At 53.5% G+C, this 115,343-nt stretch carries 97 protein-coding genes and 2 pseudogenes (1 of these 99 running past the window's edge); 73 read left to right on the top strand and 26 right to left on the bottom strand.

Going from position 1 to position 115,343, the window contains the following annotated elements; translation table 11 throughout:
- From ACLRGG_RS12660 to ACLRGG_RS12650, 3 genes are all read left to right on the top strand, one after another.
- Window positions 1-1,292: the 3' portion of a sugar ABC transporter ATP-binding protein gene (locus tag ACLRGG_RS12660; RefSeq protein WP_416250098.1), read on the top strand. The gene continues 214 nt to the left of window position 1, outside the view; the window shows 1,292 of its 1,506 coding nt (coding positions 215-1,506); its start codon lies off the left edge, out of view; the stop codon is at window positions 1,290-1,292.
- The gene (locus tag ACLRGG_RS12655; RefSeq protein WP_416250097.1) at window positions 1,289-2,284 is read left to right on the top strand and encodes an ABC transporter permease; all 996 of its coding nucleotides are present in this window, start codon (window positions 1,289-1,291) and stop codon (window positions 2,282-2,284) included. The genes ACLRGG_RS12660 and ACLRGG_RS12655 overlap by 4 nt, the downstream gene beginning before the upstream one ends.
- 96 nt (window positions 2,285-2,380) lie before the next feature.
- Window positions 2,381-3,451, top strand: a complete 1,071-nt coding sequence (locus tag ACLRGG_RS12650) for a sugar ABC transporter substrate-binding protein (protein WP_416250096.1) — start codon at window positions 2,381-2,383, stop codon at window positions 3,449-3,451.
- Window positions 3,452-3,517: 66 nt separating this feature from the next.
- On the opposite strand, the gene ACLRGG_RS12645 is transcribed toward ACLRGG_RS12650, so the two are convergent.
- The 6 genes from ACLRGG_RS12645 to ACLRGG_RS12620 all read right to left on the bottom strand — a co-directional run bounded on the left by ACLRGG_RS12645 (window position 3,518) and on the right by ACLRGG_RS12620 (window position 9,807).
- Window positions 3,518-4,207: a hypothetical protein gene (locus tag ACLRGG_RS12645; RefSeq protein ID WP_416250095.1), complete on the bottom strand. Its 690-nt coding sequence runs from the start codon at window positions 4,205-4,207 to the stop codon at window positions 3,518-3,520.
- Window positions 4,208-4,412: 205 nt separating this feature from the next.
- Complete coding sequence (locus tag ACLRGG_RS12640) at window positions 4,413-4,775, bottom strand: YibL family ribosome-associated protein (protein WP_416250094.1); 363 nt, start codon at window positions 4,773-4,775, stop codon at window positions 4,413-4,415.
- Window positions 4,776-4,847: 72 nt separating this feature from the next.
- Complete coding sequence (locus tag ACLRGG_RS12635) at window positions 4,848-5,372, bottom strand: MltR family transcriptional regulator (protein WP_416250093.1); 525 nt, start codon at window positions 5,370-5,372, stop codon at window positions 4,848-4,850.
- A gap of 103 nt (window positions 5,373-5,475) precedes the next feature.
- On the bottom strand, window positions 5,476-6,624 hold the full coding sequence (gene mtlD, locus ACLRGG_RS12630; RefSeq protein WP_416250092.1) for a mannitol-1-phosphate 5-dehydrogenase: 1,149 nt from the start codon (window positions 6,622-6,624) through the stop codon (window positions 5,476-5,478).
- A 101-nt stretch (window positions 6,625-6,725) separates the two neighbouring features.
- Window positions 6,726-8,660 (bottom strand): PTS mannitol transporter subunit IICBA, encoded by a 1,935-nt coding sequence (locus tag ACLRGG_RS12625; RefSeq protein WP_416250091.1) that lies wholly within the window; start codon window positions 8,658-8,660, stop codon window positions 6,726-6,728.
- Window positions 8,661-9,090: 430 nt separating this feature from the next.
- Entirely contained in the window at window positions 9,091-9,807 is a 717-nt protein-coding gene (locus ACLRGG_RS12620) for a DUF3053 domain-containing protein (RefSeq protein ID WP_416250090.1), read from the bottom strand.
- A gap of 391 nt (window positions 9,808-10,198) precedes the next feature.
- On the opposite strand from ACLRGG_RS12620, the gene ACLRGG_RS12615 reads away from it, so the two are divergent.
- Window positions 10,199-10,492 carry an HTH-type transcriptional regulator gene (locus ACLRGG_RS12615; protein WP_067700420.1) on the top strand — a complete coding sequence of 98 codons (294 nt, stop codon included), beginning with the start codon at window positions 10,199-10,201 and terminating at the stop codon, window positions 10,490-10,492.
- 32 nt (window positions 10,493-10,524) lie between these two features.
- Here the strand turns inward: ACLRGG_RS12615 and ACLRGG_RS12610 are convergent, their stop codons facing one another.
- From ACLRGG_RS12610 to glyQ, 3 genes are all read right to left on the bottom strand, one after another.
- Complete coding sequence (locus ACLRGG_RS12610; RefSeq protein WP_416250089.1) at window positions 10,525-11,574, bottom strand: NAD(P)-dependent alcohol dehydrogenase; 1,050 nt, start codon at window positions 11,572-11,574, stop codon at window positions 10,525-10,527.
- A 269-nt stretch (window positions 11,575-11,843) separates the two neighbouring features.
- Window positions 11,844-13,913: a glycine--tRNA ligase subunit beta gene (glyS, locus tag ACLRGG_RS12605; protein WP_416250088.1), complete on the bottom strand. Its 2,070-nt coding sequence runs from the start codon at window positions 13,911-13,913 to the stop codon at window positions 11,844-11,846.
- Between the two features lie 9 nt (window positions 13,914-13,922).
- Window positions 13,923-14,834 (bottom strand): glycine--tRNA ligase subunit alpha, encoded by a 912-nt coding sequence (glyQ, locus tag ACLRGG_RS12600; protein WP_416250087.1) that lies wholly within the window; start codon window positions 14,832-14,834, stop codon window positions 13,923-13,925.
- Window positions 14,835-15,086: 252 nt separating this feature from the next.
- Between glyQ and ACLRGG_RS12595 the strand changes: the two genes are divergently transcribed.
- Window positions 15,087-16,082: an acyltransferase gene (locus ACLRGG_RS12595; RefSeq protein ID WP_345829497.1), complete on the top strand. Its 996-nt coding sequence runs from the start codon at window positions 15,087-15,089 to the stop codon at window positions 16,080-16,082.
- On the opposite strand, the gene ACLRGG_RS12590 is transcribed toward ACLRGG_RS12595, so the two are convergent.
- Both ACLRGG_RS12590 and dalD read right to left on the bottom strand, forming a co-directional pair.
- Entirely contained in the window at window positions 16,006-16,536 is a 531-nt protein-coding gene (locus ACLRGG_RS12590; protein WP_082804050.1) for a SemiSWEET family sugar transporter, read from the bottom strand. The genes ACLRGG_RS12595 and ACLRGG_RS12590 overlap by 77 nt on opposite strands.
- Window positions 16,533-17,939, bottom strand: a complete 1,407-nt coding sequence (gene dalD, locus ACLRGG_RS12585; RefSeq protein WP_416250086.1) for a D-arabinitol 4-dehydrogenase — start codon at window positions 17,937-17,939, stop codon at window positions 16,533-16,535. Before dalD ends, ACLRGG_RS12590 begins: the two co-directional genes overlap by 4 nt.
- Window positions 17,940-18,207: 268 nt before the next feature.
- Here dalD and ACLRGG_RS12580 point away from each other — a divergent pair, with 268 nt between their 5' ends.
- From ACLRGG_RS12580 to ACLRGG_RS12570, 3 genes are read left to right on the top strand one after another with little or no spacing between them, the layout of a single operon-like run.
- Window positions 18,208-19,707 carry a basic amino acid/polyamine antiporter gene (locus ACLRGG_RS12580; protein WP_416250085.1) on the top strand — a complete coding sequence of 500 codons (1,500 nt, stop codon included), beginning with the start codon at window positions 18,208-18,210 and terminating at the stop codon, window positions 19,705-19,707.
- A 40-nt stretch (window positions 19,708-19,747) separates the two neighbouring features.
- Window positions 19,748-21,019, top strand: a complete 1,272-nt coding sequence (locus ACLRGG_RS12575; RefSeq protein ID WP_416250084.1) for a phosphatidylserine decarboxylase family protein — start codon at window positions 19,748-19,750, stop codon at window positions 21,017-21,019.
- Window positions 21,020-21,077: 58 nt separating this feature from the next.
- A complete protein-coding gene (locus tag ACLRGG_RS12570; protein ID WP_416250083.1) occupies window positions 21,078-21,665 on the top strand; it encodes a Slp family lipoprotein in 588 nt (195 codons plus the stop codon).
- A gap of 88 nt (window positions 21,666-21,753) precedes the next feature.
- Here ACLRGG_RS12570 and ACLRGG_RS12565 read toward each other — a convergent pair whose 3' ends face one another.
- From ACLRGG_RS12565 to ACLRGG_RS12555, 3 genes are all read right to left on the bottom strand, one after another.
- Window positions 21,754-21,996, bottom strand: a complete 243-nt coding sequence (locus ACLRGG_RS12565; RefSeq protein WP_416250081.1) for a hypothetical protein — start codon at window positions 21,994-21,996, stop codon at window positions 21,754-21,756.
- A 131-nt stretch (window positions 21,997-22,127) separates the two neighbouring features.
- Window positions 22,128-22,427, bottom strand: coding sequence for an HdeA/HdeB family chaperone (locus tag ACLRGG_RS12560; protein WP_416250080.1), 300 nt, complete (start codon window positions 22,425-22,427; stop codon window positions 22,128-22,130).
- A gap of 27 nt (window positions 22,428-22,454) precedes the next feature.
- Window positions 22,455-23,027 (bottom strand): DUF308 domain-containing protein, encoded by a 573-nt coding sequence (locus ACLRGG_RS12555; RefSeq protein ID WP_416250079.1) that lies wholly within the window; start codon window positions 23,025-23,027, stop codon window positions 22,455-22,457.
- A 236-nt stretch (window positions 23,028-23,263) separates the two neighbouring features.
- Here ACLRGG_RS12555 and ACLRGG_RS12550 point away from each other — a divergent pair, with 236 nt between their 5' ends.
- Window positions 23,264-23,893: a YfdX family protein gene (locus ACLRGG_RS12550; RefSeq protein WP_416250078.1), complete on the top strand. Its 630-nt coding sequence runs from the start codon at window positions 23,264-23,266 to the stop codon at window positions 23,891-23,893.
- Window positions 23,894-23,991: 98 nt separating this feature from the next.
- On the opposite strand, the gene ACLRGG_RS12545 is transcribed toward ACLRGG_RS12550, so the two are convergent.
- Together ACLRGG_RS12545 and evgA are read right to left on the bottom strand one after the other, a co-directional pair.
- Window positions 23,992-27,249, bottom strand: coding sequence for a response regulator (locus tag ACLRGG_RS12545; protein WP_416250077.1), 3,258 nt, complete (start codon window positions 27,247-27,249; stop codon window positions 23,992-23,994).
- Between the two features lie 3 nt (window positions 27,250-27,252).
- Window positions 27,253-27,867, bottom strand: coding sequence for an acid-sensing system DNA-binding response regulator EvgA (evgA, locus tag ACLRGG_RS12540; protein WP_416250076.1), 615 nt, complete (start codon window positions 27,865-27,867; stop codon window positions 27,253-27,255).
- Between the two features lie 468 nt (window positions 27,868-28,335).
- On the opposite strand from evgA, the gene ACLRGG_RS12535 reads away from it, so the two are divergent.
- The 3 genes from ACLRGG_RS12535 (at window position 28,336) to ACLRGG_RS12525 (ending at window position 32,265) form a co-directional block, all read left to right on the top strand.
- Window positions 28,336-29,484 (top strand): EmrA/EmrK family multidrug efflux transporter periplasmic adaptor subunit, encoded by a 1,149-nt coding sequence (locus tag ACLRGG_RS12535; protein ID WP_416250118.1) that lies wholly within the window; start codon window positions 28,336-28,338, stop codon window positions 29,482-29,484.
- Window positions 29,484-31,019, top strand: a complete 1,536-nt coding sequence (locus ACLRGG_RS12530; RefSeq protein ID WP_416250075.1) for a DHA2 family efflux MFS transporter permease subunit — start codon at window positions 29,484-29,486, stop codon at window positions 31,017-31,019. Before ACLRGG_RS12535 ends, ACLRGG_RS12530 begins: the two co-directional genes overlap by 1 nt.
- A 598-nt stretch (window positions 31,020-31,617) precedes the next feature.
- A complete protein-coding gene (locus tag ACLRGG_RS12525; RefSeq protein ID WP_416250074.1) occupies window positions 31,618-32,265 on the top strand; it encodes an acyl-homoserine-lactone synthase in 648 nt (215 codons plus the stop codon).
- Here ACLRGG_RS12525 and ACLRGG_RS12520 read toward each other — a convergent pair.
- On the bottom strand, window positions 32,246-32,986 hold the full coding sequence (locus ACLRGG_RS12520) for a helix-turn-helix transcriptional regulator (protein ID WP_416250073.1): 741 nt from the start codon (window positions 32,984-32,986) through the stop codon (window positions 32,246-32,248). The genes ACLRGG_RS12525 and ACLRGG_RS12520 overlap by 20 nt on opposite strands.
- A 592-nt stretch (window positions 32,987-33,578) precedes the next feature.
- On the opposite strand from ACLRGG_RS12520, the gene ACLRGG_RS12515 reads away from it, so the two are divergent.
- The gene (locus tag ACLRGG_RS12515; RefSeq protein ID WP_416250072.1) at window positions 33,579-34,049 is read left to right on the top strand and encodes an RcnB family protein; all 471 of its coding nucleotides are present in this window, start codon (window positions 33,579-33,581) and stop codon (window positions 34,047-34,049) included.
- Window positions 34,050-34,130: 81 nt separating this feature from the next.
- Here ACLRGG_RS12515 and ACLRGG_RS12510 read toward each other — a convergent pair whose 3' ends face one another.
- Window positions 34,131-34,748, bottom strand: coding sequence for an HD domain-containing protein (locus ACLRGG_RS12510; RefSeq protein WP_416250071.1), 618 nt, complete (start codon window positions 34,746-34,748; stop codon window positions 34,131-34,133).
- A gap of 61 nt (window positions 34,749-34,809) precedes the next feature.
- On the opposite strand from ACLRGG_RS12510, the gene ACLRGG_RS12505 reads away from it, so the two are divergent.
- The 21 genes from ACLRGG_RS12505 (at window position 34,810) to ACLRGG_RS12405 (ending at window position 63,710) form a co-directional block, all read left to right on the top strand.
- Window positions 34,810-35,268, top strand: a complete 459-nt coding sequence (locus tag ACLRGG_RS12505; RefSeq protein WP_416250070.1) for a MarR family winged helix-turn-helix transcriptional regulator — start codon at window positions 34,810-34,812, stop codon at window positions 35,266-35,268.
- Window positions 35,269-35,460: 192 nt separating this feature from the next.
- Window positions 35,461-35,892: an organic hydroperoxide resistance protein gene (locus ACLRGG_RS12500; protein ID WP_416250069.1), complete on the top strand. Its 432-nt coding sequence runs from the start codon at window positions 35,461-35,463 to the stop codon at window positions 35,890-35,892.
- 152 nt (window positions 35,893-36,044) lie between these two features.
- A complete protein-coding gene (locus ACLRGG_RS12495; protein ID WP_067700355.1) occupies window positions 36,045-36,656 on the top strand; it encodes a hypothetical protein in 612 nt (203 codons plus the stop codon).
- Window positions 36,657-36,668: 12 nt separating this feature from the next.
- Window positions 36,669-37,289, top strand: a complete 621-nt coding sequence (locus ACLRGG_RS12490) for a cytochrome b/b6 domain-containing protein (protein WP_416250068.1) — start codon at window positions 36,669-36,671, stop codon at window positions 37,287-37,289.
- Entirely contained in the window at window positions 37,282-38,037 is a 756-nt protein-coding gene (locus tag ACLRGG_RS12485; protein ID WP_416250067.1) for a molybdopterin-dependent oxidoreductase, read from the top strand. The genes ACLRGG_RS12490 and ACLRGG_RS12485 overlap by 8 nt, the downstream gene beginning before the upstream one ends.
- Window positions 38,038-38,318: 281 nt before the next feature.
- On the top strand, window positions 38,319-40,037 hold the full coding sequence (eptB, locus tag ACLRGG_RS12480) for a kdo(2)-lipid A phosphoethanolamine 7''-transferase (protein WP_416250066.1): 1,719 nt from the start codon (window positions 38,319-38,321) through the stop codon (window positions 40,035-40,037).
- 609 nt (window positions 40,038-40,646) lie between these two features.
- A complete protein-coding gene (gene dppA, locus ACLRGG_RS12475; RefSeq protein ID WP_416250117.1) occupies window positions 40,647-42,257 on the top strand; it encodes a dipeptide ABC transporter periplasmic-binding protein DppA in 1,611 nt (536 codons plus the stop codon).
- Window positions 42,258-42,455: 198 nt separating this feature from the next.
- Window positions 42,456-43,475 carry a dipeptide ABC transporter permease DppB gene (gene dppB, locus ACLRGG_RS12470; protein WP_416250065.1) on the top strand — a complete coding sequence of 340 codons (1,020 nt, stop codon included), beginning with the start codon at window positions 42,456-42,458 and terminating at the stop codon, window positions 43,473-43,475.
- A 9-nt stretch (window positions 43,476-43,484) separates the two neighbouring features.
- Window positions 43,485-44,387, top strand: a complete 903-nt coding sequence (dppC, locus tag ACLRGG_RS12465) for a dipeptide ABC transporter permease DppC (protein ID WP_416250064.1) — start codon at window positions 43,485-43,487, stop codon at window positions 44,385-44,387.
- A gap of 9 nt (window positions 44,388-44,396) precedes the next feature.
- Complete coding sequence (gene dppD / locus ACLRGG_RS12460) at window positions 44,397-45,383, top strand: dipeptide ABC transporter ATP-binding protein (RefSeq protein WP_416250063.1); 987 nt, start codon at window positions 44,397-44,399, stop codon at window positions 45,381-45,383.
- The gene (gene dppF / locus ACLRGG_RS12455; RefSeq protein WP_416250062.1) at window positions 45,373-46,377 is read left to right on the top strand and encodes a dipeptide ABC transporter ATP-binding subunit DppF; all 1,005 of its coding nucleotides are present in this window, start codon (window positions 45,373-45,375) and stop codon (window positions 46,375-46,377) included. The genes dppD and dppF overlap by 11 nt, the downstream gene beginning before the upstream one ends.
- Window positions 46,378-46,701: 324 nt before the next feature.
- Window positions 46,702-47,418 (top strand): cellulose biosynthesis protein BcsO, encoded by a 717-nt coding sequence (gene bcsO / locus ACLRGG_RS12450; RefSeq protein WP_416250061.1) that lies wholly within the window; start codon window positions 46,702-46,704, stop codon window positions 47,416-47,418.
- Window positions 47,409-48,200 carry a cellulose biosynthesis protein BcsQ gene (gene bcsQ / locus ACLRGG_RS12445; protein WP_416250060.1) on the top strand — a complete coding sequence of 264 codons (792 nt, stop codon included), beginning with the start codon at window positions 47,409-47,411 and terminating at the stop codon, window positions 48,198-48,200. The genes bcsO and bcsQ overlap by 10 nt, the downstream gene beginning before the upstream one ends.
- Window positions 48,201-48,296: 96 nt before the next feature.
- Complete coding sequence (gene bcsA, locus ACLRGG_RS12440; protein WP_416250059.1) at window positions 48,297-50,399, top strand: UDP-forming cellulose synthase catalytic subunit; 2,103 nt, start codon at window positions 48,297-48,299, stop codon at window positions 50,397-50,399.
- Window positions 50,396-52,957 carry a cellulose biosynthesis cyclic di-GMP-binding regulatory protein BcsB gene (bcsB, locus tag ACLRGG_RS12435; protein ID WP_416250058.1) on the top strand — a complete coding sequence of 854 codons (2,562 nt, stop codon included), beginning with the start codon at window positions 50,396-50,398 and terminating at the stop codon, window positions 52,955-52,957. The genes bcsA and bcsB overlap by 4 nt, the downstream gene beginning before the upstream one ends.
- 8 nt (window positions 52,958-52,965) lie before the next feature.
- Complete coding sequence (locus tag ACLRGG_RS12430; RefSeq protein ID WP_416250116.1) at window positions 52,966-56,769, top strand: cellulose biosynthesis protein BcsC; 3,804 nt, start codon at window positions 52,966-52,968, stop codon at window positions 56,767-56,769.
- 2 nt (window positions 56,770-56,771) lie between these two features.
- Window positions 56,772-57,239 carry a cellulose biosynthesis protein BcsD gene (bcsD, locus tag ACLRGG_RS12425; protein ID WP_416250057.1) on the top strand — a complete coding sequence of 156 codons (468 nt, stop codon included), beginning with the start codon at window positions 56,772-56,774 and terminating at the stop codon, window positions 57,237-57,239.
- Window positions 57,240-57,250: 11 nt separating this feature from the next.
- Window positions 57,251-58,249, top strand: a complete 999-nt coding sequence (locus ACLRGG_RS12420; RefSeq protein WP_416250056.1) for a family 8 glycosyl hydrolase — start codon at window positions 57,251-57,253, stop codon at window positions 58,247-58,249.
- A gap of 140 nt (window positions 58,250-58,389) precedes the next feature.
- Window positions 58,390-60,384, top strand: coding sequence for a biofilm formation regulator HmsP (gene hmsP / locus ACLRGG_RS12415; protein WP_416250055.1), 1,995 nt, complete (start codon window positions 58,390-58,392; stop codon window positions 60,382-60,384).
- A 297-nt stretch (window positions 60,385-60,681) separates the two neighbouring features.
- Window positions 60,682-61,968: a dicarboxylate/amino acid:cation symporter gene (locus ACLRGG_RS12410; RefSeq protein ID WP_416250054.1), complete on the top strand. Its 1,287-nt coding sequence runs from the start codon at window positions 60,682-60,684 to the stop codon at window positions 61,966-61,968.
- Window positions 61,969-62,213: 245 nt separating this feature from the next.
- A complete protein-coding gene (locus tag ACLRGG_RS12405) occupies window positions 62,214-63,710 on the top strand; it encodes a M16 family metallopeptidase (protein WP_416250053.1) in 1,497 nt (498 codons plus the stop codon).
- 56 nt (window positions 63,711-63,766) lie between these two features.
- Here the strand turns inward: ACLRGG_RS12405 and ACLRGG_RS12400 are convergent.
- Window positions 63,767-64,297: pseudogene (locus ACLRGG_RS12400) on the bottom strand (alpha/beta hydrolase); the annotation flags it as partial.
- Between the two features lie 674 nt (window positions 64,298-64,971).
- On the opposite strand from ACLRGG_RS12400, the pseudogene ACLRGG_RS12395 reads away from it, so the two are divergent.
- The 3 genes and pseudogenes from ACLRGG_RS12395 to ACLRGG_RS12385 form a co-directional block, all read left to right on the top strand.
- Window positions 64,972-65,154 (top strand): annotated as a pseudogene (locus ACLRGG_RS12395) (alginate lyase family protein); the annotation flags it as partial.
- A complete protein-coding gene (locus ACLRGG_RS12390; protein ID WP_416250052.1) occupies window positions 65,144-65,290 on the top strand; it encodes a hypothetical protein in 147 nt (48 codons plus the stop codon). The pseudogene ACLRGG_RS12395 and the gene ACLRGG_RS12390, both read left to right, overlap by 11 nt.
- Before the next feature lie 237 nt (window positions 65,291-65,527).
- Window positions 65,528-67,594 (top strand): AsmA family protein, encoded by a 2,067-nt coding sequence (locus tag ACLRGG_RS12385; protein WP_416250051.1) that lies wholly within the window; start codon window positions 65,528-65,530, stop codon window positions 67,592-67,594.
- 95 nt (window positions 67,595-67,689) lie between these two features.
- On the opposite strand, the gene ACLRGG_RS12380 is transcribed toward ACLRGG_RS12385, so the two are convergent.
- The gene (locus ACLRGG_RS12380; RefSeq protein WP_067700292.1) at window positions 67,690-69,018 is read right to left on the bottom strand and encodes an MFS transporter; all 1,329 of its coding nucleotides are present in this window, start codon (window positions 69,016-69,018) and stop codon (window positions 67,690-67,692) included.
- A gap of 991 nt (window positions 69,019-70,009) precedes the next feature.
- Here ACLRGG_RS12380 and mgtA point away from each other — a divergent pair.
- Window positions 70,010-72,694 (top strand): magnesium-translocating P-type ATPase, encoded by a 2,685-nt coding sequence (gene mgtA, locus ACLRGG_RS12375; protein ID WP_416250050.1) that lies wholly within the window; start codon window positions 70,010-70,012, stop codon window positions 72,692-72,694.
- Between the two features lie 245 nt (window positions 72,695-72,939).
- Here mgtA and ACLRGG_RS12370 read toward each other — a convergent pair whose 3' ends face one another.
- A complete protein-coding gene (locus ACLRGG_RS12370; protein ID WP_416250049.1) occupies window positions 72,940-73,182 on the bottom strand; it encodes a DUF1158 family protein in 243 nt (80 codons plus the stop codon).
- Here ACLRGG_RS12370 and ACLRGG_RS12365 point away from each other — a divergent pair.
- The 5 genes from ACLRGG_RS12365 (at window position 73,148) to ACLRGG_RS12345 (ending at window position 76,007) form a co-directional block, all read left to right on the top strand.
- The gene (locus ACLRGG_RS12365) at window positions 73,148-73,387 is read left to right on the top strand and encodes a hypothetical protein (protein WP_416250048.1); all 240 of its coding nucleotides are present in this window, start codon (window positions 73,148-73,150) and stop codon (window positions 73,385-73,387) included. The two genes, ACLRGG_RS12370 and ACLRGG_RS12365, sit on opposite strands and share 35 nt — an antisense overlap.
- A gap of 190 nt (window positions 73,388-73,577) precedes the next feature.
- The gene (gene mntP / locus ACLRGG_RS12360; protein ID WP_416250047.1) at window positions 73,578-74,150 is read left to right on the top strand and encodes a manganese efflux pump MntP; all 573 of its coding nucleotides are present in this window, start codon (window positions 73,578-73,580) and stop codon (window positions 74,148-74,150) included.
- 201 nt (window positions 74,151-74,351) lie between these two features.
- Complete coding sequence (gene azuC / locus ACLRGG_RS12355; RefSeq protein WP_416250115.1) at window positions 74,352-74,429, top strand: stress response protein AzuC; 78 nt, start codon at window positions 74,352-74,354, stop codon at window positions 74,427-74,429.
- A 337-nt stretch (window positions 74,430-74,766) separates the two neighbouring features.
- A complete protein-coding gene (gene cbpA, locus ACLRGG_RS12350) occupies window positions 74,767-75,711 on the top strand; it encodes a curved DNA-binding protein (RefSeq protein ID WP_416250046.1) in 945 nt (314 codons plus the stop codon).
- On the top strand, window positions 75,711-76,007 hold the full coding sequence (locus tag ACLRGG_RS12345) for a chaperone modulator CbpM (protein ID WP_416250045.1): 297 nt from the start codon (window positions 75,711-75,713) through the stop codon (window positions 76,005-76,007). Before cbpA ends, ACLRGG_RS12345 begins: the two co-directional genes overlap by 1 nt.
- Before the next feature lie 16 nt (window positions 76,008-76,023).
- Here the strand turns inward: ACLRGG_RS12345 and ACLRGG_RS12340 are convergent, their stop codons facing one another.
- Window positions 76,024-76,368, bottom strand: coding sequence for a hypothetical protein (locus tag ACLRGG_RS12340; RefSeq protein ID WP_416250044.1), 345 nt, complete (start codon window positions 76,366-76,368; stop codon window positions 76,024-76,026).
- A gap of 218 nt (window positions 76,369-76,586) precedes the next feature.
- On the opposite strand from ACLRGG_RS12340, the gene adhP reads away from it, so the two are divergent.
- Together adhP and ACLRGG_RS12330 are read left to right on the top strand one after the other, a co-directional pair.
- The gene (adhP, locus tag ACLRGG_RS12335) at window positions 76,587-77,600 is read left to right on the top strand and encodes an alcohol dehydrogenase AdhP (protein ID WP_416250043.1); all 1,014 of its coding nucleotides are present in this window, start codon (window positions 76,587-76,589) and stop codon (window positions 77,598-77,600) included.
- A gap of 575 nt (window positions 77,601-78,175) precedes the next feature.
- Window positions 78,176-79,156: an alpha/beta fold hydrolase gene (locus ACLRGG_RS12330; RefSeq protein ID WP_416250114.1), complete on the top strand. Its 981-nt coding sequence runs from the start codon at window positions 78,176-78,178 to the stop codon at window positions 79,154-79,156.
- 5 nt (window positions 79,157-79,161) lie between these two features.
- Here ACLRGG_RS12330 and ACLRGG_RS12325 read toward each other — a convergent pair whose 3' ends face one another.
- The 3 genes from ACLRGG_RS12325 to ACLRGG_RS12315 form a co-directional block, all read right to left on the bottom strand.
- Window positions 79,162-79,416: a hypothetical protein gene (locus tag ACLRGG_RS12325; protein ID WP_416250042.1), complete on the bottom strand. Its 255-nt coding sequence runs from the start codon at window positions 79,414-79,416 to the stop codon at window positions 79,162-79,164.
- A 74-nt stretch (window positions 79,417-79,490) separates the two neighbouring features.
- Window positions 79,491-80,513 (bottom strand): ABC transporter substrate-binding protein, encoded by a 1,023-nt coding sequence (locus tag ACLRGG_RS12320; RefSeq protein ID WP_416250113.1) that lies wholly within the window; start codon window positions 80,511-80,513, stop codon window positions 79,491-79,493.
- 10 nt (window positions 80,514-80,523) lie between these two features.
- Window positions 80,524-82,644: a TonB-dependent receptor gene (locus ACLRGG_RS12315; RefSeq protein ID WP_416250041.1), complete on the bottom strand. Its 2,121-nt coding sequence runs from the start codon at window positions 82,642-82,644 to the stop codon at window positions 80,524-80,526.
- Window positions 82,645-82,840: 196 nt separating this feature from the next.
- Here ACLRGG_RS12315 and ACLRGG_RS12310 point away from each other — a divergent pair, with 196 nt between their 5' ends.
- The 8 genes from ACLRGG_RS12310 (at window position 82,841) to ACLRGG_RS12275 (ending at window position 93,168) form a co-directional block, all read left to right on the top strand.
- On the top strand, window positions 82,841-83,236 hold the full coding sequence (locus tag ACLRGG_RS12310; RefSeq protein ID WP_067700263.1) for a polyketide cyclase: 396 nt from the start codon (window positions 82,841-82,843) through the stop codon (window positions 83,234-83,236).
- Window positions 83,237-83,328: 92 nt separating this feature from the next.
- Window positions 83,329-83,457, top strand: a complete 129-nt coding sequence (locus ACLRGG_RS12305; RefSeq protein WP_416250112.1) for a zinc-binding dehydrogenase — start codon at window positions 83,329-83,331, stop codon at window positions 83,455-83,457.
- A gap of 249 nt (window positions 83,458-83,706) precedes the next feature.
- A complete protein-coding gene (gene kdpF / locus ACLRGG_RS12300; RefSeq protein ID WP_082804047.1) occupies window positions 83,707-83,790 on the top strand; it encodes a K(+)-transporting ATPase subunit F in 84 nt (27 codons plus the stop codon).
- On the top strand, window positions 83,790-85,475 hold the full coding sequence (gene kdpA, locus ACLRGG_RS12295; protein ID WP_416250040.1) for a potassium-transporting ATPase subunit KdpA: 1,686 nt from the start codon (window positions 83,790-83,792) through the stop codon (window positions 85,473-85,475). Before kdpF ends, kdpA begins: the two co-directional genes overlap by 1 nt.
- Before the next feature lie 17 nt (window positions 85,476-85,492).
- The gene (kdpB, locus tag ACLRGG_RS12290) at window positions 85,493-87,538 is read left to right on the top strand and encodes a potassium-transporting ATPase subunit KdpB (RefSeq protein ID WP_416250039.1); all 2,046 of its coding nucleotides are present in this window, start codon (window positions 85,493-85,495) and stop codon (window positions 87,536-87,538) included.
- 12 nt (window positions 87,539-87,550) lie between these two features.
- A complete protein-coding gene (gene kdpC, locus ACLRGG_RS12285) occupies window positions 87,551-88,126 on the top strand; it encodes a potassium-transporting ATPase subunit KdpC (protein ID WP_416250038.1) in 576 nt (191 codons plus the stop codon).
- A 172-nt stretch (window positions 88,127-88,298) separates the two neighbouring features.
- The gene (gene kdpD, locus ACLRGG_RS12280) at window positions 88,299-91,088 is read left to right on the top strand and encodes a two-component system sensor histidine kinase KdpD (RefSeq protein ID WP_416250037.1); all 2,790 of its coding nucleotides are present in this window, start codon (window positions 88,299-88,301) and stop codon (window positions 91,086-91,088) included.
- Window positions 91,089-91,338: 250 nt separating this feature from the next.
- Window positions 91,339-93,168, top strand: a complete 1,830-nt coding sequence (locus ACLRGG_RS12275; protein ID WP_416250036.1) for an ABC transporter ATP-binding protein — start codon at window positions 91,339-91,341, stop codon at window positions 93,166-93,168.
- Between the two features lie 604 nt (window positions 93,169-93,772).
- On the opposite strand, the gene ACLRGG_RS12270 is transcribed toward ACLRGG_RS12275, so the two are convergent.
- Window positions 93,773-93,952 (bottom strand): transposase, encoded by a 180-nt coding sequence (locus tag ACLRGG_RS12270; RefSeq protein WP_416250035.1) that lies wholly within the window; start codon window positions 93,950-93,952, stop codon window positions 93,773-93,775.
- Between the two features lie 681 nt (window positions 93,953-94,633).
- Here ACLRGG_RS12270 and ACLRGG_RS12265 point away from each other — a divergent pair.
- From ACLRGG_RS12265 to ACLRGG_RS12170, 20 genes are all read left to right on the top strand, one after another.
- Window positions 94,634-95,446 carry a winged helix-turn-helix domain-containing protein gene (locus ACLRGG_RS12265; protein WP_416250034.1) on the top strand — a complete coding sequence of 271 codons (813 nt, stop codon included), beginning with the start codon at window positions 94,634-94,636 and terminating at the stop codon, window positions 95,444-95,446.
- A gap of 82 nt (window positions 95,447-95,528) precedes the next feature.
- Entirely contained in the window at window positions 95,529-96,098 is a 570-nt protein-coding gene (locus ACLRGG_RS12260; protein WP_416250033.1) for a winged helix-turn-helix domain-containing protein, read from the top strand.
- Between the two features lie 320 nt (window positions 96,099-96,418).
- Window positions 96,419-97,174 (top strand): helix-turn-helix domain-containing protein, encoded by a 756-nt coding sequence (locus tag ACLRGG_RS12255; RefSeq protein ID WP_416250032.1) that lies wholly within the window; start codon window positions 96,419-96,421, stop codon window positions 97,172-97,174.
- 3 nt (window positions 97,175-97,177) lie between these two features.
- The gene (gene sctC / locus ACLRGG_RS12250) at window positions 97,178-98,848 is read left to right on the top strand and encodes a type III secretion system outer membrane ring subunit SctC (protein ID WP_416250031.1); all 1,671 of its coding nucleotides are present in this window, start codon (window positions 97,178-97,180) and stop codon (window positions 98,846-98,848) included.
- Window positions 98,839-99,978, top strand: coding sequence for a type III secretion system gatekeeper subunit SctW (gene sctW, locus ACLRGG_RS12245; RefSeq protein ID WP_416250030.1), 1,140 nt, complete (start codon window positions 98,839-98,841; stop codon window positions 99,976-99,978). The genes sctC and sctW overlap by 10 nt, the downstream gene beginning before the upstream one ends.
- A 23-nt stretch (window positions 99,979-100,001) precedes the next feature.
- A complete protein-coding gene (locus tag ACLRGG_RS12240; protein ID WP_416250029.1) occupies window positions 100,002-102,050 on the top strand; it encodes an EscV/YscV/HrcV family type III secretion system export apparatus protein in 2,049 nt (682 codons plus the stop codon).
- A 12-nt stretch (window positions 102,051-102,062) separates the two neighbouring features.
- Entirely contained in the window at window positions 102,063-102,464 is a 402-nt protein-coding gene (locus ACLRGG_RS12235; protein ID WP_416250028.1) for an InvB/SpaK family type III secretion system chaperone, read from the top strand.
- The gene (sctN, locus tag ACLRGG_RS12230; RefSeq protein ID WP_416250027.1) at window positions 102,464-103,756 is read left to right on the top strand and encodes a type III secretion system ATPase SctN; all 1,293 of its coding nucleotides are present in this window, start codon (window positions 102,464-102,466) and stop codon (window positions 103,754-103,756) included. The genes ACLRGG_RS12235 and sctN overlap by 1 nt, the downstream gene beginning before the upstream one ends.
- Window positions 103,746-104,192 (top strand): SpaM family type III secretion system protein, encoded by a 447-nt coding sequence (locus tag ACLRGG_RS12225; RefSeq protein WP_416250026.1) that lies wholly within the window; start codon window positions 103,746-103,748, stop codon window positions 104,190-104,192. The genes sctN and ACLRGG_RS12225 overlap by 11 nt, the downstream gene beginning before the upstream one ends.
- The gene (locus ACLRGG_RS12220; protein WP_416250025.1) at window positions 104,180-105,157 is read left to right on the top strand and encodes a SpaN/EivJ family type III secretion system needle length determinant; all 978 of its coding nucleotides are present in this window, start codon (window positions 104,180-104,182) and stop codon (window positions 105,155-105,157) included. Before ACLRGG_RS12225 ends, ACLRGG_RS12220 begins: the two co-directional genes overlap by 13 nt.
- Window positions 105,154-106,098 carry a FliM/FliN family flagellar motor switch protein gene (locus tag ACLRGG_RS12215; RefSeq protein WP_416250024.1) on the top strand — a complete coding sequence of 315 codons (945 nt, stop codon included), beginning with the start codon at window positions 105,154-105,156 and terminating at the stop codon, window positions 106,096-106,098. The genes ACLRGG_RS12220 and ACLRGG_RS12215 overlap by 4 nt, the downstream gene beginning before the upstream one ends.
- Window positions 106,085-106,750: an EscR/YscR/HrcR family type III secretion system export apparatus protein gene (locus ACLRGG_RS12210; RefSeq protein ID WP_416250023.1), complete on the top strand. Its 666-nt coding sequence runs from the start codon at window positions 106,085-106,087 to the stop codon at window positions 106,748-106,750. The genes ACLRGG_RS12215 and ACLRGG_RS12210 overlap by 14 nt, the downstream gene beginning before the upstream one ends.
- A 16-nt stretch (window positions 106,751-106,766) precedes the next feature.
- Complete coding sequence (locus ACLRGG_RS12205; protein WP_416250022.1) at window positions 106,767-107,024, top strand: EscS/YscS/HrcS family type III secretion system export apparatus protein; 258 nt, start codon at window positions 106,767-106,769, stop codon at window positions 107,022-107,024.
- A 2-nt stretch (window positions 107,025-107,026) separates the two neighbouring features.
- A complete protein-coding gene (gene sctT / locus ACLRGG_RS12200) occupies window positions 107,027-107,800 on the top strand; it encodes a type III secretion system export apparatus subunit SctT (RefSeq protein ID WP_416250021.1) in 774 nt (257 codons plus the stop codon).
- Between the two features lie 34 nt (window positions 107,801-107,834).
- Window positions 107,835-108,905 (top strand): EscU/YscU/HrcU family type III secretion system export apparatus switch protein, encoded by a 1,071-nt coding sequence (locus tag ACLRGG_RS12195; protein ID WP_416250020.1) that lies wholly within the window; start codon window positions 107,835-107,837, stop codon window positions 108,903-108,905.
- A gap of 82 nt (window positions 108,906-108,987) precedes the next feature.
- Window positions 108,988-109,506: a type III secretion system translocator chaperone SicA gene (gene sicA, locus ACLRGG_RS12190; RefSeq protein ID WP_416250019.1), complete on the top strand. Its 519-nt coding sequence runs from the start codon at window positions 108,988-108,990 to the stop codon at window positions 109,504-109,506.
- Window positions 109,507-109,527: 21 nt separating this feature from the next.
- The gene (gene sctE, locus ACLRGG_RS12185; protein WP_416250018.1) at window positions 109,528-111,462 is read left to right on the top strand and encodes a type III secretion system translocon subunit SseC family protein; all 1,935 of its coding nucleotides are present in this window, start codon (window positions 109,528-109,530) and stop codon (window positions 111,460-111,462) included.
- A 23-nt stretch (window positions 111,463-111,485) separates the two neighbouring features.
- Window positions 111,486-112,592, top strand: a complete 1,107-nt coding sequence (locus ACLRGG_RS12180) for an IpaC/SipC family type III secretion system effector (protein ID WP_416250017.1) — start codon at window positions 111,486-111,488, stop codon at window positions 112,590-112,592.
- 67 nt (window positions 112,593-112,659) lie between these two features.
- On the top strand, window positions 112,660-113,772 hold the full coding sequence (locus ACLRGG_RS12175; protein WP_416250016.1) for an IpaD/SipD/SspD family type III secretion system needle tip protein: 1,113 nt from the start codon (window positions 112,660-112,662) through the stop codon (window positions 113,770-113,772).
- 13 nt (window positions 113,773-113,785) lie between these two features.
- A partial coding sequence (locus ACLRGG_RS12170) for a hypothetical protein (protein ID WP_416250015.1) occupies window positions 113,786-115,343 on the top strand: 1,558 nt, incomplete at its 3' end.

The raw sequence follows: 115,343 nt of genomic DNA, 5'->3' as shown, positions 1-115,343 counted from the left end.
TCCGCACACCGCGCGATGCCCGACAGCTGGGGATCCATCTGGTGCAGCAGGAGGTTGATGTTGCCCTGGTGCCGACCCTGAGCGTGGCAGAAAACATCATGCTCGACAGACTGGCCGAAGGTGGACAGGTTTATCACTGGGGCGAGATTCGCCAGCAGGCCAGGGCACTGCTGCAACAGCTGGACGTCTCACTGGACGTGCGTCGCCGCATCGATCAGTGTTCGCTGGCGGAAAAGCAGCAGATTTTGCTGGCCCGCGCGCTCTCACATCACTGTCGCTTTCTGATTCTGGACGAACCCACTGCGCCGCTGGATCAGCATGAGAGCGAGCGGCTGTTCGCCGTGGTACGCCGCCTGCAAAGCAGCGGGATCGGCGTGGTCTTTATCTCTCACCGCATTCATGAGCTGCGGGAAATCTGCGATCGGCTGACGGTGCTGCGCGACGGCCAGCTGGTGGAAACGGGCCCGATGGCGCAGCTTAGCGGCGAGCAGATCGTTGAGAAAATGCTGGGCCATCAGCTGGACGATATCTATCCGCCCCGTCGCCCACCCTTCGGCAGGGAGACGCTGATGGCGGTGCAGGGGCTGCACGATGAGCACCTTTTGCGCGATATTTCGCTGACGCTGCGCAAAGGCGAAATCCTGGGCATTGCCGGGCTGGCCGGCGCGGGGAAAACCGAGCTGTGCAAGGCGCTGTTTGGTGTCAGTCGCAGCCGGATTACGCGGGGCGAACTGCACGGAAGGCCCTGGAAACCCACCTCGCCTCATGCTGCGGTGAAGAACAGGATGGCGCTGATCCCCGAGGAGCGGCGGAAAGAGGGCATTTTTATCGACGAATCGGTCGCGATGAACCTCAGCGTTACGGACGATAACAGCTTTTCCCGCTGGGGCCTGTTCGGGCACCGTCAGGCCTGGCGCTGGGCAGAAGAGGTTATTCAAAAGCTCGGGGTGCGCACCACCGGGCCGCAGCAGACGCTCAGGCGCCTGTCGGGCGGTAATCAGCAGAAGGTCGCGATCGGCAAATGGCTGCGCAATAACGCTGACGTCCTCATTCTTGATGAGCCGACGAAGGGCGTCGATATAAAAGCCAAAACCGACCTGTTTACGCTAATCGACGGGCTGGCTCGGCAGGGGAAAGGGATCATCTACGCGTCGGGTGAATTCGCCGAGCTGGTTGGCCTGTGCGACAGGATCTGCGTGCTCTGGGACGGGCGCATTGTGGCTGAAATGGCTGCCCAGGACGTTGATGAAGAAACACTTTTACTTTATTCCACCGGAGGAACGCCTGCGTGAGCAGCAATGAACTGTCCCTGAAGCGGACGCCCGTGCGTCATCAGCTGTTTGAATTTCTCTATAAATGGGGAATGTTGTTAACCTGCGTGGCGCTCATCGTTGCATTTGGCCTGGCCTCAAACAGTTTTCTGGAGCCGACCAACATCATAAATATTCTGCGCTCGATCGCTATCGTAACGGTGATCGCCGTAGGCGTCTCGGTTTCGCTGACCATCGGCGGCTTCGACCTTTCCGTGGGGTCTACCGCGTCGCTGGCAAACTCGCTGGTTATCTCCCTGTTCGTCTGGTACGGCTACGGCAGCACCGAGGCAATAGCGCTTACGCTGCTGCTCTGCACCCTGGTCGGGCTGTTTAACGCCTTTCTGATCGTTGTGCTGAAAATTCCCGACATGTTAGCCACGCTGGCCAGCCTGTTTATTGTGCAGGGGGTGGCGATGACCTGGAGCTTCGGCGGCTCCATTACGGAAAATATGGTCATGCCGAGTGGTGATATGGCCGAAGGGACCATCCCGGCCAACTTCTCCCTGCTCGGCCAGGTGCCGACCATCGTCATTATTATGCTGGTGGTCACCCTGGTGGCCCAGCTTGGGCTGTCGCTGACCAAACATGGCCGCCGGATGTATGCCATTGGCGGTAATCCGGAGGCGGCGCGCCTGTCAGGTATTCGTACGAATCGTTATCGCGTGCTGGCCTACGTTATTGCCTCGCTGCTGGCGGGGCTGGGCGGCATTCTGCTGGCATCGCGCATCGGCTCATCGCAGGTCAATGCCGGTGGCGGATATCTGATGGACGCGGTCGCCGCCGCCTGGATTGGCTTCTCGCTGGCCGGTTCCGGTAAGCCGAATGCGCTGGGCACGCTGGTGGGGGCGGTGATCCTCGGCGTGCTGCAAAACGGACTGGTGATGCTCTCCGTTCCCTATTACGCCATGGATATCATCAAAGGTCTGGTACTGGCCGTCGCGCTGGCTATCACCTATATCCAGCGGCGTTAGTCACCGTTGCGGCTTCCCGGGTGCCGGAGGGCGCCCGAACCCGTGCTGAATCCGGCGTCTCTGACGTCATGACTGTCTAAGAGGATAGTAATAATAATGAAAAAGCTCCCACTGGCACTGCTTGCTATCAGCCTGCTCCCCACTGCGCCGACCTTTGCAGAGACGGGCGCTGCCGTTCCGGCCGCCATTGCCAACCACGCCGGTCCGGTACGCATTGCGGTTATCCGTAATCTGGGATCGGATGACAACACCACCCAGTTTGTTGCCGGTGCCATTCAGGAAGGCCGCAGCCTGGGCTTTAAGGTCAGCACCTTTTTGAGCAACGGTGACGACGCGCGTTTCCAGGACTTCGTCAATCAGGCGATCAGCCAGAAATATGACGGCATTATCCTCTCGCACGGCAAAGATCCCTATTCAACCGGGCTGGTGAAGCGCATTGCCGATGCGGGTATTAAAGTCTCCGTGTTCGATACGCCGGTTAACCAGCCGGTGGAGGGCGTAACCGTCACCGCGCAGGATGATGCTTCGCTGGCGCAGCTGTCGCTCGATCAGCTGATCAAAGACACTAACGGTAAGGCGAATATCGTTAAGCTGTGGGTCGGGGGCTTCCCGGCAATGGATCGCCGCCAGGTGGTGTATGAGAAAGTGCTTAAGGCCAGTCCAGGCATTCACCAGCTGGAGTCGATCGGCGCGGTATCCTCTGACGTGCAGGGTGATACCGCCAATAAAATCGGGGCGATTCTGGCCAAATACCCGAAAGGGAAGATCGATGCTATCTGGGGATCCTGGGATGCCTTTGCCCAGGGGGCTTATAAGGCCCTGCAGGAGAATGGCCGCACGGAGATCAGGCTCTACAGCATCGACGTATCCAATCAGGATTTGCAGCTGATGCACCAGAACAACAGCCCGTGGAAACAGACCGTGGCGGTAGACAGCAAGCTTATTGGCGCTACCAATATGCGTCTGGTGGCGAATAAAATCGGGGGGGAAAAGACCCCGGCCAGCTGGCAGTTTAAGGCGGCGGCAATTTCCCAGGCGCAGCTGGCCAGCCAGTCCGGTGCAGTTAACGTCGCCAGCCTGAATAAAATCCTGCCGGGCTGGGGGGAGTCATCCGATTTTGTCGCGCCGTGGTTTGCCACGCTGCAGGCGAAGTACGCGAAGAAATAAGCGTTTTTTATGCAATTCGAATAACACTATTTCCCAAAATATCCCTCCTGGGAGAGGACAGCAAATTTATGATGATTTTTCTCTCTGTTTATTAAATGTTTCTTTAAGGGATTCACACCATGATTTTACATCTTCCACATGGGCTTGCAGTGCTTGCCATTCTTTTGGCTTATCCTGCGAGGAGAGCTGGCGGTCACCATAAGAGGTGAAAGAGCGTTCACTGACGATCTCTTTTTTTAGAAGATCGTCTGCAATAGTAGCTATCCCTGGTGTCTTTGTATCTTCAACTTTTGCAAACGTTGCCAGGTTGGTAACAATCTTACGAAAATCGTTAATAAAAGCATAGGGTTCTTTATCTCTGTTTTGTTGATTATCTGCTTTACTCAATAAATTATTACAGTTATTAATGGCCTTTTCGACTATACTAATTAAAAAATTATCGTTATTAACGAAAGCATTTAATTTTTTTTCAGTGTGCTCAGTGGTGACAGAAGGACTTATATTTGAATCACCAGTTTGCTTCGGCATATTTGACACAATCAATGTGTTCGGCAAATTTGACAGTGTTAACAATTTATCTGATGTATTTTCAAGTTTTTTAAGACGATATTTATGATCATCATTAACAATTTTCTTTAGGTTTTTTTCGAGCAATCCCCTGGCGAGCTTGTGGTACTTAACGTCTTCTTGTGCGAGTTTAAAAGCTGCATTATCATCTCTTAATATATAGGCTTTTAAAATATTTGTAACATGCATTTTATTTTCCCTCCTGGATAATTGCCTCAACTTTAATGAATTTTTTTTTAAAATAATATAAAAAAGCAATTATTTATGTTTACACCATTGAAAAAAAGGGGCTGACAACCCTGGAGATAAAACCAGCGAGAGTAATTACGCAGGGTGACATTGTGTTGGCATGCGGGGATAAGGGAACTTTATCCCCGCCGCAGGGAGGTAAGGATTAGAACGCCGCTTTGGCGAAGCCGGTCATTTCTTTCAGGCCCATTTCGCGACCCAGCGCGGTCATCGGGTGTACCACGATAATCCCGCGCACGCTTTTCTTCAGCGCGCCCATATTAGCCTGCTCTTTTTTAGTGATCGCCCGGCTGAACGGGAGCTGCTTCAGCTTCTGCGCTTCCTTGCTGAGTTTCTCTTCGCGCACGCCGCGCAGGCGCTCAATCTCAGCAATCAACTTATCTTTGGTTTCCTGCAGCTCGCCGAGCTTCTCAGTATCGCCGGATTCCAGCAGCATCGGCTCTTTATGCATGAGTGCGTCCAGCTTATCGCTAAGGACTTTTATCTCTTCCTGAACTTGTTCTTTCATTATCATTAACCGTAGTGTGATTCATTGCTGCAAGGATACACGAAAGCGGCAGGAAGTGGGAAAAGCCGCCGGCTACTTTTTGAAGGCCTGCTTGAGGCTGATGCGGGAAATAAGTTCGGTCAGCGACAGGACCAGGGTAGAACGGACGACCTGCTGGTAGCGCTGCCTGAGCATGGCGGCCATCTCCGGATCGGCGGCAGTAAAATCGGGGCGAGTGGGTAAAGCGGTTACGCAGTGTAGTTCGCCAAAGGGCCCCAGTAGCTCATCATCGGTAAAGCGGTAGTCGGTGCCATCGTCGTTAAGCGCCTCGCGCAGCGCCATCAACAGCTCTGCATCTTCATACTCGCTGCGGTTGATTACGCCAAGGCCATAAATCAGCTTCAGCCGCACCGACAGTTCACCCAGCGGCCCGTTGCCCAGCAGCAGGGGCTCGACCGCATATTTCACCGCATAATCATCCTTGCGGAAAACCTGAATCACCAGCAGGTTAACGGCTTCGGCCAGCAGCTCAACGGCTGCAATCAGAAAACTTCTTACCGAACGTCCTGCATTCAGGCGTTCCAGCACCCGATTCTCAAAAGCCTGTGGTTTTTCCATAAGAGCCTGCATATCAATCTCTGACCCTGCGGGATGCCGCCTTAACGGGTACGGCGTTTGCCGTACCCTGTCCGTTCATCCGTTGAATGCGGAAGTGCGCGCATTATGCCATAGCGTTCCAGGCTTTAACTACGGCGGTGACCACTTCGCTATCGGCATCAAGCCCGGAAATCTCCGCCAGGGTAGCCTGCACGCCCAGCGTTGACAGCATCGTCGTCAGCGCCTGTGCCTGAGGGTCCTGGTCGCTGCGATAATGCAGCGCAGCGGCAATGCCCGTCACCAGGTTGTCGTGCGGCAGGCCATATTCCAGCGTACCCAGCGTAGGTTTGATCAGGCGGTCGCCTGCGCTCAGCTTGCGCAGCGGCTGGCGTCCCACGCGTTCGACATCATCCTTAAGCCAGGGGTTTTCAAAACGGCCAAGAATTTTTTGAATGTAGGCCGCATGTTTATCAGCATCAAAGTCATAGCGCCGCACCAGCACTGCGCCGCTCTCCTCCATCGCCCCTTTAACCACCTTACGTACGTGCTCATCCAGAATGGCATCACGGATGGTCTGGTGTCCGGCCAGCTGGCCGAGATAGGCGGTAATCGCGTGTCCGGTATTGAGCGTAAACAGCTTACGCTCGACAAACGCCATCAGATTATCGGTCAGCTCCATGCCGGGGATAGCGGGGAGGGGGCCTTTAAACTGCGTCTTATCGACGATCCACTCGCTGAATGTCTCAACGGTAACTTCAAGGGGGTCAGCCGTACCCGTCTCAGAGGGCGGCACAATGCGGTCCACGGCAGAATCGACAAAGCCAACGTTGGCATCGACCCAGGCGTGATACTGCACCGGTATCGCCTTGAGCACGTGCCCCTTAAGCTGAGTGGTGCCGCGCACCATATTCTCACAGGCAATGATATTTAGCGGACGGCTATTGCCACTGTCGCTACGCGCGATCAGTCCTTTGGCAATCCCGCCTGCGATACGTTCGAGGATCTGCGGGCCGACTGCGGTAGTCACGATATCCACCTCGGCAATCAGGGGGATAATGTCATCGCTGGCGCTGCTGACCGCATTCACACCCTTCACGATCTCCAGCCGGGCTTCTTCGCCGACGACGCGAACCGGGTATTCGTTGCGCGCATTGAGCGCGTCCAGTACGACCTGGTTGACGTCAGCGAACGTCAGCTGAATCCCGGCGTCTGCCAGTAACTTACCAATAAACCCGCGGCCGATGTTACCGGCACCAAAATGTAATGCTTTCATAACTTTTTCCCGTATTAACGATCGAGGGCCGGACAAACCCGACCCGAAAAATGGGCCGGGCATGCCCGGCCCAGGGAGGTCAATTCTGTCAGCCTGATGCGCTACGCTGTTTTTTTACCTGACAGCAGATCCAGCACTTCCTGCACGCTGGATGTGGTGGTCAGCGTAGCAATCACACTCTCATCATCCAGCGCATTCGTCAGGCTGGTGATCACCTGAATGTGTTCATTATTGCGGGCGGCGATACCAATCACCAGCCGGGCTATGTCGTCGTCTTCCTCGCCAAACTGCACGCCGTCAGGATACTGGCAGAATACCACGCCGGTTTTCAGTACGCGGTCTTTGGCTTCAATGGTACCGTGCGGCACGGCGATGGATTCGCCCAGGTAGGTTGGTGTGAGCTTTTCACGATCGAGCATGGCTTCAACATATTCTGGCTCAACGTAGCCCCCCTTAACCAGCTGTTCACCGGCAAAGCGGATGGCCTGCTCTTTGTTGCTGGCGTGGTTGCCGAGGAAAACGTTGCTGGCGCTCAGCCGGAACAGATGCTCCTGGCTGTCGTCGTAACTATCACTCAGGGCGGCACTCACTTTATCACGGTGACCCGCGCTGCGATTCGCCTCCACCAGACGCGACGTCAGGTCGGTATAGAGCCCGCTATCGAGAAAGTTAGTCAGCGAAATGTGCTGCGCATGGGGTGCCTGACGCAGGGCGCGCTCGGTAAGATCGCGGTGGGTAATCACCAGGTCCACATCGCCCGGCAGATTATTGATGGCGGTATTGGTCACGGAAATATTCGTCAGGCCGGCATCATTAACCTTTTTACGCAGTACGCCTGCGCCCATTGCGCTGGAACCCATACCGGCATCGCAGGCCACGATGATTTTACGCACCAGGCTCAGATCGCTATTCAGGCCGTTAGCGCCAGCGGCAGATGCCGTCCCGACCTGGCCTTTAGACTGTGCTTTCATATCGCTAACGCGACGTGCGGCCGCGTCGATATCCTCTTCTTCCTTCACCTTGCTGGTCTTCAGTAAGATAGCGGAAACCACGAAAGAGACGGCAAATGCGGCCACAATCGCCGCGATATTCGCGAAGTAGGCCCCTTTTGGCGTCATCGCCAGTACGGCGAGGATAGAGCCAGGCGAGGCAGGAGAAACCAGGCCGCCATTGAGCAGCGTCAGGGTAAAGACGCCGGTCATGCCGCCGAGGATAACGGCCAGAATCAGCCGCGGGTTCATCAGCACATAGGGAAAGTAAATTTCGTGGATACCCCCCAGGAAATGGATGATCGCCGCACCGCCGGCAGACTGTTTGGCATTGCCCCGGCCAAAGAACATATAGGCCATCAGCACGCCCAGGCCCGGACCGGGGTTAGCTTCGATCAGGAAGAAGATCGACTTACCGGCTTCGCTCGCCTGCTGAATTCCTAAGGGGGAGAAAATACCGTGGTTAATGGCGTTATTGAGGAACAGGATTTTCGCCGGTTCAACAAAAATAGAGGTCAGCGGCAGCAGATTGTTCTGCACCATCAGGTTTACGCCTGCGGCGAGAATATGCGACAGTCCCTCAACCAGCGGGCCGATCGCCAGAAAGGCGAGGATAGCCAGCAGCATGCCGATAATCCCGGCAGAGAAGTTGTTAACCAGCATCTCGAAGCCGCTTTTGATTTTGCCATCGACCAGACGGTCAAATTTCTTAATAGCCCAGCCGCCCAGCGGGCCGGCAATCATCGATCCGAGAAACATTGGCATATCGGCACCGACAATCACGCCCATGGTGGTGATTGCACCGACCACGCCGCCGCGATCGCCGCCTACCAGGCGACCCCCGGTATAACCAATCAGCAACGGCAGCAGATAGGTGATCATTGGCGCGACCAGTTTGGCCATGGTCTCATTCGGCCACCAGCCGGTGGGTATAAAGAGCGCGGTGATAATACCCCAGGCGATAAACGCGCCAATATTCGGCATTACCATGTTGCTCAGAAAGCGACCAAAGTTTTGTACTTTGATCTTGATATCTGATGAGGACATAAAAACACACCCCTTATTGTTCCGCGCTGACAAAAAAGCGCGCGCGAGAGATTTTTTAGTTGAGGAAGTCGCGGTGGCACCGTCGGTATCACTGTATGCAGGCGGACTCTATCACGTGACTTTCTGCCTGCGTAGTGAGCTAAGAAAGTGTGATCAATGTCACCAGGTTTGGGTGGTCAAGAGGGGGTTTTTAGTGACTCTGATCACAATATTCCGCTGTAAATAAAATACGCAGGCAGGATCTTTAACCTTAATTGGGAGTAAATGTGACGGGAATCACATTATATATTTGGCTGTTTGTTTTGAAATTGTGATCTCATTCAAATTTTATTTTCCGCGCGGCAGGGGGAAAGGGCGTAATGACAGGGGAATGTAAATAAGTTACCAACGGGGCAGAGGAAGGAAACGGCATCCATGCCGTATCAGGACGTTACTGGAAGGTGTTTTGTAATGCGCTCTGTGCCTGGGCCAGCGCCTGTGAATTGGCTGCCAGGGTAGTCATCAACTGGTTGTACTGCGTAGCCTGCGGCTGGGTTGGAAACTGAATAGCCGGGCCATTAAAAGTCACCTGTGTTCCCTGCTGTTGCAGGAAATCACCGGTCTGCACTGCATCCTGGCTAAGGGTCTGCAGGGCCGGCAGCAGCGGCATCAGTACGCTAACGGGCTGCGTTACCACTTTGTTGTAGACGTTATCGTAAACCGCTTTCAGATCGGAGGGCTGTTTCAGGCCAGCCTTACCGCTATCCGCCTGCGTTCTGGCCGCCTGAATTTGCTGCGTCAGCACGCCGAGCGAGCCGCTTGCCTGGCGCAGAGAATCACGGCGGGTCAGGTAATCCTGCGGCATACGAATGGCCGACAGCTCATCGACGACGGGCTTGATACCGGAATCGACCGCATGGTTAACCTGCTGCGAGAAACCGTAAATGATCGCGTAATCATTGATGTAAGGACCAAACTTCTGCTTTTGATCCGCGCTCAGCGCCGGTAAATGTTCGCCGCTGCGCTGGACGGTGTTTTGCAGGAAATCAATAAATGCTTTGCGCTGATCGGCTTCTTTATCGCCGCAGCCGGTCAGTTGCAAGACCAGAAACAGTGCCGCGAACGGCACCAGCAGACGCGTCCACGCACGCGAGATTCCTGTCGTCATGGGAAGTAACTCCTGTAAATAATAAGGCTGTTTTAAGCAAGCATGAAGGCGGCAGACGCCGCGCCTAAAGAATAGTCCAACTCGGAGGCCGGGGATAGGGCTTAAACTTACTCTTAAACGTTACGCTTCAACCGCCAGCGGGCCGCGCTACAGGCCTGCTGGGAGGATATGGAAACATTGGCTAAAAGCAAGGTTGAAAAATAGTCTCAAATTACGACGCAAATCGCCAAATCTGATCTAATACTTATGATCCTGGCGTACCCCCGCGCTGTACTCTTTATGTATACGACGAGAGCATCTCCGTGGCAACTGGCCGCCAGCATTATGAACCTGAGGCTCAGGTTCTAACCCTCTGGCCGTTCACTATTGTGATTTTAATGAGGAGTGCTCTATGGAAATCAAAGATCCTATGTCCGAGCTGTTATCCAGCCTTGAGCATATTGTATTGACCCGAGAAGTGATCCAGTCCGCTCCCCCATTAAAGGGTGAAGTGTTGATGCCCGAACCAAAACGTATCAGGGAAATTACCGGTCTGGAAATTGATGAGTTTGCCCTGGCCATGGGCGTTAGCGTTTCATCGGTGAAAAGCTGGGAGGCGAAGCGTACCAGACCTTCGCGCAGTGCGCAGAAGTTAATGCAGTTGATTCAGTCCAATCCGTGCCTCAGCCGCGAGCTGCTGGCATAAAAGAAAAACCCGCCGTCGGCGGGTTTTGTGTTTTACGGGCGTGCAGCTTTCATATCGATCACAAAGCGGTACTTCACCTCACCTTTCAGCATCCGTTCAAACGCGGTTTCCACCTCATCCAGACGAATCACTTCCACATCCGAAACGATATTGTGCTGACCACAAAAATGCAGCATCTCCTGCGTTTCACGGATGCTGCCGATAGAGGTGCCGGAAATGCTCAGGCGGCGAAAGACAATCGGCGCCACGTCCGGTGAGGTATGAGGTGCATCGGGAATGCCCACCAGCACCAGATGACCGTTCGCTTTCAGCGTGTTGAGGTATGGGTCCAGATCGTGCGGAGCCGCGACGCAGTCCAGAATGATATCAAGGCTGCTGACCTCTGCTGCCATTTGCGCGGCGTCTTTAGAGACAACCACTTTACTGGCTCCCAGACGGAGCGCATCGCTGCCTTTTGACGGCGACGTGGTAAACAGCACCACTTCCGCACCCATGGCATGGGCCAGCTTCACCGCCATATGACCCAGTCCACCCAGGCCAATCACGCCGACCTTCTGGCCAGGCTGCACGTTCCAGTGCTTCAGCGGGGACCAGGTGGTCACGCCCGCGCACAGCAGCGGCGCAACTGCGCTCAGCTCAAGGCTTTCCGGAACGGTAACCACAAATTTGCTGTCCACAACGATGCTGTCTGCATAGCCGCCAAAGGTTTTGCCGCCGATAACCTTCTCGTCACCGTTATAGGTGGCCGTGTAGCCCGCTTCGCAGTACTGCTCTTCGCCCTGGTTACACTGTGAGCAGTGACCGCAGGAGTCTACCATCACGCCAACGCCAACCAGATCGCCTGCTTTAAACGCGGTGACGTCGCTGCCGGTGCTGATGACGCGACCAACGATTTCATGTCCCGGCACCAGTGGAAACTGGCTGACGCCCCACTCATTGCGCGCCATATGCAGGTCGGAGTGGCAAACGCCGCAGTAGTGGATATCAATATGTACATCGCCGGACTGAAGTTCGCGACGTTGAAATTCAAAAGGTTCGAGTGGCGTAGTGGCGGATTTTGCTGCCAGACCTGTTACCTGCATGTTAAAGCTCCCGGAAAGGTAAAGCGGCGTAGGGTAAAGAATTGTATCCACGGGGGCAACGAGGAGTTGTAAGCGGAGGTGACGTATTGCAGTGACGGGCTGCCACAGGCACGGTATGTACCCTTACAGGATGAGGCTCCGGCATCGCGGTTGCGCCATTACGCTCTACCCGACCTCTTTCGCTCGGTGAATAATATCACGCTGAAAATAAACGGGCGGATAAAAATCCGCCCGTTTATGTTTACGTCATCACGCTAAGCCTTTTGGGCCTATTGCAGCAGCGAGATATCCGCAACCTGCAGGAACAGCTCGCGCAGCTTCGCCAGCAGCGTCAGGCGGTTGATACGCACGTCACGATCTTCCGCATTCACCATCACTTTCTCGAAGAAGTTATCGACGGCGGTACGCAGCTGCGCCAGCTCGACCAGCGCATCCTGATAGCGACCTTCAGCGAACCATGGCGCCAGCTTGCTGCTCAGGGCAGAAACATAGGTCGCCAGCTTAATCTCTTCGTTCTCTTTCAGCAGCGAGGCCTGCACGCTGTCGTTCAGCGGCTCGGTCGCCTTCGCCAGAATGTTGGACACGCGCTTGTTGGCGGCGGCCAGCGTGGCGGCTTCATCAAGGGTACGGAAGTGTGAGACGGCCTGCATACGGGCGTTGAAATCAGCCGGACGCGTGGGACGTCGCGCCAGTACGGCCTGGATGGTATCCACGCTGTGACCCTCCTCCTGATACCAGGTGCGGAAGCGACCCAGCATAAAGTCGATCACCTCGTCGACCACCTTTGCATTGCTCAGCTTGCTGCCGTAGAGGCGCACCGCTTCTTCGGTCAGCGTTTGCAGATCCAGCGGCAGTTTCTTCTCGACGATAATACGCAGCACGCCGAGCGCGGCGCGGCGCAGGGCGAAGGGGTCTTTATCGCCTTTCGGATGCTGCCCGATGCCGAAGATCCCGGCCAGGGTGTCCATCTTGTCGGCGATAGCCAGCGCACAGGCCACCGGGTTAGACGGCAGCGCATCACCGGCGAAGCGCGGCTGATACTGCTCGTTAAGCGCAACGGCAACGTCTTCTGCTTCGCCGTCGTGGCGCGCATAGTGCATGCCCATCACGCCCTGAGTGTCGGTGAATTCAAACACCATATTGGTCATCAGGTCGCATTTGGACAGCAAACCGGCGCGCGTGGCGTGGCTGACGTCGGCACCTGTTTGCCCGGCTATCCAGCCCGCCAGCGCCTGAATACGGTCGGTTTTATCACGCAGCGTACCCAGCTCTTTCTGGAACAGCACGGTTTCCAGACGCGGCAGATTATCTTCCAGACGCTTTTTGCGGTCAGCATTAAAGAAGAATTCGGCATCGGCCAGGCGCGGTCGCACCACCTTTTCATTGCCAGCGATAATCTGCAGGGGATCCTTCGACTCAATATTGGTCACGAAGATAAAGTGAGGCAGCAGCTCGCCCGCGCTGTTATAGACCGGGAAGTACTTCTGGTCACCCTTCATGGTGTAAACCAGCGCTTCGGCCGGAACCGCCAGGAATTTCTCTTCAAACTTCGCCGTCAGCACCACCGGCCACTCAACCAGCGAGGTGACCTCTTCCAGCAGGCTTTCGCTCAGATCGGCGATGCCGCCAATCTCACGCGCGGCGGCTTCCACACCGGCTTTAATCTGCGCTTTACGCGCCTCGTAGTCGGCCAGAACTTTGCCGCGCTCCAGCAGGATTTGCGGATACTGGTCGGCCCGGTCAAGAGTGAACTCAGGCTCGCCCATAAAGCGATGACCGCGCAGGGTGCGCGCGGCCGTGACGCCCAGAATGGTGGCGGGGACAACCTCATCGTCCAGCAGCAGCGTCACGGTATGCACCGGACGGACGAACTGCACGTCGGAGTCGCCCCAGCGCATCAGCTTAGGGATCGGCAGCTTAGCAAGGGACGTGCTGACCATCGCAGGCAATAGCGACTGGGCGCTTTCGCCCTTCACGTGGGCGCGATAGAGCAGCCATTCACCTTTGTCAGTGCTCAGGCGCTCGGCCTGATCGACAGTGATGCCGCAGCCACGGGCCCAGCCTTCGGCGGCCTTGGTGGCCGCACCCTTAGCATCAAACGCGGCGGCGATAGCCGGGCCACGTTTTTCCACTTCACGATCCGGCTGAGCCGCGCTCAGGTTAGCCACTTTCAGCGCCAGGCGGCGCGGCGCGGCGTACCAGCTCACATCGCCGTGGGTCAGGCCAGCGGCGTCCAGTTCAGCGGTAAAGTTTGCGGCAAAGGATTCGGCAAGGCTGCGCAGGGCCTTTGGTGGGAGTTCTTCAGTGCCGATCTCCACCAGAAAAGTTTTCTCAGTCATGGCGGCCTCTTATTTCTTCTTATTGCACATCGGGAAGCCAAGCGCCTCACGTGACGCATAGTAGGCTTCAGCCACGGCTTTAGTCAGGGTGCGAATGCGCAGGATATAGCGCTGACGCTCGGTTACGGAGATCGCTTTACGCGCGTCCAGCAGGTTAAAGGTGTGACCCGCTTTCAGAATGCGTTCGTAGGCCGGCAGCGGCAGCGGTTTTTCCAGCGCCAGCAGGGTCTGTGCCTCTTTCTCATACTGCTCGAAGCAGGTAAAGAGGAAGTCAACATCGGCATATTCAAAGTTATAGGTGGACTGCTCAACTTCGTTCTGGTGGAACACGTCGCCGTAGGTGGTGATCCCCAGCGGGCCGTCGCTCCAGACCAGATCGTATACGCTGTCCACGCCCTGGATATACATCGCCAGGCGCTCCAGGCCGTAGGTGATTTCACCGGTTACCGGCTTACACTCCATGCCGCCGACCTGCTGGAAGTAGGTAAACTGGGTGACTTCCATCCCGTTCAGCCACACTTCCCAGCCCAGACCCCAGGCACCCAGCGTCGGGTTTTCCCAGTTATCTTCCACAAAGCGAATATCGTGGATGGTGGGATCCATCCCCAGCTCTTTCAGCGAGCCGAGGTACAGCTCCTGAATGTTGTCCGGGGAGGGCTTAATGATCACCTGAAACTGATAATAATGTTGCAGTCGGTTGGGGTTCTCGCCGTAGCGGCCATCGGTAGGACGACGTGAAGGCTGAACGTAGGCCGCCGCAATCGGCTCTGGCCCTAACGCACGCAGGCAGGTCATTGGATGAGAGGTGCCAGCACCCACTTCCATGTCCAGCGGCTGAACGATGGTGCAGCCCTGGCGCGCCCAGTAATCCTGTAAGGTCAGGATCAGTCCCTGAAAGGTCTTGGTATCAAACTTTTGCATTTTGAATTCGCACGCGATACGAGAGGTGATAAAAGTGGGCGTCAGTATACCCTTTGACCGGGCGTTAGTCAGCCCGCAGTCGCGGACAACCTTATTCAGACCGGACTCTGGCGCGGCATCATCCCAGTCTGAATTCTATGATTTGAGGCTTGTTGAACGATCGCCGCCCGGCTACCCTCTTTACGCACTGACGCACTGACGCACTGACGCACTGACGCACTGACGCAACAAGCAGGACAGATGAGAACAGAAATGAAGGATAAGATCGGCTGGATAGATAATTTGCGCGCGGTGGCCTGTCTGATGGTGATAATGATCCACACCACCACCTGGTATGTCACGCATGCTCCGGTGGTCGGCGAGCGAACATGGGACCTCTCCAACCTGCTTAACTCCGCCTCGCGCGTCTGCGTACCGATCTTTTTTATGCTCTCCGGCTATCTGTTTTTCGGCGAGCGTAGCGCGCAGGGGCGACATTTTCTGCGCATTGCCCTCTGTCTGGCGTTCTACAGCGCGGTCGCGCTGGCCTATATCACCTGGCTGACGCCGATTAGCGAAGGGTTATCCCTTAAATATGTGTTTCAAAAGCCGGTGTTTTACCACCTGTGGTTTTTCTTCGCCATTATCGGCATCTATCTGCTGTCGCCGCTGATTCAGGTCAAGCCGGTAACCGCGGGGTATCTGGCGATGGTCACCCTGGTGCTGGCGGTGCTGGCAAATCCAAATACCGTTGACCAGTCGGTTGGGCGGGTGCACTGGCTGCCGCTGAATCTCTATATCAGCGGAGACAGCTTCTATTACGTGCTTTATGCGCTGTTTGGCCGCGCCATTGGCATGATGGACACCCATCGGCGCGGCGTGAACTGGCTCGCCGGGCTGGTGTTTATCGCCAGCGTTGCCGGCATTGCGATGGGAACGAAAAAGCAGATGGCGATTAACGGCGCCTTTGCCGATACCTGGTATCTTTACTGCGGGCCGGTGGTGTTTATTGCCGCCGTCAGCCTGCTGATCCTGTTTAAGAACGGCCTGAATCAGCGCCCTTTACCGATCCTCGCCGCGATTTCGCGCTATTCCCTGCCCATTTATGGCTTCCATGCGCTGTTTATTCACTTTATGCGCACTCACGGCCTGGATAATACCCGCCATCCGCTACTCGACATTCCGCTGGTATTTACGGTCGCCCTGACGGGGAGCCTGCTGCTGGGCGTTTTTCTGCACCGGATTGATAAGCGGCGTCTGGTGAGCTGACGCGCGGCGGCGACGCTTTATTTTTACGGTGATTCGCCGCCGTCCGGGTCTTAAGCGGGCGCAGGCTACTGATGCGTGGCCGCAGGATCACGCCTGGCATGGCAACCAGCCTGCGGCGTATACGGTTTTTCCCCGGCCTTTCGTGATAAAGCTTGAGCAGGATCACCGCCAGCGCCAGCAGCGCCGTCAGCCCATTGGCCGACATCACCGGGATATCGCCCATGCGGAAGCCATACCACGTCCAGCATGAAACGCCGAAGAACAGCGAAGCCCACATGCCGAGCGACAGCCCGCTGGTATCTTTATTCCTGATGATGTGCAGCACCTGGAGGAAAAACGAGCCGGTGGTCACCCATGCGGCCAGCGTGCCAAGGGCAACCGGCCACGGGGAGAGGAAAACGATCGACAGCAGTGCCAGAATCACCGTTGCGGCGACAATCAGGATATTTTTCACGCCTGTTCTCTCCCCATCATTTGCAATTGCGTATCCACCCGCTGCACGGCATCCCGTAAATCGGCCAGCAGTTCAGGCTGTTCACTTAGCGAACCAAACAGTTTTTTTGTTTTTGCAAATGCGGCCAGCGGATCCCCGGCGCGGAATATCGCCGCAAAGTCTACGCTTTCCAGCGCGCGATCCTCATATTCAAAGCCCAGCGTCTCCCGATCCCGCTGCTGCATAAAGCGGAAATAAAGGGCGGGGAGGATCAGCGTCGCGCGGGGTGTCGCTCCCTGCTGATAGCAGGCTTTGAGGGTCGGCACGATAAATTCGTGCAGCTTGGCGATGCTGTCGGAAGAGACGCGCTGGTTAGTATCACGCACCCACGGGTTGCTGAACCTGTGCAGCGTGGTCGCGCAGTACTCCGCTAAATCAATGTTGGTCGGAGGCAGCGCCGCGCTGACGTCCTGCATAACATAGTCAGTTATCCACTGCCTGACCTGTGGCAGCAGGCTCTCATCAATATAGCGTTTACCCAGCAGGGAACCCACCCAGGCCACGCCGCTGTGGCTGGCATTTAACACGCGGATCTTCGCCTCCTCATAGGGAGTAACGTTTTCGGCAAATTCCACGCCCACTTTTTCCAGTGAAGGACGGCCGGCGATAAAGTTATCTTCCATCACCCACTGGGAAAACGATTCACAGGAGAGCGGCGCTTCATCATCGTAAATGCCGTTCTGCGCCAGGCGCGTGTAAATCTCTGCGTCGAATTTAGGCGTAATACGATCAACCATGCTGTTTGGCGCACAGGTGTTTTTCCTGGCCCATGCCAGCAGCGTCGGATCCTGTTTTGCCGTGAGAAACGCCATCAATCCGCGATAAAAACTATCGCCATTATTGCGCAGGTTATCGCAGCTCATCAGGGTGATCGGTCCGCTGTCGCGCGCTATTCTTGCACGCAGTATCTTTACCAGCGCCCCGTACAGCGTGATGGTTTCCGCCTGTTCTTGTAAATCCGAGGCGATAGCGTTGTCGGTCAGATCGAGATGCCCCTCATCATCGAGGAAATAGCCGCCCTCGGTGACGGTAAAGGAGATAATTCTTGTCTCAGCGCGCGCGGCTTCATCAACCAGCGTACGCAGTCCCGCATCCCAGAGAATGACGTTTTCAATGGCGCGCAGCGTCTGATACTGCTTTTGCCCCTCGGGCGAGATGATTTCCAGCGTGTAGCGACCCTGCTGGCGGGCAAGCTGCTGCAGGGTTTTTTGCGTGGCGCTGTTGCGGATATTTGCGAGAGAAAGAGACCAGCGGTTATCGCCTTTTTCTTTGAGCTGGTTAAGATACCAGCTTTGATGCGCGCGGTGAAAAGCGCCTGAACCCAGATGCAACCATATCGATTTTTTTTGAGGATCGATACTCAAACTTTCTCCTTAAACCCCTTGCGGATTGTGCCAATGTTACCAGTAACAATAGCACAAAATGAGCACTGGATGAAAAATAGCCTGAACACGATTGCCTGCAAGTGAGGAAAACAGACAGGTGAACCACCCTCACCGCCGCGCGGGCGTCAGCCCCGTCCTACAGGCCACGGACAAATTCGACAGACCCCTAACTGCGCTCTGATATTTACTTTCCGCGCTTGCGCTCAAGATAGCCGACAACGATTTTCGTCCCTATCAGGAGCAGTTAATGGCGATAAAAAAGCAGGCCAGGGCGACAAAAGCCCAGGCCACAAAGCAGTTTGGCGTTCTTGCCATGACGTTACTTGTCATCAGCGCCATGTTTGGCGGCGGGGTTTTTAATATCCCGCAAAACATGGCGCAGTCGGCGGCGCTGGGCGCCATTCTTATCGCATGGATGATTACCGGGCTGGGGATCTTCTTCCTGGCGAGAACCTTTCAGATCCTTGCCGATGTGCATCCCGAAATGACCTCCGGGATCTACATGTACTCCCGCACGGGCTTCGGCAAGCTGACCGGCTTCCTGATTGCGTGGGGATACTGGATGTCAGCGGCCTTTGGCAACGTCGGCTACGCCGTTCTGTTGATGGATGCGCTGAACTTCTTTTTCCCACCCTACTTCAAAGGCGGTAACAGCTGGCAGGCCATCACCGTGGCGTCGGTCATTATCTGGGCGCTGAGTATTTTTGTGATGCGCGGCGTGAAAGGCACTTCGGTGCTCAATAGCATCGGCACCGTCGCGAAGTTTATTCCCGTCGTGGTGTTTATCGTCGTGCTGGCGTTCTTCGCTTTCAACCACCATCTGATGGGATCGGATTTCTGGGGCCATCTCCGCGATAACGCGCTACAGGACAAACCGCTGGGCGATATTTTTGATCAGGTCAAAAGCACCATGCTGGTAACGCTGTGGATGTATATCGGCATTGAAGGGGCGGTCGTGATGTCCGATAAGGCCGATGGACGTACCGTCGGTCGCGCCACCTTTCTCGGCTTTATCATTGCCACCGTCCTGTTTGTGCTGGTCAGTATTATTCCGTTTGGCGTCTTCTCGCAGGGTGAGCTGGCTGCCATGGCGGCGCCCTCCACGGCCTCGATCCTTAAAGCGCTGGTCGGGCCCTGGGGCGGTATTTTTATCAATGTCGGCGTGATTATCGCGCTGCTCTCCTCCTGGCTGGTGTGGACGCTGCTGGTGGCAGAGCTGCCGTGGGCCTGCGCCAAAGACGGCACCTTTCCAGAATTTTTCGCTAAAACCAATGCTAACGGCGTCGCCTCGCATTCGCTGTGGGTCTCCACCCTGGTGATGCAGGCGGCGATGCTGCTGGTCTTTTTCTCCAATAACGCCTGGAACGTCATGCTGTCGATCACCGGTGTGGTGATCCTGCCCGCCTATATCGGCTCCGCGGCCTTCTTATGGAAGGTGCTGGCAACGAATTGCTACCCGCAAAAGGCCCGGTTCAGCCGCGCCGGCGCGCTTGTCACCAGCGTTCTGGCCACGCTTTACGGCATCTGGCTGGTCTATGCCGCCGGACTCTCTTTCATTCTGGTGGGATGCGCCATTTACGCCATCGGGCTGCTGGTCTTTATCCGCGCCCGTAAAGAGCAGTCGCCCGACCAGCCGCTGTTTACCCGCAACGAAGGTCTGCTGGCGCTGCTTATCGTCATCGCTGCGCTGGTCGGTTTGTGGATGCTCTTTACCGGCCATCTGCCCCAGGTCTATCAGCCATCGTAATCAACCTTAATTTCATCACTCATTTATAAGTGGAGTTCCCATGACAACTGACATAAAGCCCTGTAATAAAACCTATACCGTGGGGAAATGGATGCCTGCCGATCGGCAGACCCTGCATGGCTGGATGCTGAAAATCATGCGTAAAGCGGAGGCAAGCAGCGAGCCTCTGCTGCCCGTGGTCGATGCGTTCAAAACCTTTATCGAGACCGATCCCAGGGCCTGGATGCTGTTTACGCAAATGTTTGATGAAGTGAGCGAGGATGAAGCCCACCAACTTTCGCCAGCCGGACTGCCGCAGGTGCGCGATTATCAGCATATGCTCGCACTGATTAACGTCATCATGACGCATGCCCCGGAGTTCGATGAAACGGGCCTGGTTGGTTTCCCTTTCAATGCCATCCTCAACTGGTCAATGGCGACGCAGGGCGGCTGGAGTGGCTTTCTCGACGAGCGCATTAATCAGCATATCAAAGCGATACTCAATGAGTGGGCGGTCTTTCTGCGCTCAAAAGAGAGCGCCGCCGTACTCAGTGACGATCCGCGCTCGGGGTGGTTTGGCGAGGATGCGCGCCGGGCGATGCCGACGTTTGTGGACGACTTTATCTGCGAACCTTCGCTTCCCCATCACGGTTTTACCTCCTGGGACGACTTTTTTACCCGCCGTTTTCGTGAGGGAGTCAGGCCGATAGCCGCGCCGGAAAACGATGATGTGGTGGTAAATGCCTGCGAATCTGCCCCCTACCGGCTGGCGAAGGAGGTAAAGCTGAAGGATAAATTCTGGATCAAATCACAGCCCTACGCGCTGCAATTTATGATGAACAACGATCCGCTGGCATCACATTTTGTGGGGGGAACAATTTATCAGGCGTTTTTAAGCGCCCTGAGCTATCACCGCTGGCATGCGCCCGTCTCGGGCCGCGTCGTTAAAACCCGCATTATCGACGGCACCTACTACTCCGAAACGCTAAGTGAAGGGGAAGATACGGCCGGGCCGAATGCTTCCCAGGGCTATATCACTGAACTGGCGAGCCGGGCGCTGATCTTTATTGAAGCGGATCATCCCGGCATCGGGCTGATGTGCTTTATGGCCGTGGGCATGGCCGAAGTCTCGACCTGTGAAGTGACCGTTTATGAAGGGCAGACCATCCGTAAGGGCGATCAGCTCGGCATGTTTCACTTTGGCGGCTCCACGCACTGTCTGTTTTTCGGACCGCAGGTGGATATTGAGTTCGATCTCAGGGGACAGACGCCGGGCCTGGATAGCAGCAGCATCCCCGTCAACAGCGCGCTGGCACGCATTATCAGCCGCTAATTTCAACAGCCGGGGAGCATCTTCTCCGGCCTTCTCTTACCAGTGCAGTCGAGTTTTTATGAAAATATCTCATTTCGTTGCCAGTCATACCTTCAGGGGCGTCATGCTGTCGTCCGTTATTATTTTCCTGAGCGCCTGTGCTTCCGTGCCGCAGAGCATACGCGGCGAGCCGGGCGCGCTAAGCCCGGCATCATTCGAAAAAATTTCGCAGGCGCCTTCGTTATATCAGGGCCGTGAGGTGCGGCTGGGCGGTAAGGTAATAAACGTCATTAATCTGCCTGAAAAGACCATTATGGAAATTGCGGTCCTGCCGCTCGCTCGATCGGCTAAACCGGTTCTTGGGGATAGCTATCAGGGGCGTATTCTGGCGTACAGTAAAAACTTTATCGACCCGGTAAATGTGCGCCATCACTATATTACGGTCCTCGGTCAGATTGAGGGCACGGAGTCGCTAAAAATCGGGCAGACGCCTTACCGGTTCCTCAGGCTAAATGTCGCGGGTTATCAGGTCTGGCAGCAGGAGGAGAACTTTATTCCGTTTGATGGTATGAGCTACGCCTGGTCCCCCGAATGGGGTTATCCACTGCCGGGTGACGGCCTTAACGGCGTCTATCCGGTCGCCGATGGCTCATATCTGGTCAGGTAACGATAACAACCAATCCGCGACGGGACACCGTGGCGGATTTTTACTCTCGCCTCCTTCAACGTTTACTCGCGACGCCTTCAACCTCCATTCACCACGCCTGTTCCGTCAGGTCCGACCAGGAAAAATTAATCACGCGCAGCCCCTTTTTCGCTGCGTCCTTCACGACATGTATGACATGGTCTGACGGACTTTCCTCTGCGGGCTCAGGCTCGTTAATCATATTGAGTTCCGGTTTTACCGGGGTAAGAGGAAGCTCTTCCGGGTCGGTAGAGAACCAGGTATAGAAGAGGAAGATAAATAACAGAGCGGCGGCGACACTGCGTTTTTTCATATTAACTATGTCCATTAATAAAAAAATGCCAGTCTTAGAGACTGGCCTGAAAAGGTGCGAAATACTCAGCAGAAGGGTTTATTACCCTGAGCGTTCCGAAATAAAACCCGCCACGATCGGGCCTGCGCAGGCTAACCGGCGTTTTTCACCGCATCGACGACTTTCATATTCGGATTCGTTTTACACTGGCGGGTTATTTTGGGGATATAAAGGGTATCGATCTGATTCATATCGATAAAATCACCGCCCTTAAAATCAATATCCTTATTCAGTGCCCAGAAGGCGACGGGCGACATTGCTTTTGGGTTGAGGTTAATAAACTCTTTACAGCTCATCTCCGTCGGCGCAGATGACTCAGCCCAGGCGCTGCAAAATGGAGCTGAAATCGCTGTGCAGAGGATGAAAGCAGAGAGGGGGGTTTTTACGTTCATAGCTATCTCCGGGTTAATTATTCAGGGTTAAATTCTTGCAGGCAGCGCCCGACGCATCATCAGAATGCCCCAGGCGGTAAAAAGCATCTCAAGGCCAATAAAGAGGGTGGTAATAATGAAGGTCTGGGTTTCACTGCTGGAAAGCCAGAGAGCGGCGATGATGAGATCCAGAAGACCAATCAAAATCTGCCAACCCGCTCCGCTGCCTTTGCGCAGGCTAATCCCTGCGGCTATACGCGAGATGCCGCCGAAAATAAACAGAAAGCAGATAAGGGTTGTCAGCGAAATCATTCCGCCGACGGGGTTGATAAGCAGTGAACAACCCATAATCAGCCATACCAGACCAAATATGACCGTCAGTAGCAGCGCTTTCTTTCCCCGGTGACGAAAGATAAAACAGCTGCCCAAAGCATAAAGGCCACACAGGCAAAATAAAAACCCGACCAGATAGCTGATATAAACCCCCATGACAAAGGGATAAACCAGACAGCACAGGCCACAAATAAGCAGAAGCACAGCCATGATAGTTGCTGAACGTCGATAGTGTTGGAATGCTTTAGTGCTGAGCTGACTCAGTTTTTCATTACTGATAATTATCATTATCATTCCTTTTTTTATTAATCATTTTCTACCTTTTCCAGGGGCGTGTTGACGAACCGTCGTAGGATAATGCACGCGTTAACAGGGATAAATAAGAGGGAAGGGTGAGGGGGTTCAGTTCTGTCCTACAGCTGTAGGCGTAATCATTCATTATCAACGTCCGGCTCTGATTACGCCTGGCGGCGTTATTAATTAGTATTTACTCCCGCAGGTTAATTATTAAGAAGGACATGAAAATGAAAGAAATCATTATTGCTGGCGTACTGACCTCCATGCTGGCGACCTCACCGGTATGGGCTGCATCCACGGAAACGGCCTCATCCAGCGTCGCCGCTTCAGCGTCACTGCAAAAAGAAGTCACCGATGCGCAGAATATCGCTACCCAGGGGATGGTCGCGGTGCGTGATATCCGTCTGGCGCGCGTTGCTATCTTTCAGGGGCAGCCTGAAATAGCCAAAAAGCTGACCGCTGACGCACAAAAAATGCTGGCAGATGACAGCACCGACTGGACCCGATTTGAGAAGACCGACCATAAAGCCAGAATGATCGATGATAAGTATGTGATCATCAATGCCGCCATCGCCGTGTCAGAAAACTATATTGCCACGCCAGAGAAAGAAGCCGCGATTAAAAAGGCCAATGCCAGGCTGGCAAAAGGTGATAAGAAAGGTGCAATGGAGACGCTGCGTGAGACCGGTATCGGTATTATGGAGAATCAGGAACTGATGCCGCTGAATCATACGCGTCATGATGTGGCTGAAGCTCAGCGCATGCTGAATAACGGTAAATATTACGAAGCTAATCTGATGCTTAAAAATGCGGAAGATGCCATCGTGGTGGAAAGCGAGGTCGTCGTCGACCGCTAGCTGACTGCGCGTCATACTCCGTACTCCGGTTTTATTACCCGATGTGTCTGATGAAAAAGACAGGGATGTTTTTTCTGCCTGGCCAGGACTCCGTGCTTTTACGTAATTTTGAATCGCCTTGCCAGCTCGACCTCCAGCTCCTGCACAATTTGCGAGACCTCATCAACTATCACGTTGCGGACAGGGCGGGAAAGCTGGGAAGGAGATTTCTCCTCCACATCGCGACAGCATCGTTGCAGCGCATCAATTTCCAGGATCTGAGCCGAGCCGTGCAGGCGATGAATCGCCCGCTTAAAGGCAGCCCGATCGTCCTGCTCAGCCGCACGTTTTGCCGCCGCCAGGTCCTTCGCCGTCTCCCTGCGAAAGGTGGTCAGGATCTCGTCCGTCAGGGCGCGATTGCCCTGCGTATTGGCGTTCAGCAGGCAGACTTTTACATGCTGGGTGTGTGGCGCCAGTGCCTGCTCAGAGGGCAGCTTACACAGCGCCTGCGCGAGTTTATCCAGGGAGAGTGGCTTAAACAGGCAATCATTCATACCGCTCTGTAAACAGGCTTCACGCACCTGCGGCAGGGCGCTGGCCGTTAAACCCCAGATGACCAGATCGGCCTGCTGACCGCGCAGCGCCTGGGTCAGTGCCAGGCCATCGCGCTTCGGCATATTCAGGTCGGTGATAAGCAGATGATAATGTTTTTTGAGACACCGCTGCGCCGCCTCCTCGCCGTCCCGCGCTTCATCAACCTCATAACCGAGCGCGTTCAGCTGCCGCTTCAGCAGCAGGCGGTTCACCGGATTATCATCCGCGATCAAAATCGACAGGGCAGGCAGCGGCGCCATCACAGGGCGTGCGCAGGTGGCACCTACCGGCGCCGCCTCGGCGATCTCAACGGGCAGGATTATCGTCAGGGTCGTTCCCTTACCGGGCGTACTGTTCATCTCCAGCGTCCCTGCCATCAGGCTGACTAATTCCCGACAAATAACCAGACCCAGTCCCGAACCGGTCTGCTGCCGTCCCTCTTCACCCTGAACGTAACGGTGGAAGAGCCGTTTTTGCTCCTGCTCATCGATCCCACAGCCGGTATCGCGGATGACCAGCGCCAGACGTCCCGGTGTTGCTGTCTCCTGGGAGGGGATAAGCGTTGCCGACACCTCAACGCAGCCCTGAGCGGTGAATTTCAGCGCATTACACACCAAATTGGTGACTATTCGCCGCAGGGCATGGGGATCGAGAAGCAGCTGAACCCCTGGCGGCAGCTGCATGCTGCACGTCAGGGCAATATTTTTATCGGCAGCCTTAATATCAAACGTACGACAAATCTCGCCAATCAGCGCCGCCACGTCCGTCCACTGCGCCTCGCATTGATAATTTCCGGTCTCAATTTTATCAACGTCGAGGATATTGCCAATTAACCCAAGAAGAGACTGCGCGGTAGCGGTGGCCAGCTCAATAGCTTCCTGGCTCTGCTGGGGCGTCAGATGCTGTCGGGAAAGCAGCTCCAGAAAGCCGACAATTGAACTGACCGGGGTACGTATTTCGTGGCTCATACTGGCCAGAAAGTGACTTTTGGCCTGGGTGGCGTGAATTGCTCTGTTTTTCTCGGCTTCCAGACACTGCGACAGGGCTTCCCGCTTTGCCAGCCGCTGCTGTAGCTCCCGTTCACTCTGCCCGCGCTTGTGGAATTTGTGCAGCAGAAAGTAGCCCCAAAACACCATCAGGAGAAAAATAAAGGCGGCCACCGTCAGCACCAGATAAAACGGCTTACTGTATAAATTCCATGTCTCGATTTCGACATTGGGCATCTTTGACCATTTCCCCACCATTTGCAGCATTTCACGCGGCGGGATGACCTGCAGCGCCTTATTCAGGATCGATTGCAGTTCCGGCTCCTCGCGGGCGGTGGCGATCCCCACCAGCGCCGAGGGGATAACGGAGAGAGGGGCGTAGTGCAGGCGCTGAGGATAATAGCGCGACACCAGATAGTTAGCGGTAATTTCCGTGGTAACCGCAGCATCCGCGCTCCCCTCCGCCACCATCGACAGCGCCATGGAAGAGTTATCGGCCAGCATCCATTTTGCGTGCGGGTAGCGCGCCTTAAGCTGCTCGCTGATGGCGAAGTGGAGCGGTATCGCAATCCGCTTAACCTGTTCAAGCGGGGCTTCCGGGCTGACGTTGAGCGGGGAGATGGCCACATAATGCTGGCGGATCCAGGGGATGCTAAAGCCTATTTGCGCCTGTCTCGCCTCACTCAGGGTCGCGGCCGCGATTAAATCTCCTTCATGATTAAGCATTTTATGCCGTATCTCCTCGTTAGAATTGACGGCGACGGGCTCAAATTGCAGTCCTGTTTGCAGAGAAATGATATTCAGTAAATCAGCGGTTACCCCGCGCAGCGTGCTGTTTTTATCCACCATGGACAGCGGCGGGTAATAGCGGTTAATCAGAACGCGAAGCCTGGGGTGGGCTTTGATCCATCTCTTTTCCCGCGCCGTTAAGGATAAGGGATTGTTCAGAAAAGAGAGGTTGCCCCGTTCCAGCCAGTACTGCGCCAGCTGATCGTGCTGTTCATTTGAAATAGCGGAAATAAACCGGTTAAGCACCTCGTGCAGTTGCGGTTGATTAGCCTGTGTAAGAAAAACGACCCCCCGTTGCTGCCCGTTAAGGTAGCGAACAATCGTCAGGGACTGCGGGAAATACTTCTCGATGTTATAGCTCGCGGTGACGTTATAGCCGAGAAAATAGTCGCTTTTGCCGGTAGCGACGGAGAGCAGCGCCTGATGCTCATCGTCGTAAAATCGGAGTATAGCCTTAGGAAAGTTTTGCTCAACCGCCCGGGCGGCGGGATAGCTGCGGTGAACAGCGACGGTGACCCGCTCCCGGCTCTGCGAAAGCGGTAGCGGAAACGCGCGATTCTGCGCGGCGACTAGCGTCGAGTGAAAGGTCATCAGCGCATGAGTGCGTTGAAACGGCTTCCCTGGCGTAGCGTTGCTGTCGGGAAGAATAAGCAGGGCGTCCACCTCGTTATTCTGCAACGCGGCGGAGGCAAGCGCCAGTGAGTCATATTTTTTAATAACCACATTTATGCGCAGGCTGGAGCGCAGCAGGAACAGATAGTCGGCGAGCATCCCCTGATAATCGTCATCGGGATAATGAAAGAGAAGCGGCGAGACATCCGGCATAGCGATACCAATAAGCAGGTGGTCCTTTTTCCCCAGCCAGCGCGCCTGGTCCCCGTTTAAACGGATCTCTTTCACCGGGGTGATATAGTGCCCCTTTATTTCAACGTTATAGGGTAACGCTGTCGCAAATGACGAAAACATCAAAAATAATAAGGGTGCCAGGAGAATGCTGAGCTTGTTCATTGTTCACCAGATTTTATTCCGCTGAGCGAAATCATACAGTTCAATCAGAGATGGACAATTCAGCTTTTCCATGAGTCTTATTTTATAGCTACTGACGGTTTTATTACTGATATGCATTTTACTGGCAATGTCGGCGTAGCTGGTGCCGTTCAGAATATAACGCAGTACATTAATTTCCTGCGTGGAGAGGGAGTCCAGTTTTTTCTGCTCCGATGTGGCCTCACCTGAAAAGTGATCGAGAGAAAAGGGGAAATAGCTATACCCATTGCTGGCGGCCTCAACGGCGGCAATGATACTGTTCATCCCCTCTTTTTTGCTAATAAATCCATTCGCGCCCAGTGCCGCGCTGCGCTTGCCATAGAAGAGTTCATTCTTGGCGGAAATAACGATAATAGCCCCGGAATAGCGCCTTTTCCGCAGCTGCTCAAGCACTTCTATTCCACTGAGCGAAGGTAAATCAACATCAATAATAACCAGGTCTGGCTGAGTTATCTCCACGGTCTTAATGACTTTCGCACCATCATCCAGCTCAGAAATTACGTTGATACCCTGGGTATCAAGCAGATTGCGAATAGCAATCCGGGCAAGGGGATGATCGTCAACAACGATGGCTTTCAAAACATAATTTCCTTCTAAAAAATAAGCATGAAAGAATCTTCACGGCGATATTCCGTCTTAATTAAGAAGAGTGATGGGCAAAGCTGAAGAGATGCTAAATGAAAGCGGTCATTCAAACTCAGAAAGTAAGCATATCACAGGCATTTAATTCACTGGCTAAATGAAAACTAAATGAGGCGAAATCAACACGTGTAGATGCTTATCAATATCATTTAACGTGTTTCCCGGCGTGCGATTATCGTTAACAGATACCGTTAAGGATATATCTACATTCTTACCTTTCTGTTAAAAACCAGATTTTCCTGCGCGGCGTAAGAAAAATAATACGTTTCAGGCAGCATTGTCTGCTACCAAAAAAAACAGCAACCCTTAGGCTAAACAGTGGTTACAAAGAGTACTAACCCTGTCATTTTCCCCGCCGTCGCCTTTTATTACGGCGAAAGAGAGTATTGTGTGAAAGATTCTGGTATTGAAAAAGTCCTGTCGAAGAATAAAAAGGGCATTGTCGTCCTGCTGCTTATTGTGCTGCTGGTATGCATTGCCGTCGCGGCTTACTGGCTGATTATGATCAACGATCGGCAAAGTACTGATGATGCCAATGTCGCAGGCAATATTAATCCCATCGCTTCCCAGGTTGCGGGAAATGTGGTGACCATTAACCACGCTGACACCCAGCTGGTGAAGAAAGGCGATGTGCTGGTAGTGCTGGATGACACGGATGCGAAAATAGCCTTCAAAAAGGCACAAAGCTCGCTCGCCTGGACGGTACGCCAGATTCATCAGCTGGCCCTACAGGATGGGCAGTATTCCGCCGATGCCGACAGGGCCGCCATTGCGTTGAATCAGACGCAAGCCGATTTCAGACGTCAGCAGCAGCTCTACCAAAAAGGTCTGATCGCCCGTGAAACGCTGGAACATGCTGGCGATGCCGTGGCGAGCGACAAAGCGTCGCTGGCGGCTGCCGTCCAGCTTTACCAGGCAAACAGGGCGCTGCTGCTCAACACCAGGCTGCGACACCATCCGCAGGTTCTCCAGGCGGCGGATACCCTGCGTGAAGCCTGGCTCGCCTTACAGCGCACCATAATCCGCAGCCCGGTTACCGGTTATATCGCCGGGCGCAGCGTGCAGGTCGGGCAGACGGTGGCCGCCGGACAAACGCTGCTTTCGGTCGTGCCGCAGGATCAGATGTGGATCAATGCCAATTTTAAAGAGACGCAGCTGAATGCGGTGAAGATCGGTCAGAAGGTCAATGTGGTGATCGATCTCTATGGCAGTAGCCTGGTGTTTGATGGCTCAGTGGAGGGGATCGGCATGGGCACCGGCAGCGCATTTGCACTGCTGCCGGCGCAAAATGCGTCAGGAAACTGGATCAAAGTGATCCAGCGCGTACCGGTTCGGGTGGCGCTCGATCCCCGGCAAATCCAGCAGTACCCGTTGCGCATTGGGCTTTCCGCCACGGCGACGATTATCACCGCAGACGGCACTTCAACGGCGGCGCAGGCGCTGGCGCAAAAGGTATCGCCGGTGCCGGCGTGGCGCAGTATGGCCCTGGTGCTGGATACCGCTGACATCGACCGTCAGATTGAGCAGGTCATCGCTCAGAATGGAGGACTGTGATGGCCGCCGCCGCTGACGCTCCGGTCCCCCTGAAGGGGGGGATGCTGATCATGGTTACCGTCGGATTAGCGCTGGCAACCTTTATGCAGATGCTTGACTCGACGATCTCTAATGTGGCCATTCCGACCATTTCTGGCTTCCTTGGCGCGTCGACGGATGAAGGAACCTGGGTGATCACCTCCTTTGGCGTGGCGAACGCCATCTCACTGCCTGTCACTGCCCGGCTGGCGCTGCGGCTGGGGGAAGTCCGGCTTTTTACGCTTTCGGTCACGCTGTTTGTAATCGCTTCACTCTGCTGTGGCCTGGCAAACAGTCTCGATCTGCTGATCGCTTTTCGCGTGATACAGGGACTGGTCGCCGGACCATTAATCCCTCTCTCGCAAAGCCTGCTGCTGCGGAACTATCCCCCCGAGAAGCGCACGCTGGCGCTGGCGACCTGGTCAATGACGGTGATTATCGCCCCAATCCTGGGTCCAATATTTGGCGGTTATATCTGTGAGAATTACCACTGGGGATGGATATTCTTCATCAACGTACCTATGGGAGTGATTGTCGTGGTGATGAGCGTGTTTCTGCTTAAGGGGCGCGAGACGGTCACCCACCCGGTTAAGCTCAATCTTACCGGGTTGAGCCTGCTGGTAATGGGGGTTGGAAGCCTGCAAATTATGCTCAGTAAGGGTAAAGATCTGGACTGGTTTAGCTCACCGGCGATTGTTGTTCTGGCCGCCGTTTCGGTTATTGCTCTGACCTTACTGATTATTCACGAAACGCGCAGTGCGAACCCGATAGTGGATTTTACCCTGTTCAGGTCGCGCAATTTTTCGATTGGCGTACTGTGCATCGTCTGCGCCTATCTCATCTACTCCGGTGCAATCGTTCTTATGCCGCAGCTGCTCCAGGAGGCCATGGGTTACACCTCCTTGTGGGCTGGACTCGCCTACGCGCCGATTGGGTTTATCCCGCTGATTCTGGCCCCCCTAATCGGCCGTTACGGTAACAGGATGGATATGCGCCTGCTGGTCACCTTCAGCTTCATCGTCTACAGCATGTGTTACTACTGGCGGGCGGTGATCTTTTCCCCTGATATCACCTTTTCCGCTATTGTTTTACCTCAGTTTATCCAGGGATTCGCCATTGCCTGCTTCTTTCTGCCGCTGACCACCATTTCGCTTGCCGGCCTTCCGTCAGACAAGTTCGCCAGCGCGACCAGCATGAGTAATTTTCTGCGTACGCTCTCTGGCTCCATCGGCACCTCATTAACCATTACGCTCTGGAGCCGGCGTGAAACGCTGCATCATAGCGAATTAAGCGAGTTTATCCGGCCGGGTAATCCTGCCTGGCAGCAGACAGAGCAGGTTTTACAGGGTATGGGGCTTAGCCCGGCGCAGACTCTGGCCTGGGCAGACCAGCAGATCACCCAGCAGGCACTCCTGCTCTCCGCCAATGAGATTTTTGCCCTGTCCGCTGCGGTATTTTTGTTTCTTACCCTGCTGGTGTGGTTCGCTAAACCCACCCTGGAGAGGGTAAGACATTAACTCCACGATCGGGATCGCCGCCCTGCAAGGCCCGCTGCGCATAACAACGCCGGCGGCGGGAGGGCTGGTGGCGCCAGTGAGGGGTTTTCATTGCTTCAGGAGGGGTTAAGTTTCCTGTCAGGGCGTCACATTAGCTACCTTATGTCCGTTTCAGGCGGGGGACCGGTGCGTGGCGGATTGCAGCAGGGGCTCGCCGGGCGAATCACGAAGGCGCTCACCTTTATTCCAGCCAGGCGAATATTAACCCCTTCTCGGGGGGCGTCCTGAAAAAAAAGGGTTATTGGCTGATTATGCAGGGTTTAAGTTAGAAAAAAATCGAATTTTCACGCCCGCGCTGAGACTAACTCCTCACAGAGATGATCGAATACAATAGAGGCTGGCCGCTCAGGAGGCCGCGTAAACCGCCGGAATATGTCACGTAATCCGTAGCTGTACCTTTACATCTACCCTGTCGCATCAATTAACTTCATCAATTACTATATCTTTGCATAAGACAGTTTTAACCATCTCATTAAAAACCCCTGTACAATAGTGGTTACCGACTTCTGTCAGTCGTGGAATTTTTGTTTAGTAAATTTAACGTAATCAGGGTGATGGAATGCTTGAATTTTTTGACGTCAGTTACGATGAACTTAAAGGCGTACAGTCGGATGAACTATACCGCCTGCGCAAGAAAACCTTCAGTGACCGGCTGGGCTGGGACGTTGTGTGCAACAGGGATATGGAGTTCGATGAGTTTGACACGCCGGGAACGCGCTACCTTCTGGGTTTGTATCAGGGTCAGCTAATCTGTAGCGTACGTTTTACCAGTCTCGATCAGCCTAATATGATAACCCACACCTTTAAGGCCTGTTTTGACGATGTGCCGCTGCCGCCGGGTGAAAGGGAGTCGAGCCGCTTTTTTGTTGATAAGGCGCGTGCGCGTCAGCTGCTGGGTGAACGGTATCCCATTAGCCAGTTACTGTTCCTGGCGATGATTAACTATGCCCGCCACTATAGCTACAATGGGATTTACACGATCGTCAGCCGGGCAATGCTGACCATCCTCAAGCGTTCAGGCTGGCAGATAAAGCCGTTAAAAGAGGCCTGGCTCAGTGAGAAAGAGCGTATTTATTTGCTCTTTTTGCCGACGGACAGGGACAGCCAGGCGCAGATGGCCGCGAAAATTAATGCCACAATCCATGCTTCTGAGTCGTCACTCGTCAGCTGGCCGATGTCACTTACGGCTACGACTGCGTCGGCGTAATCAGCTCCAGCTCAACGCCCAGCCGGATTGCCTGGCGGGCGTTACTCACCCCCAGTTTGCTGACCACGTTGCCCATATGAAACTTCACCGTCCGGACAGAGATACCGGTAATGGTGGCGATTTCCGCATAGGTTTTTCCCATACTTGCCCAGTACAACACCTCATTCTCACGTGTGGTGAAAATAGCTTTATTGTTGCTGGCGTCCGCATGTCCCCGGCCCGATGAGACGGAGTGCACCAGCCGGTACATCTGCTCGTTAATCTCAATCAGATGCATCTGCATGGTGGCGCGGTCGGTTGAAAGAAGCCCTTCCAGATGATCCTGCACGTTGCGGTCAATGATTATCGATAACAGCGCAAGGTTGTTAAAGTGGTCATGGAGGACAAAGGTGAAGCCATTAAGGATGTTGTACTGCTTCGACAGTGAGAAAATTTTCGTAAACTTCAGGTCGGACATCAGGGTGATGTTTTCGTCCCAGGCAAAAGGAGAGGTCCGTCTGAACGCGGTGAGTATAACCGGGTCGGTATGCTGGAGGTTATTGGTACGGTAAAGGTTCACCCATTCGTCAGGATAACTGGAAATAATAAGAAGATTTGATGGATTTTTCTTGCTGACGACGGTGTATGCATACTCCGGGCTGCCCAGGTATAAAAGTTTCCTGTCGATATAATTACGGAGTGTCTCCGTTATTATCTGATTTTCCTGAAATATTGAAAACATGTGGACTCCCTGAAGATCTGAGCTTCCCTGTTTCAGCATGGTGATGTACTTAAGTACAGGGTGATGCAGTACTTAAGTACAACTTACGGAATCAGGCTGAAGACCTATAATAGATTCCGTAAGCTAGAGGCAAAAAAAACCTGACATCAACTGTCAGGTAGCTAATTTAGCCGACACCAGGGAAAAACCTTTCCGGGCAGACGGGGCATAAAAAAAGCGTTCGCTGTCCGGAAATTCTTACTAATTTAACACCCCCATTTTGTCCTTTCAAACCGTATGGCAAGCCACTCCGGCATCTCCTTTCATGCATTATCTTAAAGTTCATATGCTTAGCTGAAGAATTCACTGATTAATTTTTTTTGATAAAAAACACTGCAACTGTTTGTCTCAGTGACCTGTTCCTGATGATTCCAGCTAACAACCCTCACACATCGCTTACCTGTAGGATAAATAAAATCATCATGGGCTGTACGATTTACCTTCCCTCCTTTGCGCAGGCAGGTATCATAAAATGCTTCGCTGCGCGGCCGCAGGGGTTGACTCTCTCTCCCTCGCCGACAGGCAACAGGATAGTAATAAATGTGGAGATATTATGAGTAAGTCGACGTCCGTATTGTTGTTTTCAGCCCTCTTATTGGGTGCCGTGCCGCTGGTATCAACGGCCTGGGCCGCAGACGAGCAGTCCGTGCAGCCCCAGCCCACCCCGGACCAGCAGGCGCCTGCCGCACAGTCCCCCGATCCTCAGGCCATTCCCGCGCCGGCACCTCAGGGGCAAAAGCCCGCGCAGAATCAGGACGGCGATAACGCGGCTCAGCCGGATCCGGCACACCCTTATGAGATCACGTCCTTTTTTGCAGATTTCCAGCGCTTTACCCTCGGCAGCGTGGTCCCGGATCGGTACCGTACCAAAAAGTATGAGATTATCGACTGGAAAACCCGTCACCTTCCGCCACCTGACGAAGGTACCAGCTGGACCTATATGGGCGGAAATTACGTATTGATTTCCAAAGAAGATGGGAAGATTTTAAAAGCAGAGTCGGGCGACATTTTCTACAAGCAGTAATCGCCCCGGCGGCGGCGATGCCGCTCCTCTCCCTTACTCTTCGCTTAGCGAAACCTGGCCCGCAGTGGTTGATGCGGGCTTTTAGCCGTGCGCTGAGGGCTGCGGGTCGTCAGACACCGGGTATTTATTTTGCTGGAGCACAAACCAGGAGGGCGGAACGTGCCAGGGCGCCTGGGTTAGCTGATTGATACCACGTTCAATAATGGCTGACGCCTGCTGCCACAAATCGCGATCGCCGTCGGTCAGCAGCGTGATCTGTACCCGTTTTTCAACCAGATAGACGCGAGCGAAATCGGCGTTAAACTGAATAATAGAGCGGGTATTATCAATAATATCTGCGAGTTTTATGGTCTGCGCGTCGGCTGAAGCCTTTGCTGTATGGCGAAAGTGGGCAACCTTTCGCGCCGCGCGGTTTTTTGCCTGTGGCTGTTGCGCATCGGTGAGCATTTCAACCAGGCTGGCAACCTCAGGGCCAAAGTGGCTGTCGATATCGGCAAGCGTGCTGGACGTATCCTCTACCGTGTCATGCAGCCAGGCGGCAGCCAGCATGACCTCGCTGTCGGTCACGCTGCGCACCAGTTCAACCACCGCAGCCGGGTGTACAATGTAAGGCTCATCGGTGTATTTTCGTCGCTGCCCCGCATCTGCATGTGCCCTGGTCGCATAGCGTCTTGCCCGTTCTTCCAGTGAATGCATCACCCTTACCCCCAGAGATTAAAATTTGCTTGCAATTATGTAGCGTGCTATTTATATTTTTGCCATGGATAACAAACAAGATGACAAAAAAGCGAAAGACACGCCACTGTTGCTCGATCAACAGCTCTGTTTTGCGCTTTATTCTGCCAATCTGGCGCTGCATAAGCTCTATCGCCAGCTCCTGACCCGGCTTGATATTACCTATCCGCAGTACCTGGTAATGCTGGTGCTGTGGGAGCGGGATGATGTAACCGTGTCGGAAATTGGTGAGCGGCTGTTTCTTGACTCTGCCACGCTAACGCCGCTGCTGAAAAGGCTGGAAGCGGCGGGGCTGCTGAACCGGCAACGCTCGCGCAAGGACGAACGTCAGGTGGTGGTAACCCTGACCGAAGAGGGTAAGGTATTACGCAATAAAGCGACGGGCATCCCGGAATCGGTGCTCTCTGCGTCATCCTGTGATGACGTGACGCTACAATCGCTGAAGCAGGATTTAGAAACCCTGAGGGATAATCTCAACGGGTGAAGTATTCAGTCTCACCCTCTCCTGAGTCTGTCGGCCAGACCACGCGTTTAGCATGCTGGCCCGGATCCACGGAGAAGAGGCAACGGGATGCGCGTTATGCGTTATCCGGGTCTATAATAGTAAAAACCGGTTTATAAATCGTGCGCGATAGAGTCGCACAAAATATAAAACACCAACCGCAGGAGTTTTACCATGTCTTTAGAAAAAGTCGTTTACCGTGCAAAAGCAAAAGCCACCGGTGGTCGTGATGGCCGCGCTACCTCTTCCGACAACGTACTGGATGTAAAACTGGGTGTGCCGAAAGAGATGGGCGGCGCGGGCGGTGAAGCCACCAACCCCGAGCAGCTGTTCGCGGCGGGCTACTCAGCCTGCTTCCTGGGCGCGATGAAATTTGTTGCGGGCCGCGACAAAATTGCCCTGCCAAAAGAGGCGTTCATTGAAGGCGAAGTCGGTATCGGTCCTATCCCAACCGGCTTTGGTATTGAAGCAAAACTGAACATTCATCTGGAAGGGATGGATGCAGCAGAAGCGAAGAAACTGGTCGATGCTGCGCACATTGTCTGTCCTTACTCTAATGCCACCCGCGGCAATATTGATGTGACCCTGAATATCATCAACGAATAGTTAGTGCTTACCAGGGCAGCGTCTGCTGCCCTGTATCGTAACTTTCTTTAACATAATTCTTTTCTTTTTCTCCTCGTTTATTTACTCAGTCCGACCAGACTTAACGGGCAAACGCGTTAAAACACGGTTTCCAACTCGTTCAGGAGATGAACATGATTAAGTCTCGTATTGCAGCTCTGCTGCTGGGTTCTCTGCTGGTCAGCGGCAGTACGCTGGCGGCAGATACCACCATTAAACCCACTCGTGGCACCATTGATTCCGTCAGTAACTCTGCCGTGCAGATAACCACCCGCCAGGGCGAGAAGCTGGATGTAAAAGTCACCGATCAAACCAAAGTCAACAGCGTCAGCAAGGCGCAGATGAGTGATATCAAGGCTGACAGCTATATCGGCACGGCCGCTGTCCCTATGGCGAACGGCGAGCTGAAAGCCCTGGAAGTTCACGTTTTTGCCCCGGACCTGCGCGGCAGCGGCGAAGGTTTTAACCCCTTTGAATCCCCGGATGGCAAAATCAACACCATGACCAACGGCACCGTTGGCAAGCTGGTTAACAGCAATGGCCGTACGCTGACCGTGAAGGTTCACGATCAGGAAAAAACGGTCATCGTGCCTGACGATGTACCTGTGGTGCTGATTGAGCCGGGCAACCGCAGCCTGCTGAAAGCGGGCACTAAAGTCGTGCTGTTTGGGACCAAAGACGCGCAGGGCAACCTGGTGGCACGGGGCATCTCCGTGGGTAAAGATGGCCTGACGCCACCGATGTAACCTGGAGTGATCATGCCGAAAATAACCAGAAAGCGCGTTCATCCCTGGCCGGTACGCCTGTGTCACTGGCTGAACGTAATGGTGATGGTCGGTATGGTGATGAGCGGATGGGGGATCTATAACGCCTCACCGCTTTTCAGCTTCACCTTTCCAAAAGTGATGACCCTGGGCGGCTGGCTGGGCGGCAACATCGCCTGGCATCTGGCCGTCATGTGGCTGCTGTTTGCCAACGCCCTCTTTTACCTGATTTGGGGCGGAGTGAGTGGTCACTTCAAAAGGCGCTTTTTCCCGCTTTCCCTTACCATGGCAATGAGTGAAATCGGCCGCGCGCTGCGTTTCAAACTTCCGCATCAGCAGGGTAAATACAATGCCGTACAGAAGCTCCTTTATGTCACGGTGATCCTGCTGGGCGCGCTGCTGGTGCTCTCGGGTCTGTCGATATGGAAACCCGTACAGCTTAGCTGGCTGGTGGCCCTGTTCGGTGGCTTCGACACTGCGCGCTACGTCCATTTTTTTGCCATGAGCGGCCTGACGCTGTTCGTGGTCGTTCATGTGGTTATGGTACTGCTGGTGCCGAAAACGCTGCCAGCGATGATCACCGGCGGTCGCAGGGAGGAGTCGGACGATGAGTAAAAAACCAAAATTAATTCTTGAGCCGGACCAGCGCAAAAAGCTGGTGGATCTCGAGCGCCGTCTGCTGATCCGCTCCGGCCTGACGCTGGGTGCCGTTTCCATGCTGACCGGCTGTAATCTCCAGGACGGTGACCAGGTGGATAAGGTGCTGTGGGCGATGTCGCGCTGGAACGACCGGGTTCAGGCCTGGCTGTTCAGCGGCAGCAGGCTGGCGCAAACTTACAGCGAATCCCAGATTACCCGGCCCTTCCGCTTCAACGCGTATTATCCCGAATATAACGTACCTGACATTGATATTGCCGACTATCGCCTGGAAGTGTCCGGTAAAGTTGAGAAGAAAGCGCCCTGGACGCTGGAGCAGTTGCAGCGTCTGCCGCAAACTGAGCAGATAACCCGCCTGATCTGTATTGAAGGCTGGAGCGCCATCGGCCAGTGGAGCGGCGTACCGCTGAAAATCTTCCTGCAGCACATCGGTGCCGATTTGACGGCAAAGTACGTCGGTTTTAAGTGCGAAGATCGCTACTATTCCAGTCTGGATATGGCCACCGCGCTGCATCCGCAAACCATTCTTGCGCTCGATTTTGATAAAAAACCCCTGCCGCCCGACTTTGGCTATCCGCTGCGGCTGCGCGTACCCACCAAGCTCGGCTTCAAGAACGCCAAACATATTGCGGCGATCTTTGTCACTAACGATAATCCCGGCGGCTACTGGGAAGACCAGGGCTACAACGGCTTTAGCGGCATTTGAGGGGGGCCTCCGGGTTAGTCTCTGTTAACGTTATTACGGTCGCATTGCACTGTAATACTGCCTTTCTTCCTGTCGTTTCCAACAAGACAATCGCTTATTTCGTCGTTATCACCTGCGGGTAATGATCTTCATCGCAGGCGTCGTGCCCGGCACGCCTGTCCGGGGAGAGCAGACTACTCTGCGGCCAGAGGTTTATCGACCCGGCAGTCGAACTCTGTTGTAATGCGCAGGTCTGAATATCGTTTAAGAACTGTTTAGGTTACACCAGGAAAAAAAGTTTAATGAATTATATAAAGTTGCTTACGCAGCAAAAGCTCTCGCTTCTGCTGGCCTTTTACATCGGTATATTTCTTAATCTATCGGTGTTTTACCGTCGATTTGACCCGTTTCTGGCCCATTTCAAAGCTTCCCAGTGGCTGTCGGCCCTTGCCGAAGTCGCGGCCATCGTCCTGCTGACATTTTTTCTGCTGCGCCTGCTCTCGCTGGGGGGCCGGCTCTTCTGGCGGCTTACGGCCAGCGCGCTGCTGCTGATTTCCGTAGCGGCCAGCTACTATATGAGCTTCTTCAACGTCGTTATCGGCTATGGCATTGTCGCATCGGTCATGACCACCGATACCGACCTGTCAAAAGAGGTAATCGGCTACCACTTTATGCTGTGGATGGTACTGGTCAGCGCGCTGCCCCTGCTGATGATCTGGCGAAACGCGCTGCGCTTTACGCTGCTCGAACAGCTCCAGACGCGCGGGCGGCGTCTTGTTCCGCTGCTGACGCTGCTGCTGGCCGTCGCGCTGGTATGGCTGCCTATCCGCTATTTTGATAAGCAGCAAAACATTAATGAAAAGCTGACCAATATTGATCTGCCGAGTTACGGCGGCGTAGTGGCGCACTCTTATCTGCCGTCAAACTGGCTCAGCGCGCTGGGGCTGTTTGCCTATACCAGCTTCGATGAGAAAATGGATAGCAAGGACCTGCTCGACCCGGCGAAAAAATTCACCTATGTGGCACCCGCCGGACTGGATGATACCTACGTGGTCTTTGTTATTGGTGAAACCACGCGCTGGGACCATATGGGCATGCTGGGCTACGATCGTGACACCACGCCGAAGCTGTCGAAGGAGAAAAATCTCGTCGCCTTCCGTGGCGAGTCCTGCGATACGGCGACAAAGCTCTCCCTGCGCTGTATGTTTGTGCGTGAAGGGGGAACTGAAGAGGGGCCGGGCAGGACGCTGAAGGAACAAAATATATTTGCCGTGCTGAAGGAACTGGGGTTCAGCTCCGAACTGTTCGCCATGCAGAGTGAAGTGTGGTTTTACAACAACACCAATGCGGACAACTTTGCATTCCGTGAGCAGATCGGCTCTGAAAAGCAGAACCAGGGCAGGTCGGTAGACGATATGCTGCTGGTGCCGGAGCTGCAAAAATCCCTTGACCGCCATCCGCGGGGCAAACATCTGGTGGTTCTACATACCAAAGGCTCGCACTACCTCTATTCCCAACGTTATCCGCGTGAGTTCGCCCGTTACCAGCCGGAGTGTATGGGCGTGGATGAAACCTGTAGTAAAGCGATGCTGATCAACGCCTTCGATAACTCCGTACTTTATACCGATACCGTTCTGGATAGCGTTATCGACCGGCTACGGGACAAAAAAGCCATTATCTTTTACGCCGCCGACCACGGCGAATCCATCAGTGAAAATATGCATCTGCACGGCACGCCGCGAAATATGGCGCCGCCGGAGCAGTTTCGCGTGCCGATGATTGTCTGGGCGTCGGATAAGTATCTGGCCGATGGCAATAATCAGCGTGCCTTTGAGCGTCTTCAGGCCCAGCAGCGCGTCGGGAAAACCCATCGGCAGGTTGAGCTGTTCGACACCATTCTGGGCTGTCTGGGCTATACCTCGCCGGATGGGGGCATAAACCAGACCAATAACTGGTGTGCTGCCCCTGGCACAGCCGCACCCGCTGAAAATAAGCGCCAGTCGCCTGCGGTGGGATCCTAAACCAGGCCCCGACCGCCTGCGGGCAAAGGAGCGACATCAGGCGGCAAACAAAGGCGTCTGCATCATCAGGGCGGGCGGGCATCAGCCTGTCGCCGCCTTCCCACCACTTAATTTGCGCTGCGTTGCCCGTCTCCGCGTTAATGGATTGTTGATCATTTCCTGAACCGATGTTGCAGCATATTTAGCTGCCCGTGTAGCCATAAGGAAAGGTTATCGTTCATAAAAGAGCCAATTCCTGGTTTTTTTTAAAGGTTATTTTACGGTGAAACGTGCTGATATTGCGACTGACTCCCCCCGTTTTGGTCTGCCTGAACACCCTTGGCCAGGGTATTACGCTACCTTTCAGGCGAAATACTTTTTTTTATATTTGCTTGCACTTACTCACACTCTGTGTAAATACCTGTGGGTTGTATTGACGTTCCCCGTAACTGTTGACAAATTGAAGCCTGAGTGAAAAAGGATGCAGATTTGTCTGATAGTGTTTCCTGCTTCAGCATTCCCCATCCGGTTTTATTTCACCTGGGCCGACAGGCACTGCGCCATGCCATATTCAATAAAAAACAGGCAGGCGATAAGCACACAACACCACATCACTACTGGAGCAAAAGCATGAGTAATTCCCCGGCTAAGAGAGGGATGCTGAAGGTCGGTCTGAGCCTTATCGCTCTGACCGTTGCCGCTGGCGTGCAGGCGAAGACCCTGGTTTATTGTTCAGAGGGGTCTCCTGAAGGCTTCAACCCGCAGTTGTTCACCTCCGGCACGACCTATGACGCCAGTTCCGTTCCAATCTATAATCGCCTGGTCGAATTCAAAACCGGCACCACTGAGCTGGTGCCTGGCCTGGCGGAAAAGTGGGATATCAGCGAGGATGGCAAAATCTATACCTTCCACCTGCGCAAAGGCGTGAAGTGGCAAACCACCAAAGACTTCAAACCCACCCGTGACTTCAACGCTGACGATGTGGTGTTCTCCTTTGAACGCCAGCTGGATAAAAACAACAAGTACCACGGCGTCTCCGGCGGTAACTACGAATATTTTGACGGCATGGACATGCCTAAACTTATCAGCAAAGTTGAGAAGGTGGATGACACCACCGTGCGTTTCGTATTGAACCGCGCTGAGTCCCCGTTCCTGGCCGATCTGGGCATGGACTTCGCCTCAATCATGTCAGCGGAGTACGCGGACAATATGCTGAAAGCGGGCACCCCGGAAAAAATTGACCTCAACCCGGTCGGCACCGGCCCGTTCCAGCTGCTGCAGTATCAGAAAGACTCCCGCATTCTCTACAAGGCATTCGATCAATACTGGGGCACTAAGCCAAAAATCGACCGGCTGGTGTTCTCCATCACCCCGGATGCGTCGGTACGCTATGCCAAGCTGCAGAAGGGCGAATGCCAGGTGATGCCGTTCCCTAATCCGGCGGATATCTCCCGCATGAAGGAAGATAAAAATATCAACCTGATGCAGATGCCGGGTCTGAACGTCGGCTATCTGGCGTTCAATACCGAGAAAAAACCGCTGGATAACGTGAAGGTGCGCCAGGCGCTGATTACCGCCGTCAACAAGCAGGCGATTATTGATGCGGTGTATCAGGGAGCAGGGCAGACCGCTAAAAATCTGATCCCGCCTACCATGTGGAGCTATAACGATGCGGTGCAGGATTACGCTTACGATCCGGCAAAAGCGAAAGCGCTGCTGAAAGAGGCCGGTATGCCTGAAGGCTTCTCCATCGACCTGTGGGCGATGCCGGTACAGCGCCCGTATAATCCGAACGCCCGCCGTATGGCCGAGATGATTCAGAACGACTGGGCTAAAATTGGCGTTAAGGCCAAAATCGTCACCTACGAGTGGGGCGAGTATCTGAAACGCGCCAAGGCCGGCGAACATCAGACCGTGATGATGGGCTGGACCGGGGATAATGGGGATCCGGATAACTTCTTCGCCACCCTGTTCAGCTGTGCGGCGGCGAAGGACGGTTCTAACTACTCCCGCTGGTGCTACAAACCCTTTGAAGACCAGATTCAGCCAGCCCGTGCCGAGGCCGATCACAACAAGCGCATTGAATATTATAAGCAGGCGCAGGTAGTGATGCATGACCAGGCACCGGCGCTGATTATTGCGCACTCTACGGTGTACGAGCCGGTCAGCAAAAAAGTCTCCGGCTACGTGGTCGATCCGCTCGGGAAACATCACTTCGAGAACGTCGATATTCAGGAATAAAGGTTGGGCCGGTCCGCCGGCCCTGCTCCTGAACGCTTCAGGGCCGCGCCTGTCGGCCCAATTCCATTGCTGTATCGCTCGGAAGCAAAAATGGTAAAGGCGTCCTGCGGGACGTCGCGGTGAGGGTTTCCCCGCCGCTGGATGTGAGCAAATATAATCCCTCCGGCTATGAGTCGGTGGGAACTGGTGAGAATCATTATGCTTCAGTTCATACTCCGACGTTTGGGACTTGTCATCCCAACGTTTATTGGCATCACCCTGTTAACCTTCGCGTTTGTCCATATGATCCCCGGCGATCCGGTGTTGATTATGGCAGGCGAGCGCGGAATGTCTGCGGAACGTCACGCGCAGCTTATGGCCCAGATGGGGCTGGATAAGCCGCTGTGGCAGCAATATGTCTCCTACGTCTATGGCGTGCTCCATGGCGATCTGGGCATCTCCCTGAAAAGCCGTCTCCCCGTCTGGCAGGAATTCGTTCCGCGCTTTAAGGCGACCCTTGAGTTGGGCATCTGCGCCATGCTGTTTGCCGTGGCGGTGGGGATCCCGGTAGGCGTGCTGGCGGCGGTAAAACGCGGCTCCATTTTCGATCATACCGCGGTGGGCATCTCCCTGACCGGCTACTCTATGCCGATTTTCTGGTGGGGAATGATGCTGATTATGCTGGTCTCGGTACAGCTCAACCTGACGCCGGTATCCGGGCGCATCGGTGACACGGTTTTCCTTGATGACAGCAAACCGCTTACCGGTTTTATGCTGATCGACACCCTTTTCTGGGGCGAGTCGGGGGATTTCAAAGACGCCGTTATGCACATGATCCTGCCGGCCATCGTGCTGGGCACCATCCCGCTGGCGGTCATCGTGCGCATGACGCGTTCGGCCATGCTGGAGGTACTGGGGGAGGACTATATACGTACCGCCCGTGCCAAGGGGCTGACCCCGATGCGCGTCATTGTGGTACACGCCCTGCGCAACGCGATGCTGCCCGTGGTCACCGTCATCGGTCTGCAGGTGGGTACGCTGCTGGCGGGCGCCATCCTGACCGAAACGATTTTCTCCTGGCCAGGGCTGGGTCGCTGGCTGATCGATGCGCTCCAGCGCCGCGACTATCCGGTGGTGCAGGGAGGGGTACTGATGGTGGCGACGCTGATTATTCTGGTCAACCTGCTGGTTGATGTGCTTTACGGCGTGGTTAACCCACGCATTCGTCACAGGAAATAGGGGGCCAGGATGTCAATTATCGATCCGGGCAGCATACCCGCTGCTCCCAAGCCTATGACTCCTCCGCAGGAGTTCTGGCACTACTTTAAGCGTAATAAAGGTGCCGTAGCGGGCCTGGTTTACGTGGTTATTATGTTTCTTATCGCCATTTTTGCCAGCGTGTTTGCGCCTCATGCGCCCTCGGACCAGTTCCGTGACGCGCTGCTGCATCCGCCAGTCTGGCAGGCGGGCGGCAGCTGGCACTATATTCTTGGCACCGACGACGTCGGTCGTGACGTGCTCTCCCGCCTGATGTACGGCGCACGGCTGTCGCTGCTGGTGGGCTGTCTGGTGGTGGTGCTTTCACTGCTCTTCGGGGTGATTTTTGGCCTGATCGCGGGCTATATCGGGGGCGTCACCGATGCCATTATCATGCGCCTGGTCGATATTATGCTCGCTCTGCCCAGCCTGCTTCTGGCGCTGGTGCTGGTGGCGATTTTCGGCCCGTCGATCGTCAATGCCTCCATCGCGCTGACGTTTGTGGCGCTGCCGCACTACATCCGTCTGACCCGCGCTGCGGTGCTGGTGGAAGTGAATCGCGACTATGTTACCGCCTCTAACGTGGCGGGCGCAGGCGCGATACGCCAGATGTTTATCAATATTCTGCCTAACTGCCTCGCCCCGCTGATTGTGCAGGCGTCGCTGGGTTTCTCCAACGCGATCCTCGATATGGCCGCGCTGGGCTTTCTGGGTATGGGTGCGCAGCCGCCGACGCCGGAGTGGGGCACCATGCTCTCCGATGTGTTGCAGTATGCGCAAAGTGCCTGGTGGGTGGTCACCTTCCCTGGTGTCGCGATCCTGCTGACGGTTCTGGCATTTAACCTGATGGGCGACGGCTTGCGTGACGCCCTCGACCCGAAACTCAAGCAGTAGAGGCATCCGATGGCATTATTAAATTTAGACCAACTGTCGGTTCACTTTGGCGACGCCAGCACGCCGTTCCGCGCGGTAGATCGCATCAGCTATCAGGTTGAGCAGGGCCAGGTAGTGGGTATCGTTGGGGAGTCCGGCTCTGGCAAATCGGTCAGCTCCCTGGCGATCATGGGGCTGATTGACTACCCCGGCACGGTAAAAGCGGAAAAGCTGGAGTTTAACCAGCGTGATTTGACGCGCATCTCCGAAAAGGAGCGCCGCCAGCTGGTGGGTGCAGAAGTGGCGATGATATTTCAGGATCCGATGACCAGCCTGAACCCGTGCTACACCGTCGGCTTTCAGATTATGGAAGCCATTAAGGTACACCAGGGAGGCAACCGCAGTACCCGTCGCCAGCGGGCTATCGATCTGCTGAATCAGGTGGGCATTCCCGATCCGTCATCGCGCCTTGACGTTTATCCGCATCAGCTCTCCGGCGGTATGAGCCAGCGTGTGATGATCGCCATGGCTATTGCCTGTCGACCAAAGCTGCTGATAGCCGATGAGCCGACTACGGCGCTCGACGTAACCATTCAGGCGCAGATCATTGAGCTGCTGCTTGATCTTCAGCGTCAGGAAAATATGGCGCTGATCCTGATCACGCACGATCTGGCGCTGGTGGCCGAAGCTGCGCAGCACATCATTGTAATGTATGCCGGACAGGTGGTGGAAACCGGTAAAGCGGTCGATATCTTTAAGGCTCCCCGTCATCCCTATACCCAGGCGCTGCTGCGCGCGCTGCCGGAGTTTGCGGCAGACAAGGCCCGGCTCGCTTCGCTGCCGGGCGTGGTGCCGGGAAAATATGACCGACCAAACGGCTGCCTGCTTAATCCACGCTGCCCCTATGCTAACGACCACTGCCGGGTTGTAGAGCCTGAATTACGTAATATTGCGGGGCGTCAGTCCAAATGTCATTACCCACTGGACGATGCCGGGAGACCCAGCTATGAAGCCTGAACAACATTCGACGCTGCTGATGCAGGCGATCGATCTGAAAAAGCACTATCCGGTGAAGAAGGGACTGTTTGGTCAGGAGCGGCTGGTTAAAGCCCTGGACGGCGTCTCCTTTGATCTGGAGCGGGGCAAAACGCTGGCGGTCGTCGGCGAGTCCGGCTGCGGAAAATCGACGCTGGGTCGCCTGCTGACGATGATCGAAACGCCGACCGAAGGGCAGCTGTTTTATCAGGGGCAGGATCTGCTCAGGCACGATCCGCACGCGCAAAAGCTGCGTCGCCAGAAGATCCAGATCGTTTTTCAAAATCCTTATGGATCGCTGAACCCGCGTAAGAAAGTCAGCCAGATCCTGGAAGAGCCGCTACTGATTAACACCGGGCTGAACAAGGCTGAGCGCCGCGACAAGGTGCTGGCGATGATGGCGAAGGTGGGGCTGAAAACCGAGCATTACGATCGCTATCCGCATATGTTCTCCGGCGGCCAGCGCCAGCGTATTGCCATCGCCAGGGGGCTGATGCTGGATCCCGACGTGCTGATTGCCGATGAGCCGGTGTCGGCGCTGGATGTCTCCGTGCGCGCCCAGGTGCTGAACCTGATGATGGATTTGCAGCAGGAACTTGGCCTCTCCTACGTATTTATCTCACACGATCTCTCCGTGGTGGAGCATATCGCAGATGAGGTGATGGTGATGTACCTGGGGCGCTGCGTGGAGCGGGGCAGTAAGGAAGCGATCTTTGCCAATCCGCGCCACCCTTATACTCAGGCTCTGCTTTCCGCTACGCCGCGTCTGAACCCGGATGAGCGGCGCGAACGCATCAAGCTGACCGGCGAGCTGCCCAGCCCGCTGAATCCGCCGCCGGGTTGCGCATTCAATGCCCGCTGCCACCGTCGGTTTGGTCCCTGCACCCAGTTTCAGCCCAGCCTGAAGCAGTACGGGGATCAGCAGATCGCCTGCTTCGCCGTGGACAGGGATGAAGGCCAGCCGATCCCCGGCTGACAGGCAAAACCGACGCAGACGATAAAGGCTCTGCGTCGGTTCTCATTAGAAAAAATAAAGCATTCGCTAAGCGGGATAACGGCTCGCCCTGATTTTGGCCTGGCGGGATAAAGGCTAAGGTAAATAGTTACCTGAGTAAAATAAGCGCACTAAGCCAAATATTCTTAAGATCATTCTTCCGCCTGAATAAGCCGGTTTTCTGTTTTTACTATATAGTTAATTATTCAGCAAACTGATGTAATACAGGCGGCAAGAAGATTCTGATGCAAATAAAAATTGTATGTTATATTGCCGCGAAATTTCCTACTCAGCGCGGCAATTCCTATGAAAAGCTATGATGACCTGCAGCGTTTTAAAGAAAAAACGCAAACTAACCATATAGAATTCAAGGATATGTCTGATCAAATGCGGCATGCCGATAGCCCGAACTGGGCGATCATCCGGCAGTTAATGAACGCCGGCGCGGAGTCAGCGCTGGGTAACGGCCAGCGTATTGATGTAGCCGCGCCGCAGCCTGCCGACGCGCGGGCATTCAGCCCAGCAAACGTACCACTGAAAACTTCGCCTGTGCAGGCTGAGCAGCCGGTGTTATCACTGCCGCCCGCGCCGCGGCAGAGCCTTGCAGCCTTTGCCGCCGCAAAACCTGCCGCTCAGCCGGGTGGTTCGCTGTTTGACAACATTTCGGCCCTGCTCGGTCCGGCTGAATCAGCGTTGCAGCGTCCAGCTACTCAGCCTCTTGCCGCTGATACGCAGCCTCCGTTTTCACCCGCGCAGCCTCTTGCCGCTGGTACGCAGCCTCCGATTTCACCCGCGCAGCCTCTTGCCGCTGATACGCAGCCTCCGATTTCACCCGCGCAGACGCTTGCCGCTGGTACGCAGACGCCGTTTTCTCGCACTCAGCCTCAGAGCGCCGCCGTCCCGCAGACGGAGCAGGCGCGCTTTAAACAGTTATTCAGCGCTACGCCTGCCGCGTCGGCGGGGCGGTTGCCGAAAGACACGTTGCTACAACCCCTGCTGGAGAGAATCGCCTCATGCCGTTAGTTTGTGTTTGTTCTCCTAAGGGCGGCGTGGGTAAAACCACCCTGGCTGCCAATCTGGCCTATACGCTGGCCCGCGCGGGCAGCAAAGTACTGGCCATAGATTTTGATGTGCAAAATGCCCTGCGCCTGCATTTTGGCGTGCCCCTCTCTGACGGGCGCGGTTTTGTGGCTAAATCGGCCGATGCGTCGGACTGGGGCCAGTCGATCCTTACCACTGGCGGCAATATATTTGTGTTGCCCTACGGGGAAGTGACAGAAGAACAGCGGATTACCTTTGAAAACAATCTGACCCACGACGCCAACTTTCTTACCCGCGGGCTGCACAGCGTGCTTAACTACCCTGGCCTGGTGATTGTGGCCGATTTTCCGCCCGGCCCCGGCCCTGCATTGAAAGCCATGTCGGCGCTTGCCGACCTGCATCTTGTGGTGCTGCTGGCCGATACGGCGTCGCTGTCTCTGCTGCCACAAATCGAAAATGACAAAATGATCGGCGGCGCGCTTAACCACCGTGCAGGACACTATTTTGTCCTGAACCAGAGCGACAGCCGCCGTAATATCAGCCGTGACGTAACTGCTTTTATGCAGCAGCGCCTGGGCGACAAATTATTAGGCGTGGTCAACCGCGATGAAAGCGTCGCAGAGGCCAATGCTTCACAGCAGTCTGTTTTTGAATTCAGCCCGGTTTCCAGCGCGGCATTTGATATTGAAATTATCAGTAAACGCATTGCCGCGCTGCTTAATATCACCGTCGGCGACGGGGAAATGCATGCTCCGCTAAGATAGCGCGCCGGCCACGGCACTAACCGGCAGGGAAAGCCGACATCCCGTGGCGTGCCTGCGCTACGACACAGAATAATAGTTTCGTTTCCAGGATGACTTATGAAAAAAGTCCTGTACTACCTTCTGCTGCTGCTGTTATTTCCCCTGGCCGCAGTGATTGTGATCACGCCTATGGACAGCCAGAAGCAATATATTTTTGGCCTGATCGGTATCGCACTTTTATTAATACTGGGCTTCAGTAAAAGCCGCAATGTCTCTATGGTCATGGTGTTTCTTTCTGCCCTGATGTCCACGCGCTATATATACTGGCGGGCGACGCAGACGCTGGCGTTTAATTCGGAAGTGGAAGCCATTCTGGGAATTGGTTTATTTATTGCCGAGCTGTATGTCTGGCTGATCCTCATACTGGGCTACCTGCAAACATCATGGCCGCTAAAGCGAACCATTGAGCCCATGCCTGATGATATTCGCCTGTGGCCAACGGTAGATATCTATGTTCCCAGCTACAACGAAAGTCTCGACGTGGTGCGGGATACCGTGCTGGCCGCGCAGTGCATTGATTATCCGCGCGATAAAATTAAAATTTACCTGCTGGATGACGGCAAACGCAGTGAATTCGCGGTTTTCGCCGCCGACGCGGGCGTCGGTTATATCACCCGCGATGATAACCGCCATGCCAAGGCTGGCAACCTTAACCATGCGATGCGCATCACTAAAGGCGAACTGATCACCGTTTTCGACTGCGATCACGTGGCGACCCGCGCTTTCCTGCAGGCGACCGTCGCGCCCTTTCTGAAAGACCCCAGGCTGGCGCTGCTGCAAACGCCGCACTACTTCTATTCGCCCGATCCTTTTGAACGCAATCTGAAAGCGGCGCGTGAAATTCCTAATGAAGGCGCGCTCTTTTACGGTCCGGTGCAGCAGGGTAACGATAACTGGAATGCCACCTTTTTCTGCGGCTCCTGCGCGGTGATCCGCCGTTCAGCACTGGAAGAGATCGGTGGCTTTGCGACTGAGACGGTAACCGAAGACGCCCATACGGCGCTGAAGATGCAGCGCCGGGGCTGGAAGTCAGCATTTCTTGCGCTGCCGCTGGCGGCGGGCCTGGCGACCGAGCGTCTGGGTCTGCATGTGGTGCAGCGTACCCGCTGGGCGCGCGGCATGACGCAGATTTTTCGCGTGGATAACCCGCTGCTGGGACGCGGCCTGAAGTGGCAGCAGCGGCTGTGCTATCTCAATGCCATGTTGCACTTTCAGTTTGGCCTGCCGCGCGTGATCTTTCTTACAGCGCCGCTGGCTTACCTGCTGTTTAACCTCAATATTATTCACTCTTCGGCCAGCCTTATTTTTGCTTACGTGCTGCCGCACCTGTTTATGTCACTCTACGTAAACTCACGCATGAATGGCCGCTTCCGCGCCACCTTCTGGGGTGAAATTTACGAAACGGTGATGGCGTTCCACCTGATTATCCCTACCCTGCTTACGATGATTTCGCCGAAGCATGGCAAATTTAACGTGACGGATAAGGGTGGATTGCTCGACGTGGGCTTCTTCGATTTCAACATTGTGCGTCCGCACGTTATCTGCGCCGCCCTGCTGTTTATCGGCGTGGTTTATGGCGTGGTTCGCGCCGTCGCCCATGACTATTTCGGCGTCGATCCCTGGGTTATCGCGTTAAACGTCGGCTGGGCAATATTCAGCCTGATTATTCTGATGGCGGCCATTGCCGTCGCCCGTGAAACTAAGCAGACGCGTAAAACCATCCGCGTTGCGGTCACGTTACCGGTGATACTCCACTACGCCAGCGGCATCAGTTCGCGCAGCAAGACGGTCAATCTGTCGATGGGCGGGGCGCAGGTTATCGCCCCGGACAGCCGTCATGAAAGTGACGCGATTGAAGCGATAGATCTGATGCTACAGTCCGGCGCAATCTCTATCCCGGTGGGAATTATCGGCGCAGAGAAGGACGTTATTCGCCTGCAGTTTGATGAAATACCTCTTTCACGCCGCCGTGAACTGGTACGCGTGGTGCTTTCCCGCGCGGATGCCTGGATTAGGCCCGAGGGGCCAAAAGATAAGCCGCTGCGTTCGCTGCTGACCATCATTCGTACCGTATTCGAACTGTTCTGGCTGACCTGGAAAGATCGACGCAATAAAGATCAACGTCCGGCCGCTAAGGCTGAAGAGGATGGCGTAGCATGAAGCGACTGATATCTGCACTCTGCGTTGGGGGCCTGTTGACCCTGAACAGCGTATGGGCGGCGCCTGACGGCGTCACGCAGGACAGCGGGGCGCTGTCAAACATACCTCCGCCTGCCGACGTCAGTACTTTGGCAGCGAAGGCCTCGCAGGACTCGCAATCTTCGCAGGCCTCGCAGGGCTTGCAGGCCTTGCAATCTTCGCAGGGCTTGCAGGCCACGCAATCTTCGCAGTCCTCGCAGGCCGACGGCCCAGCCCAGGCGGCGCCAGTGGGTGCGACACCGGCCGACAGCGCGCAGCCCTCCGCGCAGGAGAGTCCTTCTTCGCTACCCACTGGGCTGCCGCCGCTGCCGCCCGTGGTTTCCGCCGCGCCGGCCGCCACCAGCCTGATGACCAACCAGCCGCTCTCCACCACCGTGACGGTCGGACAGATGGGCCAGCCCGGTGGGATGTTGCTGACCGGCAGGCAGCTACAGTCCGGTATTGTCTTCACGCTGCCAGCGGATGAAGTGGTGACGAATGCGCGACTGAATCTTTCGCTCAGGGTGTCGCCCGCGTTGGCCGCCCGCAACACCTCGCTTCAGCTGATGTTGAATGGTCAGCCGCTGGGCACGCTGCCGTTGAGCGCCTCAGACAGCGCCAGCGAGGATTATCAGCTGGATATTCCAGCGGCGATGGTGGTTTCCAGCAATAACCTGAGCTTCAAAATCAATGAGGCCGACCAGCTGCTGTGCGAACGCGACAGCGCCAGCCTTTACCAGCTCACTATCCTGCCAGATTCGACGCTGTCGCTGGACGGGCAGCAGCTGAATATCGGCAACAGGCTGAGCAACTTCCCCCGTCCATTTATCGATCCGCTGCGCATGACGCCCTCCAGCGTTTCAATGATCTTCGGCCAGCAGATTACCCCCGGGGAGGTTAGCGCAGCGGCCACTGTCGCTTCCTGGCTTGGTATACAAACCGATTATCGCGGTATCGACTTTCCGGTCATTCGTAACGATCTGCCGGAAAAAAACGGCGTTGTTTTTGCCCACCCCGGCGAAGTCATTGGCGGTCTGGTCGTTCCCCGCGTCTCTGGCCCCACGCTACAGATGGTCGATAACCCGCTTAACCCGGTTTATAAGCTGATGCTGGTGATCGGCGACAGCGATGAGGCGCTGCGCCAGGCCGCCTGGCGACTGACGCAGCCGCTGGATACGGATGCTCCGACGCTGGCCGTCAGGGCGCAAAATCTGCCGCTGCGCAAAGCCTGGGACGCCCCGCGCTGGATCAGAACCGATCGGCCGGTTCGCCTCGGTGAGCTACTGCGTAAAGATCAAAGCCTCACCACTACCGGCATAGGACACGACGCGCTGCGGGTTAATTTTCGCGCTGCGCCTGACCTGTTCCTCTGGGATGGCGATACGTTGCCGATCCAGGTGAACTACCGTTTTCCGTCAGAAAGCTGGATTGACGAGGATAAGTCGTGGCTTAACGTCAGCCTGAACGACACCTTTCTGCGCAGCCTGACCGTAAACAAAGTCGGCCTGCTGGAAAATATCTGGCGCCGCCTGGGCGGCGATGCGCGGCTGGAGAAATATACCCTTAAACTCGATCCCTATCTGATTTACGGCGACAATCAGCTGCAGTTTTACTTCAACATCGCGCCTAAGGCCTCGGCGCCCTGTAGCGTATTGACCAGTAATAACATTAAAAGCCAGATTGAGGATGACGCTTATATCGATCTGAGCCACACCCGTCACTTTACCCTGCTGCCTAATCTCTCCTATTTTGTCGGCGCATCCTTCCCGTTTAGCCGCTTTGCCGACTATTCACAGACCGTACTGATGCTCCCTCCGGCCCCCGGCAACGCGGAAATCAGCACCCTGCTGAACATGGCCGGACGTTCGGGGAATGCAACCGGCGTGGCGCTGAACAATAATGTGGTGATGTTCGGCTTGCCAAAGGACGATCAGCGTGATGAACGGCTGCATAACAGCGACGTGCTGGCGGTATCGACCCTGACGCAAACGGACTTCAACCAGTCCATGCTGGAAGGAACGCGCTACAGGATAAACGGGCGCCAGCTGGGGGTAGCAGAACCTGGGCTGCTGGATAACCTGCGCAGCTGGCTGAGCGGTGACTGGTTCGGTCAGGCGGTTGATGCCGATCGCTATCTCTCCTCAAATGATGCCTGGCGCGGATTTATTAGCTATCGCTCACCCTGGAATAGCACGCGGCTGGTGGTAATGACGGTGGCAACGAATGATACCCAGCTTGCCCGGCTGCACGAAGATCTGACCCTGCCGCGCATTAACGCCGGTATACGGGGCGATACGGCAATCATCACCGATGAAAACGGCATCCGCAGCTTTCGCGTTGGGCCACAGTTTCCGAGCGGTCAGATGCCGTGGTACATGATGGTCGTATGGTATGCCAGTCAGCACGCGGTCGTACTGGCGGTACTGGCGCTGCTATTCTCTGTGGCGGTGGGGCTCAGCACCTGCGCACTGCTCAGGCGTCACGCCTGGAAACGCCTGAATCCACAGCATGACGCTCGCTCCTCTGGCGAGAAGAAGTGAAGACGATGATGAAAATAAAAACGCTCTCCGCCCTGTGCCAGCGCTGGGTGCCTGGCCTTACCCTGGCGGCTTCTGCGCTGGTTTTTCCCGCACTGGCCGCTGAGGTGAATCCGGCCATCCAGGCGCTTTTCGACCAGGCCAACTACTGGCATCAGAAAGCCCATGACGAGCTGGCGCGCGATGCGCTGAACAAAGTCCTCATGGTGGATGCGACTAACAGCCAGGCAATCTATTTAATGGCACTCTGGGCGCAGCAGAGCGGCGATGAAGCCGCCGCGGCGACGTGGCGTGCGCGTCTTAGCCAGCTCTCACCGCAGGATGCCCGGCTGGCCGAGCTGGATAGCGCACGCCAGCTACGGGCTATACCGGCGGCTGAGCTGACACTGGCCCGCCAGCAGGCGCGCAGCGGCAATATCGCCGCGTCGTTACAAACCTGGCGTAACACCTTTAGCGGTAGCGAACCCCCCGCCAGCGTGGCCGCCGAGTATTATCTGACCATGGCCGGCGACCGCACGCTGCTGCCCCAGGCGGTGGATCACCTGCGCCAGTTTGCGGCTCAGCACCCCCAGGATACCGGTGCGAAACTGGCGCTGGGTAAGGCCCTGACCTACCAGGAGTCGACCCGGCGCGAAGGCCTTCAGCTGCTGGAAGGCATGGCTGACGGCAATGCTGATGCGGATCGTTCGCTGCGTCAGGCGCTGCTGTGGCTCGGCCCACAGCCGGAGGATTCGGCGCTCTATCAGCACTATCAGCAGCGTCATCCGCAGGATCGCGCGGTCGCCGACCACTTCCGTAATGACGCGGGAGGTGCCGAAAAAGGCGAGGGCTTTAGCGCGCTGAACAGCGGTAACGTCACCGAGGCGCAGAGTGATTTCAACCGCGTACTGCAAGCTAATCCGCAGGATGCCGATGCGCTGGCGGGGCTGGGCTATGTCGCCCAGCGCAGCGGCAACTATGCGGCAGCGGCAGATTACCTCGAGCGCGCGGCTAAGCAGGGGGGAGACAGTAGCCAGCAGCGACAGCAGCAGGCGGACGATGCCCGTTTCTACGCTCAGCTGGCGCAGGCTCAGCAGGCGATGAAGGAGGGTAACAGCGATCGGGCGCTGAGCCTGAGTGAACCCCTGGCCCAGGCCGAGGGGGCGAAGGGCATCGCGGCGAAGCTATTCCGCGCCGACGTACAGCGCCGCAGCAACCAGCCTGTGGCGGCAGAGCAGACCTACCGTGCGGTGCTGCAAAGCGATGCCGATAACCGCCCGGCGAAGGAGGGGCTGTTTTACGTGCTGCGCCAACAGAACCGCAGCGCGGAAGCCAGTACGCTGCTGGCGTCGCTGCCGGACAGCGTTCGTGCCAGCGTGACGCCGCATTCCGGCGCCACCAGCGATCCTGTTCGTCGTCAGGCGAAGCAGGCCCTGGCGGCGGGAAACCCTCAGCAGGCGATTACCCTCCTTCAGCAGGGTATCGCGCGCTTTCCGGCCGACGCCTGGCTGCGCCTCGACCTGGCGCGAATTTATCAGCAGCAGGGGAATACGGCGCTGGCCTCTGGCGTGATGCAGTCTTCGTTCCGCTCCGGCGCCAGCGATAGCGATATTTATGCCGGTGCGCTGTTTGCCAGTGAAAACGGTGCCTGGCAGCAGGCACAGTCGCTGCTGTCGCGCCTGCCTACCCGTGCGCAGACCCGCGAAACCCGTTTGCTCTCCCGGCGGGTGAATTTCAATCTGCAAATGGCGGTTGCCCGGCAGTATCTGGCGCAGGGAGCCAATGTTGCTGCCGCCAATACGCTCAAAGCGCTGGCGGTCAACCCGCCGGAAAGCCCGGTCGATGCCGGCAATCTGGCGCAGGGGCTGGCCGCTGCCGGGGATCTGACTACGGCGATCGCTGTGGTGCGCAACAACATGCAGCGCGGCGTGCAGGGCAACGCGGGGGATTACGCCGCACAGGTGGCGGTGCTGAATCAGGCAGGGCTGACGGAAGAAGCCGGACGTTTCCTCGGCAACCCGGAACTCCAGTCGCGCAGCACGCCCACCCAGCTTGCCAGTATTCAGAATGGCTATCTTATCAATGAGGCCGATCGCCTGCGTAATCAGGGGCAGTACGCAGCCGCCTACGATAAGCTGATAGGTGCGCTGCAGCACGACCCGCAAAATGTCGATCTGATGTTTGCAATGGGACGTCTCTACCAGTCCGGCAAGATGAATAAAGAAGCGGGCGTGGTTTATGACTATCTGATGACCCGGGATACGCCGGCCCAGGATGCGCGTGTGGGCGCGATCAACGTGGCGCTGACCAGCCACGATCTGCCGAAAGCGAAGAGGCTGATTGGTGGCCTGCACGGCGAGCAGACGCCGGATCGCCTGCTGCTGATGGCGCGCGTGGCGGAAGCCGATGGCGATCACCAGCAGGCGCTGGCTTATCTGCGTACCGCGCGCGGCAAGCTGACCGGCCTGCAGGGTGCAGAAACCGGCACCACGCCGGTGATTGGCGGTATGGCGCTGGCGGATAATCCCTTTATTGACCGCAGCACCACGTCATCCCCGCGCCGCTCGCCTTCCACCTATGGCACGGTGATGCCGTGGCAGCAGGCCCCGGCAAACGACGCTGCGGCCGCGCAGACGGCGGACGTGGCGTCTTCTCCACAGGATCAAACGCTGCATCAGGTGGATACCCTGATTGATGACCTGGAGACGCGAACCGGCAGCTGGATACAGGGCGGTATGCAGGTGCGGGGTCGCGACGGCGAATCCGGATTGAGCAAGCTGACCGAAGCGAAAGCGCCACTCACCTGGTCTACGGTGCCCTACGGGGATACGCGCTTCGACTTCACCCTGACGCCGGTGACGCTGAGCGCGGGCAGCGCGTCGGGCACCTCGGTGGCGCGCTTCGGCACCGGGGCGCTGGAGCAGGGCCGTATTGCGGCGCAAAACAACGTTGCACCGGGCACCGTGAATCTGGATTCACCCGGTTCGCAGAACGCGTCTGGCGTCGAGGTAAACCTGGGGCTGACCAACGATAATTTCAAAATCGATCTCGGCTCCACGCCGCTGGGGCAGGATCTGAGTACGCTGGTGGGCGGTATTCAGTGGTCACCTAAACTGACCGATTACCTGACGCTGATCCTGACCGGCGAACGCCGCGCGGTCACCGACAGCCTGCTCTCCTACGTGGGCGTCGGGGACAAGCTGAGCGGCAAGCGCTGGGGCAGGGTCACTAAAAACGGCGGTAACGCGCTGCTGAGCTATGATAACGGCGATGCCGGATTTTATGTCGGTGCCGGGGGCTACAGCTATCTGGGTGAAAACGTTGAGAGCAACCAGAGCATTCTGGGTCAGGCGGGCGCTTACGTCAGACCCTTCCACGACGACAGCAGCGAGCTGAAAACCGGTATCAGCATGAGCTGGATGGACTTCTCAAAAAACCTCAGCTACTACAGCTACGGACAGGGCGGTTACTTTAGCCCGCAGGACTTTGTGGCGGTATCCTTCCCGGTGGACTGGAGCAAAAACTACGCGGATATGAAAGTCAGAATAGGCGGCTCGGTGGGCTACCAGTCCTACTCTGAGGATCGCAGCGCCTATTTCCCAACCGATTCGGCAAAACAGGCCGAACTTGAAAACTACGCCAACGCCGGTTACGCCACCGAGGCCTGGTACGAGGGCAGCAGCAAAAACGGCATCGGCTATAATCTTCACGCTGGTGCAGATTATAAGGTCAATAAAGACGTGACTATCGGTGGCCAGCTCGGCTATGACACCTTCGGTAACTATAACGAAAGCACTGCCCAACTCTATTTCCGCTATATGCTCGGGGAAAAATAAGCATGAGTGAACCGACCGACCGCACCCTGGATTACTACCGGCAGCAGCAGTATCAGCCGGGCTGGTTTGATCTGCTGAGCGTGATTATTAACGGCATGCTGCGTAATGCTGGCGAACGTGAAAGTCATGCCTTTCTGCTGCAAATGGGAGACAACCTGGCCACCCGCTATCCACTGAGCACTGCGCTGACCGTGGCGGATTTGGAGCAGCAGATTAACCAGGTGCTGGCCCGCTTTAACTGGGGCTTCGTTGAGGTTGAGCCGCGTGAGACCGCGATGGTGATTTGTCACAGGGCGCTGCCGCCGGGCGATGACCAGTTTGATGCGTGCCAGTGGCAACAGGCGCTGGGTGCGGTACTCACCGGGCTATATGGCCGCTGGTTACAGGAACAGGGCGGTTCTCCGGCAGTGCCGATGGTATGCGAAGCGACGGATGCCGACGCCACGCTTAATTTTCGCTACCAGCGCTGAAGGTGATAATAATGAAGCTGTTAAGAACGAGCATGATTCTGCTGATGCTGGCCCTCGGGTGTGCGCAGGCCAGTGCGGCCGACGGCTGGAGTACCTTTAAAACGCGCTTTATGACCAGCGACGGGCGCATACAGGACACAGGAAACAACAACGTCAGCCATACGGAGGGGCAGGGATATGCCATGCTGATGGCGGTGTGGTACAACGATCGCAGCAGCTTCGACGGCCTGTGGCGCTGGACCCAGCAGCATCTGAAAAATCCGCAGAATGGGCTGTTTTACTGGAAATATACGCCAGATTCGGCCAAACCCATTGCGGATACGAATAACGCCTCGGATGGCGACGTGCTAATCGCCTGGGCACTGCTTAAGGCCGGGAAAAAGTGGCATAGCCAGGTTTATCTGGACGCTTCGGACCAGATCCAGCGCGCCATTATCAGCCATAATGTGATCGCCTTCGGCGGCTATACGGTCATGCTGCCCGGCTCGCAGGGCTTCAATAAAACCAGCTATGTGGTGCTCAATCCCTCCTATTTTCTGTTTCCGGCCTGGCGTGACTTTGCCAGCCGCAGCCACCTGAAAGTGTGGGACAATCTGATCGACAGCGGCATGAGCCTGCTGGCTAAAATGCGCTTTGGTGAGACTGACCTGCCCGTAGACTGGGTGGCGCTAAACGCTGATGGTACGCTCGCCCCGGCAACGGACTGGCCGCCGCGCTTTAGCTATGATGCCATTCGCATTCCACTGTATCTGTACTGGTACGATCCGCAAAGCCTCCAGCTGGTGCCGTTCCAGCGCTTCTGGATGAACTTTTCCCGCCTGCAAACCCCGGCATGGATTGACGTAATGAGCAACAGCCGGGCACCCTACGTCATGGCAGGTGGCCTGCTGGCGGTACGGGACCTGACGCTGAACGAGACGGGTAATATCAGCGATCGGCTGGATGACAGCGAAGATTATTACTCTTCAAGCCTGCATCTGCTTGCCTGGCTGGCGATGAAAGATCGCTGAGTCGCCCGCCATTTTCCTCGGAAAACACCTAATCCGCCGGATGAGGACAGGGAGAACTTAACAAGCGGCCGTCATACGATATACTCAGGGCAGTTTTTACCGCCCGTCCGGGGCGGCATTCAGGATGTCGGAGAACAGGCTTGCGCGTCAGTCGGTCATTAACGATAAAACAGATGGCGACGGTATCGGGCGTCTCGGTCGTCACCATCTCGATTTTTATCGTCATTCAGCTTTTCCATTTTGTGCAGCAGCGCAGGGTGGACTATGCCCAGCAGATGGAAAATATTGCCCACACCGTTCGCCAGCCGCTGTCGCAGGCGGTGCTTAAGGCGGATATCGGTCAGGCCGGCGTCATTCTTGATTCACTGAAGCCGGCGGGGGTACTGGCCCGCGCGGAAGTGGTGTTACCCAACGGCCTGCACGTGCTGCATACCGATTTTGCCGCGGAAAAACCGGTCCCTCCTCTTATCGCAAAACTTTTTGAACTGCCGGTGCAGATAACCGTGCCGCTCTACTCCGTCGAGCCCGCGAACCCAAAACCGCTGGCGCTGCTCCGGCTGCGCGCCGACTCCTGGCGCGTCTATCAGTTTATCCTCAGCGCGCTCTCAACGCTGGTAACCACCTATTTGCTGCTGGCGCTGACGCTTTCTGTCGCCCTGAGCTGGTGCATCAATAAGCTGATGGTTCGGCCGCTGCGCCGGATAGCCAACGAACTGCATGAGCTACCCGCCCAGGATGTTCTCGCCCATCGGTTAACGCTGCCCTCCCGCCATCGCGGCGACGAGCTGGGGATGCTTATCCGCAGCTATAACTATAATCAGCAGGTTACGGCCTCAGCGCACTCTGAGATGAGCAGGCAGACAACGCGATTTGCCCTGACTAACCTGCCTAACAAGGCGCTGTTCCTTGCGCTACTTGAAGAGCATCTGCAATCCGTCGCCGATGATGAGGTCTTTACGGTTGTCGTGGTGCGGATAGAAACGCTTCAGGACGCGAACGGTGTGGTCACGGACGAACAGCGGGATGCGCTGTTGCTGACGCTGCTGGAGAAAATGCGTCAGTGCATTGATGAGCAGACGGTGCTGGGGCAGCTTTCACTGAGTGATTTTGTCCTGTTAGCTAAGCGGGCGAACAACCCCTTCCGGGCGATTCGGCTGGCGCGACTGCTGCTGATGCGGCTGAACCAGCCGGTGGCGATCCAGCACCTCTCCCTGCGCCCAAACATCAGCGTCGGCATGACCCTGCGGGCGGAAACACCGCTCACCGCTCAGGATTTCCTCAGCCGTGCCGCATCGGCGATGATATCAGCCCGACATCAGGGAAAAAACCAGATCCTGTTTTTCGAGCCGAAGATGACCGAGCGGGCGCATAAGCGTCTGACGCAGGAGCATGATATTTTGCAGGGGCTGAACGAGGGGCAGTTCGCCCTCTATCTTCAGCCGCAGATCGATATGCGCAGCGGCGCGGTGGTCGGCGCAGAAGCGCTGCTGCGCATGCGCCAGCCGGACGGCAGCTGGTCGCTGCCTGAAGAGCTGATCGTCAATGCGGAAGAGATAGGCGTGATTGGTGCGCTGGGCCGCTGGGTGCTTGAAGAGTCCTGCCGGGTACTTGCCGCCTGGCAGAAGCGCGGTATCAACCTGCCGCTGAGCGTAAATATCTCCGCCACTCAGCTGCGCGAGCGCGATATGGTGGCGCATCTACAGGGGCTTATCCAGCGTCATCGGATCCATGCCGGTAGCCTGATGCTGGAAATTACCGAAACGGCGCAGATAGGCGAACCCGCGCTGGCGCTGCGGCTGCTCAGCGAGCTACAGCAGGTGGGGATCCGGGTCGCGCTGGATGACTTTGGCATGGGCTACGCCAATCTCAACTGGCTGAGTCAGTTTAAATCGGTGCCAATCAGCAAGCTCAAAATGGATCGCAGCTTTGTCTGTGCGCTGCCACAGGACGACACCATGGTGCGGATCGTGGCGGCTATCGCCAGCATCATTAAGCTTGAGGTGATTGCCGAGGGCGTCGAAACCAGCGCGCAGCGCGACTGGCTGCTGGCGCGCGGTATTCATATCGGTCAGGGCTATCTCTATTCAGAAGCGCTGCCGGTGGCGGTGTTTACCGAGCGCTATCTGGCAGGGTAAGTTCACTCCCTGCCTGCGGGGGAAATTATCCGCTGGGCAGGGTGAGACTGAGCCTCAGTGACAGATTTGACGCCATGCTGGCTGACGCCTCTTTCAATCCTCTCCGCGTGCCCGCCGCGGGCAGAAAAGGACTCTCGTCTTTGCATACGTGATGCAGCTCAAATTATGGCATTCAGAGCGGCGGCAAATTGTGTCAACTTATATCAATCCCGTTAACAGGGTGTTATTTTCGCAGAGCATTGTGATTATAACGAAAGCGATTTAACCCGCTGCCACCTGCCGTTAACGGATATTCTTATGAAAACTTCTCTGTTTAAGAGCCTTTATTTCCAGGTATTAACGGCGATCGCCATCGGCGTGCTGTTGGGGCACTTCTACCCCGAGCTGGGTGCCCAGATGAAGCCGTTGGGAGACGGCTTCGTCAAACTGATTAAAATGATTATTGCCCCGGTGATCTTCTGCACCGTGGTTACCGGCATCGCCGGCATGGAAAGCATGAAGGCCGTAGGCCGTACCGGTGCCGTGGCGCTGCTCTACTTTGAAGTGGTCAGCACCATTGCGCTGCTGATCGGGCTGGTGGTGGTAAACGTTTTGCAGCCCGGTGCGGGGATGAACGTAGACCCCGCGACGCTGGATGCCAAAGCGGTTGCCGTCTACGCGCAGCAGGCCGAGCAGCAGGGTGTTGTCGCCTTCCTGATGGATATCATCCCGGGCAGCGTTATCGGGGCCTTCGCCAGCGGCAACATCCTCCAGGTGCTGCTGTTTGCCATTCTGTTTGGCTTTGCCCTGCACCGCATGGGCGACAAAGGCACGCTGGTCTTTAACTTTATTGAGGGATTTTCCCAGGCAATCTTCGGCATTATCAATATGATCATGCGCCTGGCCCCGATTGGCGCTTTCGGCGCGATGGCCTTTACCATCGGGAAATATGGCGTCGGTTCGCTGGTGCAGCTGGGCCAGCTAATCCTCTGCTTCTACCTGACATGCATTCTGTTTGTGGTGGTGGTGCTGGGGCTGATTGCCCGCGCGGTCGGCTTCAATATCTTCAAATTCATTGCCTACATCAAAGAGGAGCTGCTGATCGTACTGGGCACCTCCTCTTCTGAATCCGCGCTGCCGCGCATGCTGGATAAAATGGAAAAGCTGGGCTGTAAGAAGTCGGTCGTCGGGCTGGTCATTCCAACGGGCTACTCGTTTAACCTCGACGGTACCTCAATTTATCTGACGATGGCAGCGGTGTTTATTGCTCAGGCAACCAACGCGCATATGGATATCATGCATCAGATCACGCTGCTGGTGGTGCTGCTGCTCTCATCCAAAGGGGCCGCAGGGGTGACCGGCAGCGGGTTTATCGTGCTGGCAGCCACGCTCTCAGCCGTCGGGCATCTGCCGGTAGCGGGGCTGGCGCTGATTCTGGGTATTGACCGTTTTATGTCGGAAGCGCGCGCGTTAACCAACCTCGTTGGCAACGGCGTGGCAACCCTGGTGGTGGCAAAATGGGTCGGACAGCTGGATGAGCAACAGCTTAAAGCCACGTTAACCGCCCCTAAAAAGGGGAAGAAGCTGCCGGAAACCACGCTTTAAATCGCTAAATCATTAAATATTCCCCAAAATGCCCGTCGCGACTTGCCCTCGCAGCGGGCATTTGCATAATAACCTGCATATCTTTTTAAGATTTTTCACTCAAAAGTGCGACATCCTCGCCTGGTCGCGGTCTAAAAGCTGCTTCGTTTAAAAAACAGCGGTTTTACAGAGTTATCCATTCTTGTGATAACCACAGGCCGCCGATTGTTAGTCATTTTTGGGTTTGTGATTGATTAGGGGTTCACATGCAGGGCACCAGAATTCGTCTTTTGGTTGGCGGGATACTGCTGGCCGTCGCCAGCATCACTGCGCAGGCTGAAACACTCCAGCCCGATCCTGCCTGGCAGCAGGGAAAGCTTGATAACGGGTTTAGCTGGCAGGTTCTGACCACGCCGCAGCGGCCCAGTGACCGCATCGAAGTGCGTTTGATCGTTAATACCGGATCGCTGGTTGAAAATACCGATCAGGCTGGCTTCAGCCATTTACTTCCGCGTCTTGCCCTTGTGCATAATGCGAAGCTCGATCCTGCCCAGCAGCGTGCGCTCTGGCAGCAGGCCATTGATTCTGAACATCCTCAACCGCCCGCCGTCACGTCTTATGATTTCACGATCTACTCCCTGAGCCTGCCGAATAACCGGCCGGAGCTGCTGAAAGAAGCCATGAACTGGCTGGCGGCAACCGGGGGAAATATGACGATTAACGAGCAGACGGTGAACACCGCCCTCCAGGCCGACGATCCCGGGACCAGCTGGCCCTCCGATCCGCGCGATCCCTGGTGGCGCTACCGCCTGAAAGGATCGGTGCTGCTGGGTCACGATCCCTCAGCGGAAGCGCGTACGCCGGTCGATCCCGATAAACTCAACGCCTTTTACAAGCAGTGGTATACGCCGGATGCGATGACGCTGCTGGTGGTGGGCAACGTCGACAGCCGCGCCCTGGTCGAGCAGATCGGCAAAACCTTCTCCCCACTCAGCGGCAAGCGTGATGTGCCTTCACCGATGCCCACGCTCTCTCCCCTGGCGCAGAAGCCGATCAACCTGGTGGGTAATAATACCCTCGGCCAGGATCGCCTGTCGCTGGTGTGGGATACCGCCTGGCAGCCAATCAGGGACTCGCAGAATTTACTGCGCTACTGGCAGAGCGACCTCGCTCGCGAGGCGCTTTTCTGGCATGTGCAGAAGATACTGGCCGACAACAAAGCGCAAAAAGCCCAGGTCGGTTTTGACTGCCGTGTTCTCTATCAGCGCGCCCAGTGCGCTATTAATATGGAGACGGACAACGCCGCGCTGGGAAGTAACCTGACCCTGATTGCTCATGAGATGGCGAATATGCGTGACAATGGTCTGCCGCAGGAGGAGTTTGATGCGCTGATGGCGCAGAAGACGGCGGAGTTGAATAAGCTGTTTGCCACCTATGCGCGAACCGGTACCGATGTGCTGATTAATCAGCGTCTGCGCTCGCAGCAGAATGCGGTGGTAGATATTGCGCCTGAGCAGTATCAGAAGCTGCGTCAGAGCTTTCTGTCGGGGCTGACGCTGTCAATGATGAATCAGGAGCTGCGCCAGCAGCTTTCACAGGAACCGACCCTGGTGCTGATGCAGCCCCAGGGAGAAGTGGAAACTAACGTTGCCGGGCTACAGGATATTTGGCATAAAATCATGACCCCGATGCAGGCGACGCCATCGGCCGGCATGGATGATAACCGTCCCGCGGTTTCCGATATTCCTCCCGCGCAGAACTGAGGCTTAAGGGCGGCGGCTGGCCGCCCTGATTACGTTGGCTGCGGTTCAGCCGCCCCTTACCAGCTTCGCGCGCGCAGCCATTCGTTCACCAGCATCGGCCAGCTGGCCAGCGGCAGATCGGCAACGTTACGGATGCCGAAGCCGTGCCCGCCTTGTTCATAAAAATGCAGTTCGCTGGCGACGTGGTGTTCACGCAGCGCACTGAACATCACCATGCTGTTATTGACCGGCACCGATTCGTCGTTAACCGCGTGGATCAGCAGCGTTTGTGGCGTTTTCTCCGTGACGCGCGTCTCCAGGGAATAAGCCTCGATTTCACGCTGGGTGGGGTGCTCGCCGAGGAGCCTCAGCCGCGAACCTTTATGTGCCAGCCCCTCACGCATACTGATCACCGGATAAACCAGCACCAGCGCGTCAGGCCTCGCCGCCAGCGAATCGGCAATATCCTGTACTGGATAGAGTTTTTCGCTAAAGCGTGTCCCTGTGCTGGCGGCGACATAGCCCCCAGCGGAAAAACCCATCATTACAATACGCTTACCGTTAAGACCGCGAGCCGCCCGATGCCGCAGCACCCTGACGGCGCGCCCGGGAATCGCTGGCGCCGGGTGCATCACCCTGCGGCCAGATATTAATGATTTCAGTTCTCATGGCGCTCCTGATTTATATTATAAGGGTGAACCGCGAAGAAAAACGGGGCAGCAGGTAATATCGAATGGCTGAAACATTGCCCGTTTATTAATAAAGCGTCCAGTTAAACAGGGAAGGGAATAGCCAGTTTCAGACTTATACCCAGGTATAATCGGAGACGGGATTTTCTCGCTTAATCAGGGGGGCATTCACCTGTGAATCACGCTAATTAATCTCTGTTAAGGCGAAAGATGAATTAATGACTCTGCACCAGCAGATTAATCACCGACAGTAAGGTTAATATATTACACCGTTCCAGCATAAGGTATTTCCTTCACTCAAATTCACAGGCGTCCCCTTTTGTGGATTACGTGGGCAGGACGAATGTTGCGGCGTATTCTGTGGCTAACATTGCAATCTTTTAATGTATCAACCGGCCATTTTCACGAGGTTCGCCCGGCGATAAAGTGAACGCCCTGAACCTGAACGGGAGAGGAGATTTGCCAAATGGGGCGACTTATAACGGTTACAATGGCACTCATGCTGGTTTGCCTCTGTGCGCAGGCGCAGCAGCCTGCCTTTACGGATATGCGCGTGCTGGAAGAGGTAAAGGCACAGCTTCAGACCCACCGCGCTGCAATCCCTTACCCTGGCGTGGTACTTCTCCGGACAGCCCCGCTATGCGCAGAAAGCCCTTGAACTGATGCGATACTGGTTTATTGCACCGGAAAGCCGGATGAACCCCAACCTGAACTGGGCACAGGGCGTTCCGGGGATAGCAGCGGGACGAGCGACGGGGATTCTGGATGGTCGCTACTCTGACCGCCCTCGACTTTATGGCTCCCTGGACAGACGATAACCGGGTCTGGCCATATCCATCGCGCGATCGCATTAGCGCCCGGCTAATCCCGCTACTCTCGCAGGCGGACAATCGTCTGCACAGCCAGCGCTAACGGCGCGACATCCAAAAGGCCACCTTTACGTCGGGACAGACTGATAGCGGAGATGCGCAGCGCGGCGCGCTAATCAGCGCCCGGCGTGATACCTGGCTGCTGACGCTTCCTGATTTCAGCCCGCATTAATGTGATGGCATTCGCAGGCTAAAACCTTGCTAATCAACCCTGTTGGGTGCCGTTTCCTGTTCTCTGGACTATCTTTAGTGAAAGCCGAAGCGAGCAAGGAGACCAGGTATGTCGCGTACGGGAAAAATAATTAGCTGGATTGTCGGAATAGTGTTGTTACTGATTGTGGTGATTGTCGTGATCGTTGCCCTGTTTGACTGGAACCGACTTAAGCCCACCATAAACCAGAAAGTTTCAACCGAGCTGAACCGGCCCTTTGCCATACGCGGCGATCTGGGCGTCAACTGGGCGCGTAATCGGGAAGAACATGGCTGGCGCAGCTGGGTTCCCTGGCCGCAGATTCACGCGGAAGATATTATGTTGGGTAACCCGGCAAACATACCTGAAGTCACCATGGTGCACCTGAATCGGGTGGATGCCACGCTTTCGCCGCTTGCGCTGTCAGGCAAGGAGATCTACCTTCCCTGGATCCGTCTGACCCAGCCAGATGCCCGGCTGCTTCAGACCGCGGACCATAAAAACAACTGGACCTTTAATCTGGCCAGCAGCGAGAATGCCGATGCGAATCAGCCTCCGTCCGCCTGGACATTTCGTCTGGATAACATCCTGTTTGACCGTGCGCAGATTGCCGTAAAAGATGCCATCAATAAGGCCGATCTCCAGGTGATCGTGAATCCGCTGGGTAAACCCGTGCCTTACGGGCAGGTCGCCGGAAGCAAAGATGATAGCAGCCAGAAGGGCGCATCCGACTTCGTTTTTGGCTGGAAAGCAGACGGCACTTACAACGGCGAGAAGCTGAACGGAGAGGGTAAAATCGGCGGCATGCTCTCGCTGCGCAGTAAAACCAACCCATTCCCGCTACAGGCTGACGTGCATAACGGCAGCACGCGTGTCCAGGTGGCAGGCACCCTGCAGGATCCGCTTAATCTCGGCGGGCTGAATATTCGTCTGCGCTTCTCCGGTGACACGCTGGCTAACCTCTATGGCCTGACCGGGATTGTGCTGCCCGATACGCCACCTTATGAAACCGATGGTCACCTGATAGCGCACTTCCAGCAAAAAGGCGGCCCGGTATTCAATTATGAAAACTTCAACGGCCATATTGGCGACAGCGATATCCATGGTTCCATGACCTACACCCAGAGCAAGCCACGGCCCAAACTGGAAGGATCGCTGGAGTCCCGCCAGCTGCGTATGGCCGATCTTGGCCCGCTGATCGGGGTTAATTCGGGTAAGAACAGCAGTAAGACTGAACAGGCTAAGGCGAAGCGTGGGGATGTCTCGAACCAGCCCGCTGACCGCGTACTGCCGCACGACAGGTTTGATACCAAAAGCTGGGGTGTGATGGATGCCGACGTGAAGTTTAGCGGCAAGCGCATTGAGCACAGTACCTCGCTGCCGCTGAGCGATCTCTATACCCATCTGGTGTTGAAGAACGGCGACCTGCTGCTCGATCCGCTGCGCTTCGGCGTGGCGGGCGGCAGCCTGAACTCCACCATCCATATGGAAGGGAATCATACGCCAATGCGCGCGCGAGCCGATCTGCACGCCCGTAATCTTAAGTTGAAACAGCTGTTCCCTAACGTGGCGGCGATGCAGAGCAGTATGGGCCAGATGAACGGCGACGCCAGCCTGAGCGGCACCGGTAACTCTGTAGCGGATATTTTAGCGACCAGCAACGGCGATCTGAAAATGCTGATGAACGACGGCGTAATCAGCCGTAGCCTGATGGAAATCGTCGGTCTTAACGTAGGTAACTACGTGGTGGGCAAGCTGTTTGGCGATGATCAGGTGCGCATTAACTGCGCTGCAGCCGATCTCAACGTCAGAAACGGGCTGGCCACCAGTAAACTCTTTGTATTCGATACGGAAAATGCGGTGATTAATATCAACGGCACCACTAATTTTGCCAACGAGCGAATGGATCTGTCGATTAATCCGGAGAGTAAAGGGGTGCGCATCGTCACCCTGCGCTCGCCGCTCTACGTGCGCGGCACCTTCAAGAAGCCCGATGCCGGGGTGAAAGCGGGTCCGCTAATTGCGCGCGGTGCCGCGGCCGTCGCGCTGGGCGCCGTGGTCGCACCCGCAGCGGCGCTGCTGGCACTGGTTTCACCCAGCGATAACGAGCAAAACCAGTGTACTAACGTGCTGAAGGAAATGAAAAGCAAGAAATAACCGCAGCGGGCCAGGGACGCGCTCTGGCCCGTATTCAGAAGACAAACAAGCCTGCTCAATGGGTCATTGAGCAGGCTTTTTTTTGGACAGGATAATCAGTCGTAGAGCGTTTCGTGGCGCGTCTCTTTGCAGGCCAGCAGGGCAATTAACGTCAGGCAGGCCATTGCTGCCAGATAGATGCCCACTGCGAACAGACCGTAGTTATGCGCCAGCCAGGTGGCGATCCAGGGGGCCACGGAGGCACCCAGAATCGACGACAGATTGTAGGAGAACGAGGCACCGGTATAGCGCACTTCCGTGGGAAACAGCTCCGGCAGCAGGGCGCCCATCGGACCAAAGGTCAGCCCCATTACGCTCAGGCCGCACAGCAGGAACGCCATCACCAGCAGCTGGTTGCCGGAACCCAGCATCGAGGGGAAAATCAGCGCAAACAGAATAATCATCAGCGTAATCACAATCATCGTCCTGCGGCGGCCGAAGCGATCGGCCAGCAGCCCGGCAATCGGAACCATCACGCCAAAGCCAATCACCGCCACCATCAGCATCCACAGCAGCGTATTGCGGGGGAAACCCAGTCCGTTGGGTACCGGGGTGGTGCCGTAAGTCATGGAATAGACGGTCATAATATAGAACAGCGTGTAGGTCGCCAGCATAATAAAGGTGCCGAGCACGGTGGCCTTCAGGTGCTTTGTCAGCAGCGTACCGATCGGCACTTTAACCTGCTTATGCTCTTTTTTCACCCGGGCGAACACCGGTGATTCATGCAGCGAAACGCGAACGTACAGGCCGACCAGCACCAGAATCGCCGAGAGAATAAAGGGTACGCGCCATCCCCACTGAATAAACTGCGCGTCGGTCAGCAGCCAGGAGAGCAGCAGGAACGTGCCGTTGGCAAAGAAAAAACCAATAGGTGCGCCAAGCTGTGGAAAGGAGCCGTACAGCGCACGCTTTTTTGCCGGCGCATTTTCCGTCGCCAGCAGCGCTGCGCCGCCCCATTCTCCGCCCAGCCCCAGGCCCTGTCCAAAGCGCGCCAGCGCCAGCAGCAGCGGGGCGAACACCCCGATGGTGTCATAGCCTGGCAGCAGGCCAATTACTACGGTTGAGATCCCCATGGTGAGCAGCGAGGCCACCAGCGTGACCTTACGGCCCACGCGGTCACCAAAGTGGCCAAACAGCGCTGAACCAATCGGACGTGCAATAAAAGCGATGGCAAAGGTCGCCAGCGACTGGAGCGTCGCGGCGGTGGCATCACCCTGTGGAAAGAATATATGCGGGAAAACGATCACCGCAGCGGTGGCATAAATATAGAAATCAAAAAATTCAATGGCGGTACCAACCAGTGAAGCGATCAGGACTTTACCGCGTGAGTTTACGGGGGCGGCATCGGGTTGGCCGGCGGAAGCAGGTGCGATAGAGGCTTGCATAGCAGTTTCTTATTTGTAAGACGTGTTACAGAATCTTACGCACTGCAACGGCCTCGTTCAATGGTGAAAAGCCCGCTATGCAGGGCATTGCGCGCTGAAAAGTGGATTGTTCGCATGTGAGAATATTTGCTGGCTGATATCCGGGCGAAACGGCTGTTTGCTGGCGGTAACCACTGTAAAACGGACAATAAAGAGTGCAGGCATGGCCGCACCGGCGCAATCTGGGACGGAGTGCGTTAGGCGAACGCAAGAGGCACGTCGCTGCGAGAAACGGACGGGAGGATTAGCACGGGATAAAACCGGGTCATGAATGGCATAAATAACGCGCTGGTTGATAAACCGTTTACACAACATCTGATGATTAGTTACCGTGAGATATTATATAACTTATTGTTAGTTATATCCTTTTTAAGAAATAACATCTCTTTTTCTGCCCCGATCTTTCCGGTTTACTTCTGTTCAGGCCAGGCTTATAGTGGCGGCGAATTTCACAATGGAGTCAAAAATTGGACAGTCACCCTTTAGGTTATACGCACTAAGGTAAGCCAACTCCGTTGTTTGCTTGCCGACCGTCGGCGGGCAATGTTTCACCTCCTCTCTGAGCTGCTGCATCCCCGTAATAACCTTTTTTGTACTGGCTAAGCCGTACAGGAATTACCTGCGCCCAGCCTCGTAATGCCAGCGTACGCAAATTTTTCCTCCAGATTAACGGTTACAGGTTCTGCTACAGGCTTTCTGTCATGTGGCCGACACCGGTAACGATCGCTGCCCGGCAGCTGGCCTGTTATCTCTTCCAGGAGTCCGTGATGAAAGAACCTCCGTCCAGCGATGGGCGAAGAGAGCCGCGCCGCGCCGGGAGGTGGCATCACCTGTAACGATCTTCCCGCCACGACATCGCCTCCTTCGTCCCAATCTTCACGCTTTTAAATCATCCTCATATGCAGGACAGCGTCCCCACGCCTGAATAAAAGAAGAACAAAGGATCTGGCTGATGAAAATGAATAACGCCAAACTAACGCTCGCCCGCGAACTGGCAATTGGCAGCGAGCTAAAACAGAGCCTGGACAACACGCTTGCGCGACTGGGCTCCCAACGTCAAGGCCTGACCCAGGACGATGCCGCAGAGCGGCTGCTGCACTACGGAAAAAATCAGGTCGCTAATGAGAAAGCGCCGCACGCGCTGGTGCAGCTTTTTCAGGCTTTCAATAATCCCTTTATCTGGGTTTTGATCATCCTGTCGGCGGTGAGTTTTGTAACCGATTACCTGCTTCCCGCGCGCCGGGGAGAAGAGACCGACCTGACCGGTGTCAGCATTATGCTGTGCATGGTCATGCTTAGCGGTCTGCTGCGTTTCTGGCAGGAATACCGTACCAATAAAGCGGCGGAGGCACTGAAATCACTGGTGCGCACAACCGCGACCGTTGTCCGGCGCAGCGGCATCATGGGCCAGCCCGTAAAGAGGGAGATTGCCCTTCAGGATGTGGTGCCTGGCGATATTATTTTTCTCTCCGCTGGCGATATGGTTCCAGCCGATGTGCGCCTGCTGTCGTCCCGCGACCTGTTTGTCAGCCAGGCGGCTCTAAGCGGTGAAGCCATTCCGGTTGAAAAATATGATCCGCTAAGCGCGCGCGCGCAGGAGACCGGCCCTGCGGATGAAGGGGACGATAATATCCTGCATGCTCCCGGCATCTGCCTGATGGGAACCAACGTGGCCAGCGGGACGGCTACTGCCGTAGTCGTGGCAACCGGCGGCCACACCTGGTTTGGCTCTCTGGCAAAATCAGTGGTGGGAAGCCGGCCTCAGACCGCTTTCGATCGTGGAGTGAACAGCGTTAGCTGGCTGTTGATCCGTTTTATGCTGGTAATGGTGCCTGTCGTACTGCTGATTAACGGCTTTACCAAAGGAGACTGGACCGATGCGCTGATGTTTGCGCTGGCGGTTGCCGTTGGCCTGACGCCTGAAATGCTGCCGATGATCGTCAGTTCAAATCTGGCGAAAGGGGCGATTGCCCTGTCGCGCCAGAAGGTGGTGGTCAAACGACTGAATGCGATTCAGAACTTCGGCGCGATGGATATTCTCTGTACTGACAAAACCGGCACGCTAACTCAGGACCGCATTATTCTGAGCCAGCATCTGAACGTTCAGGGCCGTGCTGACGAGCAGGTTCTTCAGCTGGCGTGGCTGAACAGCCGTCACCAGAGCGGCATTAAGAACCTGATGGACAAAGCGATTCTGCGCTTCAGCGAGGGCAAACAGGCCACCAGCGGACTGTGGCGCTGGCGCAAGATTGATGAGCTGCCGTTTGATTTTGAACGCCGACGTTTGTCGGTGGTCGTCGCCGACGAGCGAAATCAGCAGAAGCTGATCTGCAAAGGCGCAGTGGATGAGATGCTGAAAGTGGCGAGCCACTGGCTGGATAACGGCCAGCGCTGCGAGCTGGATGAGGCCGCGCGTCAGCGCTGGTTGCAGCAGGCAGAACATTTGAATCAGCAGGGCTTTCGCGTGTTAATGATCGCCGAACGGGATCTGGGTGATTCGCCGCTGCATCTTCCGCTGCACAGGGATGACGAACGCGATCTGACCCTCTGCGGGCTGCTGACCTTTCTCGATCCGCCCCGGGAGAGCGCAGGCGAGGCTATTGCAGCACTGATGGAAAATGGCGTTACGGTGAAGGTGCTCACCGGCGATAATGCCGTGATTACCGCAAAAATTTGTCGCGACGTGGGGCTGGAACCCGGCGAACCGCTGACCGGCGGGGAGATTGAATGTCTTGGTAATGAAGCATTACGGGCAGAAGTTGAATCCCGTACGGTGTTCTGCCGCCTCACGCCGCAGCAGAAATCACGGGTGCTTAAGGCGCTACAGCATAATGGCCACACGGTGGGTTTTCTCGGTGACGGCATTAACGATGCGCCAGCGCTACGTGACGCCGACATCGGTATTTCGGTAGACACCGCGACGGATATCGCCAAAGAGTCAGCCGACATTATTCTGCTGGAAAAAAGCCTGATGGTGCTGGAGCAGGGGGTCATTAAGGGCCGGGAAACCTTCGGCAATATCATCAAATACCTGAACATGACCGCCAGTTCTAACTTCGGCAACGTCTTTTCAGTGCTGGTGGCCAGCGCCTTTATTCCATTCTTACCGATGCTGGCTATTCAGCTGCTGCTTCAAAACCTGCTGTATGACTTTTCCCAGCTGGCGCTGCCGTGGGACAAAATGGACAGGGAGTTTTTGCGCAAGCCCCGCAAATGGGATGCGAAGAATATTGGCCGCTTTATGCTGTGGGTAGGGCCGACCTCATCACTGTTCGACATCACCACTTTTTTGGTGATGTGGCATGTATTCGCTGCGAACAGCGTTGAACATCAGGCCCTGTTCCAGTCCGGCTGGTTTGTGGAAGGGCTGCTGTCACAGACGCTGGTGGTACATATGCTGCGCACGCAAAAAATCCCGTTTATCCAGAGCCGCGCTGCGCTGCCGGTTATGCTGATGACCGGGCTGGTCATGGCGCTGGGTCTTTATCTGCCGTTCTCGCCGCTGGGTCATGCCGTTGGCCTGGTGCCGCTGCCCTGGTCTTATTTCCCGTGGCTGGTCGCTACGCTGTTTGGATATTGCATCGTTGCCCAGAGCATAAAACGTATTTATATGCGCCGCTTTGGTCAGTGGTTCTGAGGAGGATTAAATAATGAAACACAATAATGCGGTAACCGCTATCGTGCTGTTCTTCGTGGGGCTGATGATACTCTCCAGCGGGCTGCTAATGATATTTAGCGCGTAGGCAGGTGAGCGGCTAACGGATAGTCAGCGGGCGGATAATAACAGGCTGCTCACGATATTCAACGGAGGAGCGACAGCCAGCTAATGCTTAGCAGTAAAATTTGAAGGGGCGAGTCGATAACTCGCCCCTTTTTTTCTGGCTAAACCTGATAAAACTTTAGCCAGAGAAAGCGAATCACAACGTATTCCACCGCGCCCAGCAGCAAAAACCACAGGCAGAACACCAGCGTATAGAGCTGGCCGACATCGCTCAGGTGAAACATCTCCACCAGCCTGTGGGTCAGACTGAGGCCGAACCATGGAGCGGGCAGTAGCAGAGCCGAAAGAAAACCCAGCATCAGGGTGCTCATGGGCATCAAAAAAGTCAGAAAGGGGTTTTTCATCGGATTTCCATCACGGGTCGTTGCAGGCTATTTTCCGGCAATCCTTGCCAATCTTCAATCCCTGACGCTCCCTGCCGGGCAGGGTGGATCTTTTTTTCCTGCCAGAGAAGAAATGGCGCTGCTTAAAGAGGAAGCAATTCCCTGCGGTTTCAGGGGCGAAACGGGTAAAGTAGTAATTCTTTTAGGCTTTTTGGCCTTTTTTTAGGCGCGATATTAGCATTCGTTAAAAAGTATAGCCGTTGCTATAATTAAATCCATGATTTTACTGTCTTTTTTTTACTGATTCTCCATGGTAGCATGCATCCCACATTAACCTTCTCGCCTCTTTTTTCCAGCGGGATCTGTTCTTTTGATGCTTTGAGCGGCTGTTACGCTTCCGGGCCGGTATAACCACAATGAATCTATACGCTACACTCATTCTTGCTTTCGGTATGTCCATGGATGCCTTCGCGGCGGCCATCGGGAAAGGTGCCAGCCTGCACCGTCCGGGCCTGAAAGAAGCGCTCCGCACGGGGCTTATCTTTGGCGTTATCGAGGCGTTGACGCCGTTGATTGGTTGGGGGGTGGGTATCGCCGCCAGCCGTTACGTGATGGCCTGGGACCACTGGGTAGCGTTTATCCTGCTGTTCATTCTCGGTGCGCGAATGATTGTTGAAGGCTTGCGTAAGAAAGTTAACGCGCCGGAAGAGGCCCCGGAGCGTCACGGATTCTGGCTGCTGGCCAGTACCGCCGTTGCCACCAGCCTGGACGCGATGGCTGTTGGCGTCGGGCTGGCTTTCCTCCAGGTTAATATTGTGACGACCGCGCTCGCGATTGGCGCTTCAACCATGATCATGGCCTCAGCCGGTATTCTCCTTGGCCGCTTCCTGGGCCCGATGATGGGAAGATGGGCGGAAATTTTTGGCGGTCTGGTACTGATAGGGATTGGCAGTAACATCCTGATCGAGCACCTGGGGCTGCTGGCCTGAGCAATGTGCCACGCCGATGCCTGGCCGCACGGCGTCACTTCTAAAGGGCTTAATAAATGAGATTTGTTAAGCCGCTGTTTACTTCGATAAATCCATAATCCCAGCTGATTAATGTGATCCACTTCAAATTAAATTGCCTGATAAACCCCCGGGCTGTATAATTTTTGTGTTTTATTAACAAAAGTTGATACAGGCAGGCTAATGAAAAAATTTCTTAAATACGTGTTTCGCACCTATGTTGAAACGTTCAGACACGTACCGCCGGGCGCACTCTCCTGAGGCGTTCTGCACCGAAACCCTCGATAGTCACGGTCAGGGAAGGACCGCTGGCTATCACTTAAGCGCCCCTGTTATTTCCCCCCCCCTTATGTTTAGCTTTCTCCGTCTCCTGCAGACTCCTGTTATTGTGCCTGTCAGGTCAGAATGACAACCGTAATTTCACCGTTCACACTTTTCACCCACTCAATAGCTGACTACTATTCATTCAGACTTTGCGCCGCTTCGTCGATACCGGTTAATCCTTATCAGTGCCGGTGACAGGAGCCAGGGCGCAGTAAAGTTCGATGGAATGAGCCGAACTTATATCGACTAAATGATGAATATAAGGTGATAACAGATGGAATTTAAAGACTATTACGCGCTGCTGGAGGTGGAGCCGACAGCGGATCTCAAGGCGATTAAAACCGCCTATCGACGACTGGCGCGAAAGTATCATCCTGACGTCAGCGATGAAAAAGATGCGGAAAGTCACTTTAAAGCGGTCGCTGAAGCTTACGAAGTGCTTAAGGACAGCGAGCGCCGCGCCGAATACGATCGGATCAGGCTTCATCGCAATGATCCGCGCTTCTCCGGGGCTTCTTCGGGTTTCGGCGGCGGGAGCTGGCAGCATACACCGGGAAGTGATGCCGAATATTCTGACTTTTTTGAATCCGTTTTTGGACAGCGCTTTCATTCGGCACAGCAGGGCTCCACGCGCCGTCAGCCTCGCAGAGGTGAAGATCTTGAGATGGAAGTGCCGCTGTTTTTGGAGGAAACGCTGGCCGAAGAGACGCGCGCTGTTTCCTATAAGCTCCCGATTTATGATGCGCTGGGCCGCCAGACGGATGTTAAGGTCAAAACCCTTAAGGTTAAAATTCCGGCCGGGGTGGTGGAGGGTGAACGTATACGCCTGAAAGGTCAGGGCGTGGCGGGAACACAGGGTGCGGCGAATGGCGATCTCTATCTGGTGGTACGCCTGGCTCCGCATCCCCTCTATGAGGTAGCCGGACAAGATCTTCATATCATCGTGCCAATCGCGCCCTGGGAGGCGGCGCTGGGCGCAACGCTTCAGGTCCCGACCCTGAACGGGAAGATCGCGCTGACCCTGCCTGCGAACAGCCAAAATGGTCAACGCCTGCGGATAAAAGGCAAGGGGCTGGCCAACAAAAAAGGCACCGGCGATCTCTACGCCATACTCAATGTCGTGATGCCGCCGAAAAGCGATGAAAAAGCCAGTGAACTATGGCGGGAACTGTCACGACAGGCCACCTTTGATCCCCGTGCCGCATGGGAGAAACCCTGATGACTGAACTTACCCGCTTTACCGTCACTGAACTCTGCCAGACCCTGGAGATCTCACAGGGTGATCTGTACGAAATTGTCGGGCTGGGGGTCATTTCCCCGATCGACACCGAAACGGTGTGGCTGTTTGACTATCAGGCGCTGTGCGCGCTACGCCGCGCCCGACGATTACAAACTGAGCTGGATCTGGAATGGGCAGGGACGGCAATGGCGCTGACCCTGCTGGAGAAAATCGACCGGCTTGAGCATGATAATGCGCAGCTGCGGCGACAGCTGGACCGGCTGCTTCAGGTGTAAGCCGCTGGATCAGGCGTTAATCCTGACTCTGATACTCGTTCAGGGTGGCATCGTGGCAGGCCTGTTCGCTCTGGCGCGCCTCTTTTTTCTGCACATCGTTGAGATTCATCCATGCTGCCACCACGGTTCTGGCCTCATCTTCGTCAAATTGTGACGTATTCATTGATGAGGAGGAGTGTCCTCGCGCGTCCAAATCTTTTAGCTGGTTGATGTAAGCCTCAGCGGTTGCAGGGCTTTTTTCCTGCGTCACTATCGTGCAAAGATTGGTGATATAGCTCTGAGAACCATCATCGGTTCCCTCATCGGCCTGGGCGCTGCCTGCCATCGCGACGGCGGCGAGAAGCATCAGTACTTTTTTCATTTTCGCTCCTTGTTACGAGATTAACGAGGGACTCATTTTAACCTGTCTTATCGAAAAGTTTAGCGGCTTAGCGAATGATGCGCTATCAAACAGGGAAGGCGCGGCCGCTTACTTGTTTTTTGAACCCAGTGCGCATTCTTTACTGAAATCAACCTTCAGGCAGAAAATTATCTGTATAGTTAGCAGGGAAATTAATCCTGAAAAGTGAGGGAAAGGCTATGAAAGCTGCTGTGGTAAATAAAGATCATACAGTCGACATTGTTGAGAAAACGCTGCGTGCTTTAAAGCACGGGGAAGCACTGCTAAAAATGGACTGCTGTGGCGTATGCCACACCGATTTGCACGTCAAAAACGGTGATTTCGGCGACAGAACCGGCGTTATTCTCGGCCACGAAGGGGTAGGCATCGTTAAAGAAATCGGCCCCGGCGTGACCTCTCTTAAGGTGGGCGATCGCGCCAGCGTTGCCTGGTTCTATAAGGGCTGCGGCCACTGCGAATACTGTACGACCGGTAACGAAACGCTCTGCCGTGACGTACAAAACGCCGGATTTACCGTCGATGGCGGGATGGCAGAGGAGTGTATCGTTGTCGCGGACTATGCGGTCAGAGTGCCGGACGGGCTGGACTCGGCGGCGGCCAGCAGCGTGACCTGCGCAGGCGTAACCACCTATAAGGCAGTGAAGGTTTCAGGTATTCAACCCGGTAAGTGGATTGCTATTTACGGTCTTGGCGGCCTGGGCAACCTGGCGTTACAGTATGCAAAAAACGTCTTCAATGCCAAAGTGATTGCGGTTGATGTCAATGATGCGCAGCTCCAGTTTGCCAGCGAAATGGGGGCCGATCTGGTCGTTAACTCCCTGAAAGAAGATGCTGCCAGGGTTATTCAGGAGAAAACGGGCGGCGCACATGCTGCGGTGGTGACCGCCGTGGCAAAGGCTGCGTTTAACTCAGCGGTGGATGCGATGCGCGCCGGCGGCCGCATCGTTGCCGTTGGCCTGCCACCAGAATCAATGAGCCTGAATATTCCGCGACTGGTGCTGGATGGGATACAGGTGGTTGGCTCCCTGGTAGGAACCCGGGAAGACCTGGCCGAGGCGTTCCAGTTTGCCGCCGAGGGGAAAGTCGTGCCGAAGGTCACTAAAAGGCCGGTTGAGGATATCAACGCAATTTTCAGTGAGATGCTGGACGGCAAAATCAAAGGCCGCATGGTGATTGATTTCACCGGGAAATAGCCGCTGCGATAGCGAATGCTTCGCAGCGCCTCAGGCTTCGGCTGCCGATCGGAAAAAATGACTGGTGGCCGGAGCGGGTAATAAAGCGGCAGTCTGTTAACATGCCAGCCACTCCGCGCGGCCTGAGGGGCAGGCCGGGCAGTCTCAGTCCTGCCGCTCCAGAACGACCAGGACTGGCAGCTGTATCAGGCTTGCATATAAAAGCTGGAGCACTCTGAGGCTCTGGGTTCGAGCAGGGTATACAGGCGTAGCCAAAGCAGTGAAACCAACCAGTTTGTGTTACTCAGCATGAGTGTTTCCTTGGTACACGCAGATATTCCCATAAATGTAACCTGAAAAGCTAAATGTGCCAGGGGTTGTCGCTTTTTTTGTTAAAGAATATGAAATTATTTCTATATCTTTTCCCAAATGAGCATCTATATTGCGAGTAATAGTCGTTAAGTTTCGCTCTTTCCCGATTATCCGTCGTGCCTGAAAGGTAACAACCCGCTTTCTCTGTTGCAGACTCACCCATATCTCTGGCGAGGATCCCCGTGCTAAAACGCCTTTACTGCCTGTTAATGCTGGCTGCGGTAATGCTGACATCCCAGGTCATCGCTCAGGTTAACCCGGCCCCCCCGACGCCAGCCTATGGCGCCGAACTCCAGGGCTTTTCCTTCCCCTATCCCGTGCAGAAATTTACCTTCACCTCGCAGGGCCAGTCGCTCACCATGGGGTATATCGACGTTAAACCCCAGAACAGGGCCAACGGTCGCACGGTGGTGCTTTTGCATGGCAAGAATTTCTGCGGCGTGACCTGGCAGCAGACAATTGATGCCCTGAGCCATGCAGGTTACCGAATCATTGCACCGGATCAGATTGGCTTCTGTACCGCCTCCAAACCTGCACAGTATCAGTACAGTTTCCAGCAGCTGGCGCTGAATACGCATCAGCTGCTGGAGAGTCTGCACCTGGACAACGTGGTAATGGTGGGGCACTCCACCGGCGGCATGCTGGCGACGCGTTTTGCGCTGATGTATCCGCAGGCGGTGCAGAAGCTGGTTCTGGTAAATCCCATCGGGCTGGAGGACTGGAAAGCGAAGGGGGTGCCGTGGCGAAGCGTGGACGACTGGTATCAGCGCGAGCTGAAAACCTCCGCCGCCAGTATCAGGAAATATGAGCTGAACACTTACTACGTGGGCCGCTGGAAACCGGAGTATGACCGCTGGGTAAACATGCTGGCCGGGCTGAATAATGGCCCGGGCAAACAGGTGGTGGCATGGAATTCCGCCCTGTTGTACGACATGATCTTCACTCAGCCGGTTTACTATGAGTTTCGAAACCTGACGGTTCCGACCACCCTGATGATTGGTACCGCTGACACCACCGCTATCGGCAGCGATATTGCCTCTCCAGCGGTAAAGGCAACCCTCGGCCACTATAACGCATTAGGCAAACAAATCGCTGCCATTATCCCGCACGCCACGCTGATTGAGTTCCCCGGGCTGGGTCATGCGCCACAAATGGAAGAACCTGCGCGCTTTAACCAGCGGCTGATTGAGGATCTGAACCTTTAGTATGGCTAATGGCACTGTGAGGTGCAGGACTGTATACACGCCTGCATCTTCGCGCCACAGCCGCTGCTGTCATTACGATCGCACTGGCTGTTCTGGACGTAGCAGTTTTGCTGGCACAGGCTGACGTCGCATTTTGCTGCCGCCGGGGTGAAAAGCGTACTGGCTGGCTTCGGCTGGAAAACGGAAGCGGGAGGAAGCTGTGAACAGCCCACGCCCGGCAGGACGAGACACAGAATAGCCAGAATGCCGCTGAGTTTCATAATCTGCTCCATGAGCCAGTCAGTTGGGGTTTAACTTAAGTATAGTTTACCGACGGGCAATACAGGCCCTCGCTTTAGTTATCCGGCCCCTGGCCCTGTAGAATCCTTGCTGCCTGGGTTTTGTTCAGATCGTAGTTAAAGAAGCGCTGATAAAAATCCTGCGTAGCCTTCACCATATCCAGGTCTTTAAACAGCGCCGGATGCAGCAGCTTAGCGGCCCACTGGATTTGCAGCGCGGCCTCGGTGCCGTAGCGATCCCAGGGGAAGACCCCAGCCGGATTCTGGAATACCTGATGGTTTTTCACCGCGTTAAGATTGCTGAACAGCGAAGCATAGTCCGACGCCTCTATGGTGCCCGCACCGGCACCGATGATGATGATATCCGGCTGCCAGAACAGGACGTTCTCCGGCGAGGTTTCCTTCATATTGCCGTCTACCTCCGCTGCCGCGTTGCGCCCGCCCGCCAGCTTAATCCAGGTATCAATCAGCGTATTGCGACCGTCGACCTTAAGGGGATGGAGCGACTGAATATGCAGCACGCGCGGGCGCTGGGCCTCAGTCAGACCAGCGGTTTTCGCACTGATGGCCGCTATTTCGCCGTCGAGCCAGGCGTTATACGCTTTTGCGCGCTGCCTGGCGTCGTCGCTGCCGATAACTTTAGCAGTGGTCAGCAGTGAGCGCTTCATCGACGGGAAATCATCAAAGCGCATTACCAGCGTCGGCAGACCCGCCTGGCGATAGGCGGCAGCATCGGCATCTTCGGCGGGTACAAAAACCACATCGACCTTGCGGGCCAGCAGCGCCTCGCTTTCAAAGCTGCGGCCATGCACCGACAGCGCCTGATTCAGAGAGGGCTGGATTTTGAACATCCAGGGCCGGTCCTGGGGATGATTGACCGTGGCGACGATGCGATCGCCCGCCGCGAGCGTCATCAGCAAGGAGTGATGCGCATACCAGGCATCGGCAATGCGATGGGCTTCCTGCGGCACCTCAACCCGGTTCCCCATATCATCCGTCACCGTGCGGGCAAAGGTGGCGTGGCTGACCGCTGTCAGGCTCAATGCCGCCAGCAGCGGCAGAATCAGGCGCTTTCTCATCATATCCTCATCAGAAACTCAGCTGCATGGAAACCTGCACCATCCGCGGCTCACCAATCTGTGCACTGGCATAGCCTGCGCCGCTGTAACCATTCAGGCCACCTGGCACAATGTTAGTCCAGTAGTGACGGTTCGTCAGATTGGTCATATCCAGCCGGAACGTGGTATCGGTATTGAACAGTCGGGTTTTGTAGCGGGTGCCCGCATCAAAGGTGGCGTAGCTGCCCACCCAGCTGTCATTAGCATTATCGGTGCTGCGTCGGCCCACGTAGCGCATCCCACCGTGCACATCGGCACCGCGAATAAAGGGCAGGTCCCAGGCGGCGAACAGGCTGGCGGTATAGCGTGCCAGACCAACGATCTGCTTGTCTTCGGTGCGGGTGCTGGCGGTATCACGCAGGCGTGGATCGAGCCACGTCATGCCGCCGTAAAGATGCAGATTATCGCTCAGATCGCCGTCAGCCATCAGCTCCAGTCCGCGGTTGCGCTGATTACCCTCTACCGCGTAATCGCCGCGGGTAGTGGTGTAGGCAAACGGACGGTCAATCTGGAACAGGGCGGCGGTGAGCAACACTTTCCCCACGGCCAGCTTGCTGCCAGCCTCTACCTGCTTACTGCGGTAAGGAGAGAGAATATTACCCGCATTGCTGGCACCCGCAGGGGCGGTATCCCCCTGTTGCAGGCTGTCTGCGTAAGTAACGTACAGCGTCAGTGGATCGACGGGTTTGTACATCAGGCTGGCCGACCCGCTAAAGCCGCTGTCGCTGGACTCGCTGGTACGGCTGCCGGTTTTGGCGTAGTTGGCGGAGTTAAGCAGACTCTCGCTGCCCGCCAGCAGCAGGCTCCACTGGGGGGAGAAGGTCAGGGTATCGCTGAGCAGTAATGACTGCTGCGTGGCCGTCGCCGAGTGATAACGCCGGGTAAAGTCAGGGTAGTTCGGCTCGGCAAAAGACTGGGGATTATCCAGCGAGGCGCTGCCCAGCGGAAACGTGCCGCCGCTGCGTGGGTTTTCGTTCTTAAGTACAAACCCGCGAACGCCAGTGGAGATCTGATGATGTAGCCAGCCGGTATCCACTTCGCCATTCAGGTTAGCCATATAGCTGTTAACCGTAAAACGGCTGGCGGTGGCAGAGGAGGTGGTGGTTTTGTAATGGCCGCGGTTATCGGTAAAGGTATTGGTGACCGCCGTGGACTCGCGGTCGGCAATCTGGCGCAGTACGCCCACCTCGCCCTGCCAGTTGCCGTCAAAGTCATGCTTCAGGTGCAGGCCGGCGGTCAGCGTATGGTTATCGTCCCCGGCATAGTACTGGCCGAGATTTTTTGTTTTGGGGTTCGGTGCAGAGGGGAAAGAGAGCCCGCTACCCAGCGCGAATTTGCCCGGCAGGCCTTTATCGTAAAAATGGTAGTAGCTGAAGTTAGTCTCCAGCACCGTTTTATCGCTCAGGTTAGCATCCAGCGCCAGGCTGAAAAGCTGGCGGCGCTTTTTGCTGCCGCTTACGTAGCCGCTTCCCTCGTCATCAAGGAAATTGGCGCGATAGCGCAGGCGATCGTTATCATCAAGCGGGCCGCTAAAGTCGCCGGACACCAGATGGCTGAGGCCGGTGCCCGCGCCCACCGTCAGGCTGTGCTGCGCGATATCGGTCGGACGCTTAGCGACAAAGTTAAACAGCCCTGCCGGGTTGGCCGGGCCGTAAAGTGAACCCGCAAGGCCATTCAGGACTTCAATATGATCGAACTGTTCGGCGGCATAGTCAGTGGTGGATACCACGTTTAAGCCGTCGATCATCGAGTTCTGCACCACGCTCCCCTGCATGCCGCGCGTTTGGGGCCGGGCGCCATCGCCCTGTACGGACGGCATATAGCGATATATATCGCTGACGCTCTTAAGCTGCTGCTGCTTCATCAGTCCCGGTGAAATAACCTGCACCGGGTAAGGCGTATTGCGTATCGCCTGCTTACCCAGATTACCAAGCGTTGCCTGCTTATCGGGTGCGGCGACCTCCTTGGTGGGGGCGCTGGCCTCTACCGTTAATGTATTCTCCTGCGCGGCGGCCTGAGCCTGCATCGCGAAGCAAATTAACACGCAGAGCGCGCTTTTCCCTGCCACCAGGGACGTTTTTACCACTGCCATTTAGATACCTTAAAGAGACGGTGACGACTCGAACGGTCGACTGCGCCGGGGATGCTGTCAAAAGAGCGCAAAGATTAGCATAACGCTATATAAGATTATATATAGCGTTATGCAGCTAACATAATGGCTGCAGAGTGCTTTCCATCCCGGCCGTCGAATGGTTAAATCAGGGTGATATGTTTTTTCAGGAGAATTTATGCTGCCATCGCAAACCATCAGTATGACCATTCCCCGTAACTGGGTTGATCTGTATGAAACCATCTGGAAGCCCGACTATTTTCCAAAGTGGGCCTCAGGCCTGAGCCAGTCAACGCTGGTGCAGGAAGGCAATTACTGGAAGGCCACCGGAACAGATGAGAACGTAAAAATCCGCTTCACCGACCACAACCCTTTCGGCGTGATGGATCACTACGTGGACAGCGGTTATGGCAAAGAGGTGTACGTACCGATGCGCGTGGTGGAGAACGAAGCGGGTGCGGAAGTGCTGATCACCGTATTTCGCCAGCCGCTTATGTCCGACGAGAAATTTTCTCAGGACCTGGAGTGGATGAAGCGTGACCTACAGGCGCTACATACCCTGCTGACCACCTGACTGACCGGGCCAGCAGCCGTGCGCTGCTGGCGATAGGCGATAAAAATATATTGCTACCCGATATCAGACGACTTAATTAAGGGGTTCTATAAATTCAAAGAGCATTAATCAATTTACGGCCTCTGATTAGCCAGGTTTTCAATTTTGAAGACACAGTTGAAGCATGGCGATTCATGCAGGATAAGAAACATACCGGAAAGGTAGTGATTACTGTTCAGTAGCCGGGGTATGCAACAAAGCGCAGCGACATGACTAACAGTTATTGAGTATCAAAAAAATTTTTGACAGTGCTGCGCTGTCAGGAAAGGCTATTTTGGTTCAGGTATACAGAAATAGGTTTTCTGGAGGCGGTATTCACCTCCAAATTTTTATACTTTTTTTACGCCGCACCCCGCTATTTTTACATTAACTTTTCATCCGTCACGCCACACTAACGCCATCTGAAAAGGCTCCGGAGGTGTGTTGTGAGCATGGCGTTAATTGCCGGCATTGTGCTGGTTTTTCTGCTGATGGGCTATCTGGTCTATGCCCTGATTAATGCGGAGGCATTCTGATGGCTGCCAGCGCATTTTTACTGATCGCCAGCTACATGGTGATCCTGATTGTCCTGGCCAGGCCGCTGGGAACCGGGCTGGTACGTCTGATCGACGACCGGCCCATGCCGGGTCTGGCGGGGTTCGAGCGGCAACTATGGCGCGTCAGCGGGGTCGATGCTGAGCCAATGAGCTGGCAGCGCTATCTGCTGGCCATCCTGCTGTTTAACCTGGGCGGCCTGATCCTGCTGACGGTCATGTTGATGACCCAGGCCTTACTGCCGCTTAACCCGCAGCAGCTGCCCAATCTTAGCTGGCATCTGGCGCTGAACACCGCCGTCAGCTTTGTCACCAACACCAACTGGCAGGCCTATGCGGGTGAGAGCACCCTGAGCTATTTCAGCCAGATGGCTGGGCTGACGGTGCAGAACTTCCTCTCCGCTGCCACCGGTATTGCCGTGGCCTTTGCGCTGATCCGGGGTTTCGCCAACCGGTCACTGGGCACCCTCGGCAATGCCTGGCGGGATATGACGCGCATCACCCTGTACGTTCTGCTGCCGATCTCGCTGCTGATGGCGCTGTTCTTCGTCAGTCAGGGGACGCTGCAAAATTTCAGCGGTTACGTTGACCTGCATACGCTGGAGGGTGTGAAGCAAACGCTGCCGATGGGACCGGTCGCCTCGCAGGAAGCGATCAAAATGCTGGGCACGAACGGCGGCGGCTTCTTCAATGCTAACTCGGCGCACCCGTTTGAAAATCCTACCGCCCTGAGCAATTTTGTGCAGATGCTGGCGATCTTTTTGATCCCCGCCGCGCTCTGCTTCGCCTTTGGCGAGGTGGTGAAAGATCGTCGTCAGGGCCACGCGCTGCTGTGGGCGATGTCGATGATGTTTATTGCTGCCGTGGTGGTGGTGATGTGGGCCGAGCTGCGGGGAAACCCCCATTTCCTCAGCCTGGGCGCCGACAGCGCGATCAATATGGAGGGCAAAGAGACGCGCTTCGGCATCCTTAACTCCAGCCTGTTTGCGGCAATCACCACGGCGGCCTCGTGCGGGGCGGTTAATGCGATGCATGACTCCTTTACCGCGCTGGGCGGCATGGTGCCAATGTGGCTGATGCAAATTGGTGAGGTGGTATTTGGCGGCGTGGGCGCGGGGCTGTACGGCATCCTGCTATTTGTGCTGCTCGCGGTGTTTATCGCCGGGTTGATGATTGGTCGTACGCCGGAATATCTGGGCAAAAAAATCGACGTCTGGGAGATGAAAATGACTGCGCTGGCCATTCTGGTCACGCCTGCGCTGGTCCTGCTGGGCACCGCGCTGGCGATGATGATCGATGCCGGGCGCAGCGGCATCTTTAACCCCGGTATTCACGGCTTTAGCGAGGTGCTGTATGCCGTTTCTTCGGCGGCGAACAACAACGGTAGCGCCTTTGGTGGACTGAGTGCCAATACGCCCTTCTGGAACCTGCTGCTGGCGTTCTGCATGCTGGCTGGTCGCTTCGGCATCATCATTCCCGTAATGGCGATTGCCGGTTCGCTGGCGGTGAAAAAGATCCAGCCTGCGGGCAACGGAACCCTGCCGACCCACGGCGCGCTGTTTATCGCGCTGCTGATTGGCACCGTGCTGCTGGTTGGCGCGCTCACGTTTATCCCTGCGCTGGCCCTCGGGCCGGTGGCAGAACATCTGCAAACGTACAGTCATTAATGCCGGAGAGAAAGAGAATGCGTAATCAACAGGCGCTGTTTGATGCTGCGCTGATGCGGACCGCCGCAGGTGATGCGGTGAAAAAACTGACCCCCCGCGTACAGCTGCGAAATCCGGTGATGTTTGTTGTCTGGCTGGGTAGCGTGCTGACCACTCTGCTGGCCCTGGCGATGCTGGCCGGTAAAACGCCCGGCAGCGCGGGCTTTACCGCCGCTATCTCGCTGTGGCTCTGGTTTACCGTGCTGTTCGCCAACTTTGCTGAAGCCCTGGCGGAGGGACGCAGTAAGGCGCAGGCCAACAGTCTGAAGGGCGTGCAGAAAACCAGCTACGCAAAAAAATTGGCCGGGACGCGTTACGGCGCGCCTCATCGTCAGGTTTCGGCAGATACGTTGCGTAAAGGCGACGTGGTGCTGGTGGAGGCCGGGGACATCATTCCGTGCGATGGTGAAGTGCTTGAAGGCGGCGCGTCGGTGGACGAAAGCGCCATTACCGGCGAATCCGCGCCGGTAATCCGCGAATCCGGCGGCGACTTCGCTTCGGTGACCGGCGGCACCCGCATTCTCTCTGACTGGCTAATTATTCAGTGCAGCGTTAATCCCGGCGAGACCTTTCTTGACCAGATGATCGCTATGGTAGAAGGGGCGACCCGCCGTAAAACACCGAATGAGATTGCTCTCACCATCCTGCTGGTGGCGCTGACCCTCGTCTTCCTGCTGGCAACCGCCACGCTCTGGCCCTTTTCCGCCTGGGGCGGTCATGCCGTCAGCGTAACCGTGCTGGTAGCGCTGCTGGTCTGCCTGATCCCAACGACCATCGGCGGGCTGCTGTCGGCGATCGGCGTGGCCGGGATGAGTCGCATGCTGGGGGCTAACGTGATCGCCACCAGCGGTCGCGCGGTGGAGGCTGCCGGTGACGTGGATGTGCTGATGCTGGATAAAACCGGCACCATTACCCTCGGGAACCGCCAGGCCACGCAGTTTATTCCCGCGCCGGGGGTCAGTGAAGAACAGCTGGCGGACGCGGCGCAGCTGGCCTCGCTGGCTGACGAAACGCCGGAAGGGCGGAGCATTGTGGTGCTGGCAAAGCAGAAATTTAACCTGCGTGAGCGCGATCTGGCCAGCATGGGCGCCACTTTTATCCCGTTCTCGGCACAAACCCGCATGAGCGGCGTGAACGTTCAGGATCGCATGGTGCGTAAAGGGGCGGTGGATGCCGTGCGCCGTCATATCGACAGCGGCGGTGGACAGTACCCGCTGGAGGTCAACCGTCAGGTTGAAGAGGTGGCGCGCGGCGGCGGTACGCCGCTGGTGGTGTGCGACGGAATGCGGGTGATGGGCGTGGTGGCGCTGAAGGACATCGTTAAGGGCGGCATTAAGGAGCGCTTTGCCGAGCTGCGCAAAATGGGCATCAAGACCATCATGATCACCGGCGATAACCCGCTGACCGCCGCCGCAATAGCTGCCGAGGCGGGCGTGGATGACTTTTTGTCCGAAGCGACGCCGGAGGCCAAGCTGGCGCTGATCCGCCAGTATCAGGCTGAAGGGCGGCTGGTCGCGATGACCGGTGACGGCACCAATGATGCGCCCGCGCTGGCCCAGGCCGATGTGGCGGTCGCCATGAACTCGGGCACCCAGGCGGCAAAGGAGGCGGGAAATATGGTCGATCTGGACTCCAACCCCACCAAGCTGCTGGAGGTGGTGCATATTGGTAAACAGATGCTGATGACTCGCGGCTCCCTCACCACCTTCAGCATCGCCAATGACGTGGCGAAGTATTTCGCCATTATCCCGGCGGCGTTTGCCGTGACCTGTCCACAGCTAAACGCGCTGAACGTAATGCGGCTGCACTCGCCGGACTCGGCGATCCTCTCGGCGGTGATCTTTAACGCGCTGGTGATTATCTTTCTCATCCCGCTGGCGCTGAAGGGAGTGAGCTATCGCCCGCTGAGTGCCGCCGCGCTGCTGCGGCGCAACCTGTGGATCTACGGTGTTGGCGGCCTGCTGGTGCCCTTCGTGGGCATCAAGCTTATTGATATCTTGCTGACCCTGACCGGTCTGTTTTAAGGAACTATCATCATGAGTCAGTTACGACCCGCAGTGATTTTGCTGCTGCTACTAACCTTAATTACGGGTTTACTCTATCCTCTGCTAACGACCCTGCTGGCACAGTGGTGGTTTCCCTCACAGGCCACGGGCTCGTTACTCTACAGAGAGGATAAACCGGTTGGCTCGACGCTGATCGGGCAGAATTTTAGCCGGCCTGACTATTTCTGGAGCCGACCCTCTGCAACCGGCGATTCTCCCTATAATCCGCTGGCCTCGTCGGGCAGCAATATGGCGGGCAGCAATCCGGCGCTGGATGCGGCGGTAACACAGCGGGTGGCGATGCTTCATCGTGCGAACCCGCAGGCCAGCGACAGGGTACCGGTGGATCTGGTGACGGCGTCCGGCAGCGGGCTGGACCCGCAAATCTCGCCGCAGGCGGCACTGTGGCAGGCGGACCGGGTCGCGACGGCCCGTAACCTGCCGCTGGAAGAGGTAAAGCGGCTGATTAACGACAATATCCAAACGCCTTTTCCCCGCTTTATCGGCGAGCCGGGGGTGAACGTGGTGACGCTGAACCTGGCGCTGGATGATCTGACGGCGCAGTAAGGTATCGGGTTAGCAGACCCTCGGGGGCAGGAATGCTCGGGCCGCAGGGAGGGACGCCTGTTATCTCTGCGTTATGTATAGCGCAACCCGGGGTTGCAACAACGTGGGTCACTACGACGTGCAGTTGTTTAGCGGGTAGGATAAACCGGGTCTGCCAGTCATAAGGAACAGGATGAACGATGAACTTCCGCGCCCGGATCCGGACGCGCTGCTGCAGCAAACCCGCGACACCGGACGCGGCAGGCTGAAAATCTGGTTCGGGGCCTGTGCGGGCGTGGGTAAAACCTGGTCCATGCTGCAGGAGGCGCAGCGCCTGCGGTCGCAGGGGCTGGCGGTGCTGGTGGGCGTGGTCGAAACGCATGGCCGGGTTGAAACGGCGGCGCTGCTGGAGGGCTTAACCCTCCTTCCGCGTCGTGCCATCGGACAGAACCGTCATCCGGAATTTGATCTGGACGCTGCGCTGGCCTGCCATCCGGCAGTGATCCTGATGGATGAACTGGCGCATACCAATGCGCCCGGCTCGCGTCACCCTAAGCGCTGGCAGGATATTGATGAGCTGCTGGAGGCGGGGATTGACGTGATGACCACGGTCAACGTTCAGCATCTGGAAAGCCTGAATGATGTGGTCGGCGGCGTGACCGGCATCCGCGTGCGTGAAACCGTTCCCGATCCCTTTTTTGATGCCGCCGATGAGGTGGTACTGGTCGATCTGCCCGCCGACGATCTTCGTCAGCGTCTGAAAGAGGGTAAGGTTTACATCGGCGAGGGCGCCGAGCGCGCCATTGAGAACTTCTTCCGTAAGGGAAATTTATACGCCCTGCGCGAGCTGGCACTGCGGCGCACAGCCGATCGCGTTGACGATCAGGTGCGCGCGTGGCGCGACGGTCAGGGACGGGAAAAAGTCTGGCATACCCGCGATGCCCTGCTGCTCTGTATCGGCGATAACACCGGCAGCGAAAAGCTGGTGCGCACGGCGGCACGGCTGGCCGCCAGGCTCGACTGCGTGTGGCATGCCGTCTACGTCGAGACGCCCCGGCTTTACAGGCTAAACGAAGCGCGACGGCGCGCCGTTTTGCGTACGCTGAGGCTGGCACAGGATCTGGGTGCCGAAACGGCGACCCTTTCCGATCCCAACGAGGCGGCGGCGGTGCTGCGCTACGCGCGCGAAAATAATCTGGGGAAAATCATCATTGGTCGCCGTCCGGTGCGCCGCTGGACGCGCGACAGCTTTGCCGATCGCCTGGGTCAGCTCGGGCCGGATCTCGATCTGGTTATCGTGGCGCTGGACGAGTCGACTCCACTGCCGTCCGGCCCGGCGGAGGGCCAGCGCCCCAACCAGGATAAATGGCGCATGCAGCTGAAAGGCTGCACGGCGGCAGCAGCGTTATGCGCGCTGGTTACGCTGGCTGGCCGGTGGCTGCTGCCGGGCGTCGACTCGGTTAATCTGGTGATGGTCTATCTGCTGGCAGTAGTGGTAGTGGCCTTGCGCTATGGCCGCTGGCCGTCGGTGGTCGCGACTATCCTGAATATTGTCGCCTTTGACGTGGTTTTTGTTATGCCGACCGGCACCATTGCGGTGTCAGACGTTCAGTACCTGGTGACCTTTGGCGTGATGCTGGCGGTCGGCGTACTTGTGGGTAATCTGACGGCGGGGGTGCGCTATCAGGCGCGGGTAGCCCGCTACCGTGAACATCGCGTCCGACATCTCTATGAAATGGCGAAATCGCTCAGTCGCGCGCTGACCCCGCAGGACATTGCCGCAGCGCTACAGCGCAGCGCAAATATTACGCTCCAGGCGCGCAGTGAGCTGCTGCTGCCGGATGAGCAGGGCGAACTCATCGCTGCGGGGATCCCAGAACTCAGCACCGTTCCCGACAGGGCTATCGCGCGCTGGAGCTTTGATCGTGGCCAGCCCGCCGGCGCAGGCACCGACACGCTGCCGGGCGTGCCGTGGCAGATCCTGCCGCTGAAAAGCGGCCCCAAAACGCTGGGGCTGCTGGTGCTGGAGCCCGCCAACCTGCGCCAGCTGATGATCCCCGAGCAGCAGCGGCTGATTGAGACCTTTATCGTCCTGACCACTAACGCGCTGGAGCGCATGGCTCTTAGCCATCGGGAAGCCGCCGCGCGCCTCGCGGCCGAGCGGGAGCAGCTGCGTAATGCGCTGCTGTCGGCGCTTTCACACGACCTGCGCACGCCGCTGACGGTGCTGTTTGGTCAGGCGGAGATACTGACGCTGGATCTGGCCACGGCGGGTTCTGAACACGCGCCGCAGGCCAGCGCGATGCGTGAGCAGACGCTGAATACCATCCGGCTGGTGAATAATCTGCTGGATATGGCACGCCTGCAGTCCGGGGGGTTCAGCCTGTGTACCGAATGGATGGCGCTGGATGAGCTGGTCGGTAGTACGCTGAGAATGATGGCATCGTCGCTGGCCGGACGACATATCGCACTGGATCTGCCGCCTGAGCTCGTGCTGATTCAGTTGGACGGCCCGCTGATGGAGAGGGTGCTGACCAACCTGCTGGAGAATGCGCTGAAGTATGCCGGACCAGTGGCTGACATCGGCATTCGCGCGCGCGTTGAGCCACCGATGATGGCTGGCGAAGGCCAGAGGCCGGGCGGCTCAACAGGGCGCGATGCTGGAAACCGGATGCAGCGTGGGGCAGCGATGAACGAGGCTGAGAACCGGATGCAGCAGCTTACCCTTGAGGTCTGGGACGGCGGGCCGGGGATCCCCGGTGGGCAGGAGGCGCAGATATTTGAGAAGTTTTCACGCGGGGATAAAGAGTCTGCGGTGCCGGGCGTCGGTCTGGGGTTGGCCATTTGCCATGCCATTGTTGATATCCACGGCGGGCAGATCCGTGCGGAGAACCGCCCTGAGGGCGGTGCCCGCTTCATTATTACCCTGCCGATGCAGACGCCGCCGGTGATTGAAGAGTATGAGCCGGGCGGGTTGCACTAAAGCGTAGTGCACAGATGCCGTGGGCTAAATTGCGCGTTTGTGTGCGAAATATGTAAGCTTCGTTTAAGGGCCATTTCACAAACTTAACGGGTAATGTTGTTAAAGGCGGCCCCGATCACAGAGAGTGTGTAGTAATGGGTGTCATCAAACAGGCTCCTGGCGGCGGATAGATACACCGCCCAAATGTCCACCTTCTGATGCGTCAATGGACTAAAATTAATTCCTTTAGCCGTAGATGTGAGCCTTAACTATGCTGTACAGCCGCTTTGAACGACTGATCGATATCTTCCGGGATGCCCCTGCTTCTACGCCGCCCAACAGCGTCTGGGCCTTTTATGTCTATTACCTGCGCCAGGTATGGCAAAGTTTTGCCCTGCTTCTGGTCGTGGGGCTGGTAGCCTCGCTGATTGAGGTCGCCCTTTTTCGTTATCTCAGCACTATTATTGATATGGTCAATGCCACCCCGGCCGCGACCTTTTTCAGCGCGCATGCGTCGACGCTTATCTGGATGGCCGTGGTAGCGCTGGTGTTGCGGCCACTCTTTATCGGCCTGCACGATCTGCTGGTGCATCAGACCATCAACCCCGGCATGACCAGTATGATCCGCTGGCAGCATCATAACTATGTGCTGCGTCAAAGCATGAACTTCTTTCAGAATGATTTTGCCGGACGCATCGCGCAGCGCATTATGCAGACCGGCAACGCCCTGCGCGACTCCGCGGTACAGGCGGTGGACGCGCTCTGGCACGTACTGATATACGCCATCACCGCGCTGGTGCTGTTTGCCGAAGCGGACTGGTGGCTAATGGTCCCGCTGCTGGTCTGGATTGTGGGCTATATCATCAGCCTGATCTACTTTGTACCCAGGGTGAAATCCCGCTCGGTGGCCTCTTCTGATGCCCGCTCAAAGCTGATGGGCACCATTGTGGATGGTTACACCAACATCACTACCCTTAAGCTGTTCGCTCACAGCGACCTGGAACGTCAGTATGCGCGTGAGGCGATTGGCGATCAGACCGAAAAAACCCGCCAGCAGGGCCGTATGGTGACCAATATGGATGTGGCGATCACCACGCTCAACGGCCTGCTGATTGTTGGCACGACCGGTCTGGCGCTCTGGCTGTGGACGCAGTCGCTGATAAGCGTGGGGGCCATTGCGCTGGCGACTGGCCTGGTTATTCGCATTGTGAACATGTCGGGATGGATCATGTGGGTGGTTAACGGCATTTTCGAAAATATTGGTATGGTACAGGACGGTCTGAAAACGATTGCCCAGCCGGTCAGCGTCACCGACAGACCCCAGGCACCGACGCTGAAGGTCCGCAGCGGGGAAATTCGCTATGAGAACGTTGATTTTAACTACGGTCACGACCGCCGGGTAATTGATAATCTCCAGCTGGCTATCCGTCCGGGCGAAAAAATTGGTTTGATTGGCCCGTCCGGGGCGGGTAAATCGACGCTGGTAAACCTGCTGCTGCGGCTGTATGACCTTGATGGCGGCAGGATTTTCATTGATGGACAGGATATCTCTCAGGTGAGCCAGGAGAGCCTGCGTGCTCAGATAGGCATGATCACTCAGGATACCTCACTGCTGCATCGCTCGATCCGCGACAACCTGCTGTATGGTCGGCCGCATGCCACCGGGGAGGAGGTGCTGCAGGCTATCCATCGTGCGAAAGCGGACGAATTTATCCCTCTGCTTTCCGACTCTGAAGGACGTTACGGGCTGGATGCGCACGTTGGCGAGCGCGGCGTAAAACTCTCTGGCGGCCAGCGGCAGCGGATCGCCATTGCCCGGGTTCTGCTGAAAGACGCCCCTATTCTGATAATGGATGAGGCGACCTCCGCGCTGGACTCCGAAGTGGAAACGGCGATCCAGGAGAGTCTGGAAACGCTGATGAGTGGCAAAACGGTAATAGCTATCGCCCACCGTCTGTCCACTATCGCTAAAATGGACCGGCTGGTAGTGTTGGAGAAGGGCCGTATTGCAGAGACAGGTAGTCACAGCGAACTGCTGGCGAAGGGCGGACTGTATGCGCGGCTATGGCACCATCAGACCGGGGGATTTGTTGGCGAGTAGCCTGAGTAAGATAACGTATTGACTACGGCCTGGCGGATCGATTGGAATTAAAGGGTGAGTGTGTTGCTGACTCTTAATTCCATCGTCTCCTGGTCGTTAAGATAAGTCGATTCCCCGGCTTATCCTGGTACTATATCTGGCAGTGACAGACAGCAATCAATTTATTAACAATGAAGGCATGAAGCTAAAAATAAATTCTAATATATTCCCAGCCTTCCTGTCAGCCGATCCGTTTTTCCCATGAAGTTGTGGGTAATAAATCCAGAAGAAAAGAGCGGATGCCATGGCTAACTATTACCGTTCATATTGCTCAGTTGGCCTTTGCACTCGCGAGGTCTTTGTTGAATAAATCAGACTCAGCGCGAAGGTTATATTCTGTTGTCATGTATTCCGCTGTCAACGACCAGATGCCGCCTCTGCCAGAGACGACGGCATGCATTGCCGTGTGTATTGGCTTTCCATTTGCCTTAACCGAAGACCCTCAGCCCCGAGGAATCCATCACCAGGGCATGATTTCGCCCCGGCTGGGTATTTTGAAGCTGACATTGACTGTCCTGGCTGATTGCTGACCCGGGTGTAATCCAGACTGCTTAACGAAACACCATCAGAGCAAAAGGGGAATAAGGAAGCCCTGCACGGTCCGTAGAGTTGGCGGGAATATGCGTTTAACTATCAGGAGAGCAGTGATGGCAAGATAAGAAGATCGCTGAGGCCTCCCCTGTGAAGGAGGCGTTACTGATACATACCAGGCCTGGACTGGCTCGTCATCCAGCCAGAAAGCCATAGAGTTACAGTTGATAAGGGTTTTTATCGAGGTGTGCCAGTCGGCGACTATAAACTTCTGCCTGGCGACGAGACTGACCGCCCTGGCAGGGAATACATGTTCTGATCCTTCAACTCAGCAAAAGTTCGGTTTATTCAATAACGCACAGAATTCTCATAATTTCTTATTGATTCATAGAGCTGATCTTGAAAAGAAAGCAAAAAAGCTTATCGCGCATCAATTAATCTGTTTTTTTTTAAAAAAAAACGATGTTTTTTGAGCACATTTACGATAATTTGCGCATATGAGATTATTTTTACTCTTAATGCCTTAACCTATGCAGGCCTGGAAACATCTTGCAGAACAGGTCCCCCCTCGTTAAAATATATAAGGGATTCTGATTCATAATGGTAAGGTTATAATGCTGAAAAGAGTCACTTTATCAATGAGAGGAATAAAATAGCCGCCTCCATTTCGGTGCAATGTGTATGAATTAATCTGTTATCGTTTATTATTGTTAAATAAGGTATCGATATTTTCACATAGAAACATTCAAAACAGTAATTTATGCACGTCAGGTAAGAAAAAAAGGACCATTTATTTCTATTGGGCTGGTCAGGGCATCAGGAAAATGTCGAACGTCTGATGAGGCTGGATAGAGTGCAGCGACATTCAGAAAAACTATTAAAAGGAATTATCTAAATGAGTGCAATCTACTATGAATTTGGTCAGTTTCGCTTCTTAAATGGACGACTGCTGAGTAAAGATAAGGGTGAAATAGCGCTGGCTCCCAAGGAGGTATCAGTTCTGCTTTTTTTGTTGGAGCAGGCGAATACAGTAATCTCTAAAGAAGACTTAATCCGGGAGGTCTGGAAAGGAGGAACGGTGTCAGATGAATCATTAACACGCTGTATCTATGTGCTGCGCCGTGCCCTTGGTCGAACAGATGCCAGGCGTTACATTGAAACAGTTTATGGAAAAGGTTATCGGTTTCTCGCTCAGGTGATTGTAAAAGAGGTACAGGCGCTGGAAAACAGATCTCATTCAGGCACACCTCAAGATGATTTAACCAAAAAATGCAGCATTGCATTGTTTCCATTCAAAATGCAGCGGGAGAACATTGCGGTTTGCTTGCACGATCAGCTGATTGAATGGATGCAATATTTAAAAAAAGAAAATAATTTGTCAATCCAGCTTGTCTCTTCGTGTTTCATAGAATCCATTAAAAGCTACAGTAATTTCCTCGTGGCGCTTGAAAAATCGAAGGCGGATTACTATATCGCGGGCACTGAAATTAGTTATAAGGATCAAGGGATTATCAGGGTAGAACTTGTCAGAGCACAAGACCATTCCGTCGTGCAGCGCGAAGCGGTATATTTATCTGACGATATGAATATTTACTATCAGGCGCTTCTTTCAGTGATTATGACAATGATCTCATCAATTAATCCTGAGATTGCATCGAACATAAGCATCAAGCCAACGTTAGAGCCTCTCTACCAACTACCAGCATAAGGCTTATTTCCGCGTTTTATATAAGAACCCCATAACGTATCGTGAGAAAATATTCTCAGTAAAAGAGAATAAGGGGCGGCGAATGCAGGAGAGTCGTATAAAAGAGTATTGCTTCGGGGATTTCTACCTGAAATATAACGAAGTTTTATATAAATCTCAGCAAGTCATATCTGTTCCACCTAAAGAGATGCATCTTTTAAGCATTTTGGTGGAATCCGCGGGTCAGATAGTTAAAAAAGAAGAGATTATTAGAACTATTTGGAGGTATGATGAAGTAAACGGAGAGTCACTTACGCGATGTGTCTATGCGTTAAGAAAAATACTTGGCGAGAACCCCAAGGGAAAGTATATCAAAACACTTTACGGTAAAGGGTATATATTTGTATATCCTGTCAGCGTAACGAATAAAGCTAAAGGAACACATACACCTGAAGTTGCGGGGTTAGTTAAGGTTTTAAAAGAAGGGGAGGGGACATTCGTTCCTTCTTTTCCACTGTCTAAAAATCTCTCCCATGAAGATGAAGCTGCAGTTACGATTTACCATTCATGTCAGCTAAATAAGAATAATAAAATAAAAATAGTCATCAACCTGATCCAGGATCTTAATAAAGATCAATCATATTTTTGTCGTGTGAAATTGCTCAAGAAATAAATCATAAAGAAACTGATTACAATTGTCATGTCAACTTAACTCTGTGTTTTGGAGTCTATGCTATCTGTGCGACATTTATCCATGTAAACCTTTCCTCCTGAGAGTGGGATCTGATACTATAACGTCCATGATCTATTGAATTTTTTCGCGTGAGCAGCAACCTTCTAAAGCTATGTTTAGTTATTAAATTGGCACTACTATTAAAATTGGACACATAATAATATCTGTTGGATGGATGTCTCATCATTATTTCATCAGGATTGTACGCTCTCAGCTACCTATACTAAAAGAATGATATTTGTCCTATTGAAGAGACAGTGATGAAAAGTAACATCGAGAGCGATTGTTTAACGGTGGGGAAGATTCATGAATTCCCATGTCACTCTTTGCTGCTTATCAAAGCCGGTCACGCTGGGTGTGATATAAAGATTAATACAAGGAAAAAAGAAGAGAGATTATGTATTGAAATGCATGAGAGCGGAATGCTGGTATTGACTCCCTGCGTGCTTACCATTGAAATGGGTAATCTGTTTTATACAAAGCTCGATCTCCCTCACCTGGCCAAACTGCAGGTTTTCATTGATAAAGCTAAAAATAAGAAAAAAGAACAAAATAACGCGATCTATGGTTATTTGCCAGCGAACCTGAGTATGAAGCCGACAACAAAGGAAATTGAGTATTTTTTCCTGAACCTGTCACTGAAAAACGCTGACTCCATCGAGTCATTCAGCAAGGCATTAAGAAATAATGAATGGTACGACCTGGTTGAATTTCTGCTGGATGAGTCATGTGAGAGCTCAACTCAACGCATAAGTACCCTTAGCCTGCGTTATGGATTATCTGTGTCCCATTTCCGGCGGCTTGCCCGTCAGGCTTTAGGAAACACGACCAAGGTAGAAATGCGCGACTGGAGGCTGGTAAGAGCAATACTGGATCTTATTAAAAGTGAAAATAATAACCTGACGACTATCGCGTTGAAGCACGGGTACGCCTCTCTGTCTCATTTCTCTAATGAAGTAAAGGAAGAATTCGGAGTGTCTCCGCGAAATTTAAAAAAGTTTACACATGAGAGATGATTCATGACCATATCACAATGGCATATAAGATTATGTATTCTATTTGCTGTTTTACTGGCAATTTGCGCACCACAAAACGGTTATGCCACTGAGAAAAATCAACAGGGTTATATCGCTCGGGAGGAAGGCGTTAAAGGTATATTTGATGCCATCTCCTCAATTATGCGTAAGCCCGTTATATTGAGTAAAATTGCCGTTCGCAAGAAAATTAGTGGCGAATTCGACATAACCAGACCTCAGGGGGTCCTTACCGCCATCTCCGATCAGCTTGGTTTGATCTGGTATAACGATGGCCAGGCTATTTATGTTTACGATGCATCAGAAATTCGTAATGCCGTTATCGTATTGCGTAACACATCATTCAGTGTGGTTAGTGATTTTCTGCAAAATTCTGGCTTATACGATACACGTTATCCGCTTCGTTCTGATCAGCGTAACTCAACATTTTACGTGTCAGGGCCACCGATTTACATCGAATTAATCTCGAATGCAGCGAAGTATCTTGATCAAAAAAGTGATGGTTATGATGGGCGAGAAAATATCGCTGTCATACCTCTTTATAATACTTTTGTTGAAGATCGGGAATATAATTACAGGAATGATAAAATTATCATCCCTGGAATATCCACTGTGGTTAATCGTGTCATGTCGAATGGTATGAGTTCTGGTGGACGCATTCAGAACACAAAAAAGAAGCTGGTTGAAAATGAAGACATGGGGCCAGATGATTTTTCTGATTCAGGAGACGGAGGGGGTGCCGGATATATTCAGATGATTGATGGTCAGGTCCGCACCCCGCTAACGCGTAATGGTATGAGCATCATTTCCGATCCGGGAACGAATAGTCTTCTGGTGAGGGGAAGCGCAGAGCAGGTTGAGTATATTCGTAATCTGGTAAGTTCATTAGACAAAAAGAAACGACATATAGAACTGTCCGTATGGATTGTTGACCTACAAAAAGAGGCTTTCGAGAACTTAGGCGTTGAATGGACCGGAAATCTCAATGTGGGCTCAAATCTCGGTTTTTCATTTAATGGCGGATCAAGCACCATAGATGGAGCAAGCTTTATGGTAACCGCACTGGCTTTAAGTGAGAAAAAACTGGCGAATATTGTGTCTCGCCCCATGCTACTTACCCAGGAAAATATTCCAGCCATATTTGATAATAGTCGTACCTTCTATTCTAAACTGGTAGGCGAGCGAACCGCTCAGCTTGACAGCGTGACTTACGGCACCCTGGTCAGCGTACTTCCTCGTTTCACTGCAAACGGCGAGGTTGAGATGATGTTGAACGTCGAAGATGGCAACCAGTTCGATAATGTGCAGGTTAAAGAGGGTGATTTACCGGAGGTAGGCCGCACGAATATCAGTACCGTTGCCAGGGTACCCAGAGGTAAAAGTTTGCTGATTGGTGGATATACGCGGGATGAAGATACCAGAGTTGAGGGAAAGATCCCCTTACTGGGCGATCTCCCCTGGGTCGGAAAGCTTTTCCGCTACTCGCGAGACAGGTCGTCGAACATGGTGCGCGTCTTCCTGATTCAGCCACGTGAGATAGAAGCTCCTCTCAGTCCGGACGCAAGCACCCTGGTCGGCGAGATGAAGAACGATTTTGCCAGTGATAAGCTTCAAAACTGGATGATGAATTACCTGGACAGTCAAAAATGGCGCTAGGAATAGGTAAAGATGGCTCGGGCATGCAACATTATATGCAGAGCAGAGACAAACTTTCTACAGAAAAGAAAGTGAACTCAGATCTGACCGAACGCCTTGATAATTTCTCAGAAGGAGAGGTACAGATTGCTGAGGACGAGTCCCCGGCAGCGATGTTGCAAAAATTTGCGCAGGCGACAGATGAAATGTCCGCGATAATGGCGCAGTTTCGCAACAGGCGTGACTATGACAAAAAAGCAGGCGCTTCGGGTGAAACTGTCCTCGATCAGGTTCTGGAGGAGGACGTAACACCGAAGTTTGATAAGCTGGTGAAGATTCTCAAGGGGAGTGACGGAAGCAATATCGAGAATCTACTTCGTCAGGCGCGGGCTTTTTTTCCTGATGACAGCGATCTGGTACTCGTTCTGCGCGAGATGCTGCGGCGCAAAAATCTTAATGAAATTGTTCGTAAGCGACTCAAAAATCTTCTCTCTAAGCTAGAAAAAGAGGCCAATCCCAAACGCTTGAAAGCGGGCATCAACGTTGCGTTGAAGGCGCGTTTGTTTGGGAAGAAATTGATGATGAGTCCCGCCCTGATGCGTGAAAGCTATCGGGACTTTCTGGAAAGTGATGAGGGCGAAATTGAACTTTATAAGAAGTGGATTAGCAATTACGGAGTAGAAAAGCGTGGAATAGTTATTAATTTTATGGAAGATGCTCTTCTGGCAGATATTGATTCAGCCGATCCAAGCTGTAGTCATATCGAATTTGGATATCTTTTGGGCCGCATCGGTCAGATAAAGCTAATACGTTCATGCGATATTATCTTCATAAAGAGTATTGTTAATCACATTTCAGTAGGTGATTTCAACAGAGAAGAGGGGGACTGGATATATTTTATGTTCGGTGTGCTGGAGAACCCCAGTCATGTCAGTTCACTTCTTATGGATATATTAGGAGATTGTCTTCGTTTTGCCAGGAAAAGCGATCGCGCAAAACTCTTGCAAACGATTTACACCTCCTGTAAGAGGATCCCGCTTGAAGCTTTCAGCGAGCCGGAAAATCGTGAGGTTCTGCTGAATACGCTTGAAATTATAGCTGATAAAACAATGCTTGAAGAGAATATTGAGCGTCGCCAGGAAGCAAAATAGATTATAAAATGGATGTATGATAGATGAATATTTTTTTGGGTAAAATAAGGAAACATCCAGAATTATTTATACTGGTGTTGGTCGTCGTTATTATCTCAATGCTGGTTATTCCCCTGCCAACCTATCTGGTCGATTTTTTAATCGGCTTGAATATGGTTCTTTCAATCATGGTGTTTCTGGCATCATTTTATATCGACAGGATTTTGAGTTTTTCTTCCTTTCCTTCAGTGCTGCTTATAACGACATTATTTCGTTTAGCGTTGTCGGTTAGCACCAGTCGTCTGATTTTGAATGATGCAGACGCAGGTGAAATCATTGAGACCTTTGGTCAATTTGTTATTGGTGACAATCTGGTTGTAGGGTTTGTAATCTTCTCAATTGTTACCATTGTACAGTTTATGGTTATCACCAAAGGCGCGGAGCGCGTTGCTGAGGTGGCGGCACGATTTTCCCTGGACGGTATGCCCGGAAAGCAAATGAGCATTGATGCTGATTTACGTGCTGGATCAATTGATGCTGAGGGCGCAGCAGCACGCCGGAGCGTGGTTGAACGTGAGAGTCAGCTATACGGTTCTTTTGATGGAGCAATGAAGTTCATCAAAGGAGATGCCATTGCTGGTATTATTGTTATTTTTATTAACTTCATTGGGGGAATTAGCGTAGGGGTGTCGCAGCATGGCATGGATATGTCAAGCGCACTTTCTACTTATACTTTGCTGACTATTGGTGATGGTCTGGTCGCACAGATACCTGCGTTGCTGATTGCTATTGGTGCAGGATTTATTGTTACGCGCGTAAACGGCGATAGCGACAATATGGGACAAACCATAATAAATCAGCTTTTCAAAAATCCCTCTGTGCTGGTTATTGGGGCAATCATTGCGCTTGGCATTGGCAGCTTACCTGGCTTTCCTTTTGCCGTATTTCTCATTTTAGCTGTGTTACCTACCAGCATTCTTTACTACCAATACTGGAAAAAGAAGAAATCCCAGAGAGAATCGGACACGCAGGTAGAAAGTGGTTTTGATACTGATTCAGCCTCAGGCGACAGTGAGAGTTCTCTGGGGTTAATAACCGATCTGGACAGTATTCGATCAGAAACCGTACCTGTAATTGTTCTTGTAAATGAGGGTGATGTAGCTGTTTTCGAGAAAGAAAAACTTATCGATCGCTATCGCAGTCAGTTCTTCATCGATTACGGTATAAATCTTCCTGAAATTACACTTAAACCCTCAGTGAACACCGAACCAGGCACGGTAATCATCCTGATTAATGAGATCAAGGCCGATCAGTTTCGCGTACAGTTCAACCATTATCGTGTTGTTAACAGTTCTGAAGAACTGAAGCATATGGGCATCCCCTTTGTCACAATCGATAATATGGTGTGGGTTGACAAAGAGCAGAAAAAAAATCTCTCTGCATTAGGGTATCAATTAAGAAAGAGTATTGATGAAGTTTACTACACGTTCTCCGCTATTATGATCAGGTATATTGGCGAGTATTTTGGTGTTCAGGAAACAAAAAATATGTTGGACAAACTTGAAGACAAATACCCTGATTTAATGAAAGAAGTGATGCGGCATGCCACTATACAGAGGATTTCTGAGGTATTGCAGCGTTTACTAAGTGAGCGTATTTCCGTGCGTAACATGAAACTTATTATGGAAGCTATTGCACTATGGGCGCCGCGAGAGAAGGATGTTATTTCTCTGGTTGAGCATATTCGAGGGGCGATGGCTCGATACATATGCCATAAGTTTTCGGCGGGAAGTACATTACGTGTAATCATGCTTTCGAGTGAGTTTGAAGAGAAAATCAGGCAGGGGATCAGGAATACCTCGGCAGGAACATTTCTTAACCTGGAGCCAGCAATCGCGGACGAGCTTATGGACAAGTTTTCACTAGCTATGGACAGTGTAACCATTTCATTACGCGATCTTGTCGTTCTGTCATCGATGGATATCAGGCGTTTTCTAAAAAGATTCTTAGAGTCCCGATTTAAAGATCTTGAGGTTATGTCATTTGGTGAGGTAACCGATACGGTATCAATTGATGTTATTAAAACCATTTAGCAGAGAGTGAAAATGTATACAGATATTGTTTCATTGATTCGAGGGGCTTTACTTGAAAATGGATGCGATGAATCTTTATTGGGGGGATTTGATAGCCACTCAACAATTTCCCTCGATTTCGAGAATCATCCAAGCATGCTTATTAGTGAAGATGATAATTATATCTGGATTTGGTCAAGGCTTTGTGAAGTCAACGATGGCATTATGCAATATAAAGCAAGTGCTCTCCTTGAAAAAATGACAGAGGGATGTCACTTCTCAATCACAGGTCAGCTCCAGATTTCTATCAATGAGGGGTATATCGAACTTAAAGGTATGGTGCATCCAAAGTTTCTGGAAAATAGCACAAGTTTTGCGGAGGCGATGAATGAATTTTTCACCCTGCAGGAAGCATTTTTGGGGATCATTCGGTAATGGCAACGCGGGCGTTGTTACGGCATCAGGCTCACCCCTTGCGGCTTTCTGGTCCTCTTATTGAAGCCGTGTTACCTCATGTGAAAGTGGGGGAGATTTGTGAAATCCGCGAAAGCTGGAGTCAGTCAGCGATTGTGGCTCGTGCCCAGGTACTCGGTTTTAACGGTGAACGTACCATTTTAAGCCTGATTGGTACCTCAAAAGGCCTGTCCCGCGAGGCAATCATCAGCCCAACAGGGTCAGGACTCTCTGTAACACTTAGCCCGGATTTACTGGGCTGTGTACTGGATCCTTCGGGCCGGATTGTGGAGCGTTTTGCGAATAATGCAGGGGGATTCGTTACCGAAATCAGGGCAATAGATTCATCACCTCCTTCTTACCAGGAACGCGTCGGCATTCGTCAGCCCTTTTACACTGGCATACGTGCTATTGATGGCCTGATTACCTGCGGTGTCGGCCAGAGGCTTGGAATCTTTGCTTCAGCGGGCTGTGGCAAAACGACCCTCATGCACATGCTGATTGAGCACTCGGATGCGGATGTCTTTGTTATCGCGTTGATCGGCGAGCGTGGGCGAGAAGTTACTGAATTTACCGAAACCTTGCGTCAGTCGGATCGTCAGCAGAAATGCATTCTGGTCTATGCAACGTCTGATTATTCATCGCTCGACCGTTGCAACGCAGCGCTCGTGGCAACCACAGTGGCAGAGTATTTCCGGGATGCTGGTTTGAGCGTGGTGTTATTCTTTGACTCTATAACCCGGTACGCCAGAGCATTACGAGATGTGGCATTGGCGGCGGGAGAGTCTCCCGCACGGCGCGGCTATCCTGCTTCGGTATTTGACTCCCTACCCAGGTTACTTGAGCGGCCAGGTTGTACGCTTTCTGGCGGTATTACGGCATGGTTCACAATTTTACTTGAAAGTGATGACGAACCCGATCCGATAGCCGATGAGATTCGCTCCATACTTGATGGGCATATCTATTTGAGTCGGAAATTAGCTGCACAGAATCATTATCCAGCAATAGATATTTTGGGCAGCATCAGCCGCGTTGCTAGTCAGGTCTGCGAACCAGAGCATTTACGTCTGGCGGGTGAGGTACGCCGTATTTTAGCAAAACTTGCGGAGCTCCAAATTTTTATAGATTTAGGTGAGTACCATCCGGGAGAAAACAAGGAAAACGATCGCGCAATGGCTAAGCGTGATGCATTACTCGCGTGGTTAAATCAAAAAGGCGATGAGCATGCGGAATTCAGCGATATTATGCAGGAGTTAGCTCGCCTTGCGTCATAATATTAAGAATTTAATGACTCGTTCTGAATTAAAAATAGAAATAAACGATCTACTCCTTGCCAGGAATGAGAGTGAGCACCGTACCATAACTACGCGCATTGATTCTATTGGTGAAGAAATGATAGCACTGGTTAACCTGAGCCGTAGCCTTTACCCGACGGGGGAGGTGACCAGGGAGCAGTTGCTCTCTATTCAACGTCGTCAGGGGGCAATTAAAAGAAAACTGGCGGATATGAAAATGCAAAAAGCTCAAATTTCGCTTGAACTTGAAGCCTGTCAGCAGAAAAAAATTGAACTTTCAGAGAAACAGAAATTCCTGGTCAGGAAGAAGGACAAATACACTCATCTGCATACCACCGAGCGTCACAAAAAACGTCTCAAAGATGTGCGAATTGAAGAGTCTGAAACAGAAGAGAGGATTTCATGGCTACGGTGAATAGTGTCAAAACGACGGATAGCAGTCTTCAAAAAAATGCAGGCGAGGTGGTTTCAAAAAGTCTGGATGATATCGTTAAGAGAAAACTAAAAGACAGGGACAGCAAAAAAGATGTCTTGCCTGTGCTCCAGCACGTAGACCTACCAACGCAGCGTGAGCTTAGGGAGGCCTCTTTACCTCTGCAGGGTGGGAAATTAACTGAGATCAGGGTTAACCAGACGCATAACCTGGCGCTGTCCAGAATTCTGCGCTTACCGGAAAGCGCTGATACTATACAAAAAAACAACGACATTGCAGTGACGGAGACGGGAAAGAATAAAACGAGTACGGCTCCCGGGCATGACCGGTTCATGATTAATCCGGGGCAGAAAAAACTGCCTGATTCTGCCGCAGACCGTTCAGACACTTTGAAAATAGCGAACGGAACATCTCCGAATCCTGCGCAGCTTCATTTAGCTTCGTCGTTAAAAAAAGTTGATGCTGACGAAAATAGAGTAATGCAGGAAGCCCATGACAGTAAAAAGTTTCCTGTGAGGGAGATCCCGTTACATCAGCTATCAGCTAATACATCTGCCCCGTCTCAGCAAGTTAATAATCCAGAACAGGCAACAGTTTTTAAGCCGATGAATATGGCAAAGAATGAAGCTTCATGGGGCAGATTGGTTGAAACCTCACGGGTTGCTGATAATTCTTCTGAGGTAAAGGAGGGGGCCGGGAACAGTAAACTGACCTATACCTTCTCGGATTGGGGGAAAGGCCACCAGGTTAACGTCCAGATTAGTAGCAATCAGGGTACCCCTAATATATTGCATCCTTCAGACCCTCTCGTACATCAACGGCTGTCAGATCATAGTGGACAGCATCATGGACAGAATCACAGACAGCCTGAATGGGTTTTTCATGATGAACATGAGCAATCACAACGTGCGCATAAACAACCTCAACCGGATGAGGAACAGACGTGATTAAACATCACTTTCGGCACTACTCAACTACTGAGCTGTTATGGCGTCAGCAGGTCTTATCCTGGGTAAAAAAGGGATTTGAAGTTCAGCAGAATATACCGCCGGGAGAAGGTTTATTCCAGTTTATTAGCGATACGGGGTGGGAGGGGCTGATAGATTTACAAAGCTGGTTTGCAAGCGTAATGCCACAGAGTGCAAAAATGGCAAGTCGCTGTTGGTCTGTGAACCAACTTGAAGCTCTGTTCGTTAACAGTGAACGCCCTCTTGAGGGATTGCCTGCTGAACTTGAATATCAACGGATGGAAAGTAAAGGGGATATTGATAGCACGCAAAGAGTCAATTCAATGTACTCGTTGCTGACCCCGCAAGGCCGCGTGTGGATCAGCAAAATGCCTGGAGTTACACCCATTATAAACGAGCATGAAAGAATATCATTAGACCAGGTGCCTGTTGATATCCAGTTTGAAATAGGGCATAGCGCTATTTCAGTTGCCCTGCTAAGTCAGTTGCAACAGGGTGATTTGCTGCTCATTAATGTTAGAAAGAATTTAATTATTAATAATCAGGCTGTAATAGGCAGCTTTGACTACGTTGAGGAAGGATTTATGTTTCAAGAGGATGATGAGGAGATGCTGTCTGGTGCATATGAGGAAAACGCGTCGGAGGATGAATCCGTTAGAAGCGAATCAGAAAAACTTCTCCCCTGCGATAAAATATCAATCCGGCTGGGTTTCGTTCTGCAACAAAAAAGACTTTCTATTAGCCAGCTTGGATCGCTATATGAAGGTGAAGTGCTGCCGTGCCAAATAGAGGCTGAGAAGAATGTAACAATCACTGCAAATGGCACCGCCATTGCCCGTGGTGAACTGGTTTGGATCGAAGATCGCATGGGAGTCGAAGTTAAAGAGCTTTATCAAGAGGCCAGTGATGGTTCAAAGTAATGATATTACTCTTATAGCACTGCTGGCATTCTCTACGCTACTCCCTTTTATCATCGCGTGTGGTACATGTTATATCAAGTTCTCTATTGTATTTGTTATGGTACGTAATGCGCTGGGATTGCAGCAGATCCCATCGAATATGACGTTGAACGGTATTGCCCTGGTTCTGGCGTTTTTCGTTATGATGCCCGTGGTCAAAAATGGTTATGAAGCGTATCAAAGTTCAGGAAGTGATGTAAATAACCCGCAGTCTATGGCCTATTTTATTGAAAATGGGTTGGACAGCTATCGTAATTATTTGGAAAAATACTCCGATTCCGATCTGGTTAATTTTTTTGAACGTGTACAACTTCAACGCGATAGAGAAGAAAATGGTACTGCTGAGGAGGTACAACGAGCATCTATTATTTCTTTATTGCCGGCATATGCTTTAAGCGAAATAAAGAGTGCTTTTAAAATAGGATTTTATCTCTATCTACCGTTTGTCGTTATAGACCTGTTAATTTCCAGTATATTGCTGGCCCTGGGGATGATGATGATGAGCCCGGTAACTATTTCGGTGCCTATCAAGCTTGTGCTTTTCGTGGTACTGGATGGTTGGACCTTATTATCAAAAGGATTAATATTGCAGTATATAGAGCTGGCCTCCTGATGAGTCGGACTGAACTATGAATGAAATCACTTTTGCAGGCAATAAAGCGCTCTATCTGATATTGATGCTTTCCGCTTTACCCATAGGGGTTGCGACGATAGTAGGGCTTTTAGTCGGCCTTTTCCAGACGGTCACACAATTGCAGGAGCAAACGCTACCCTTTGGCCTGAAACTATTAAGCGTGACATTATGTTTATTTCTGATTTCGGGCTGGTATGGTGATGTGCTGGTGAGTTTTTCACGTGAGGTAATCCGCATGGCATTGGCTCGTTAAAGATGTCTACTGCATTATTCTTTGATGTACATACCTGGCTATATGAAATGGCAATGGTTTCCGCCAGACTGATGCCAGCTTTTATTCTATTGCCTTTCTTCAATACTAATACATTGACAGGCGCAATCCGGCTGCCCGTAGCGATGCTCGTGGGCGTTGGATTATGGCCACATGCCGGGGAACCTTTTGTAGATTATGATGATATTTTTTTATTTATCATCATTGGAAAAGAGCTGATCGTGGGACTTATCATTGCCATTTTCCTCTGCCTGCCATGCTGGGTGCTACATGCAGCAGGTAGTTTTATTGATAATCAACGAGGAGCGACTTTGAGTAGTAGTATCGATCCTTTGTCTGGTGTCGATACTTCTGAGCTGGCCAATTTCTTCAATTTGTTTGCTGCCGTGGTGGTATTACAAAATGGTGGCCTACTTATTATGCTGGAAGTATTTGAGAAGAGTTATCTACTGTGGGAACCCTACCAGTTAAACGTACCTGGCCTTAAGACCGTGTTGGGATTCCTGGTTCTGTTGACCAGGAACGCCATTATCCTGGCCAGCCCACTCATTGCTGTGTTTTTACTTTCTGAGTTATGCCTGGGGCTGCTGGCACGATTTGCTCCCCAGTTGAATGCGTTTGCGCTGGCACTGACGGTAAAGAGTATAATTGCTTTCTTTTTATTACTAATCTATTTTACGCCAGTATTGCCGGGTAAAATTATATTGCTGGAATTGCTCCCTGATACGCTTCCTGGCTGGTCAGGTAAAATTTTCTAATAAGCTGAAAGATTCTTATTATGAGGAAAGATTAATGGCCGGGAGTAAAACAGAAAAACCAACCCCAAAAAAGAAAAAGGATGCCGCAAAGAAGGGGCAAGCCTTCAAAAGTAAAGATCTTATTATATCCATTCTCATTCTGGTTGGCGTACAGTATCTTGTCAATTTTTCTAATGTAATGGAGCTAATGCTTTTATGGCGTCGTATTATCGAAAACAACTTTACCAATAATATGGAAAGTTATGCACGCGCTGTACTTTGGACAGGTGTTAAAATTTTCCTACCATTTCTTATTTTATGCGTTGTTGCTTCAGCCTTGCCCACTCTGTTACAAACTGGATTTATGCTTGCCAGTAAGGCACTAAGAATAAAATTTGATGCGCTAAACCCCATCAATGGAATTAAGAAATTATTTAGTCTTCGTACAGCTAAAGATGTCATTAAATCAACGCTGTTCCTGACAAGCTTTATTGTAGCCGCCTGCTTATTCTGGAGTAATAATAAGTCTGTTATTTTTTCTCAAGTTAACGGCACTGTTCGGCATATTTTACCTGTGTGGGGTGAACTCTTTAGCTCGTTAGTTGCATTATGTCTGATCTGTGCGCTATTAGTGGTAATTCTGGATGCCCTGGCAGAATATTTTTTACATATCAAAGATCTAAAAATGGAAAAGCAGGAGGTAAAAAGAGAATACAAAGAGCAGGATGGTGATCCGGAAATCAAAGCCAAACGTAAAGAACTCCATATGGAGCTGCTTTCAGAACAGGTTAAATCTGATATTAAGAATTCCAAAGTTATTATCGCTAACCCCACTCATATCGCCGTGGGCATCTATATGAATAAAGATGTGGTGGGCTTGCCTTTTATCTCGGTACTGGAGAAGAACCAGCGGGCACTTGCAGTGCGTGCCTATGCTGAGAATGTTGGGGTACCGGTGGTGGAGAACGTCAAACTGGCGCGACGTATACTGAAATCACATCGCAGATATTCTTTTGTAAGTCTGGAAGAACTGGATGAGGTCATTAACATCTTGATTTGGCTCGAGCAGGTAGAAAATGCCTGGGTGAGTGAGCAACACCAACCGGACCTCGAAGAGAACAAATGAGCGTTATCTATGAGAACGTATTACACATGCATGGTTTAATGAGGTCATCAAGGCTTGAGGTGGCCCTACCTGGGAGAGAAAGATGAGCACGATGAAAGGTAATTTCACTGAAAAAGAAGCCGAGTTAATGATGACGGCGACAATGGAGCATGGTGCAACATTACGTGAAATTCACGGGATTCCGGATGATGTAATGGAAAACATTTATGCACATGCTTACCAATATTATAAAGAGGGTCGCCTTGATGAGGCGGAGAATTTCTTCAACTTTCTTTGTATGTATGACCTGAAGAATCCAGATTATTTTATTGGTCTTGGTGCTGTTAACCAGTTAAAGAAGAATTACATTAAGGCTTGTGATTTTTACGCTCTTGCTTATTTTATGGCTGAAAATAATTTTAATCCCGTTTATTACTCAGGTCAGTGCCAGTTATTAATGGGTAATGTGATTAAAGCTCTACAATGCTTTGATATTGTTTGCCAGCGTTGCCCCGATGAAAAACTGGTGGCGAAAGCAAAAATCTATATGGAAACCATCAGGTTGAATAAGTCTGATATCCATCAAGATGATACCACAAAAATTAACGATGAAAATATCTAGCGACGAGGTTAAATACTAAATATGGATCTGAGCTTTTCTAAAACGGCAGGCCTGGGTAACCAACTTCCTGTGGCAACTCCTTTGCATGACAGTTTAGTGACTAATAAAACACATATTTCGCCTTCAGATGGGGTGAGATTACATATCAAAGCCCAGGAAAAAAAACTGGAAGCTTTAGCGAAAAGCATATCTGATGACTACGACCTCAATATGGAAGATTATAATGAACAGCCTGTTCTTAGGCCTTCCAATAGTCAGTTAACGAATAAGGCTCAGGTGCTACTAGCGATGGCACGCTACCAGTCCATTACTGAAAAATTGGATCAAAGTAAGCTGGATAATGCGTTAGCAACTTTTGTAGCTCAGTCAGAGGCGAAGATTAGTAAAGCAGAAGAAATGTCAGAAATTCTGGATGGCCTGCATAAAGAATTCGATGAATTTGAAAAAAACATTATCACAGCAAATGAACAAGAAAGCAATGCACATGAACAGTGGAGTAACGCTGATAAAAAACTAAGCGAAGCGAAAAAAAATCTTAGTAATCTTATGAATAGTACAGATGCCAGCCCTGACGATATTGCCAATGCAAAAGAACAGGTCAACAAAGCATCTCAAACTGTAGCTGAAGCGAAAGATATTCTCGCGGTCGCCGAAAATAATACGCGGAAAGCCCTGGAAGCCGGACAGAAAATCATGGATGCCATTAGTGCTAAAACGGCTGAGATGAATAAAGAGTACGCTGATATTAACTTGCCCGCCACGAGCCGGGCCAGCTCCGCAATTGAACAGTCGGAAAAGGCAATGACTCGTACTTCCATCATGATCATGCTGCTCTCAGAATTCATTATGAAAATGGATGAAGCTGCTTCGGATAAGCTGCAAAGCGATCTGGAATTGAACCGTATTCAGATGAAAGCTCGTCAGGCTGAAATGAAGCGTAAATCTGATGAGTATGAAGAACAGGTTCGTAAGGCTGAAGAAGCGCAAAAAATGGCCGGCTGTATTGCTAACATCCTTGGTGGACTGGCAATGGCTCTGGGGATTATAACATCAGTATTTGGTGGAGCGGGAGTAGCTTTAATGGCGATTAGCATTGGGGTGATGATTGCTGACCCTATTACTGAAGCCATCACAGGGGAATCCCTTACTGGAATGATTATGAACCCATTGATGGAGCATGTTCTTATGCCTTTGATGAAGATACTGGGAGATATCGTTTCAAAGATTTTTGATGCCACCGGACTTGGGGCGCTGTTAAATGCCATCGATAAGGCTACAGGCGCGAATATGATGGGCACTATTCATACCATCGTGACGGCAGCAGTTGCGATTGCAGCTATTGTAGCTATAGCTCTTTTAGCTAAAAGCGCAGCAAAATTTTTGATTGAGAAGATGTCCAAGGCAATGACATCCGCAATCATGCAAGCGATAAAAAAAGCCATTACGCAAGTTATTAAAAAAATTATCCCGAAAATTATCAGAAATGCTGCAAAAAATGCTTCCACGGCATTGACTAACATGTGGAAAGCGGCTGCAAAAGAGGTCAACAGAATTTTATCAGAGATTTCGAAAAAAATTGATAAAATCTCTGCAAAGATGACCAAAAATATTACAGGAATAGTAAAAAATAGCAATTCAGCCGTGCTGAATAACTTGAGTAAAATTAACATAAATCATATTAATATGGTTCGTAACGGGATTGAATTAACAAATGCGGCTACTCAGCTCGGCCTGAATATCAATGTGGCTAATATTCAGCTCGAAGCATCTAAAGCCTTAGCGCAATTTCAGCTTGCTAATAGTGATATTAAAATTTTACGCGATTTAGTATCTACAATACTTTCCCGTTTTCGAGAGGAACAAAATCTCATTAAATCGGTTGGGCAACAGCTGACGGACAGCTTACAGAATAATGCTTCTACGAATCGTTTCATTGTGCAAAATATAAAAGCGTAGCTTTAATTAAGAGGGAGTTTAGCATGACCTATTTATCTGGTAATACCGTTACTAACAACACAACCCTTCAGGTTTTGAGGAATAAGCCTGGTGACGATGTCGCACTATCCAAAACGGATATTCTTAAAAATAATAAAGTCACTAAAGAGATTATCGATCCTTTTGTTTATAAAGCTGAAGAGAATGCTGCAACCAAAAAGTCCTCAAATGTTGGGGTTCCCGGAATTCGTAAAGCTTCGATAGTAGCTGAGCCAGATTTACTGGATAAACAACTTTCACAGTTACTTACCGGATTTGCGAATCTGCCACAGCAGAAAGGAGACCAACTCAGTCAAACTATGCTGAATGGCGTGAAAGAATTATCCACAACCAGCAAATTCGATATTTCATCGCTGGTTGGTGGTTTCACTGGAAAAATGGCAGCGTTATTGCAAATTGTAGTCGAGGCCGAGCAAAAAAATGCTAAGAGTCTGGCCGCTCAGGCTAATGCCAATAATATAATGGCCAGAGCTCAGGGGGAGAACAGTGCCAGAAATATTGTTAAGGCTGGCGAGGAAGGCAGGAATATGGTTATCACGCAGTCCGCTGCGGGTTTGGCCGCTACTGGCGTTTCATCGGCTATGCAGATTAAAGCTTCTTCACAGAAGAATTCAGCGATTAAATTACATGCGCAAAAAGAAAACGCGCTTAAATCTCAAGCGGCGACTCTTGACAGTAAAACTGCTCCATCTAAATTGATTAAAGAAGGTGATGCACTTCATTCAGATTCACAAATTCTGAAAGCCACTCCCAAAAATTTAGAATTTCAAGCTGCAGAGCAAAAACTTCAATATCAGCTTCGAACGAATGATGCTGATAAGCTTTACGGCCAGGGGATGGCGCTGAATCAGATCGGTCAGAATGGTGCCGCGATTGCTGCTGCGAATGGTCAAATCACTAAGGCTGAGGCTGAATCTAAAGCTGCGCTTGCCAAATCAGATGAAAGTATCTATCAAGCCGGTAAAGATTCTGACGAGCGCCGTATGCAAATATCAATGCAGATGAAAGCAATGGTGATGGAATTGATCGCGCAGGCTAGCCAAAACAGAGCTAACAACGTTAGCGCAATGGCTAATAACCTCAAAGGCTAGTCATACTTATAGTTAACTTCTAATCCAGCCTCTTGCACATGCAGGAGGTTTATTATGAGAAAAATTCATGAAAATACAGTCCGCGCCCCTCACTTTGCCGTCTGCCTATTTAGCAGGATCACCAGATAAAGAAACTTCCATATCAAGTAAAAGGCAAGTGATATTCCCAGGAACAGTTCCTCTCACAGGTTCTGCACGTACATCTCTGGAGAAGATAAATCACAATGATCCTGAATCAATTAAGGCCAGAATTGCTCTGGAAAAACAGCAACGCGAAGTACAAATTACCGTTCTTAAGGCATTAGTTAGCTCAATCCATTCTGATGATTCATCACCTTGTTCATCAGACATGCTGAAAAATTTCCAACCCTTTACCACATCTAAAGATGCACTTAGCTTCGGTCAAAATTTACGTAAGTTTGAACCTGTTCGGTCTGCGTCTGTTGAAGCCAGCGATACAACATATCGGTCTGAAAATGTAAGTTCAATGATTAGGGGCGAACGGTCTGGACCGTCTTCAAGTAAGGAAATATGTGATTCCGTAGCTGATTCTATCGAGTCCATGGGAAAAGATTATCTCGATGTCTTCCAGCAGGCGGTTGAGAAAAACGCTGCATTTTACAGTGACTTTTCGGATTTTATGACTGGCATCAATAAGTACATCAGTGCAGATGATGATAAAACTATTCTAGACTGCAAAAGTTTCGATAAAGCACTCTCTCAGCTCAAGTCCAAGTATACGGTGCCTGCTTTCAATACAACTTTATATCCCGTACAAAGTGGTGACCTCTGGACTGGAGCGACAAAAGAAGAATGCGAGGCATGGGCAACAGAAATGGGTCTTAATCCAGATAATTGTGTCAAATACTTAGGACCAGGAAAATATATAGTTCACATCGATGTGTCACCTTTATCGAAAATACAAGATACGTACCCAAAAGCGCCGCCCCCGGGGACTGCAGGTGATTTTTTGAGTAAGTGGGAAATGTCGTGCAATTCTGCTCAATGGGCTGCCTGGCAAAGTGGTGTCGATATGCAAAAAGACAGTATTCAGACTGCAATGCAAACCCTGACGCAAAAATATTCCAATGCCAACTCCACCTTTGATAATTTAGTCAAGGTGTTAAGTGGTACTATCTCATCTTTACTGGAATCTGATAAGTCGTTCTTTAATATTTAATGAGGAATTGTAAATGACGATAATATCTGGTACCTGTACAAGAGTACTTAACCCAGGGGTTCAACAAAATAGGGATAATTCTACTAAAATAAGCAATAATCTTAATGGTGTAAGTAATAAGGTTATAACTAATGAATTACCTTCTGCTTTAAATGCCAATAAGAATGACCTTATAAAAAATATTTTTGAGTCAATTACTAAGTTTACAGCCCTGCCAGATAATTTAATTACTCAGGGGCAGTATCAGGAAAAATCTTCGCACATATCGGGAGAGGCTAATCACACCTCAAATAACATTGCGCAACTCCGGCAGGAATTGCCATCATCTCTCACTTTTTATAATGAAAAATTAAATGCAGCATTAAATGATTTTAGTGGTGATGACAGCAATACTAAGTCAGATGTTAATGTGGCGCTCAATAGATATCATGGAGATCCAAATAAAAGTGAATCCGCGCGTAAACGTTTCGAAACTTTTTTAATTCTGCGCAAAGCGGTTAAGGATAATATCCCGATTAATGATTCCTATTCATTAGAAAAACTTAACAAGTTGACGAAAAGCTTTGCTACAACCATTGCTAAAAATGGTTTTGATCTGGACTCTGTTGTTGCAGGATCAAGCAAGTCTGGCGTGGGTAAATTAAAGAAATTTCAACAAACCTGTACTGATCTTGTCAACTTAAGTAAGCTCAATAATAAAGTTGAATTCAGTTTTAATAAACAGTTGTCAGAAGTTATTTCAGGACATGTCACCAAATATGAAACTGGAAAATTGATAACTGGTGACGTTATCAATAATATATTTCGACCATCGCTAGAACAGCATCAAGACATGTGGGTTCAAACGGATAAATCAAATTTAGAGCCTATTGACGCGATTGAGTCAAGAATTCAACATGAATGTCTTGTCCTTGATCTTTTAAAAGGAAACGCTAAAAAAGAAGGTGATCCTTTATCACCTACAGCGGAAAGTCCGGACCCAACAGAACCTTCTTCCGCTCATCCTGAAAAGCCACTGCAGGCACAGCCGATTATTAATATTACTTATGCGCCTGTTAATATAAATATAAATAATCCTACTGCAAGCCCTGATGTTGCGAACAAAGACGTGGAGGTTAATTTAATAAGGGAGAAAAAAAATTCTAAACCCCAAGGCACATCATCTCAAAACGATGATGTCATAGATGGTCGGCAGAAAAAAAAATCTACCTTTACGAATACAAATCCCGCTGATATAAAAAATGAAGATTCAGAACAGTATGATGTCCCGGATGGCCACCTGGTTTCAGCGGACATAATTAACACTGCAGGGCAGGGCGAGCAGACTAACAGCCCGACTGGAGGTCGCCCCGTGTCGGGTATGGACGCCAGCACCGGCATGGATGATGGCGTCGATGGCGGGACCGGCAGCTTTGACGGTACGGTTTCCACAGCGGATAACCGGACGGGCGGAGGACGCCCCTTGTCGGGTAAGGACGTCAGCACCGGCATGGATGATGGCGTCGATGGCGTCGATGGCGTCGATGGCGGGACCGGCAGCTTTGACAGTGCGGATTCCACAGCGGATAACC

The organism is Erwinia sp. PPS120 (assembly GCF_047918655.1).
Taxonomy (GTDB): Bacteria; Pseudomonadota; Gammaproteobacteria; order Enterobacterales; family Enterobacteriaceae; genus Erwinia; species Erwinia tasmaniensis_A.
The sequence above is the reverse complement of the archived record's forward strand: the minus strand, read 5'-3'. Positions and strand labels throughout refer to the sequence as shown.

What these genes read in the sequence shown, in the direction of transcription:
- ACLRGG_RS12180 (WP_416250017.1), top strand. Translation starts at nt 111,486, where the DNA reads ATGACCTATTTATCTGGTAATACCGTTACTAACAACACAACCCTTCAG.
- mtlD (WP_416250092.1), bottom strand. Translation starts at nt 6,624, where the DNA reads ATGAAAGCATTACATTTTGGTGCCGGTAACATCGGCCGCGGGTTTATT.
- ACLRGG_RS12235 (WP_416250028.1), top strand. Translation starts at nt 102,063, where the DNA reads ATGTATACAGATATTGTTTCATTGATTCGAGGGGCTTTACTTGAAAAT.
- ACLRGG_RS12485 (WP_416250067.1), top strand. Translation starts at nt 37,282, where the DNA reads ATGAGTAAAAAACCAAAATTAATTCTTGAGCCGGACCAGCGCAAAAAG.
- ACLRGG_RS12340 (WP_416250044.1), bottom strand. Translation starts at nt 76,368, where the DNA reads ATGAAAAAAGTACTGATGCTTCTCGCCGCCGTCGCGATGGCAGGCAGC.
- ACLRGG_RS12640 (WP_416250094.1), bottom strand. Translation starts at nt 4,775, where the DNA reads ATGAAAGAACAAGTTCAGGAAGAGATAAAAGTCCTTAGCGATAAGCTG.
- ACLRGG_RS12175 (WP_416250016.1), top strand. Translation starts at nt 112,660, where the DNA reads ATGAAAATACAGTCCGCGCCCCTCACTTTGCCGTCTGCCTATTTAGCA.
- ACLRGG_RS12255 (WP_416250032.1), top strand. Translation starts at nt 96,419, where the DNA reads ATGAAAAGTAACATCGAGAGCGATTGTTTAACGGTGGGGAAGATTCAT.
- ACLRGG_RS12555 (WP_416250079.1), bottom strand. Translation starts at nt 23,027, where the DNA reads ATGATAATTATCAGTAATGAAAAACTGAGTCAGCTCAGCACTAAAGCA.
- ACLRGG_RS12315 (WP_416250041.1), bottom strand. Translation starts at nt 82,644, where the DNA reads ATGGCAGTGGTAAAAACGTCCCTGGTGGCAGGGAAAAGCGCGCTCTGC.
- sicA (WP_416250019.1), top strand. Translation starts at nt 108,988, where the DNA reads ATGAGCACGATGAAAGGTAATTTCACTGAAAAAGAAGCCGAGTTAATG.
- sctC (WP_416250031.1), top strand. Translation starts at nt 97,178, where the DNA reads ATGACCATATCACAATGGCATATAAGATTATGTATTCTATTTGCTGTT.
- ACLRGG_RS12565 (WP_416250081.1), bottom strand. Translation starts at nt 21,996, where the DNA reads ATGAAAAAACGCAGTGTCGCCGCCGCTCTGTTATTTATCTTCCTCTTC.
- kdpC (WP_416250038.1), top strand. Translation starts at nt 87,551, where the DNA reads ATGAGTCAGTTACGACCCGCAGTGATTTTGCTGCTGCTACTAACCTTA.
- sctT (WP_416250021.1), top strand. Translation starts at nt 107,027, where the DNA reads ATGTCTACTGCATTATTCTTTGATGTACATACCTGGCTATATGAAATG.
- sctW (WP_416250030.1), top strand. Translation starts at nt 98,839, where the DNA reads ATGGCGCTAGGAATAGGTAAAGATGGCTCGGGCATGCAACATTATATG.
- dppF (WP_416250062.1), top strand. Translation starts at nt 45,373, where the DNA reads ATGAAGCCTGAACAACATTCGACGCTGCTGATGCAGGCGATCGATCTG.
- glyQ (WP_416250087.1), bottom strand. Translation starts at nt 14,834, where the DNA reads ATGCAAAAGTTTGATACCAAGACCTTTCAGGGACTGATCCTGACCTTA.
- ACLRGG_RS12320 (WP_416250113.1), bottom strand. Translation starts at nt 80,513, where the DNA reads ATGAGAAAGCGCCTGATTCTGCCGCTGCTGGCGGCATTGAGCCTGACA.
- mntP (WP_416250047.1), top strand. Translation starts at nt 73,578, where the DNA reads ATGAATCTATACGCTACACTCATTCTTGCTTTCGGTATGTCCATGGAT.
- bcsO (WP_416250061.1), top strand. Translation starts at nt 46,702, where the DNA reads ATGAAAAGCTATGATGACCTGCAGCGTTTTAAAGAAAAAACGCAAACT.
- ACLRGG_RS12270 (WP_416250035.1), bottom strand. Translation starts at nt 93,952, where the DNA reads ATGGCTTTCTGGCTGGATGACGAGCCAGTCCAGGCCTGGTATGTATCA.
- kdpA (WP_416250040.1), top strand. Translation starts at nt 83,790, where the DNA reads ATGGCTGCCAGCGCATTTTTACTGATCGCCAGCTACATGGTGATCCTG.
- ACLRGG_RS12380 (WP_067700292.1), bottom strand. Translation starts at nt 69,018, where the DNA reads ATGCAAGCCTCTATCGCACCTGCTTCCGCCGGCCAACCCGATGCCGCC.
- ACLRGG_RS12635 (WP_416250093.1), bottom strand. Translation starts at nt 5,372, where the DNA reads ATGGAAAAACCACAGGCTTTTGAGAATCGGGTGCTGGAACGCCTGAAT.
- ACLRGG_RS12570 (WP_416250083.1), top strand. Translation starts at nt 21,078, where the DNA reads ATGAAAATATCTCATTTCGTTGCCAGTCATACCTTCAGGGGCGTCATG.
- ACLRGG_RS12650 (WP_416250096.1), top strand. Translation starts at nt 2,381, where the DNA reads ATGAAAAAGCTCCCACTGGCACTGCTTGCTATCAGCCTGCTCCCCACT.
- ACLRGG_RS12370 (WP_416250049.1), bottom strand. Translation starts at nt 73,182, where the DNA reads ATGAAAAACCCCTTTCTGACTTTTTTGATGCCCATGAGCACCCTGATG.
- ACLRGG_RS12495 (WP_067700355.1), top strand. Translation starts at nt 36,045, where the DNA reads ATGATTAAGTCTCGTATTGCAGCTCTGCTGCTGGGTTCTCTGCTGGTC.
- ACLRGG_RS12265 (WP_416250034.1), top strand. Translation starts at nt 94,634, where the DNA reads ATGAGTGCAATCTACTATGAATTTGGTCAGTTTCGCTTCTTAAATGGA.
- ACLRGG_RS12610 (WP_416250089.1), bottom strand. Translation starts at nt 11,574, where the DNA reads ATGCAGGTAACAGGTCTGGCAGCAAAATCCGCCACTACGCCACTCGAA.
- cbpA (WP_416250046.1), top strand. Translation starts at nt 74,767, where the DNA reads ATGGAATTTAAAGACTATTACGCGCTGCTGGAGGTGGAGCCGACAGCG.
- kdpB (WP_416250039.1), top strand. Translation starts at nt 85,493, where the DNA reads ATGCGTAATCAACAGGCGCTGTTTGATGCTGCGCTGATGCGGACCGCC.
- ACLRGG_RS12275 (WP_416250036.1), top strand. Translation starts at nt 91,339, where the DNA reads ATGCTGTACAGCCGCTTTGAACGACTGATCGATATCTTCCGGGATGCC.
- ACLRGG_RS12530 (WP_416250075.1), top strand. Translation starts at nt 29,484, where the DNA reads ATGGCCGCCGCCGCTGACGCTCCGGTCCCCCTGAAGGGGGGGATGCTG.
- dppA (WP_416250117.1), top strand. Translation starts at nt 40,647, where the DNA reads ATGAGTAATTCCCCGGCTAAGAGAGGGATGCTGAAGGTCGGTCTGAGC.
- ACLRGG_RS12620 (WP_416250090.1), bottom strand. Translation starts at nt 9,807, where the DNA reads ATGACGACAGGAATCTCGCGTGCGTGGACGCGTCTGCTGGTGCCGTTC.
- ACLRGG_RS12330 (WP_416250114.1), top strand. Translation starts at nt 78,176, where the DNA reads ATGCTGACATCCCAGGTCATCGCTCAGGTTAACCCGGCCCCCCCGACG.
- glyS (WP_416250088.1), bottom strand. Translation starts at nt 13,913, where the DNA reads ATGACTGAGAAAACTTTTCTGGTGGAGATCGGCACTGAAGAACTCCCA.
- ACLRGG_RS12210 (WP_416250023.1), top strand. Translation starts at nt 106,085, where the DNA reads ATGGTTCAAAGTAATGATATTACTCTTATAGCACTGCTGGCATTCTCT.
- ACLRGG_RS12490 (WP_416250068.1), top strand. Translation starts at nt 36,669, where the DNA reads ATGCCGAAAATAACCAGAAAGCGCGTTCATCCCTGGCCGGTACGCCTG.
- bcsA (WP_416250059.1), top strand. Translation starts at nt 48,297, where the DNA reads ATGAAAAAAGTCCTGTACTACCTTCTGCTGCTGCTGTTATTTCCCCTG.
- ACLRGG_RS12525 (WP_416250074.1), top strand. Translation starts at nt 31,618, where the DNA reads ATGCTTGAATTTTTTGACGTCAGTTACGATGAACTTAAAGGCGTACAG.
- dppD (WP_416250063.1), top strand. Translation starts at nt 44,397, where the DNA reads ATGGCATTATTAAATTTAGACCAACTGTCGGTTCACTTTGGCGACGCC.
- ACLRGG_RS12615 (WP_067700420.1), top strand. Translation starts at nt 10,199, where the DNA reads ATGGAAATCAAAGATCCTATGTCCGAGCTGTTATCCAGCCTTGAGCAT.
- ACLRGG_RS12520 (WP_416250073.1), bottom strand. Translation starts at nt 32,986, where the DNA reads ATGTTTTCAATATTTCAGGAAAATCAGATAATAACGGAGACACTCCGT.
- azuC (WP_416250115.1), top strand. Translation starts at nt 74,352, where the DNA reads ATGAAAAAATTTCTTAAATACGTGTTTCGCACCTATGTTGAAACGTTC.
- ACLRGG_RS12505 (WP_416250070.1), top strand. Translation starts at nt 34,810, where the DNA reads ATGGATAACAAACAAGATGACAAAAAAGCGAAAGACACGCCACTGTTG.
- ACLRGG_RS12645 (WP_416250095.1), bottom strand. Translation starts at nt 4,207, where the DNA reads ATGCATGTTACAAATATTTTAAAAGCCTATATATTAAGAGATGATAAT.
- ACLRGG_RS12430 (WP_416250116.1), top strand. Translation starts at nt 52,966, where the DNA reads ATGAAAATAAAAACGCTCTCCGCCCTGTGCCAGCGCTGGGTGCCTGGC.
- ACLRGG_RS12515 (WP_416250072.1), top strand. Translation starts at nt 33,579, where the DNA reads ATGAGTAAGTCGACGTCCGTATTGTTGTTTTCAGCCCTCTTATTGGGT.
- mgtA (WP_416250050.1), top strand. Translation starts at nt 70,010, where the DNA reads ATGAAAATGAATAACGCCAAACTAACGCTCGCCCGCGAACTGGCAATT.
- ACLRGG_RS12545 (WP_416250077.1), bottom strand. Translation starts at nt 27,249, where the DNA reads ATGAACAAGCTCAGCATTCTCCTGGCACCCTTATTATTTTTGATGTTT.
- ACLRGG_RS12405 (WP_416250053.1), top strand. Translation starts at nt 62,214, where the DNA reads ATGCAGGGCACCAGAATTCGTCTTTTGGTTGGCGGGATACTGCTGGCC.
- ACLRGG_RS12390 (WP_416250052.1), top strand. Translation starts at nt 65,144, where the DNA reads ATGGTCGCTACTCTGACCGCCCTCGACTTTATGGCTCCCTGGACAGAC.
- kdpD (WP_416250037.1), top strand. Translation starts at nt 88,299, where the DNA reads ATGAACGATGAACTTCCGCGCCCGGATCCGGACGCGCTGCTGCAGCAA.
- sctE (WP_416250018.1), top strand. Translation starts at nt 109,528, where the DNA reads ATGGATCTGAGCTTTTCTAAAACGGCAGGCCTGGGTAACCAACTTCCT.
- ACLRGG_RS12500 (WP_416250069.1), top strand. Translation starts at nt 35,461, where the DNA reads ATGTCTTTAGAAAAAGTCGTTTACCGTGCAAAAGCAAAAGCCACCGGT.
- sctN (WP_416250027.1), top strand. Translation starts at nt 102,464, where the DNA reads ATGGCAACGCGGGCGTTGTTACGGCATCAGGCTCACCCCTTGCGGCTT.
- eptB (WP_416250066.1), top strand. Translation starts at nt 38,319, where the DNA reads ATGAATTATATAAAGTTGCTTACGCAGCAAAAGCTCTCGCTTCTGCTG.
- ACLRGG_RS12410 (WP_416250054.1), top strand. Translation starts at nt 60,682, where the DNA reads ATGAAAACTTCTCTGTTTAAGAGCCTTTATTTCCAGGTATTAACGGCG.
- bcsD (WP_416250057.1), top strand. Translation starts at nt 56,772, where the DNA reads ATGAGTGAACCGACCGACCGCACCCTGGATTACTACCGGCAGCAGCAG.
- ACLRGG_RS12260 (WP_416250033.1), top strand. Translation starts at nt 95,529, where the DNA reads ATGCAGGAGAGTCGTATAAAAGAGTATTGCTTCGGGGATTTCTACCTG.
- ACLRGG_RS12240 (WP_416250029.1), top strand. Translation starts at nt 100,002, where the DNA reads ATGAATATTTTTTTGGGTAAAATAAGGAAACATCCAGAATTATTTATA.
- bcsQ (WP_416250060.1), top strand. Translation starts at nt 47,409, where the DNA reads ATGCCGTTAGTTTGTGTTTGTTCTCCTAAGGGCGGCGTGGGTAAAACC.
- dppC (WP_416250064.1), top strand. Translation starts at nt 43,485, where the DNA reads ATGTCAATTATCGATCCGGGCAGCATACCCGCTGCTCCCAAGCCTATG.
- ACLRGG_RS12575 (WP_416250084.1), top strand. Translation starts at nt 19,748, where the DNA reads ATGACAACTGACATAAAGCCCTGTAATAAAACCTATACCGTGGGGAAA.
- kdpF (WP_082804047.1), top strand. Translation starts at nt 83,707, where the DNA reads ATGGCGTTAATTGCCGGCATTGTGCTGGTTTTTCTGCTGATGGGCTAT.
- ACLRGG_RS12550 (WP_416250078.1), top strand. Translation starts at nt 23,264, where the DNA reads ATGAAAGAAATCATTATTGCTGGCGTACTGACCTCCATGCTGGCGACC.
- ACLRGG_RS12345 (WP_416250045.1), top strand. Translation starts at nt 75,711, where the DNA reads ATGACTGAACTTACCCGCTTTACCGTCACTGAACTCTGCCAGACCCTG.
- ACLRGG_RS12420 (WP_416250056.1), top strand. Translation starts at nt 57,251, where the DNA reads ATGAAGCTGTTAAGAACGAGCATGATTCTGCTGATGCTGGCCCTCGGG.
- ACLRGG_RS12205 (WP_416250022.1), top strand. Translation starts at nt 106,767, where the DNA reads ATGAATGAAATCACTTTTGCAGGCAATAAAGCGCTCTATCTGATATTG.
- ACLRGG_RS12365 (WP_416250048.1), top strand. Translation starts at nt 73,148, where the DNA reads ATGGGCATCAAAAAAGTCAGAAAGGGGTTTTTCATCGGATTTCCATCA.
- ACLRGG_RS12310 (WP_067700263.1), top strand. Translation starts at nt 82,841, where the DNA reads ATGCTGCCATCGCAAACCATCAGTATGACCATTCCCCGTAACTGGGTT.
- ACLRGG_RS12560 (WP_416250080.1), bottom strand. Translation starts at nt 22,427, where the DNA reads ATGAACGTAAAAACCCCCCTCTCTGCTTTCATCCTCTGCACAGCGATT.
- ACLRGG_RS12325 (WP_416250042.1), bottom strand. Translation starts at nt 79,416, where the DNA reads ATGAAACTCAGCGGCATTCTGGCTATTCTGTGTCTCGTCCTGCCGGGC.
- ACLRGG_RS12195 (WP_416250020.1), top strand. Translation starts at nt 107,835, where the DNA reads ATGGCCGGGAGTAAAACAGAAAAACCAACCCCAAAAAAGAAAAAGGAT.
- ACLRGG_RS12220 (WP_416250025.1), top strand. Translation starts at nt 104,180, where the DNA reads ATGGCTACGGTGAATAGTGTCAAAACGACGGATAGCAGTCTTCAAAAA.
- ACLRGG_RS12580 (WP_416250085.1), top strand. Translation starts at nt 18,208, where the DNA reads ATGGCGATAAAAAAGCAGGCCAGGGCGACAAAAGCCCAGGCCACAAAG.
- ACLRGG_RS12385 (WP_416250051.1), top strand. Translation starts at nt 65,528, where the DNA reads ATGTCGCGTACGGGAAAAATAATTAGCTGGATTGTCGGAATAGTGTTG.
- ACLRGG_RS12595 (WP_345829497.1), top strand. Translation starts at nt 15,087, where the DNA reads ATGAAGGATAAGATCGGCTGGATAGATAATTTGCGCGCGGTGGCCTGT.
- bcsB (WP_416250058.1), top strand. Translation starts at nt 50,396, where the DNA reads ATGAAGCGACTGATATCTGCACTCTGCGTTGGGGGCCTGTTGACCCTG.
- dppB (WP_416250065.1), top strand. Translation starts at nt 42,456, where the DNA reads ATGCTTCAGTTCATACTCCGACGTTTGGGACTTGTCATCCCAACGTTT.
- ACLRGG_RS12625 (WP_416250091.1), bottom strand. Translation starts at nt 8,660, where the DNA reads ATGTCCTCATCAGATATCAAGATCAAAGTACAAAACTTTGGTCGCTTT.
- adhP (WP_416250043.1), top strand. Translation starts at nt 76,587, where the DNA reads ATGAAAGCTGCTGTGGTAAATAAAGATCATACAGTCGACATTGTTGAG.